Annotated in this window: 100 protein-coding genes, 1 tRNA gene, 3 pseudogenes and 1 CRISPR repeat array (2 of these 105 only partly in view); of the genes and pseudogenes, 38 read left to right on the top strand and 66 right to left on the bottom strand. The window is 56.2% G+C overall.

Annotation, left to right across the window (positions count from 1 at the left end; translation table 11 throughout):
• Positions 1 to 851: the 3' portion of a PQQ-dependent sugar dehydrogenase gene (locus ACZ500_RS01575; protein WP_464230780.1), read on the top strand. It extends 241 nt beyond the left edge of the window; 851 of the gene's 1,092 nt are visible here — the last part of the coding sequence; the start codon falls outside the window, past its left edge; its stop codon occupies positions 849 to 851.
• Between the two features lie 334 nt (positions 852 to 1,185).
• Here ACZ500_RS01575 and ACZ500_RS01570 read toward each other — a convergent pair whose 3' ends face one another.
• From ACZ500_RS01570 to ACZ500_RS01555, 4 genes and pseudogenes are all read right to left on the bottom strand, one after another.
• Positions 1,186 to 1,329, bottom strand: a complete 144-nt coding sequence (locus tag ACZ500_RS01570) for a hypothetical protein (RefSeq protein ID WP_464230779.1) — start codon at positions 1,327 to 1,329, stop codon at positions 1,186 to 1,188.
• A 143-nt stretch (positions 1,330 to 1,472) separates the two neighbouring features.
• Complete coding sequence (locus tag ACZ500_RS01565; protein ID WP_464230778.1) at positions 1,473 to 1,949, bottom strand: DUF6088 family protein; 477 nt, start codon at positions 1,947 to 1,949, stop codon at positions 1,473 to 1,475.
• A 51-nt stretch (positions 1,950 to 2,000) separates the two neighbouring features.
• Entirely contained in the window at positions 2,001 to 2,225 is a 225-nt protein-coding gene (locus ACZ500_RS01560) for a hypothetical protein (protein ID WP_464230777.1), read from the bottom strand.
• 26 nt (positions 2,226 to 2,251) lie between these two features.
• Positions 2,252 to 2,665: pseudogene (locus tag ACZ500_RS01555) on the bottom strand (HsdM family class I SAM-dependent methyltransferase); the annotation flags it as partial.
• 13 nt (positions 2,666 to 2,678) lie between these two features.
• Between ACZ500_RS01555 and ACZ500_RS01550 the strand changes: the two are divergent.
• Positions 2,679 to 3,149 carry a hypothetical protein gene (locus tag ACZ500_RS01550; protein WP_464230776.1) on the top strand — a complete coding sequence of 157 codons (471 nt, stop codon included), beginning with the start codon at positions 2,679 to 2,681 and terminating at the stop codon, positions 3,147 to 3,149.
• Between the two features lie 262 nt (positions 3,150 to 3,411).
• Here ACZ500_RS01550 and ACZ500_RS01545 read toward each other — a convergent pair whose 3' ends face one another.
• The 8 genes from ACZ500_RS01545 to ACZ500_RS01510 are packed head-to-tail and all read right to left on the bottom strand — an operon-like array spanning position 3,412 to position 16,482.
• Positions 3,412 to 6,189 (bottom strand): BREX-1 system adenine-specific DNA-methyltransferase PglX, encoded by a 2,778-nt coding sequence (locus tag ACZ500_RS01545; protein WP_464230775.1) that lies wholly within the window; start codon positions 6,187 to 6,189, stop codon positions 3,412 to 3,414.
• Complete coding sequence (locus ACZ500_RS01540; protein ID WP_464230774.1) at positions 6,186 to 7,658, bottom strand: P-loop ATPase, Sll1717 family; 1,473 nt, start codon at positions 7,656 to 7,658, stop codon at positions 6,186 to 6,188. The genes ACZ500_RS01545 and ACZ500_RS01540 overlap by 4 nt, the downstream gene beginning before the upstream one ends.
• A complete protein-coding gene (locus ACZ500_RS01535; protein WP_464230773.1) occupies positions 7,655 to 8,977 on the bottom strand; it encodes a tyrosine-protein kinase family protein in 1,323 nt (440 codons plus the stop codon). The genes ACZ500_RS01540 and ACZ500_RS01535 overlap by 4 nt, the downstream gene beginning before the upstream one ends.
• Entirely contained in the window at positions 8,974 to 9,420 is a 447-nt protein-coding gene (locus ACZ500_RS01530) for a HEPN domain-containing protein (RefSeq protein WP_464230772.1), read from the bottom strand. The genes ACZ500_RS01535 and ACZ500_RS01530 overlap by 4 nt, the downstream gene beginning before the upstream one ends.
• Positions 9,408 to 11,474 (bottom strand): Eco57I restriction-modification methylase domain-containing protein, encoded by a 2,067-nt coding sequence (locus tag ACZ500_RS01525; protein ID WP_464230771.1) that lies wholly within the window; start codon positions 11,472 to 11,474, stop codon positions 9,408 to 9,410. The genes ACZ500_RS01530 and ACZ500_RS01525 overlap by 13 nt, the downstream gene beginning before the upstream one ends.
• Positions 11,475 to 11,476: 2 nt before the next feature.
• On the bottom strand, positions 11,477 to 15,097 hold the full coding sequence (brxC, locus tag ACZ500_RS01520; RefSeq protein ID WP_464230770.1) for a BREX system P-loop protein BrxC: 3,621 nt from the start codon (positions 15,095 to 15,097) through the stop codon (positions 11,477 to 11,479).
• A 24-nt stretch (positions 15,098 to 15,121) separates the two neighbouring features.
• A complete protein-coding gene (locus ACZ500_RS01515) occupies positions 15,122 to 15,688 on the bottom strand; it encodes a BREX protein BrxB domain-containing protein (RefSeq protein WP_464230769.1) in 567 nt (188 codons plus the stop codon).
• Positions 15,685 to 16,482: a BrxA family protein gene (locus ACZ500_RS01510; RefSeq protein WP_464230768.1), complete on the bottom strand. Its 798-nt coding sequence runs from the start codon at positions 16,480 to 16,482 to the stop codon at positions 15,685 to 15,687. Before ACZ500_RS01510 ends, ACZ500_RS01515 begins: the two co-directional genes overlap by 4 nt.
• Before the next feature lie 356 nt (positions 16,483 to 16,838).
• Between ACZ500_RS01510 and ACZ500_RS01505 the strand changes: the two genes are divergently transcribed.
• The 4 genes from ACZ500_RS01505 to ACZ500_RS01490 all read left to right on the top strand — a co-directional run bounded on the left by ACZ500_RS01505 (position 16,839) and on the right by ACZ500_RS01490 (position 18,975).
• Positions 16,839 to 17,324: a hypothetical protein gene (locus ACZ500_RS01505; RefSeq protein WP_464230767.1), complete on the top strand. Its 486-nt coding sequence runs from the start codon at positions 16,839 to 16,841 to the stop codon at positions 17,322 to 17,324.
• Between the two features lie 41 nt (positions 17,325 to 17,365).
• Entirely contained in the window at positions 17,366 to 17,695 is a 330-nt protein-coding gene (locus tag ACZ500_RS01500; protein ID WP_464230766.1) for a hypothetical protein, read from the top strand.
• 86 nt (positions 17,696 to 17,781) lie between these two features.
• Positions 17,782 to 18,192: an ATP-binding protein gene (locus ACZ500_RS01495; protein ID WP_464230765.1), complete on the top strand. Its 411-nt coding sequence runs from the start codon at positions 17,782 to 17,784 to the stop codon at positions 18,190 to 18,192.
• 159 nt (positions 18,193 to 18,351) lie between these two features.
• Positions 18,352 to 18,975 (top strand): LysE family translocator, encoded by a 624-nt coding sequence (locus ACZ500_RS01490; protein WP_464230764.1) that lies wholly within the window; start codon positions 18,352 to 18,354, stop codon positions 18,973 to 18,975.
• Positions 18,976 to 19,165: 190 nt separating this feature from the next.
• Here the strand turns inward: ACZ500_RS01490 and ACZ500_RS01485 are convergent, their stop codons facing one another.
• The 16 genes from ACZ500_RS01485 to cas3g all read right to left on the bottom strand — a co-directional run bounded on the left by ACZ500_RS01485 (position 19,166) and on the right by cas3g (position 40,250).
• Entirely contained in the window at positions 19,166 to 20,257 is a 1,092-nt protein-coding gene (locus ACZ500_RS01485) for a hypothetical protein (RefSeq protein ID WP_464230763.1), read from the bottom strand.
• Between the two features lie 280 nt (positions 20,258 to 20,537).
• A complete protein-coding gene (locus ACZ500_RS01480; protein ID WP_464230762.1) occupies positions 20,538 to 20,825 on the bottom strand; it encodes a hypothetical protein in 288 nt (95 codons plus the stop codon).
• A 167-nt stretch (positions 20,826 to 20,992) separates the two neighbouring features.
• The gene (locus tag ACZ500_RS01475) at positions 20,993 to 22,282 is read right to left on the bottom strand and encodes an IS701 family transposase (RefSeq protein ID WP_464230761.1); all 1,290 of its coding nucleotides are present in this window, start codon (positions 22,280 to 22,282) and stop codon (positions 20,993 to 20,995) included.
• Between the two features lie 130 nt (positions 22,283 to 22,412).
• A CRISPR array of direct repeats spans positions 22,413 to 24,720; the repeat unit is 37 nt; unit sequence GCTTCAATGAGGCCGGGGCATTAAAACCCCGGAAAAC.
• A 201-nt stretch (positions 24,721 to 24,921) separates the two neighbouring features.
• Entirely contained in the window at positions 24,922 to 25,221 is a 300-nt protein-coding gene (gene cas2 / locus ACZ500_RS01470; protein WP_464230760.1) for a CRISPR-associated endonuclease Cas2, read from the bottom strand.
• Positions 25,218 to 26,879 (bottom strand): CRISPR-associated endonuclease Cas4g/Cas1g, encoded by a 1,662-nt coding sequence (gene cas4g/cas1g, locus ACZ500_RS01465; protein ID WP_464230759.1) that lies wholly within the window; start codon positions 26,877 to 26,879, stop codon positions 25,218 to 25,220. The genes cas2 and cas4g/cas1g overlap by 4 nt, the downstream gene beginning before the upstream one ends.
• A 5-nt stretch (positions 26,880 to 26,884) precedes the next feature.
• On the bottom strand, positions 26,885 to 28,495 hold the full coding sequence (gene csb2, locus ACZ500_RS01460) for a type I-G CRISPR-associated protein Csb2 (protein WP_464230758.1): 1,611 nt from the start codon (positions 28,493 to 28,495) through the stop codon (positions 26,885 to 26,887).
• A 5-nt stretch (positions 28,496 to 28,500) separates the two neighbouring features.
• Complete coding sequence (cas7g, locus tag ACZ500_RS01455; protein WP_464230757.1) at positions 28,501 to 29,505, bottom strand: type I-G CRISPR-associated RAMP protein Csb1/Cas7g; 1,005 nt, start codon at positions 29,503 to 29,505, stop codon at positions 28,501 to 28,503.
• 12 nt (positions 29,506 to 29,517) lie between these two features.
• Positions 29,518 to 30,027: a hypothetical protein gene (locus ACZ500_RS01450; RefSeq protein WP_464230756.1), complete on the bottom strand. Its 510-nt coding sequence runs from the start codon at positions 30,025 to 30,027 to the stop codon at positions 29,518 to 29,520.
• Between the two features lie 174 nt (positions 30,028 to 30,201).
• Positions 30,202 to 31,758 carry an IS66 family transposase gene (tnpC, locus tag ACZ500_RS01445; RefSeq protein WP_464230755.1) on the bottom strand — a complete coding sequence of 519 codons (1,557 nt, stop codon included), beginning with the start codon at positions 31,756 to 31,758 and terminating at the stop codon, positions 30,202 to 30,204.
• Positions 31,755 to 32,537, bottom strand: coding sequence for a Druantia anti-phage system protein DruA (locus ACZ500_RS01440; RefSeq protein WP_464230754.1), 783 nt, complete (start codon positions 32,535 to 32,537; stop codon positions 31,755 to 31,757). The genes tnpC (ACZ500_RS01445) and ACZ500_RS01440 overlap by 4 nt, the downstream gene beginning before the upstream one ends.
• 182 nt (positions 32,538 to 32,719) lie before the next feature.
• Positions 32,720 to 34,120 (bottom strand): IS66 family transposase, encoded by a 1,401-nt coding sequence (tnpC, locus tag ACZ500_RS01435; protein WP_464230753.1) that lies wholly within the window; start codon positions 34,118 to 34,120, stop codon positions 32,720 to 32,722.
• Complete coding sequence (locus ACZ500_RS01430) at positions 34,113 to 34,988, bottom strand: Druantia anti-phage system protein DruA (RefSeq protein ID WP_464230752.1); 876 nt, start codon at positions 34,986 to 34,988, stop codon at positions 34,113 to 34,115. The genes tnpC (ACZ500_RS01435) and ACZ500_RS01430 overlap by 8 nt, the downstream gene beginning before the upstream one ends.
• Positions 34,989 to 35,063: 75 nt before the next feature.
• Positions 35,064 to 35,420, bottom strand: coding sequence for an IS66 family insertion sequence element accessory protein TnpB (tnpB, locus tag ACZ500_RS01425; protein ID WP_464230751.1), 357 nt, complete (start codon positions 35,418 to 35,420; stop codon positions 35,064 to 35,066).
• Complete coding sequence (locus tag ACZ500_RS01420; RefSeq protein WP_464227918.1) at positions 35,417 to 35,803, bottom strand: hypothetical protein; 387 nt, start codon at positions 35,801 to 35,803, stop codon at positions 35,417 to 35,419. The genes tnpB (ACZ500_RS01425) and ACZ500_RS01420 overlap by 4 nt, the downstream gene beginning before the upstream one ends.
• A 35-nt stretch (positions 35,804 to 35,838) precedes the next feature.
• The gene (gene cas8g1, locus ACZ500_RS01415; protein ID WP_464230750.1) at positions 35,839 to 37,590 is read right to left on the bottom strand and encodes a type I-G CRISPR-associated protein Cas8g1/Csx17; all 1,752 of its coding nucleotides are present in this window, start codon (positions 37,588 to 37,590) and stop codon (positions 35,839 to 35,841) included.
• On the bottom strand, positions 37,587 to 40,250 hold the full coding sequence (cas3g, locus tag ACZ500_RS01410; protein ID WP_464230749.1) for a type I-G CRISPR-associated helicase/endonuclease Cas3g: 2,664 nt from the start codon (positions 40,248 to 40,250) through the stop codon (positions 37,587 to 37,589). The genes cas8g1 and cas3g overlap by 4 nt, the downstream gene beginning before the upstream one ends.
• Before the next feature lie 206 nt (positions 40,251 to 40,456).
• Between cas3g and ACZ500_RS01405 the strand changes: the two genes are divergently transcribed.
• Both ACZ500_RS01405 and ACZ500_RS01400 read left to right on the top strand, forming a co-directional pair.
• Positions 40,457 to 40,741 carry a hypothetical protein gene (locus tag ACZ500_RS01405; protein ID WP_464230748.1) on the top strand — a complete coding sequence of 95 codons (285 nt, stop codon included), beginning with the start codon at positions 40,457 to 40,459 and terminating at the stop codon, positions 40,739 to 40,741.
• Between the two features lie 74 nt (positions 40,742 to 40,815).
• On the top strand, positions 40,816 to 42,147 hold the full coding sequence (locus ACZ500_RS01400; protein WP_464230747.1) for an HAD-IA family hydrolase: 1,332 nt from the start codon (positions 40,816 to 40,818) through the stop codon (positions 42,145 to 42,147).
• A 133-nt stretch (positions 42,148 to 42,280) separates the two neighbouring features.
• Here ACZ500_RS01400 and ACZ500_RS01395 read toward each other — a convergent pair whose 3' ends face one another.
• Complete coding sequence (locus ACZ500_RS01395) at positions 42,281 to 42,811, bottom strand: peroxidase-related enzyme (RefSeq protein ID WP_464230746.1); 531 nt, start codon at positions 42,809 to 42,811, stop codon at positions 42,281 to 42,283.
• 673 nt (positions 42,812 to 43,484) lie between these two features.
• Here ACZ500_RS01395 and ACZ500_RS01390 point away from each other — a divergent pair.
• Positions 43,485 to 44,108, top strand: coding sequence for a LysE family transporter (locus ACZ500_RS01390; RefSeq protein ID WP_464230745.1), 624 nt, complete (start codon positions 43,485 to 43,487; stop codon positions 44,106 to 44,108).
• Positions 44,109 to 44,409: 301 nt separating this feature from the next.
• Here the strand turns inward: ACZ500_RS01390 and ptsP are convergent, their stop codons facing one another.
• On the bottom strand, positions 44,410 to 46,095 hold the full coding sequence (gene ptsP / locus ACZ500_RS01385; RefSeq protein WP_464230744.1) for a phosphoenolpyruvate--protein phosphotransferase: 1,686 nt from the start codon (positions 46,093 to 46,095) through the stop codon (positions 44,410 to 44,412).
• Positions 46,096 to 46,346: 251 nt separating this feature from the next.
• Here ptsP and ACZ500_RS01380 point away from each other — a divergent pair, with 251 nt between their 5' ends.
• The 5 genes from ACZ500_RS01380 to ACZ500_RS01360 all read left to right on the top strand — a co-directional run bounded on the left by ACZ500_RS01380 (position 46,347) and on the right by ACZ500_RS01360 (position 50,775).
• Positions 46,347 to 46,574 (top strand): AbrB/MazE/SpoVT family DNA-binding domain-containing protein, encoded by a 228-nt coding sequence (locus ACZ500_RS01380; RefSeq protein WP_464230743.1) that lies wholly within the window; start codon positions 46,347 to 46,349, stop codon positions 46,572 to 46,574.
• Positions 46,571 to 46,984, top strand: a complete 414-nt coding sequence (locus ACZ500_RS01375) for a type II toxin-antitoxin system VapC family toxin (protein ID WP_464230742.1) — start codon at positions 46,571 to 46,573, stop codon at positions 46,982 to 46,984. The genes ACZ500_RS01380 and ACZ500_RS01375 overlap by 4 nt, the downstream gene beginning before the upstream one ends.
• 350 nt (positions 46,985 to 47,334) lie before the next feature.
• On the top strand, positions 47,335 to 48,081 hold the full coding sequence (locus tag ACZ500_RS01370; protein ID WP_464230741.1) for a glycosyltransferase: 747 nt from the start codon (positions 47,335 to 47,337) through the stop codon (positions 48,079 to 48,081).
• A complete protein-coding gene (locus ACZ500_RS01365; protein ID WP_464230740.1) occupies positions 48,065 to 49,309 on the top strand; it encodes a glycosyltransferase family protein in 1,245 nt (414 codons plus the stop codon). The genes ACZ500_RS01370 and ACZ500_RS01365 overlap by 17 nt, the downstream gene beginning before the upstream one ends.
• Positions 49,310 to 49,776: 467 nt before the next feature.
• Complete coding sequence (locus ACZ500_RS01360; RefSeq protein ID WP_464230739.1) at positions 49,777 to 50,775, top strand: ARPP-1 family domain-containing protein; 999 nt, start codon at positions 49,777 to 49,779, stop codon at positions 50,773 to 50,775.
• Positions 50,776 to 51,193: 418 nt separating this feature from the next.
• Here the strand turns inward: ACZ500_RS01360 and ACZ500_RS01355 are convergent, their stop codons facing one another.
• On the bottom strand, positions 51,194 to 52,441 hold the full coding sequence (locus ACZ500_RS01355; protein ID WP_464230738.1) for a multiheme c-type cytochrome: 1,248 nt from the start codon (positions 52,439 to 52,441) through the stop codon (positions 51,194 to 51,196).
• Positions 52,442 to 52,564: 123 nt separating this feature from the next.
• Entirely contained in the window at positions 52,565 to 52,996 is a 432-nt protein-coding gene (locus ACZ500_RS01350) for a VOC family protein (protein ID WP_464230737.1), read from the bottom strand.
• 786 nt (positions 52,997 to 53,782) lie between these two features.
• Here ACZ500_RS01350 and ACZ500_RS01345 point away from each other — a divergent pair.
• Together ACZ500_RS01345 and ACZ500_RS01340 are read left to right on the top strand one after the other, a co-directional pair.
• The gene (locus tag ACZ500_RS01345) at positions 53,783 to 54,907 is read left to right on the top strand and encodes a PQQ-dependent sugar dehydrogenase (RefSeq protein WP_464230736.1); all 1,125 of its coding nucleotides are present in this window, start codon (positions 53,783 to 53,785) and stop codon (positions 54,905 to 54,907) included.
• A 446-nt stretch (positions 54,908 to 55,353) separates the two neighbouring features.
• Entirely contained in the window at positions 55,354 to 55,563 is a 210-nt protein-coding gene (locus tag ACZ500_RS01340; RefSeq protein WP_464233144.1) for a hypothetical protein, read from the top strand.
• On the opposite strand, the gene ACZ500_RS01335 is transcribed toward ACZ500_RS01340, so the two are convergent.
• Positions 55,459 to 55,671, bottom strand: coding sequence for a HepT-like ribonuclease domain-containing protein (locus ACZ500_RS01335; protein WP_464230735.1), 213 nt, complete (start codon positions 55,669 to 55,671; stop codon positions 55,459 to 55,461). The genes ACZ500_RS01340 and ACZ500_RS01335 overlap by 105 nt on opposite strands.
• On the opposite strand from ACZ500_RS01335, the gene ACZ500_RS01330 reads away from it, so the two are divergent.
• From ACZ500_RS01330 to ACZ500_RS01320, 3 genes are all read left to right on the top strand, one after another.
• The gene (locus ACZ500_RS01330) at positions 55,591 to 55,788 is read left to right on the top strand and encodes a hypothetical protein (RefSeq protein ID WP_464233143.1); all 198 of its coding nucleotides are present in this window, start codon (positions 55,591 to 55,593) and stop codon (positions 55,786 to 55,788) included. The genes ACZ500_RS01335 and ACZ500_RS01330 overlap by 81 nt on opposite strands.
• A 177-nt stretch (positions 55,789 to 55,965) precedes the next feature.
• The gene (locus tag ACZ500_RS01325; protein ID WP_464229930.1) at positions 55,966 to 56,868 is read left to right on the top strand and encodes a DUF4338 domain-containing protein; all 903 of its coding nucleotides are present in this window, start codon (positions 55,966 to 55,968) and stop codon (positions 56,866 to 56,868) included.
• Positions 56,869 to 56,874: 6 nt separating this feature from the next.
• The gene (locus ACZ500_RS01320) at positions 56,875 to 58,440 is read left to right on the top strand and encodes an ISKra4 family transposase (RefSeq protein WP_464230734.1); all 1,566 of its coding nucleotides are present in this window, start codon (positions 56,875 to 56,877) and stop codon (positions 58,438 to 58,440) included.
• 15 nt (positions 58,441 to 58,455) lie between these two features.
• On the opposite strand, the gene ACZ500_RS01315 is transcribed toward ACZ500_RS01320, so the two are convergent.
• Genes ACZ500_RS01315 through ACZ500_RS01305 form a run of 3 tightly spaced genes read right to left on the bottom strand, consistent with a single transcriptional unit; the run spans position 58,456 to position 59,414 of the window.
• On the bottom strand, positions 58,456 to 58,725 hold the full coding sequence (locus ACZ500_RS01315) for a hypothetical protein (RefSeq protein ID WP_464230733.1): 270 nt from the start codon (positions 58,723 to 58,725) through the stop codon (positions 58,456 to 58,458).
• Complete coding sequence (locus tag ACZ500_RS01310; protein ID WP_464230732.1) at positions 58,722 to 59,141, bottom strand: nucleotidyltransferase domain-containing protein; 420 nt, start codon at positions 59,139 to 59,141, stop codon at positions 58,722 to 58,724. The genes ACZ500_RS01315 and ACZ500_RS01310 overlap by 4 nt, the downstream gene beginning before the upstream one ends.
• Before the next feature lie 36 nt (positions 59,142 to 59,177).
• Positions 59,178 to 59,414, bottom strand: coding sequence for a hypothetical protein (locus tag ACZ500_RS01305; RefSeq protein WP_464230731.1), 237 nt, complete (start codon positions 59,412 to 59,414; stop codon positions 59,178 to 59,180).
• 37 nt (positions 59,415 to 59,451) lie between these two features.
• On the opposite strand from ACZ500_RS01305, the gene ACZ500_RS01300 reads away from it, so the two are divergent.
• The 6 genes from ACZ500_RS01300 (at position 59,452) to ACZ500_RS01275 (ending at position 67,962) form a co-directional block, all read left to right on the top strand.
• Complete coding sequence (locus tag ACZ500_RS01300) at positions 59,452 to 60,051, top strand: hypothetical protein (RefSeq protein ID WP_464230730.1); 600 nt, start codon at positions 59,452 to 59,454, stop codon at positions 60,049 to 60,051.
• A gap of 620 nt (positions 60,052 to 60,671) precedes the next feature.
• On the top strand, positions 60,672 to 63,335 hold the full coding sequence (locus tag ACZ500_RS01295; RefSeq protein WP_464230729.1) for a hypothetical protein: 2,664 nt from the start codon (positions 60,672 to 60,674) through the stop codon (positions 63,333 to 63,335).
• A gap of 180 nt (positions 63,336 to 63,515) precedes the next feature.
• The gene (locus tag ACZ500_RS01290) at positions 63,516 to 63,776 is read left to right on the top strand and encodes a hypothetical protein (protein WP_464230728.1); all 261 of its coding nucleotides are present in this window, start codon (positions 63,516 to 63,518) and stop codon (positions 63,774 to 63,776) included.
• Positions 63,777 to 63,870: 94 nt separating this feature from the next.
• Positions 63,871 to 64,437 (top strand): hypothetical protein, encoded by a 567-nt coding sequence (locus ACZ500_RS01285; protein ID WP_464230727.1) that lies wholly within the window; start codon positions 63,871 to 63,873, stop codon positions 64,435 to 64,437.
• 213 nt (positions 64,438 to 64,650) lie between these two features.
• Positions 64,651 to 65,715: an RHS repeat domain-containing protein gene (locus ACZ500_RS01280; RefSeq protein WP_464233138.1), complete on the top strand. Its 1,065-nt coding sequence runs from the start codon at positions 64,651 to 64,653 to the stop codon at positions 65,713 to 65,715.
• Between the two features lie 489 nt (positions 65,716 to 66,204).
• Positions 66,205 to 67,962, top strand: coding sequence for an IS1634 family transposase (locus tag ACZ500_RS01275; protein ID WP_464230726.1), 1,758 nt, complete (start codon positions 66,205 to 66,207; stop codon positions 67,960 to 67,962).
• Between the two features lie 124 nt (positions 67,963 to 68,086).
• Here ACZ500_RS01275 and ACZ500_RS01270 read toward each other — a convergent pair.
• The 4 genes and pseudogenes from ACZ500_RS01270 to ACZ500_RS01255 form a co-directional block, all read right to left on the bottom strand.
• Positions 68,087 to 68,842: pseudogene (locus ACZ500_RS01270) on the bottom strand (class I SAM-dependent methyltransferase).
• Positions 68,843 to 68,851: 9 nt separating this feature from the next.
• A complete protein-coding gene (locus tag ACZ500_RS01265; RefSeq protein ID WP_464230725.1) occupies positions 68,852 to 69,205 on the bottom strand; it encodes an ADP-ribosylglycohydrolase family protein in 354 nt (117 codons plus the stop codon).
• 264 nt (positions 69,206 to 69,469) lie between these two features.
• Positions 69,470 to 70,951 carry an ATP-binding protein gene (locus ACZ500_RS01260; protein WP_464230724.1) on the bottom strand — a complete coding sequence of 494 codons (1,482 nt, stop codon included), beginning with the start codon at positions 70,949 to 70,951 and terminating at the stop codon, positions 69,470 to 69,472.
• Positions 70,948 to 71,070: a hypothetical protein gene (locus ACZ500_RS01255; RefSeq protein ID WP_464230723.1), complete on the bottom strand. Its 123-nt coding sequence runs from the start codon at positions 71,068 to 71,070 to the stop codon at positions 70,948 to 70,950. Before ACZ500_RS01255 ends, ACZ500_RS01260 begins: the two co-directional genes overlap by 4 nt.
• A 309-nt stretch (positions 71,071 to 71,379) precedes the next feature.
• On the opposite strand from ACZ500_RS01255, the gene ACZ500_RS01250 reads away from it, so the two are divergent.
• Positions 71,380 to 71,520: a hypothetical protein gene (locus ACZ500_RS01250; protein ID WP_464230722.1), complete on the top strand. Its 141-nt coding sequence runs from the start codon at positions 71,380 to 71,382 to the stop codon at positions 71,518 to 71,520.
• 31 nt (positions 71,521 to 71,551) lie between these two features.
• Here ACZ500_RS01250 and ACZ500_RS01245 read toward each other — a convergent pair whose 3' ends face one another.
• The 3 genes from ACZ500_RS01245 to ACZ500_RS01235 all read right to left on the bottom strand — a co-directional run bounded on the left by ACZ500_RS01245 (position 71,552) and on the right by ACZ500_RS01235 (position 74,904).
• Entirely contained in the window at positions 71,552 to 72,307 is a 756-nt protein-coding gene (locus tag ACZ500_RS01245) for a class I SAM-dependent methyltransferase (RefSeq protein WP_464230721.1), read from the bottom strand.
• Between the two features lie 7 nt (positions 72,308 to 72,314).
• Positions 72,315 to 73,283 carry an ADP-ribosylglycohydrolase family protein gene (locus ACZ500_RS01240; RefSeq protein ID WP_464230720.1) on the bottom strand — a complete coding sequence of 323 codons (969 nt, stop codon included), beginning with the start codon at positions 73,281 to 73,283 and terminating at the stop codon, positions 72,315 to 72,317.
• A 364-nt stretch (positions 73,284 to 73,647) separates the two neighbouring features.
• Positions 73,648 to 74,904 carry an ATP-binding protein gene (locus ACZ500_RS01235; RefSeq protein ID WP_464230719.1) on the bottom strand — a complete coding sequence of 419 codons (1,257 nt, stop codon included), beginning with the start codon at positions 74,902 to 74,904 and terminating at the stop codon, positions 73,648 to 73,650.
• 1,333 nt (positions 74,905 to 76,237) lie between these two features.
• Between ACZ500_RS01235 and ACZ500_RS01230 the strand changes: the two genes are divergently transcribed.
• The 4 genes from ACZ500_RS01230 (at position 76,238) to ACZ500_RS01215 (ending at position 79,737) form a co-directional block, all read left to right on the top strand.
• Positions 76,238 to 76,519: a type II toxin-antitoxin system Phd/YefM family antitoxin gene (locus ACZ500_RS01230; RefSeq protein WP_464230718.1), complete on the top strand. Its 282-nt coding sequence runs from the start codon at positions 76,238 to 76,240 to the stop codon at positions 76,517 to 76,519.
• Entirely contained in the window at positions 76,516 to 76,743 is a 228-nt protein-coding gene (locus tag ACZ500_RS01225; protein WP_464230717.1) for a type II toxin-antitoxin system RelE/ParE family toxin, read from the top strand. Before ACZ500_RS01230 ends, ACZ500_RS01225 begins: the two co-directional genes overlap by 4 nt.
• A gap of 33 nt (positions 76,744 to 76,776) precedes the next feature.
• Positions 76,777 to 77,918, top strand: a protein-coding gene (locus tag ACZ500_RS01220) for an IS3 family transposase (RefSeq protein ID WP_464230716.1) whose coding sequence is annotated in 2 segments (ribosomal slippage) — positions 76,777 to 77,049 and positions 77,052 to 77,918 — 1,140 coding nt in all. Because the reading frame shifts where the segments join, the coding sequence is not laid out codon by codon here.
• A 484-nt stretch (positions 77,919 to 78,402) separates the two neighbouring features.
• Complete coding sequence (locus tag ACZ500_RS01215; RefSeq protein ID WP_464230715.1) at positions 78,403 to 79,737, top strand: IS1380 family transposase; 1,335 nt, start codon at positions 78,403 to 78,405, stop codon at positions 79,735 to 79,737.
• 265 nt (positions 79,738 to 80,002) lie between these two features.
• On the opposite strand, the gene ACZ500_RS01210 is transcribed toward ACZ500_RS01215, so the two are convergent.
• The 11 genes and pseudogenes from ACZ500_RS01210 to ACZ500_RS01160 all read right to left on the bottom strand — a co-directional run bounded on the left by ACZ500_RS01210 (position 80,003) and on the right by ACZ500_RS01160 (position 91,017).
• Positions 80,003 to 81,289 carry a hypothetical protein gene (locus ACZ500_RS01210; protein WP_464230714.1) on the bottom strand — a complete coding sequence of 429 codons (1,287 nt, stop codon included), beginning with the start codon at positions 81,287 to 81,289 and terminating at the stop codon, positions 80,003 to 80,005.
• A 944-nt stretch (positions 81,290 to 82,233) separates the two neighbouring features.
• Entirely contained in the window at positions 82,234 to 83,409 is a 1,176-nt protein-coding gene (gene tnpC / locus ACZ500_RS01205) for an IS66 family transposase (protein ID WP_464233137.1), read from the bottom strand.
• Positions 83,410 to 83,530: 121 nt separating this feature from the next.
• A pseudogene (locus ACZ500_RS01200) lies at positions 83,531 to 83,647 on the bottom strand (hypothetical protein); the annotation flags it as partial.
• 201 nt (positions 83,648 to 83,848) lie between these two features.
• Entirely contained in the window at positions 83,849 to 84,190 is a 342-nt protein-coding gene (tnpB, locus tag ACZ500_RS01195; protein ID WP_464230713.1) for an IS66 family insertion sequence element accessory protein TnpB, read from the bottom strand.
• Positions 84,178 to 84,507 carry an IS66 family insertion sequence element accessory protein TnpA gene (gene tnpA / locus ACZ500_RS01190; protein WP_464230712.1) on the bottom strand — a complete coding sequence of 110 codons (330 nt, stop codon included), beginning with the start codon at positions 84,505 to 84,507 and terminating at the stop codon, positions 84,178 to 84,180. The genes tnpB (ACZ500_RS01195) and tnpA overlap by 13 nt, the downstream gene beginning before the upstream one ends.
• 425 nt (positions 84,508 to 84,932) lie before the next feature.
• A tRNA-Leu gene (locus tag ACZ500_RS01185) sits at positions 84,933 to 85,020 on the bottom strand.
• Positions 85,021 to 85,158: 138 nt separating this feature from the next.
• Positions 85,159 to 86,223 carry a CehA/McbA family metallohydrolase gene (locus ACZ500_RS01180; RefSeq protein ID WP_464230711.1) on the bottom strand — a complete coding sequence of 355 codons (1,065 nt, stop codon included), beginning with the start codon at positions 86,221 to 86,223 and terminating at the stop codon, positions 85,159 to 85,161.
• 4 nt (positions 86,224 to 86,227) lie between these two features.
• A complete protein-coding gene (locus ACZ500_RS01175; RefSeq protein ID WP_464230710.1) occupies positions 86,228 to 87,928 on the bottom strand; it encodes a putative ABC transporter permease subunit in 1,701 nt (566 codons plus the stop codon).
• Positions 87,903 to 88,661 carry an ABC transporter ATP-binding protein gene (locus ACZ500_RS01170; protein WP_464230709.1) on the bottom strand — a complete coding sequence of 253 codons (759 nt, stop codon included), beginning with the start codon at positions 88,659 to 88,661 and terminating at the stop codon, positions 87,903 to 87,905. The genes ACZ500_RS01175 and ACZ500_RS01170 overlap by 26 nt, the downstream gene beginning before the upstream one ends.
• Positions 88,654 to 90,168: a transglutaminase-like domain-containing protein gene (locus ACZ500_RS01165; protein WP_464230708.1), complete on the bottom strand. Its 1,515-nt coding sequence runs from the start codon at positions 90,166 to 90,168 to the stop codon at positions 88,654 to 88,656. Before ACZ500_RS01165 ends, ACZ500_RS01170 begins: the two co-directional genes overlap by 8 nt.
• A gap of 351 nt (positions 90,169 to 90,519) precedes the next feature.
• Positions 90,520 to 91,017 (bottom strand): bifunctional nuclease family protein, encoded by a 498-nt coding sequence (locus ACZ500_RS01160; protein ID WP_464230707.1) that lies wholly within the window; start codon positions 91,015 to 91,017, stop codon positions 90,520 to 90,522.
• A gap of 247 nt (positions 91,018 to 91,264) precedes the next feature.
• Here ACZ500_RS01160 and ACZ500_RS01155 point away from each other — a divergent pair, with 247 nt between their 5' ends.
• On the top strand, positions 91,265 to 93,823 hold the full coding sequence (locus ACZ500_RS01155; RefSeq protein ID WP_464230706.1) for a 1-acyl-sn-glycerol-3-phosphate acyltransferase: 2,559 nt from the start codon (positions 91,265 to 91,267) through the stop codon (positions 93,821 to 93,823).
• A gap of 195 nt (positions 93,824 to 94,018) precedes the next feature.
• On the opposite strand, the gene ppdK is transcribed toward ACZ500_RS01155, so the two are convergent.
• The 4 genes from ppdK to ACZ500_RS01135 all read right to left on the bottom strand — a co-directional run bounded on the left by ppdK (position 94,019) and on the right by ACZ500_RS01135 (position 97,839).
• A complete protein-coding gene (gene ppdK, locus ACZ500_RS01150) occupies positions 94,019 to 96,814 on the bottom strand; it encodes a pyruvate, phosphate dikinase (protein WP_464230705.1) in 2,796 nt (931 codons plus the stop codon).
• Positions 96,811 to 96,993: a hypothetical protein gene (locus ACZ500_RS01145; protein WP_464230704.1), complete on the bottom strand. Its 183-nt coding sequence runs from the start codon at positions 96,991 to 96,993 to the stop codon at positions 96,811 to 96,813. The genes ppdK and ACZ500_RS01145 overlap by 4 nt, the downstream gene beginning before the upstream one ends.
• 91 nt (positions 96,994 to 97,084) lie before the next feature.
• Positions 97,085 to 97,414 (bottom strand): hypothetical protein, encoded by a 330-nt coding sequence (locus ACZ500_RS01140; RefSeq protein WP_464230702.1) that lies wholly within the window; start codon positions 97,412 to 97,414, stop codon positions 97,085 to 97,087.
• An 83-nt stretch (positions 97,415 to 97,497) separates the two neighbouring features.
• Positions 97,498 to 97,839, bottom strand: a complete 342-nt coding sequence (locus tag ACZ500_RS01135) for an FmdB family zinc ribbon protein (protein ID WP_464230700.1) — start codon at positions 97,837 to 97,839, stop codon at positions 97,498 to 97,500.
• Positions 97,840 to 98,373: 534 nt separating this feature from the next.
• Here ACZ500_RS01135 and ACZ500_RS01130 point away from each other — a divergent pair.
• The 5 genes from ACZ500_RS01130 to ACZ500_RS01110 all read left to right on the top strand — a co-directional run bounded on the left by ACZ500_RS01130 (position 98,374) and on the right by ACZ500_RS01110 (position 104,283).
• Positions 98,374 to 101,106 (top strand): FAD-dependent oxidoreductase, encoded by a 2,733-nt coding sequence (locus ACZ500_RS01130; RefSeq protein WP_464230699.1) that lies wholly within the window; start codon positions 98,374 to 98,376, stop codon positions 101,104 to 101,106.
• A 240-nt stretch (positions 101,107 to 101,346) separates the two neighbouring features.
• Positions 101,347 to 101,763, top strand: coding sequence for a hydrogenase iron-sulfur subunit (locus ACZ500_RS01125; protein WP_464230698.1), 417 nt, complete (start codon positions 101,347 to 101,349; stop codon positions 101,761 to 101,763).
• 21 nt (positions 101,764 to 101,784) lie between these two features.
• Positions 101,785 to 102,453 carry a methylenetetrahydrofolate reductase C-terminal domain-containing protein gene (locus tag ACZ500_RS01120; RefSeq protein WP_464230697.1) on the top strand — a complete coding sequence of 223 codons (669 nt, stop codon included), beginning with the start codon at positions 101,785 to 101,787 and terminating at the stop codon, positions 102,451 to 102,453.
• Positions 102,450 to 103,382 (top strand): methylenetetrahydrofolate reductase, encoded by a 933-nt coding sequence (locus ACZ500_RS01115; protein WP_464230696.1) that lies wholly within the window; start codon positions 102,450 to 102,452, stop codon positions 103,380 to 103,382. The genes ACZ500_RS01120 and ACZ500_RS01115 overlap by 4 nt, the downstream gene beginning before the upstream one ends.
• A gap of 148 nt (positions 103,383 to 103,530) precedes the next feature.
• Positions 103,531 to 104,283, top strand: coding sequence for an SIMPL domain-containing protein (locus tag ACZ500_RS01110; RefSeq protein WP_464230695.1), 753 nt, complete (start codon positions 103,531 to 103,533; stop codon positions 104,281 to 104,283).
• Positions 104,284 to 104,354: 71 nt separating this feature from the next.
• Here ACZ500_RS01110 and ACZ500_RS01105 read toward each other — a convergent pair whose 3' ends face one another.
• The 6 genes from ACZ500_RS01105 to ACZ500_RS01080 all read right to left on the bottom strand — a co-directional run bounded on the left by ACZ500_RS01105 (position 104,355) and on the right by ACZ500_RS01080 (position 110,506).
• The gene (locus ACZ500_RS01105) at positions 104,355 to 106,841 is read right to left on the bottom strand and encodes a VIT domain-containing protein (protein ID WP_464230694.1); all 2,487 of its coding nucleotides are present in this window, start codon (positions 106,839 to 106,841) and stop codon (positions 104,355 to 104,357) included.
• Positions 106,842 to 107,269: 428 nt separating this feature from the next.
• On the bottom strand, positions 107,270 to 108,232 hold the full coding sequence (locus ACZ500_RS01100) for an anti-sigma factor family protein (RefSeq protein WP_464230693.1): 963 nt from the start codon (positions 108,230 to 108,232) through the stop codon (positions 107,270 to 107,272).
• Positions 108,229 to 108,819: a sigma-70 family RNA polymerase sigma factor gene (locus ACZ500_RS01095; protein ID WP_464230692.1), complete on the bottom strand. Its 591-nt coding sequence runs from the start codon at positions 108,817 to 108,819 to the stop codon at positions 108,229 to 108,231. The genes ACZ500_RS01100 and ACZ500_RS01095 overlap by 4 nt, the downstream gene beginning before the upstream one ends.
• A gap of 158 nt (positions 108,820 to 108,977) precedes the next feature.
• Positions 108,978 to 109,694 (bottom strand): HAD family hydrolase, encoded by a 717-nt coding sequence (locus tag ACZ500_RS01090; RefSeq protein ID WP_464230691.1) that lies wholly within the window; start codon positions 109,692 to 109,694, stop codon positions 108,978 to 108,980.
• A 27-nt stretch (positions 109,695 to 109,721) separates the two neighbouring features.
• A complete protein-coding gene (locus ACZ500_RS01085; protein ID WP_464230690.1) occupies positions 109,722 to 110,153 on the bottom strand; it encodes a DUF120 domain-containing protein in 432 nt (143 codons plus the stop codon).
• Positions 110,154 to 110,185: 32 nt separating this feature from the next.
• On the bottom strand, positions 110,186 to 110,506 hold the full coding sequence (locus tag ACZ500_RS01080) for a hypothetical protein (protein ID WP_464230689.1): 321 nt from the start codon (positions 110,504 to 110,506) through the stop codon (positions 110,186 to 110,188).
• A gap of 526 nt (positions 110,507 to 111,032) precedes the next feature.
• On the opposite strand from ACZ500_RS01080, the gene ACZ500_RS01075 reads away from it, so the two are divergent.
• The gene (locus ACZ500_RS01075; RefSeq protein WP_464230688.1) at positions 111,033 to 111,539 is read left to right on the top strand and encodes a hypothetical protein; all 507 of its coding nucleotides are present in this window, start codon (positions 111,033 to 111,035) and stop codon (positions 111,537 to 111,539) included.
• A 69-nt stretch (positions 111,540 to 111,608) separates the two neighbouring features.
• Positions 111,609 to 112,235, top strand: coding sequence for a TIGR02444 family protein (locus ACZ500_RS01070; protein ID WP_464230687.1), 627 nt, complete (start codon positions 111,609 to 111,611; stop codon positions 112,233 to 112,235).
• A 68-nt stretch (positions 112,236 to 112,303) separates the two neighbouring features.
• On the opposite strand, the gene ACZ500_RS01065 is transcribed toward ACZ500_RS01070, so the two are convergent.
• Both ACZ500_RS01065 and uvrB read right to left on the bottom strand, forming a co-directional pair.
• Positions 112,304 to 114,028, bottom strand: coding sequence for a sensor histidine kinase (locus tag ACZ500_RS01065; RefSeq protein WP_464230686.1), 1,725 nt, complete (start codon positions 114,026 to 114,028; stop codon positions 112,304 to 112,306).
• 86 nt (positions 114,029 to 114,114) lie between these two features.
• A protein-coding gene (gene uvrB / locus ACZ500_RS01060; protein WP_464230685.1) for an excinuclease ABC subunit UvrB crosses the window boundary here: on the bottom strand, positions 114,115 to 115,343 show its 3' portion. 766 nt of this gene lie beyond the right edge of the window; only the last 1,229 of its 1,995 coding nucleotides appear in the window; its start codon lies beyond the right edge, outside the window; it ends in the stop codon at positions 114,115 to 114,117.

The raw sequence follows: 115,343 nt of genomic DNA, 5'->3' as shown, positions 1-115,343 counted from the left end.
TTCTGGCGAGCGGCCTCAACAGCCCCAACGGTGTCGCCTTTCGGAATAACGCCTTGTATGTGGCCGAAATAAGCCGGGTGATCCGTTTTGACAACATCATGGAAAGGCTGGCCGACCCGCCTGCTCCGATGGTGGTCAATGACGATTTCCCCAGCGATCCCCACCACGGCTGGAAGTATATCGCCTTTGGCCCGGACGGCAAGCTTTATGTACCGGTAGGGGCCCCCTGCAATGTCTGTTTGGAGGAAGATCCCCGGTTTGCCACGATCATGCGCATGAATGCGGATGGATCCGGTCTCGAGATCTTCGCGGAAGGCATTCGGAACACGGTCCGTTTTGACTGGCATCCGGTATCGGGTGTCCTCTGGTTTACGGATAATGGACGCGACTGGATGGGAGACGACAGGCCCCCGGACATACTGGCCCGGGCGGGGCGCCCTGGCATGCATTTCGGGTTTCCTTTTTGTCATGCGGGATACCTGCCGGATCCGGAATTCGGAGACCGCCGGTCCTGCAGTGAGTTTGCGAAGCCTGGCATTGAACTGGGGCCTCATGTGGCCGCCCTGGGTATGAAGTTTTACACCGGTCAGCAATTTCCGAAGGAATTTCATCAGGATATATTTATTGCCGAGCACGGATCCTGGAACCGGACCGTGCCCATCGGATACCGGATCACCCGGGTTCGCCTAAAGGGAAGCCAGGCAGTGAGCTACGATGTGTTTGCAGAAGGATGGCTTCAAGGCGTAAAGGCTTTTGGCCGGCCCGTAGATATGCTGATCCTCGGAGACGGGTCCATGCTGGTCTCAGACGATCGTGCCGGTGTTATTTATCGTATCCATTACAGCCCATAACGCGCTCAGGCGCCGCCCACTGAATGGGTACCGGCTGTAACTCGCTCGAGGACGTTTACCTGCGAATTCTTCACTTGAATTGCGCCGGTTCCTGGTTCTTCTGACCACCCTCCCCCTCCGGGATGTAGGAAAAGGTGTCTTGTTCCCGTTAAGCCGTCTGCAACCCCACTTTTCCCATTTCCTTGGGATCGGTAACCAGCGCGTGGCTGATCTTGAAACCACGCCTTCGAACACTTCAACGGTTCTGTCCAGCGTCATTCCCGACTTCATGAAATAGTAAACCGGCACAAATGCGGCGCTTTCAAGGCAGATCTGTTTGATGTACTCGTCTGGCTCAGGGACATTGTCCTGATTCAAACTGCTGAGAACGATATCGGCCGTCCTTTTCCACGGCCACTTCGGCCAGGTTCAACTGTGCGCCTGTTTGGGTACACACCAGATTGCGGCGTTCCTCCGTCATACCAATAAACGTTTTCATTTTGATTTCTCCCTGATTGCCAAATCGCGGATGATGTCGGCAATCCAGGCGGGCGCATAACGAATGTCTTTCACCAATTGGGTTTTAGCCTCCTCATCGAGAAGGCGATCCAGTTGTGCGATGACTTGTTTATCAACATGCTCCTACCCTAAGTGCCGCAACACCTGGATGACCAGGCCGCTGACTTTGCCGGCGGTTGCCATGTTGCGAGGCGTTGTCCGCTTCAGGATGATCTGCCGCTTGCCGATCTGTACGGTGCGGGAAAGACTGTCCGTCAGATAGGTGACCTTCATCGGCACCTGGGTGGATAGCCCGAGCAGATTGGCGGCGTAGGCCCCCGTCGGCTGTAGACGGGCGGCGTCCCGGCCAGCCAAGGCCTTAGCGATGTCATCTGTAGAGGGCTGCAAGGGTCCCAGCTCAGGGTCAGTCTTCGGGTAGTCATAGAGGCCTCGGGCCAACTGGCGAATCAGCCCGGATTGCTTGTGGCGCTTCAAGGCCGAACCAACGGCATCGCGGCTACCGAGGTCCTTGAAGTGATTTGGCGTAAAGACCCAACCCCTTCCGTGCCCGTATATCCGGCTAACGATCTGACTATCTGTATTTTTCGAGATTTTATTCATAATTCACCTGACACGAAAATATATGCATTTTTGTGTCAAACAATAACCTCTTTACTGCCTATTATCGATTCCTTCCAGCATTTTCAGCAGTCCATCCATCGACGAGCGCAACCTTTGTGAGCTTTCCTGCCAGTTGGCAATAGCCTGTTCTAGGCTCGCTTTCCCATAAAGCGCTTGCTCCTTCGCAACTCTCCCCGCCGCAGCCGTTTGCACCCGCACATAAAGTGGAATGCTGAGGTTGCCACCCTTTTCGCGAATCTGATCATTGCCGACCACCCGGGCAAAGCCGTCCTCGCCGCCTACCAGGCATCGCGGTCCCACTGTTTGATGGAGTACGGCGGATTGGCCAGGACCACGTCGAACTTCATGAGCCGGTCGCCTTCGACAAAGGCGGAATTGGCCAGGGTATCGCCCCGGACGATGCGGAAATCCTCGATGCCGTGTAGGAACAGGTTCATCCGGCCGATGGCCGAGGTGAGCAGATTGCACTCCTGGCCGAACAGGCGCAGGTTCCGCCACTCCTTGTTCTGCCGTTTGAGATGAGCGACGGAGGAAAGCAGCATACCCGCCGAACCGCAGGCGGGGTCATAGATCGACTCACCCGGTTTGGGTTCGAGCATCTCGGTCATCAGGTGGACTGCGGTACGGTTGGTATAGAACTCCGCAGCGGTGTGGCCAGAATCGTCGGCGAACTTTTTGATCAGGAACTCGTAGCCCTCCGACTTGACCATGCAGCCTGAGGAGATCATCGAACTTTATGCAAGCAGATTCAAAATCGAAATCACATTCAAGATGTTCAAGCACATCGTGGGAAATTTCTGCTACTACTTCTGGACCACGGTCTGGCGCGTACCGAAGGGCAAGACTCTGGACTTGGAGCGACTGAAAGAGATGGATGAGAGAAGTAAGCGTTTGATCGCCGGTGCAATGAACACGATCGAGGCGTTTGTAAACTTCGCCTTGATCGCGACCGGGATACTGCAGATCATTGCGCTTGAGCATGCGGAACGAGTCCGAAACCTCCACAACTGGTGGATGCGGACAATTCCATCCGACGTCCCATCGGAGGAAATGGTAAAGACCGTCATCCAGCATGAGTTCCATCATCATTTCCGAAGATTCAAGCATATAGCGATATATCGAATAATTAAGGACAAACATTGCGAAAAGGCCAAACCGCCATTGCAAATGGCTGCTTGACAACCTAAAAACTTTTGACTGTCAAGATCATAACATAACCAGCTATATTCACAAGGAAAACCATATACGCTGACGTCTTAAGTCAATGACATTGGTTCAATGGTATCCCCACAGGTCCTCTGGAGAAGTTCTTTCCACTCCCACGCCGGGTCGCACCAAAGGATAAACGCCGCCGGTTCATCCGGTTTCGATAGAACGGAGTGGATATGTTCAAACAGCCAATTCTTGAAAGAACGATCATTCAAACGCTATCACCATTCCTTTATTCCCACCAACCAGGTTTCGGCAGTTTGCCTTCCCGGCACCAGCGCCGCTCATCGTCGCGCCAGACAGCCCGGTCGGCAATGGCCTTGTCCACATCCTTGCCCGCCAGCATATCCGCCATCAACAGTTCCGCCTTTTGCAGCGGAGCTATGTTCACCCGCACCCCGTCGTTGATATCCGGCTGATAGAGACTTTCCTGCCGGATGAATTCCGCGACCGTCTGCGGCGGCGGACGCTTTCCGTTCAGGCTTGAGAGTTGATCATATATCTCCTGCCGGGCCAACCAAGGTTCCCACGTCAGGGCCTCCGGACATTGCCATGATTCGATGACGTCCCTCACTGCATTTCCCTGTCCTGATTTCAGGTCCAACTCCTTCTGCCAGGCCTTGACATCGCACTTCAACGCATTCATCTTTCGCTTCATATCCGACTGCTCTTTAAAATCGACCTTGGGATCCAGGGTTCGCTCTTTCAGCGATTGTAATTCTTTCTTTGCGTCCCTGATTCTTTCGGAAATCGGTTTCAGTATAGCTTCATTGAAGGTCTTCCACCAGACATCGCAGGCACATCGGAGCGAACCCTGAAGCATAGCCTCTGCTTGGGCGAAGATCAAACCCGCCAGGTCTTTTGCCGTGGGATCGGTAATGAAGGATTTTTCTTCCGGAGGCCTTGGGCCGACGACAGTGCAGTGATAATCCAGATGGACAATGGCATCCGTTATCCAAATAGGAAAGTCCGCATGGAGGGCCGTCTGATCAGCCTGTTTTTGCCAGTCCGCAAGGGGACCGTCCTGGATCAGACCGTTCAGCTTTTTCAGCCACCGTGATTTGAGGCAGAGCATGGCGTCATTGACGGCGTGCTGGCGAAGCTGGGGGTGAAGGGTTTTTGGTCCAAAACCCGAGGAGCTGACCTCGGTCAAGACAACGTCGAAGGCCTTCAGTTCCTGGATTCGATATCGTAGAGAATCTTTCTTTTCTTTCTGTTCGCTAGCGACGCCGCCATTGGCACTCTCCAAACCGCGCAATTCCATCTCCAGGCGTTTCAACAGAGGGATAACGTATTGACTCTTGAGCTTGGGCAGCAGATCTCCGTTTATCTGGTGGTAATAGAGAAGGCACTCAAATGCCGCTTCCTGCCGGCGACGGCCGGACCATTGGGCACTCAAAAGATGCCAGGCAATGGGGCGCTTCCTGAACTGGGAGACGTGATGGCGAAAGAAGTCCTTGCGAACCCACTCGCCCAGGGGTTTGCCCATGACTTTTTCAAAGACATTTTCTTCCGACGATACCTGCTCCTCTCCGCAGTTCGCAGCCAATCGTCCCCTCAGACGAGCATGTAAGTTGGCTCTATCCGTCCCTTCCGTCAGGGGTATGATTCCATCCTCATCCGCCCAATCCGCAACCGCTTCCCCCGCCTCAACCTGCTTTGGCCAGCGGTGGCCCAGAAGGCACAGGATCTGAACCGTAAAACGATCTTTCATCAGACGCCGTTCCTCGGGCAGGCATCGCCATTTGTCCTGTTCTATGCCTTCCTTCAGGAGCCAGTAGACAGAGATTGGATGGATTTCCAGCCTTTGGGACAATTCTTCGAGAAAGGTCTCCGCCGGGATGGGGATCCGGGCACCGACGGCGATCTGGCCGTTCTCTTCGTTATCGTCATTATCGGCATCAACATCCGGATCCTCCACATCCTCTTTCGCCCCAGGGCCTGCCTCGTAGAGGTTTCGGAGCCGCGATTTAAGGGCATAGAGATCGGCAGTCCCGATCTGCAGGCGTGCATCGTCATCAGGCAGTAACCCTTGCACCCAGACTCCCTCTCCATCGAGGGAGAGGGCCGGGGTGAGGGGGGGGAAAGCGTCATAGCCCTCGATCAGAGGAAACCAGGCTGCGGGTGTTCCCGTTTCGTCCAGCACAGCCAGGAGATCTTCGTCTGCAATGCCATAGTTGGCGAAAACCCTGCGCTCCGAGACGCCTTCGAGGGTGTGTAGGATCGCGGCAATGGCTTCGGTCTGGCCGTAGCCTGGGCCTGAATCGCTCCCGGGGATTGCAGTCTGTGAAGGTGGAACGGCGAACGTCCGCTCTGTCGAATCAGGCTCAACAAGGCGGCGTTTCAAGGCAATGCATGCGGACTCAAGGGGGGCGGGAGATGATGGAAGGTGTTCGGGCATGGGAAGGCGGGAGATGTAACTTTCCCGGATATCTAAACGAGCTGCGATCACTCTTGCTACGAAGCTAGAAAGGCGAACATTCAAAATGGCTGCAAGACCACTGAATTCGTTTTTTACTAAAATGCCAGATGATTTGCTTGACATCATTCCATCAGTAGGAAGAGGCCTAAATCCAAGCGATCCCCGAGCTACTTGACTATACGTCCACCCGTCCTTGAAGTAGTGCTGCTCATTCCTCACGACGCTGGCGGGAAACGCCTTGATCCGCGCCCCTCCATATTCCCAGTCCACTGCCCAGAAATGGTGACCGAACCACTTGCCGTATCCGCCGCCTTTTTCGAAGGGGACCCAGCGGCGGTTCCGGACGGGGAGTCCCCATTGACCCGGCGGCGCTTCCCAGGTGAAACGGACGAAGCGCGGGTCGTTCGCCGTGGCGAGTCCCTGGCAGACATCGGCGACATCCCCGAGGGTTCTTCCTGCCAAGAGTTCGAAAAACCGCTCCCGCAGCCAGTAGCAGACCGGCGACTGGGGGATCGTGAGAAAGCGCGACTGGAGTGGACGGAATACAACGCTCTGCGAGCACTCATTTATCGGGACGGAAGTGCTCATTTCCGCTTCACTCCTCCCTTGCGGCGCAGGCCGAGCCCAAATAGGTAGATATCGGGAACGTCGATGCGATCGTTGGCTCGCTCGCGGAAAACGCCCAGCTCAACCAAATAGTCGATGAGTTCCCTTGCAGTCTGGGCGGGCGGGCCTATGTGTTTGTCACCTTGCCCCCAGGATCTGTCCCAATCCTGATCGAGCAGTTCCTGCAACTCGCGCCGGTTCCATGGAGCCAGCCTGTCCTTCGCTATCCGTTCCCTGACCCCATGCAGCCAAGGCCATTCATTGTGGATGGCCTGGATAACGTAGTCTGTCGAGACATCTTCGAGAGCCTGGCGAAGCGATGTAGGATGGATGAGTTTAGGTGGAGTAGTGCGAGGGTTGCCGCGTTCCTTTTGAGCCGCCTGCTCGAAAAGCCTGACCAATGCTCTTGGCGTAGCGCATTTATGGCCGTCACGCAGATGATCGAGGACCCAGTTGAAGCTCTGTCCCTTGTTTGCGTTGGCGCCCATGTATTGGCCGACAGTACGTTCGATAAAAGGGCGGGCATCCTCTGCTTTTTTCAGGTTCGGAATATACCCGAACGTCTTGTGGGGTTCCTTGTTGAAGGGGATCCGAGCGCCCTTGCAATACTCGAAAAGCAGCTCATCAGTGTTCGCGATACGCTTGATGAGCATCGAGAAGAGATTCTGATCACTCCAGCCAAGCTCCACCCGATTTGCGGCAAGTTTGGCCAGATCGGCCCCGCCAATCCCGGCATGGCGCCGAAACAGATCCGTTCGCAGGAATATCTTGGCCCGGAGTCTCTGCCATCGTCGTGCATAACTGGACCAGAATGCAACGAGTCCCTGAATGGCCTTCGCCATCGCCTCCCAGTCGAAACCACCCAGAGTATCCAATTCGTCATAACCCACAAAGAGCCACTTATCTGCCTCCTGGAGTTCCTGGTCCAACTGGTCCAAAGCAAGTAAAGGGTAGTTTCCCGACCCTACGAATGCATCGAGCACTTGGTCCGGCGCTCCTCCGGGAAGATCAAGAAACTTCAAGTTTGTGGAGTCGCTTATCTTGTCTTTAAGAACCCTTACAAGGTATGAGAACCAAAGATTCACAGCCTGATCGGCTGTCCGCAGAGCATTCTTCAGGCCTCGTGAATCGGGGAACTGTGCTCCGATAGGGTATCCGGGTATCAGCTTGATGAGGTCGGTCTTCTTATAAGGCAATCTCAGTTCAGCGGCGAAAGGAGCAAGGGCGGACAGCAATCCGTTTCTGAACACCGCCTTGAAAAGAGCCGATTTCCCTGTTCCTCTCTCTCCTACTACAAGCATAACATCGGGATCGAAGGCACGAAGGTGCTGCTTGATGGGATAGAACCGACGCACGAAAGACTCCCCTGGTTCTGCTTCTGCCTGCCCGTAACCAAGATCCGAAAGGAACTCCAGGAGTGCCTTCTGTGTCTCTTTCTTGAATTTGCTCATCGTTTGTCGCCCCTGAACCGGCTGAGGATACGGTTAGTAAGACTCAGGTAATCCTGCGACTCCACAATCGTTCCAGCAACGTCATCGAGGTTGCGAAAATCAGCCAGAACTTCGTCGTAACGAACAGGGACCGGAACATGCGGTGCGTCGCTGCTTTCAAGGTCTTCAATGCTCCAGAAATTATCAGGGCCGGACTCTATGTAGTAAAGCTCAGTGAATTCATCTCGGGCTCTGTCTCCAAATCTTTGTGTCGCTGGCTTAGACAGTTCGGGGGCTCTTGGAACCATTGCGTGAACCATAACACAATCCCCTTGCTGCTTGTCTGCCAGGACCTGCTGAGCACCCAAACGCTCGATGACCAGCCTCAAGCCGCGCCAGCTCTGCTCGGAAGTGGTTCCAAAAAGCACATGCAAATGGGCAAATCCTCCCAGAACCATGCCGGCAGTTTCGGCGAGTCCTGCCCGAAGATCCACTAGAAGCCAATGAGGGCTTAGTTGCGTACGTACGTCCTGGAGGAGCATGAAAAAGGGATGGTTTTGCCTGTCCTCAGGCCTCGGTGGTTCGAAATCCAGACGAGCCAGCTTGCCAAGGTAGTCGCTGTCGACGCGACCTGATGGAATAACCAGAATTTCCCCTTTCCCCGTGATTTTCTCGCGGCGGCAGGCATGGTAATAATCCCGCAAGTCCACAGGCCCAAGAGCTCGTTCGAGCAGATAGTCCACTACACCCCAGCGTGCCGTTGTTCCTTCCTCATCGGCAGCGAGCAATGTGCCTATGCCAGGGGCGTCAAGATCCGCATCAATAACCGCCACTCTCTCGCCCTCCCGCGCTCGATGGATCGCAAAGGCCGCCAATGCAGTAGATCGGCCAACACCGCCCTTGAAGGAATAAAAAACCACTATAGGAGGCCGCTTCGTGCTTGGGCGACCTGGCTTTCCCCAGGGAGGCTTATCCATTGGATAAAACCATGCCCCGCGGGATCGGTAACGATCCAGGATGCGCAGGCGGGATTCATCCAGATGTGGCTTGCTCTCCTTCCATGTGTCCTCATAAAGAAACTTATCGGCATCCGATACATCCTTGCTCACAGTCCAGATGTCATCTGACCAGGCACCTTGAGCCTCCTCACCCAGTTTCTTTCGAATATCATCGATCATGTCTTCAGGTGCGCCACCGGGCCAGATCACAAGGCGAAGCTTGCCATAGAGATCTTCGATCAGCACCATCTTGCAGTCACTCGGGGCGTTGCTCAAGGCAGCGATCAAAAGCTCTACTGCCGAGTGGCGCGCCTCATCCAGGTGTTTGAACTTAGCAGTCATAATTTCACCTCACCATCCTTGATAAGACCCCAAAGTACGTGCGCATAAAGACGTTTAGCCTCCGCCACCCAAGCCGAGGCAGTTGTTTTCGGAATGGTTCCTTCAAAATGGTACCGAAGGGTTTCTTTCCATCCCGCAGGAGGGGTGCCGTATGGTAGCCTCGTGAGCGTAAAACCCGGGGGGAAATACCGTGCCGTTCTGGAAGACGGCATCGTTGCCAACCTCTGCGCATTTGTGCTTAATCTGTTGATATCATGAATCCTGGACACACCTGAAGCCTGGTTGATCTGAATGATGGTTTTCAAAATACATTCCACCACATATCCAGCCAGATATGCAGCGCCGTCATAACGTCGTCTGCCCATAAGGGCGCGCGCATCCAAGTAGTGCTTTCTTGCTGCATCAGGATAGTCCTCGCCCGAGGACTGCCTCATGTTCGACATAAATTGCCGCTCCTTGAGCCACTTTTGTTATGGATGGAATTGAGCGCCTGGAGTAACAGCCTGTCCTTTTCCTCCGGGCTCTTCGGTCCGATGAGTCGGAACGCAGTGAGGCGGTGATCTGTGGCCGGGGCTTTTTTAGCGAGGGTGAAGAGTACGATGTTGACGATCTCGCCGGAGATCTCCCCAAAAGCACCAGGTCCAAGATGCGCCAGCGTCTCTATGGACGTCTCCCGCAAGATTCCTGCGAATCCCGAGGGCTTCTTGAGCTTCTCCTCATCCAAGGCGCGGAGATCCGCAAAAGACCGGAGAAACATCCAGGATTGTTGGGTGACCATGGCCACCCGGCCTGTTTCCGGTTTGGCCAGTTCCAGACAGCGCAGAATAAAGGCCGCATACAGGTCACGCTTCCCAGATGGGAAATGTTTTTCAGCGTGCCGCTTTACCACGGGTCCCATGTTCTTGGAGCCCATGTACGGCGGGTTCGTGGCCACTACATCATAGCGCCGCGACAGGAAATCAAACAGGGACAACCCTTTCCCCGCCGTTTCCCCGAAAAACCGCGTTGAGAAATCAGCGGAAATGAACTCTTCCTGAAAATGGTTCCTCAGTCGGGCCAGGAGGCCATCCTTCCATCCCTCATAGGATATGACGCCCAGGGGGAGCGACGTCTGTTCCGGTTTTTCCATTTCCGCAAAGAATTTCCTCTGTTTGGGCGGTCGTGCCGTTGCTTCATCATCAAGGGCTTTCAGAAAGAGGAACTCCTTTTCCACGGGCTCTTCGATCTGGAGGAGCGTTCCCAGTTCATCGGGGTGCCGAAGGCTTTCAAAGATCAGTCGAAGGGTGGCCTGGAAGGGTTTGTCTTCCGGATGTTTGTCAAGAAAGGCCGCGAGGTGATCCATGTCGGCGCTGGGATGGATATTGGTTGCCGCCATATTGATGCGTGTCGGTCTGAAGGCCCGATCCTTCTCCTTTGCCTTCATGTATAGAGCGCAGGCGGCAATCTGGATGGCCCGCTCATCAATATCGATCCCAAAAAGATTCTGGCTAAGGATGGCCTCGCAGATCTCCCCAGGCGTCTTCAGTTCCCCCTCTTCCTCATACATGGCGTAGAGTAGATCAAATGCCTCCAGGAGAAAGTGGCCGGAACCGACGCAGGGGTCGAGAAAAGAAAGCCGCTTGGGGGACTTTTTTTCAACGGGCGCTCGGTCGGCGTCCCGCACATAGTATGCCCAGGATTCACAGAGGCGGGAGCCGGGATGCATGGCCATCCAGAGGGCCCCCAGGGAATTCTGGACCAGGAATTTCACCATGTAGGGTTCCGTGTAGAGTTGGGTGACGGGGATGATGTCTCCTTTCTCGATTTTTGCGCCCTTAACGGTGCGGACCTTTGTAAACACCCGGTCCTTTTCCTCGGTGTTCCAGTATTGATAGGCCCAGCCGAGGGTGTCCGGCGCGATGAAGAGTTCATCGGCAGCAGAGAGCAACTGAATGCACTTTTTCAGGGCTGCCACGCCGGGCTTCAGGGCGATGACCGGTTCATCGGGGTGGAAGAAGAGAGGGAGTTCCTCCGCCCGCTCTACAAACTCCGCAAAGAGAGCCGCATACAGGCCGTCGTCTTCTCCAGCGCAGACCTCCGGGTTTTGTCTGGTCAGGCGATGATGCTTTAGGGAGCGTCCACCGTAACTTTCTTTCTGCAGGATGATCTCGTCGATCAGTCCCCGGGCCTCCATACAGCGCAGAGCGATGAGGCGGTTGGCCCAGGTATAGGCCGATTCCTGAAGAAACTCGCTGATGGCCTCTTCCCCTGATCGTCCCGAATGCAGGGCAGATTGGATAAAAGCGTCCACAACCAGCCGGGCGTGGCGCTCCTCTTCGGATAGATGGGAAAACTGTTCAAGAGGCAGGGCTTCCCGATCCCGGCGAACGCCCAGGGCGGCCAGGCGCTCCTCCAGGCCGCCGGGATGCCATGCGCTGCTGTTGTCATAATACCCTTCCAAAATATGACGGAGGTCGAGAACGATGGATTTGAGTTTTGCTTTATGTTGAGGTTCCATAATCAGGAGAGTTCCACTTCGTCGCCCTGATCCAATGCGACGGTGATCTGTGTATCCATATCTTTTTTCAAACCGGCCCATTCGGAGAGGGTTCTAATTCTTCTGGGCGACGGGAAAAGTTTTATCTTCTTTATCAGTTTACGAGCATCTCCACCGCCGCCCCCCTTACTTCTGATAAGCTGTTCCAGGCCCACGATCAGATCCGTTACCCGGCCCGAGAGGCTGTCCGGGAGCAGCGCGATCTTGATCAGATCGGCTTCTTTTTCTATTTCTGTGGTCATATTTTGGCGCGCTGTTTCAAATGGGGCGATTTCTTCCGAGGTCAGCAGCCCCGTCGCAGTTTCCTCTTCAGTACGGTTTTTCAGGGAAAGGAGGGATTCGGTCGCCCCTTGTCGCCACATGCGTTTCAACGATTCAACTTCCGTCAGGACATGGGCCTTGTTGTCCTGGAGGGTCTGCCAGACAGGCTTCTTATGGATCGTTGAATCCTTATCCGCCGTTGCATAATTGTTGAGAAAATGATGGATGATGTTCTCCTTGGGTATCTTGTACTGGATGCTTTGGAGGGTGCTGTAAAGCTCTCTGGTCCCCTTAAAGGGCTCCGCATTCTGCCCGTAAAAGGCACGAACCGCGAGGACTTCATTCAGTTCATCTTCTATGGACAACGACTTGGCCTCCCACTCCTTGACGTGGTGCACCGGATTGGTGAGACCCAGGAGGGTCTCTATGGTTTCCATGCCTGCCGTGAATGCTTGCGGCAGCGGGAAGTTCGCCGCTTTTGCCCAGATCTGCGCCTCCGCCCCCTTCTTTTTTACCTCCGTCAGATATTTTGCGGAAGCGGCGGCGATGTCCGACGGGGTCTCGTCAATCTTTCGATTCCCTGTCAGCTTGATCAAGAGTGTCCGGACAGCGATTAAAACGGCCGTATCTACATCCGTCTCTTCGAGGATGACCTCTGCCTTGCTGAAGGCCTTGCTGTTGCGCATGGTTGCCAAGAGTTCCGTATCGCCTGGATTGGTATAAATCTTCTTGCCTACGCCAATTTTGATCATGCCCGCCCTGACCGCCGCCGCGATCCCGATGCGGACGGCATTGGGATCCCAACCGTAGGGTGGTGTCTCGAAATGCTCGAGGATTTCCTGCCCGAGAGCGCGTTGCTTCTTGATTTGGCGGTTTGTCAGATAGATGCGAATTTCATCGATCAGCGGTATGTGAGCGTCCAGCTTACCGGTATTATCGTAAAGCTTTAGGGACTTCACCTCCTGAGACAGGTTCTTGGCCCCGGCCAGGACATCGGAGATGTCCTGTTGTTCCGACCTGATCCGGATGGGCAGTTTGTCAAATTTCGGATAAAGCGTACCGAAGTAGTGGCCGATATCCAGGCGGACGGCCTCTCCCGGCTTTTGTCCCGTTTTGCAAACGATGGCTCGACTGCTGCCCCGGAAGACCAGGTGTCCTTGTCTCAATCCTTGACGGATGGATCCTTCAACGGCATCCTTCAATTTCGGCAGATCCACCGTGGCCTTGCTGTTGGCCAGTTCACGCTCCGCGGCAGATTTGTTCGGGTCGCCCAGCCATTTATCCACCACTTCTTTCATGGCGATATACCGGTCCAGTTGCTCGCTGAATTGCGCAACCCGATCGCAAAAGATGTAAATGGCCTGTTCATTCTCCGGTTTGAGGCTTTCATTTTCATAATCGCTGATCGTTTTCCCTGAATAGTGACCAAAAGGAGAAATGATCCGGATATCGACATGGCCGTTTCTTACCAGCAACTTATTGTCAAAAGACAGGCGCGCCTGAAAATCGTGTCCCTTGAATGGTATGGTGTCGAATCCCAAAATATGAGTGCTGATGAGCTTGTTCAGTCCCTCTTCCCGATCCTGAAATTTCAATTGCGCGGCGATCGTGTCCACCGCTTCTTCAAAGGTTCGTCGCTCCCCAGTCAGGAATTCCCATTCGTCGCCTATTCTGGCAACGATCTTGGCCTTCTTTAGTTTTTCTAGTTCGGCTTCGATAGTCGGCTGCAGGGAGGCCAGATCCTGCGAAGTGTCGGCAACCAGAAGTCGCGCCAGGTTGTCCGCCGTTTTGGGAAGGTATTTCAGCTCTCCGGTGAGAAACAACACCTCCGCAAGTTTGGGGGTGAGACCGGTGGCGGTGGGTACGACGCTTGGGATCTTTGATATTTCACGACGGATGTCAGCCGATATTTCCCCTTCCTGGAGTAAATTAAAGTAGATTTCGTCGAAAGATACCGTTTCCCCGACTGGCGCCTGAAGATAATTGCGGCGTCCGGCCCGGATAACATCCTGGGTGATGGCGAGCAGGGTGCGCGTCGAGCCGGAGAGCGAATCGGAACGCCCACCCTTCGAGCGAAGGGCTTTTACGATTTCGGGAATCAGGTGGATCTGGTAGGGGAAAAAGGGATAGAATATTACAAAGTTATCCCTGCTGCATTGAGGAAGGTTCTGAGAGGCATCGGCCAGCTCCCCCATGCTACGGATAACGCCGGCGTTGTCCTGGTAAATCGCCTCCACATTCTTTTTGCCGGTCAGCGTTTTCTTGAAAATCCGGTCTTCCAGGACCAGTTCGATGTTCTCCGTGGTCAACCCGAATTTGAAACGAAAACGACCTTCGATTTTCTTGAAATCGCTGTCCAAGGCATGGGCGTTCTTATAGACGGACCCCATATCCTCATGGGTGGTCACGAGAATCCAGATCCTTCCCTGTCCGGCAACGGCCGCCTCTTCCACCAATGCTTGCAACTGGGCCAAGCGTCCCTGCTGATCCTCGATCCATTGACCGGATTCGTCCAGAACAAAAAAGATCCGGGCGGGTTTTCCCGTTTCTTTTTCCTGTGTTTTGACGTCGGCAAGAATCGTTTTAATCAGGAATTCGATGTTGAAGATTTCGCCTTTTTCGGCGTTGCGCAGGGCTTCTGCAACCTCCTCCAAAGTTGAAAAAAGCTCAGAGGCAATGTCGCATACGGCCCCATAGAGATGCTTCCGGTAGGAGTTCGGATTAGCCTGGATATTTCCCCATGCTTTTCCTGACCTTTTTTCTACCTCCTGGTGAAAGGCCGGCAGTTTATTGAGTTTATCCAGCTCTGCCTCGATGACTTTGGCAAAGATATAGTTGCTGCTGTATCCCTTTGACAGATAATACTGAGAAAGGAGAAGGGTGGGCAGAGGAGTGCTGCGGCTGTCTATCAGAGTATTGAGGTTGAAGGCCAGAACGGTCGTTGCACAGTTGTTCAGCAGGCTCAAAGATCGCTCGATGGATTTTTTCCTTTCCGCTGACGAAGGGACGCGCGAGGCAAATCGCTTGGTCGCTGGAATACCATCCAAGGTGCGATTTGCCGTAACCTGGGCCAGCATCTTTGCCAGATGAGACTTGCCTGAGCCGAAATAGCCCGATATCCAAACGCCGATCTCCGTGGTCTGTTTCCGGATGGTATCGGTATAGTGGTCGAGGAAGGCATCCGTATATTCCTCGATATGGGGAGTTACGACAAAACTTCCAATTTCCGAGGCGAGCTTCTTTTCATCCTGCACTTCACCCACCTTGATGACAGGTTCTATTTTCTCTGTGATCCTCGTCTCAAAAATTTCACCGATTTGCATGATGAGCGCTCTCCACGTGGTATGTTAAAGGACATCGCCTCGATACATGAATTCCTCTTTCTCGTTCATGAATAGGTAAACTCTTTGCTCCAATAAACGGCCGGGAATAAAGACCACCACTGGGCAATGGATCATCTGACTATGGACATCCCATAATTGCTGGAGTAAATATCTCGGTCCTGTCACCGGATATAAGGCGGCTGTCCTCTCAATCACCATGACGGGCGGTTTCCCCTGGTGTTCGGAGAGTTTTGCTTGCATTGTGGCAATGATTTCAGAAATCCAGAGATTGGCCAATTCAGCTTCAGGATTTGTCCCCGGCATGGGATCACTCAGTGCAGCGATGACATTCTCAACACCTAACTGATCAAGACATCGAGTCGTAATCTCCAGCAGATCCGCGTAAATCAGGTGGTACTGATCGGCAAATATGCCGGCCTGGGCGTGCCATTCCTTCATGGTCCAAAGTTCGGCTTCCTGGGGAAAAACGATAGCCAGAAACGGCGCCCCTGTCTGATGCCCGATAAAATGATACCGTTCCTTGATGCGTGAGGCCGCTTCCTTGATTTTCCAGGAGATGTCTCCGTTCATGGATTCCCCCCTGCTGGTTGCCTTTCTTTGCTGAGTTCAAAAACGACGATCCGCCCAGACTTCTCGTACCGGATCCATTTTTCCTGAGAAAGCTGTGCCAGCATCAGGGACACGTCATGCTGATCCCAGAGGAATATCCTCCAGTCTTTGGATTCGACAATCTCTTTGCCTGAGAGGCCCTCGATATTCAGGAGGCGGACCAGATGATATGCTGTTCGCCGGGCAATGGTCGGACGGCTGATGACACGATGTCTAGTCCCGGTCACAAGGCCGAAGTCCTGAAGTGTGGAGACCGTGTTGCGGATCAGCTTTCCTTTCGATTCGGCTGTAACTTTCGGCAAGGAGGAATCTTTCTGCGATAATTGCATGAAGAACCGGCTGCAATCCTCACTGCCGATGGCCAGATCATGGGCCAGCCATTTTCCCCAGACGACGTCGGTCACAAATTCGAAGGCAAACCTATCCCGTAAAGCGAAGTAGAGGTAAAGAAGAGAAATGAATTCCGGGGACTCCGGTCCATACTCGCTTGCAGAAACCAGTTCGGAAAGCACCCATGGGTCGGCGATATTGAAATAACGTGTCCGAAATATCTTCCACAATGCCATGCGCGTGCTGTAAGCATATTTGCCCAGGATGACCCCGTCGGCCAGATCACGCCTTACCTTCTCACTACCGGCGCCCTTCGCCATTTCACTGAAGAAAAGCCAGCACTCATGAATGCATCCGGCCCGAATGGTGTTTCGCAGGCTGTATTGGTCATGTTCACGCATACCAAGAATTCTACTATTGCTCAATTCCTCTATCCTTTCCTCTGCCACCCCTCCATAAACCGGTATTCGGCCTACCCGTTTGACAGCGGCCGGGAAAAGCCAACGGGAAAAACAACCCCCATCTCTCTGCCTGAGAAATGGGGTTTCTATTGGCGTCTGCTTCATTTCTTCTCCCTGTGAAGGGCCTGCCCTCGCCCGGGCAGTCACTCATTGATGCCATAGGATTGGTAACCTTCTGAGATCAATGTAAATTTCTGTGGCATTTTATGGAGATGCAGTCCTTTTGTCAACGACGAATGGCTAGCAGCGTTTATGGGCGTGTCTCACCCACATTGACACAGAGGGCAGCTTGTCGGGATCCCGGGCATCGAAAGAAGTGGGTGGCACTGGTTGACGGCAATAAGACCCAGATTCGCCTCCTGCGCCGCATAGCCAAAGAGAGAGGTATCGATCTGACCATCATTCTCGATTTCGTTCATGTCACAGAGTATCTTTGGAGTGCGAGCAGGGCGTTTCACTCCGAGTCCGGTGAAAAGCTGGAAAATTGGGTTCGCGTGCGGCTTCTTGAAATCCTGCGGGGAAAGGCCGGGTATGTTGCTGGAGGCATACGCCGCAGCGCCACATTGCGAGACTTTACCCCGCCAGAACGCAAACCCGTCGATGTCTGCGCCAATTACCTGCTCACCTATGAACGCCGGTCAAAAAATGGACAGGTATGGCCTGTAGAAAAGTGGCCAAAATGGGCGGCTGAAAAACCGGCATTGTATGTTCTTCCTTCTTTCCTCTCTGTAAGACCTGCCTTTTCTTCTTGGATCCGCTTCTTTCTCTTCTTTATCCCATCTTTTTGTGCAATATTGAAAGATTAGGCTCATAAGTGTTATGGTTGTCACCCACGGGGAGGGCGACCATGGGCGAGACTATCCGATGCGTCCATTGCGGATGTGTTTTCGAGCGTAACCCGCGCATCAAGACCCAGCGCCAGCGCGCCCGGAAGCGACAGTGGCAGCGTGAAAAACTCCTCTCCGACCCGGATTACAAAGCCAACCAGTGCGACTGCCAGAAGGCGTGGCACAACCGCCACCCGGGATACTACAAAGCCTACTGTAAACGCCATCCCGGAAAATCTCAGCATAACCGCCTGCTGCAGCGCTGGCGCAACAGCCGTAGATCGGCAGGAAAGCAGATTGCAAAAATGGACGCGTTACCACAAAAAGTTATCTTGATTCCCGCCTCTTAGACGCGAAAACGTCTGATTGCAAAAGAGGACTCGATCGCCTTTGGTTTCATCCGTATGACAGCTTTTTTCTCGAAAGGAGAGAGACCATGATCGAAAAACGGCTGCTCCGCCCCGACAGGGCAAGAAACATCGTGGGGAGCTTTGCCGCCATCGAGCACCGGTCCCTGCGCGAGGGCTTCTGGGCCGAACTCAGCCACCACGAGTTGATCCTCTATCCTTTTTTGGTCCTGGTCGGAGACCGGCACGGATTGACCTATTGTGACGAACTCGGTTATCTTTCGCTTGGCTCACAGGGTTCGAACCTCTTCTTCCAGGTCATCAGTCAAAGGCATACCCAGCGGTCAACAATCTTCTCGACCAATCTGCCTTTCGCTCAATGGGGAAAGGTCTTCGATTCCAATACGGTAGCCTCCGCGATCGCTGACCGCGGAGGTCATCATCCTCGGCAGGATGGGCGAAGGATGCCCATAAAGTTAAAACCACATATGGGAAGATAAAGTTGGATGCACGTAATCCTGAAAAAATTAGACGAATTGGATTTCACCGCCTGGAGAACTCAAGATACATGTGCGGGTGAAACATAGGCGCAGGATGTTATTATACGATTTTGCCTTTCTTCCCATCCAATAAGAACTTCAAGATATAAAACAAATTATATGCTTTATTTTTTAATATTTGGGACATTATTGGGTTTGTCTGCTGGTTTTGCACCAGGGCCGCTTTTGACTCTCGTTATTTCAGAAACACTTCGATACGATATCAAATCCGGTGTCAAAGTGGCTCTAGCACCAATCTTAACCGATTTTCCAATTATTATCTTGACGCTCTTTTTCTTATCAAAACTAAATGATTTTCATAACATTTTAGGTTTGATTTCTATCGCGGGTGGCTTGTTTATTGCGACCATGGCTTATGAGAGCATTCGTACAAAGGGAATTGATCTTGATTCTAAAGCTTTGGAGACGAATCCGTTGATAAAAGGGATTTTGGCAAACGCTTTAAATCCTCATCCGTATTTGTTTTGGTTCAGTGTCGGTGTCCCAACAATGGTCGCAGCGATGGAGATAAACATCATCGCACTGTTAGCTTTTATTGTCAGTTTTTATGTTTTTCTCCTTGGATCAAAGATCCTCCTGGCTGTGTTGACTGGAAAATCAAAATCCTTCCTGACCGGAAAAGCATATATTTACATCATGCGTTTTCTCGGATTGGCACTGGGGGGCTTGGCAATCGCTCTTTTTTACAACGGGCTGAAACTAATGGAAATAATAAAAGCATAGACTCGCAGGAAAGCCCGGCCTGTTGTCCTTGCCTCACACCGTTTTCACGGTGCAGCCCGTGACATCCTGGCGGCTGGTTGGATCGGTCGAGAGAAAAGCCACCGCGCCGCGCTGGTTTCGCCGGCAATGCACTCAGGATTTCAGGTGCCTTCTGTCTGAGCGCTTGAGCAATCCGCGAACAGGGCTTTTCTCAGCACCGTCTTAGAGGAAGGCTCTGAATACGTTCCCAGTCCTGAGCCACGATCCGAAGAATGCCCCGGGCACGCTCAGAATAGAGCGCGATGTTCTTAAAATCGGGGCGGCATCGAATCTGCTGCATCAACAGACCGTCCGAATCGAACCACCGAGGCAGGATTCCGCCCAGGAAGTATCCCCTTGTCCGAAGGGTATGTACTGCCGTTGCCACTGCCGGCGTATCCAGTTTAAGCCAGGTCTGCAGTACGACAACATTTCGGTCGATCGCCTCCCGCTCGATCTCCGCCAAACGGGATTCCAGGTCCTCACCCGCATGGTGTATGGCCATCCTCGCCACCTGTGCAAAGTCGAAAATCTGCATGGTGACTTCGGAAGTCACTGACTCAGGGCCGTGTTCTTCCACGGGGACCAGTGTGCGTTTGTCGTCCAAGGGCGAGTACAGGAACCGCAGTTCCTCCTCATAGACACGTGGCAGGAAGACGGTATGGGGCTTTGGTTTGAAGCACCGAAATTGCAGGAGTGCCGTCACCCTGCCCGATACGGAGTCTTCCTTCGAGTATAGGCTCTCAGGCATCAGGGCCGGCTCGAGGGCCGTTTCCACAAAACCCATCCTGGAGCTCATCTTCTGAATGTGGGTATGGATGCAGGCCGGCTCGCCGAACACCTCTTCAATTCCCAGGCTCGGGACCAGCTCATTCATCATACGTTCGACGATCTTATCCGTTATGCCCAGGGACCGATACTCCTTCAGAACCAGCCCAGCAGCCCATTCATAGGTCGAATCGCAGGGGGCCGACCTCACGAGGTTGTGTACGCCCGCAATCCGGCCGTCTGAGGTCCGGGCCACTACAGAGTAACACTCCCCCGTATGGTTCGCCTGCGTGAGTGCCTGGGGGTCATAGTAAAGTCTGATCGGGTAATCGTCTCCGTAGACCGCCTGGAAAACCCGAACGCTCCCCCGGGCGTCTTCAGGGCGAAGCAGGTCCACCGTATACTGGACATCCGAGCGCTGGGTCATGTTCTTCAGCTCTTCGAGCACCTTTCTTATGTTGAAGTGACAGACATCCGCTTGCCATGGGCGGGTCACAACGTTCCCGAGTTTGTTTCCTCTTCCGGGATTTTGCCGAGTTCACCAGGCTGTACCGTCTTTGTGAGGCAGCCCTTTTCCACCCACCCGTTAACGTCGTGCTGATGCGCGCTTTTTACAGAAGCAGCCCCCGCGGCCAAACGCCGGACACTCATATAGCGCCCGGCGCCTTTCTCATTCCCCCCCCCTGAATAAATTCACGGGATGTCCGCCTGTGCGTCGCATCTCGTAAGCGCGGCCTTATCCCTCGCCGAAATGATATGGTCGTCTTTCAACCGATTCAAACCACACAACTAACGAAGTCTCCATGGTTTGAGGCATCTGCCGCGCAGCCATCGATGTTCCCGGATATAGTGCTTCCGTCTGACAACTGCACGTCGGGAACGCCGGAGTCGCAGTCGTCGATAACCACATACAGCATTATCCGAATCATTGTGGCGGTTTCTTCTCCCGCACCCAACCAGTTGGCTTCCAGCAAATATAAATTGCCGTCCGCATCGAAATTCAGTTCCTCGACACACCTACTAAAGGAGGCGATCCATTGCCATCTGGCGGTAACGAGGCTCATCCTCCACACGAACCGGTCTCAAAAAGCCAAATAGAGATTTTTCCGCTCATCGATGGCAATCGCCGTAGCCATTTTTTCCTCGATAACCGCCTCGTAGGTCCCTTGAAAGTGCCAAGGTCACATCCATGTCGAACTGCTCCATCGGAAGTAAAGTCCCGATCAGCGTCCTAATCGGCGAGAGAGTAATGGACGGTGCTTTTTTTCCCCAACCTGATCTTCAAATGCCAAAGAAAAAAATGGGCCAACATACACGTGATCATATGGTGGTGCCACCCAAGGTACTTGCGCACCTCGTAGTGATCAAGCCCCAGATCTGTTTTGGTCTCTTCGAAACATTGTTCGATTGCCCATCTGAGTCCGCTAAGCCATACGAACAGAGGCAATCGGCAACTCATCGGCGCGTTGCTGATAAAATAGGTGTACATTGGTTTTTCCCCAATGGTCCTGCAAATAATCAGCCAAACGGTCTTTTGGGGAAAACCATCTTTCGATAGAACAACTCGTCTCCGGGTGAACTCATAGGACATCGGACCTTTCGTGCCTTCCGAGACGACGCGACGATACCAAAAGAAATCGTGAATGTTTTTCGCTAATTTCCCAACGCTGACAGGCTTTTTTTCTGTCGATTCAAGGGTGGTTTTTCGATGCGTTTTTCCACGATATTTATAGCTTTTGATAATTTTGATAGGATCGGTTAACCAGCACAAGGTAGATGGCTTGATAGACACAAAATACCGTAGACCATTGATTTCTTCAATTGCAGATATAAACTCTGGACTCGACCCATAAATCGAATCTCCAAGAACATACTTGAAAGGAAGAATTCCTTCTGAAGAAATCTTTTTGAGCATATCAGCCGCAAGCTGTGGTTTTGTCTTGAAGGACAGATCAGGTGGAACAGCGCATTTTTTCCGTCTGACGCTATATTCGTCAGAAAACCAGTGTTCAGGGATAAAGAGTCTCTTATCGATGAGGGCGTAACCTTGACTGGACGCATAGGCGGCAAAGACACCGACCTGACAGTTATCAACTTTTCCAAGGATACCGCAGTATTGCTTGCCAACTCCGACGGAATCCTGTCCCTTTTTAGGGAAGCCGGTCTCATCGAAAATCAGAACGGCATCTGGGTCGCCCATATCGTCGTTGACCATACTGCGATATTTTTGCATGATTTTATCGTCTTCCCAGACCGCTGTGCTCACGAAACGCTGCATGGCCCTGACTTGACCGTCCTCGACGGCGATAGCGATAGGTTCGATGGATTTACGTTCCAAATCGCTGAATTGGCCCACCATGTAGCGATAAAAGTTCTCCCGTAACTCAGTACGAAAAAAGCAGTCTGCAAAACTCTCATGGAAGGCTTTGAGTTCGCCCATGAAATCGGTTATATCATGTTTTAATAAGTTAAACTTTGGAACATCATAGAACCTATCATCCAATCTGATGTCCGGCAGCATCGTCTGTCACCTCCGTTTTTGGTGACAGGAATAACACTAATACTAGATCTATGTCAATAAAATTGCGTTGTAGGATTAAAACCCCGGAAAACCCGCCCGGCTGGGATTGGGTCGATCCGGTCAAAAAGGCGCTTCAATGAGGCCGGGGTATTAAAACCCCGGAAAACGGTGAACAGAAACCGGATGTAGCTGCTGGCTATCGGCTGCTTCAATGAGGCCGGGGCATTAAAACCCCGGAAAACGAGGCTTGGGAACGTTACAATGAAGCAATAGCTTTGTGGCTTCAATGAGGCCGGGGCATTAAAACCCCGGAAAACAAGAAGCGCCTGGCCGGCATCCGCTACCCGCCTTGGCTTCAATGAGGCCGGGGCATTAAAACCACGGAAAACTACAATCCCCGCAAAGAATTTGTTGCCGATGTAACGGCTTCAATGAGCCCGGGGCATTAAAACCCCGGAAAACATGAGCACTCCCCCGCCGCCGATGACCGCCGTGAACGCTTCAATGAGGCCGGGGCATTAAAACCCCGGAAAACATCCAAACGCTCTACAAAAACAACATGGACTCCTAGCTTCAATGAGGCCGGGGCATTAAAACCCCGGAAAACACTATCTTCCGAATTCTGCCGAGTATATGTCCCACGGCTTCAATGAGGCCGGGGCATTAAAACCCCGGAAAACTACGTAGAACGATGCAAAGAGCTTGCTGACATACGTGCTTCAATGAGGCCGGGGCATTAAAACCCCGGAAAACCCGAAAGCTGGCTGACACCATGCAGGGACAAATAGAGCTTCAATGAGGCCGGGGCATTAAAACCCCGGAAAACACCGTGGGGCGACCATCCTTGCAGCCTACCGGCTCGTGCTTCAATGAGGCCGGGGCATTAAAACCCCGGAAAACACGACGACACGATCACGACCACCGGCAACGTCATCGCTTCAATGAGGCCGGGGCATTAAAACCCCGGAAAACAGGACTATGGAAGGACGGATGTCACCGAAACCCAGGAGCTTCAATGAGGCCGGGGCATTAAAACCCCGGAAAACTAGCGAGCGGGAGATGTATCAGAGCCTGCATCTCGATGCTTCAATGAGGCCGGGGCATTAAAACCCCGGAAAACTTCTCGTTCATCGGCATGCCGGCGGTCCATCTCTCCGCTTCAATGAGGCCGGGGCATTAAAACCCCGGAAAACATAAAGATGCTTTGAACACAGAAAAACCTCTCGACAGCTTCAATGAGGCCGGGGCATTAAAACCCCGGAAAACCACTTCGCAAAATATTCATTACATAAGCTAGTCAAAGCTTCAATGAGGCCGGGGCATTAAAACCCCGGAAAACACCTCGGATTTCCCCTACATCCTGGCGAATGTGGCGCTTCAATGAGGCCGGGGCATTAAAACCCCGGAAAACGAGGGCCCGGGCCTGCGTTGGGTTCCAGCTGCAGGCGCTTCAATGAGGCCGGGGCATTAAAACCCCGGAAAACTGGAAAGCGCTCGCTAATAGGTGCCATGCCTGGATCGCTTCAATGAGGCCGGGGCATTAAAACCCCGGAAAACGGCCTTTCAAGGTGAAGGCCTTGTGATAAATGTATCGCTTCAATGAGGCCGGGGCATTAAAACCCCGGAAAACGTGTCAAAATCCTCAATAAACGTACCAAAACAAAGCTCGCTTCAATGAGGCCGGGGCATTAAAACCCCGGAAAACGAAGACATGAAGGACGTTGTTGATGAGGAGGAAATGCTTCAATGAGGCCGGGGCATTAAAACCCCGGAAAACGCTGGTGGGAGGCTGGCCTTTACCGGACCCCCGTCAGGCTTCAATGAGGCCGGGGCATTAAAACCCCGGAAAACTTGTTCCTGGACAGCAGGGGCCCGACGGCCTTCTCGCTTCAATGAGGCCGGGGCATTAAAACCCCGGAAAACTTGATGAAGGGGCTATGAGAAAGGGAACAAAACAATGCTTCAATGAGGCCGGGGCATTAAAACCCCGGAAAACGCCGAAGAGGTCGAGGCGGAGTTTGGGGATCTCATCCAGCTTCAATGAGGCCGGGGCATTAAAACCCCGGAAAACCGTACCTGCACCTCTACAACACCACTAGTACGATCAGCTTCAATGAGGCCGGGGCATTAAAACCCCGGAAAACGGAGTAGTCGCCTTCCTTGATCCGCACGGGATCGGTCGCTTCAATGAGGCCGGGGCATTAAAACCCCGGAAAACATTGTGGGGGAGATACCTGAAACTACGGTTGTAAGCAGCTTCAATGAGGCCGGGGCATTAAAACCCCGGAAAACGTCGAGGACGCCTTTTCCTGGTGGGCCGATGAGGCTGCTTCAATGAGGCCGGGGCATTAAAACCCCGGAAAACTAATCTTCAGGTGGCGTAAGCCAGGGGGCCGTCATGGCTTCAATGAGGCCGGGGCATTAAAACCCCGGAAAACGGCCTGCTATTTTCTGCTCTTTTTTAGAAGGGTTTACAAGTTGTTTTTCGATCGCTAGAGCGGGTACAGTATTTCTTCCACCTAACCATTTCCCGAAACCTCTTTCAAAATTACGTTTTATTCGGTTTTCAAAGAACTTATGGCTCTTCGAGCGCCTGCCGGAGTTTCTCCATCACTGAACCGCTCGATTCTCCGTGGCAATTAAACAATCAGCGCTTTGCGGGTGACAGGTTCAAATGGTTTGCCAATGCTCTTGACAAGTGGTTTTACAGCATCTGCGGGTCCCATATCGAGGATCAAGAGGTGATCTTCGTCATGGTTTAGATATTCGCTTAGCATAGCCTCCATCTGCAGGAGGCGTTTTCGGCCAAGTCGGCACTGAAAAATTGATAGCTGAAGCCATTCACCATACCCTCGCAACGTTTTGTACACCTTGCGCCAACGATGCGGCTCGCTAACGTCATAGCTCACAATGTAAAGATGATCTGCAGCTGAACTCATCGAGTGACAACGCTCGGATAAGAAGGAATCTCACCGGCAAGGTACCGAATCAATAGCCTTGCCTGCACTTCCAACAACCGTCGATAGCTGAGTCGGTATTTGAAAATCGGATGAGTGATTTCATGGTTCATGCGTCTTTCAAATGCCGCAATGAATTTTTTCCTGGCTGAATCTACCAGGTTACAACCTCCCGCGGCCATCATGAAATCGCTCTTTTTCACTTCACCGTTATTGATCGCTGTAATTACGGTAGAATCACAGATTAGAGGTCTAAAAGGTTCCATCATATCAAGTGAAAGTGCGGGACGACCATAGCGCGGCTGATGATAAAATCCCCGGTATGGGTCCAGTCCTACAGCCGAAAGAGTTACAGTCCATTCCCTCACCAGCATTGCGTATGCGAATGAGAGCATAGCATTGACGGGGTCACGGGGTGGACGGCGGTTGCGTTTGGTGAAAGAAAATCCAAAGTCTTTCGCTTCTTCGAGACGGAGCATTCCTTCAAATAATCCGAAGTACCGGCCGGCCGAATTGCCTTCGACACCCAATAGGCTCTCGATCGAATCGACCCTCATGGCACTCCGGATGTCGTCACGCATCGCAGTCAACGTTGCTTCAATTTTTTCCGGTTCGCGTTTCCAATTTCGTTTAAGAAGGGTTCTGCAGTTTGCGATTTTGGCTGCAACCAGTTTTTTGGCCAACCTCAAACAGCAAACCTCATTGAAGCTGGAACGGTATTGAACCGTCCTCGTTTCAACGTTTTTATGACCCGTTCCGACTGTGTGACCAATAAACCAACCTCCATAACTCAACCAAGTGACCGGTATATCACGCCGCATGCATTCAAGCAGCGCTGGTGTGGTCAAGGATGCCCCGCCAAATAGAACCACTTGCGTGGTATCAGCAAGCCGTGTCGTAGCCACTTTCTCTTTTTCCACTTCGATGATCAGTTCTTCACCGCTCTTACGAATGTAGGCGCGAGGGGTTTGAATGTAAAGCGGCAGTCCGTCTTCGATCCCAGTAACGATAGGTCGTGGCTCCACTTCTGATCTGTTCAGGAATGCCGTCTCGTCCGGAAGACAGATACCGACAAGCGAACAGCGTGGACACTTCGGGCTGTCTTCCAGGGGCGGGGGCATTTTTCCTTCAGTCGCCGTTTTGATAAACGCATCGATGGCTTGTCGCGTTCTATCTTCCAAGTCTCGGTCAATAGGGACTGGAACACGTTCCTTAGAAGCAACGAAATAGATAATGCCCTTCTCGCACTCGTACCCGTGCTCCCGCAATAGAAGCGCTTGGGCGCAGAGTTGGATTCGCTCGGGGTCATACACCCCGCCAGCGATGTGCGGCCGCTTTCCACGTTTATAATCGACGGGCGTGGCTGTCTGACCTTGTCCTTCGACCAAGTCGATTTTTGCCGTCAAATGCAACTCATTGGAACTGAGACTCACTGAATGCGAATGAATTTCTATAGTTTCTTCAGATGGCTCGGGTAATGGTTTCCCCCCGGGCATATCCACCTTCCGATGCTTGATCAGCCCATCGATGGTATCCGCGCTGTGCGCGAATTCCCCTTGTACCCACATCATGTACCCCAGCCGCGGGCAGTAAACAAATTCGTTCAGCATACGGGCCGGCACGAGAGGCACATCATCCATGGCGGCTACTCCTTCTCTGCAGTGGCTCCCGACACAAAAAGACCAAGCCCGAAATGACTTCCGTAACCTAGGCAAAGCGGCCCCGAAACCGGTTTCTCAAACCTGAGAAAAAGTGCAAAGCCACAATCGACAGGCGGCAAAGGCCCACTCTTTCTGGCGCGAATGAAGTGCCGCATGCGACGGGCAGCTTCGTCTTTTTGCGGATCATAAATCCCGATTTCCTGCGGCACGGGAAATCCTCGTGAGGCCAATTCAGCGGCGACTTGACCCTCCAGGCTGTTTCGCCCGTTCTTTTTGATATATCGCGGCGGGACAAATGGCGTATGGCTTCTCCACTCCATAGCACCGTCTGCTCCCCCCGACACCGCACAAAGACCTTCACCATACTTTCCTGGAAGTCGACGAATCTGATCCAAGGGGCCCATTCCAGCAACAGACAATTGAAGCGGGTCAGGTAAACCCTTGGCATATGTTTTCCTGACTGCACGGACAGCCGATTGCGCTGTTTCATCAAGTCCCATCGGTGCCCAAAGAAGGACATGATCCAAGTGCCCATCCTGGTCCAGGTCCAATGGTAATATATGAAGATGCCGGTGCGGTTCCGTAAGAGGAAGCATGTTGTGATCGCAGCCAGTCAGGGCCTTATTCGGTCGTCCTTGAAGCTGCTTGATAAAAGCCTTGTGTAGCCTTTCTGCGTGAGGCATCGTGCGCGTGACGTGAGGTAGCGCATGGTCATTGCGACTTCGAGTAGCGATGGCTAGCAGCACAGATTGAACATCAGGGCTTGATGAAGTACGAGGGGTCATCAGCGGTGCCACAGCTTCCAAACTTTCGTCCGATCGAAGGTAGAACACCTTTTTGCTGCCTGGCGGTTGATTCCAGCCCATTTCCTGCAACCAAGACGTTTGTGACTGCAGACACTCAATGATATCCTCGGGATGGGCAGAATCGCGCCTCTTCGCCTTTTTTCTGGTTTTGGACTGGGGCTTACTCGATGATGATTCATCAACAGGATTTTTGGAAAGAGCTGCTGCCTGAGACTGTAAGTACTCCAATGGGGACTGCGGCGCCAACAACGAGATTTCCTCCCATCCACTGTCTGGAATGCCATCTGCAGTATTCGGCACGCAAATCCAACCTGATGGCAGGGGCTCACCGTCCTTGGCCAAATGTGCATCCACCCAGCTTTCAGACCGCCCTACGTATCCGATATGTGACGCGATCCTGGATAATAGAGTCTCCTCTTCCAGGAAAAGCTGTACATCCCATGTAACAGCCAACCCTCCTGAACCGATACGTACCCACGTATCGAAAACAAGCGTTGTTTTCTCCCTTCCCTGCTCCATAAAGCCCAATGGCATGTAATGCCTGCTGTGTGCACCCGTAGCTTTCGGCATCCTGTATGTAGGTAAAACGCTCGCCAATTTTTCGATCAACGATCGAGCCAGGGGCGGGGCATCCCCCTGCCAAGCCAAGGTGTTGTAACCCACGGCAAGGAACGCCCGTAGCAGTCTCCATGGCGATGGGGGCCATTCCACAAGACCTTCATTGACGTGATGACCCCATGGGGTTGCATGGTACCTTCCCGCGGTAAAGTGGATTATAAGAGTGGGCATGATGGCTATCCCTCATCGGAAAGATTTGAATCATCTTGCTCGGAATTCTCCGAATCCTTACCTTTCTTCAATTCGTCCTCAAATGTGACTTCCTTTACTGTCATCAGATGGATACAGCGGCCGATTGCGTCTTTGAGATCGGCCTTGAGTTCAGTTTTCTGGGGCAAGGGGAATCCATCTGGCATGTTTGCCTTGATAGTGCTATCGGCAACCGTGAGATCACAAGCCGTACGCAATCGCAGATTGCCCTCCAAAAGCGTGCGCAATTTATAAAGGGAAAGCAAGATCAATAACAGTGTAACGTCATTGGTAAATCCATATCCACGAATCTGAGCAAGATCGATGTTGGCATACAGAATTATTCGTTCAGCCGTAAACTCATCACGCGCAAATGGGACGTTACCAAAACCAGCTTTGGTATCGCCTGATGGATTTACATGATCATTTTTCACACCGCCAGACGCTGCAACACGCACGCCCTCAGCTTCTATGAAAGCTGACAAGGCCCTCGCAACGCGCAGACGTCCACCGGCCAATTCCTTTTTGGCCAGAAAAACACCGTGCAGCAGAGATCCGATGTCGTATTTGAGCAATACCTCCGCGAGCCGTTTTCGGTCAACCGGGCCGACTTCCATGGCACCCAGTTCTTGTCTCAGTTCATCGTAAAATGTCTTGTCCTTGCCTTCGAGAATATATGGGCTATTGAGTCGGTGTGATTCGAGGATTGTATCGGTCAGCATTTTTCCCTGGCGTATAACCCGAATGTGTGAAAGCCCTTTGAGATCTGCTTCGATGTCCTGTGCCGTCTCATCCCACAGCGTGAGTTCCAACCGATTGGCCATGCTTTGAGCACTTTCCACCAGAAGAGACGTGCCCTCAGGGGTCTGATAAGTGGCGGCGCCTAGTCCGGGAAATCCGGTGGGTTGAAAACGCCGACCCTGCAAAGGAATAAGCGGAATAGCAAATAACAGCCGCTGTGCATCGGATAGTTGGTTCAGTTCTGTAATCATTTAGATCTCCTTTCAGGAATTCGGATCAAGCAGGTTGACAAATTCGGTTGCTGTCCTTTTCGTTATGGGAAAAGCAATTGCCGCAGCCCACCGTCGCGCTGTATCAGGCGGCACGATAGCAGCACGCAATGTACTTCTAATACCCGCTGCACCTAATCGGCGCACTGCAATCTCGACTGCATAGGTACTGTCTCCACTTTCGAGACGCCGCAAAATAGCAGGGTCCAACCCGATCTCTGAACCATCAGGTAAAGCCCAAGGCAGCATCGCCAGCCGAATGGCAATCCAACCCTCGTCGGGCTGAATACGCGTTGGAGGAGTTCTCAAACTCAGAAAGGACTTTGCCCACTTTTTACTATCCAACGCCATCAGGGCACGTGCAAGCAGTACAGCCCGATCCAAGTCAACCTCTCCAGCAAGCAGCGCCGCAAGATCGGTGGGCGATGCTGCCGCCCGATGCGCAGCTTCCAAGGGTAAACGGTTTTCCCCTTTCTGACGCCCTTCGATGATACGCCGCTTCAAAAGGCTGATTGCATCTTCGAGACCACTCCTCCCGCGAATAACAATCCCGGGACCAACGGTGTCCTTTCGGCAGCCGTGCAGAGGTCAATAAATTTTCGGCTTGTGGAAAATTTTTAGCGTGCGAGGATGAAGCGGAGGACGGGAGGCCCCAAGGGGCCCCCGGTCGGGATAGGGTTAGCGGTTTTGATCCTGGTAATGCCACGGCATGAAGGTGTGCGGGGAGGACTGCAGGGCTTTGGTATCCTTCAGGAGCCATGTGAGGTAGTCGAGCGGGTTGACGCCTGAAAGTTGACATGTGTGGATGAGGCTCATGAAGAGATCCCCGACATAGGCGCCGCGTTGCGTCTTGTAGAAGAGGGAGTTTTTCCGGTGTAGGATGGCGAACTTCAGGGCCCTTTCGCAGATATTGTTGTCCAGCGGGGCTCCAGGCACCCTGAGAAAACAGGTCAGTTCCTTCCAGTGTTTGAGGAGATAGGTGATCGCCTTCCCCAAGCCGGAGTTGGGCTCCACGGTCTTCTCCGCAAATTGCTGATGGCACCACGCCTCGAGAGCTGTCATGACGGGCTCAGTGTTGAGCCGATGGTAAGCCAGTCGATCCTCCGGGGACATCTTTTCGCTTTTGGCGATCGCCTCATGCATATAGACCGTTGCCAGCTCGTTGATCACATGAGCGCAGTCGTCCGGGAATCGCTCGACCAGCTCCACGAACTTCCTGCGGGCATGGGCGAGGCAGTTGGCCAGGATCGTCTGAAAGTCCTTGGATACATTCCGGCTCAGGGCATCGCACATCTGAATCGGTGGCGGCAGCCCCGTTGCCCGGCGTTTCAACAGGTCGTGCAGGTTTTCCCCGGCATGCTGTCTGCCGGTCATGAACATGGCGACCTGATGGCCCTCGGATTCGGTGACCATCCCTGTGGTGAAGATCCCTTTGCGTTTGCTGTCCGGATCCTGCTCTTTGAGGAAAGCGAGCACCTTCGCGGAGGTGTCATCATTGTGGAGCAGCGTGCCCTGCGCGGCGAATGAGACCATGGCATCCATGACCGGGGCCAGAGCTACGGCTGCGGTATCGAGGATATCCCACTGGGTGGAGGCGGGCAGAGGTTGGCCCAGATTCCTTTGAAGGGTCTCGATCCGGTTGAAGGGCATGCCGCAGCCATACTTCAGTATCGCCAGCATGGGCGTAGCCGAATCGTCGTATTTTTGCTCGGATATCCCTTCGGGCAGCTCAGGGGTGAAGATATCTCCGCACAGATTGCAGCGTAAGCGGATTCGTTCATAAACGGTGGCTTTGAGAGGGGCTGTTCCAACGATATGAACAAAGACCGACGGCATGGCCAGCTCGTATAGTTTACCCTTCTCACAGCTTGGGCAGGGGTCCCCCGAGTTCAGAGCGGGGTGTTCGATGCGCACCCTGGCAGCGCCGGTGTACTGGCCTGCGCCGTTTTTCCCGTGCCCCCGGGGTTTTGGTTTGGCGCCTTTTTTCCGGACTGGTTCGGTTTTATCCTTGAGGATGTTTCGGGCTGTCTCGGTCGGGGCCCCCAGCAGGTACTTGCACAGCCGGCCGATGGAGGTTTCTTTCTCGGCAAGGACCTCCCGCAGGCGCGCCACCATCTCGGCAAGCCCCAGGAGCACGTCATAGTCCGAGTCGGTCAGGTTCCGCTCTTTGATACGGTCCTGGAGCGCTTCGAACTCGCCGGCGGATATCACCAGCTTTTTGGGTGATTTTTTCATCGGCACAAGACCTCCCTGAACCGGCGCTCGAGCGGATAGAGCCAGATGGTCTTGACCGGTTTGTCAAAGGCCTTTTTCCGGTCCCACTTGCCTCGCCCCTGCGTCTGCCCCACGCAGACCCAGTTGGCGGCCTTGTACGAGGCGCCGGTGAAACGCTGCTTTTCGACGAAGGTCTCGAGCAGGGAAGGCCGGTAACGGTAGCGCTCTTCCCACCGATCGGGGAGCAACCGCGCCGTGCGCGCAAGGATCTGTGAGGCAAGATTGAAAGATTTTACCCAGGGCAAAATGAGGAAGCGGCTGTTGTCGATCACCCGGTGTAGATTCTCTATACGCTGATCGTCGCTCCAGCCGATGAACTCGTCGCGCGGGGCGACACGCCAGGCGGCGGCCGAGAAACCCAGAAGCGCAACCAGATGCTGTCCGACCCAGACCATAAAGCGCATCTGCGCCCCGCCCATGCGGGCATAGCCCAGGTAATGGTATCGGTCGATCAGCTCATTCCAAAGTGGGGATGATCTCCGGTCGACCGGCTCGATCGAAAGGCTTATGCGACCGGGGCCGATCTCGATCGGGGATTGGGGTTCTCCTGTCAGGGTGTGTTGGATCCGTTTGGACACGACGCGCCTTTTCCTTGGCGCTGGAAGCGGGATGACACCGGCCCGGTACAGGCGCAGCAGGGCCACCCGGCAGCTCATGTCCTTCAATCCGCCGTCGGGCTTTCGCCACTCGGCCCATTCGCAGAACATGCGTGAGAGCTGTGCACGGTTCAATCCTGGCACGCTGGTAACTTGACGGCGGATCCAATCCAGATCGGTTGGCGTGAAGTCTCGACCACAAATGAGCAACCTCTGTAATCCTCCTCTTGGTAAAGGTTGCCCTGCTTATAGCAAAGAACGTTTTTTGTGGCCAGTACTTTTTTGAGGGATGGGTCGATTTTTTGTAATCGATCACAGGATCTGGATCAGGCGGTGGGCTGAGCGATCCAGGCGAGGTCGGGTTCCTGACCCCGGAAGTAGGCGCGCAAGGCATCGACAAGGACGGGGAAGGTTGTCTTTTCCTGAAGCCGGCAGGTCTGCCTGAGTGAGAGGATACGCTCCACCCAGCGGTTGCCTTTTTCACTGGACGTACCCTGGCTGGATTTGCGCCACAGCACGGCGAATCGAAGCATCCGCTCAGCATGATTGTTCGTGGGATCCACCCCCTGCTCCGAGAGGAACGTCCAAAGGCTTTCGATCTCCCTGCGAAGACGGCGTGCAAATCTGCCGGCATCATCCTTGCGCTTCTCATGAAGGGTGATCAAGCGGATCAAACGAGCATAAAAGGCCTGCCACTCTCCGACGGAGGGGGGATCCTTGGCCATATGACATAGTCGTTGGAGTTCATGGGTTGCCCAGAGACCGAAACGTTTTATGTCCGGGTCTTTCCTTTCGGAGAGTTCCTTGGCCTTGCGGATCAGATGAGCAAGGCAGGTCTGCCGCAGTCCGACCCATTTGCGGTACACGCCGTATCCGTCCGAGACCAGGATGCCGGTCCAGTCCTTGATCAGTGCTTCGAAGGCTTCCTTCGAGCGGTTGGAATGGATCATGAAGAAAGCCACTGCCGGCCCCGCCATGACCCACAGCCATTGCAGGAAGCCGTTGAGGCGGTGGCTGGTCTCGTCGATGTGGTTGACCGGCGCCTGCCTGGCTGCCTGGCCGATCGTTTCATAGTGGAGTTGGATCGCGGCCGAGGCCCGATCGATGATCTTCTGGATGGCGCTCAGGCTGATATGGAACCCAAGCACCGAAGCACAGAAGGTTTGAATCGTTGAGCGACTGTCTGCCTGGGTGCCCGCCATCTCGGCGATCATGGCTGAAAGCCTGGGACCGTAGCCTGTCCGGTGTTCTTTGGGGACGGTGGCCTTTTGCATCTTGCCGCAGACCGGGCACCTGCCTCGGTGCAGTTCGAAGTGCATGACCTCGAGCTCGATCGGGGGCAGTTCGATGACTTGGTGCGTATAATACGGTTCGGTTTCGGGGAACTCGCGGTTGCCGCAGGTGCAGATTTCCGGAAGGATGACTCGGGTTTCCTTCGGCGGGAGCATCTCCTGCCGGTGCCCCGGATGGCTCAGTTTCCGCCGATCGGTGCCTTTCTTTTTCTTCCCGGATTTTTTCTTTTTGAAGGGCGGATCCGAGGACGGCGGCCGATCCGAGTTGGAGGAATCCTTGTTCAGACGCGCTTCGAGGTGTTCGATCCGTTTTCGGAGTTCGCGGTTTTCCTCCACAAGGGCGAGATTGATATAGATGAGCACGGAGCGCGGGACATCCTGCATCCCCTCTTCGGTCAAGGCGATCCCTTCGGGAAAAAGAGTCGTTTCAGCCATGGAGCGCCTCGCGGAAACGCTTGCCAAGCGGGTAGAGGTAGACCGCCTTGACCGGTTCCATGCAGCGGTTATAGCGGTCGTAGCGTCCACGCCCCTTGGTCAGTCCTGCATAGACCCAGTTGGCTGCCCGGTAGCAGGTGCCCTGGAACCGGGTGGTGTCCACGAAGGTTTCGAGCAAGGCAACGGGATGGCGGTAAAACGCCTGCCAGTCCCCGGGAAGCATCCGGATGTTGGCGCTCAGAAGCTTCGAGGCCAGGTGTTTCACCGAAACCCAGTTCAGAATCAGGAACCGGACGTTATTGACGACCTTGTAGAGGTTCGCTTCCCTGGTAGGAGGCTCCCAACCGATGAACCGGTCGCGGCACTCCACCTTCCAGGCCGCTGAGCCCCAACCGAGGCAAGCCACCAGGTGTCCATCCAGGTAGGCCAGGTACTTCAAGTATGCACCGACGATTCGGGGGCGCCCCAGGTAATGGTAATTATCGACCAGGTGATCCCACAGGCCTTCATCCGGGGTGCGCCGGACCATCTCGATTTTCAAAGAGCCAAACTCGGAGACCGTTCCGTGAATCTCCGAGGTGTCGTAGCTATAGCTGCGTCGAACAGCCTTGCGGGGCTTCCGATGATTCGTTGTGGACAAAGGCCGGGGGAGATTAACAACCTGCTTTTCTTCGAGCTTGAGCAGCAGCGCACGGCAGGCCATCCCTTTGAGTTGCCCGTTCGGCTGCCGCCAGTCCCAGTGCTCACACAGCACTCGGGAAATGGCGGTTCGACCGCGTTCCCAATGCCGGGAGATGGTATCGCGGATAAACGAGAGGTCTTCCTCTCTGATCTGACGGCCGCGAATTTGATACAGGGTCTCTGCCAAGGTGCTGTTCCCTCCTGGCAAAGCACCCTAGCAAAATTTAGCTTCGGACGCCAGGGAAAAATGCACCCCCTGTGATCAAATACGATTTTTTTCTATCCGCCGAAAATCCTCCGGGATTTTTTTGAACGGATCGGCGTTCCACAAAAGCTGTTGGAGTTGAGCAGCCGCCAGATCGCGGATGGTGCCCGGGCCGAACTTCCACAAGAAACGACCCCGAGACAAGCGTTTATGGCACAACCAAAATCCCTGGCCATCATAAACCAGGATGCGCAGGGCCTGACGGGACTTGTTGGTAAAGATGAAAAGGGTGCCGCTAAATGGATCCACGGCCAGCTTCTGCCGGCATACTGCCACCAAACCGTCGATGCCTTTGCGGAAATCCACCGGGTCCACTGCCAGCAAGATCCGCATGTGGGCAGTGATCTGGATCATGAGAGAAACTGCCCGAGAATGCTTTCAGGATCGGGCGGTTGACCGGTGCCCGAGAGCCTCAGCCTGCTGCCATCCGCGCGTTCGCACTCGACGACCCATTGGCCGAAGAGGCAGGTGGTGTCCAGCTGGATCAGCTCCGGAGTGGCATGATCAGAGGAGAGACGCTTCTTGAGCTCTGTAAAGGAAAGCCTCAGTCTGCGGCATACCTCGGAAACAGAATGCCCTCTGCATTGCTGTACCGCAGCCTCCCACAACTCCTGCGGGATCAGGGCGCGCTTCTTGCCGCGCTGCCGGCGCCACTCGGCAAACCGGCGTTCGACCTCGACGAGGTCGGGCTGGGAGTGGCTGCTGTATGGGACAGGGTTCCTCGAAGTGGTTTCCATCGCCATCCTCCTTATATAATCCAAATGGGATGGCGCTACCTTATAACATCCCGGCCCCGCGTGTTAAGCACGCCTGCCGGAAGGACACGACCAACGCGCAGCGCGGCGTTCTTACCATCCGTAACGGCTGATTTGTCGAAACCTCTCCCTTTGATAGGCACCCAATGTCGGCGTATGGGGTCTGCAGGCATACCCCGGGTTTTGTCATACTTCCACCCTTGGAGTGCGAAAGAGAGCGCCAAACGAAATTCAGGCGAACCGTCGTCTGCCGCAGAAACCCATTCCGGGCGAAGATCAGGTACCGGGCCGGCCTCAACCCCTTGGCCGGTGATCATGATGCCTTCGGTTTGAGCCATGAGCGCGAGAACTGTCTGCCACCGAAGGGGTTCATCGGGGTGTTGGATGACTGCAAAAAGGGCTTCGCCCAATCGTTGCTCCATATTCCTGAGGCCTGTCGAGGCGTTGTTTTTTCTGGCACTTCGCCGAAGACGCTGCAGCCAGGTGTCCAAATCATCAATACACGCAAGACTGGGCGCGATTTTGTCAGGAACACGAAAGCGGCCCAAGGGGACAGCAAGATTACTTTGCCCATTACGTTCGATGTAGCCAAAACGCTCGAATGCCTCGATACCCCGGGCAGTACCGAGTCGTACAACTGCTCGGGCAACATCCAGCGGCTCGCGCGCAGGTTTCGATCCCAGTTGCATACGTCCTTCCGCGAAAAGATGATTCAGCTCACCGAAGGTTACAGGTTGAAACCAGAGTGGCATCCATTGTTCCCCACGGGCACTTTCATCAGCGACTGAACCGCTCATAAAGCCCGCCCCATAGGCATTGACTGCAAAGGGTGCAGCTGCACGAGATGTTTCCGATATTCCCAGGCGGCGAGTAGTGTGGGCGGAAAAAAGCAGAGTTCCTTCCATCATCAAAATGAAATCTGCTGGATTGAGGAGCGAGTCTCCTTTCGGACCATTGGTACTGTTCGCACCGCCTGCCATCCCAGGCAGGTATTGACCCACTGCCTTTCCGATTTGGCACCCCGCTATTGGTGCACCCCAAATCGCCCCATTGAACCATTCCCGGGCACTTGGTTTTGGATCCCCGCCTGCCGAAGAAAGATCAAAAAGATCTCCAAGCCTTTGCATAAAATTGTTGGTAAAATCGAGCCGCCCATCAGACCCTCCCGTTCCCAGCAGGGCCGGATATTTCGCGGTACCACCATCATCAAGCACCATCGCCGCATCCATCCATTCCCGATGGGGGCCTCGCCATGCCAGTCGCAATCTTGGAATAAACTCTGCCTTCAGCCGCTTGAATTCCCGTTCAGCCTCGCTCAACCGCCCTCTATATTCCGCTGAAGCCCTGAATTCGGTTCGCTGGCTACGCGAAAGATGCCTGCCCTTGCTCTCCCCTTTAATAGCCCGAACAGCGCGGTCAGCCTCAGACAACGCATCCAATCGCTTCCAGGCCTCATCAATGGCGCGACGGTAAACAGTAAAGCGGGGGGAGGAAGATGTTTGGAGCGGGCTTAACCCTGGGTCATTTTTCTTATAAAAACCCGATCCCCTGTTCCATGGTGAAACAAAAGGGGTCGGCTTGTAATCTCTAAGGAAGAAATCGATCAATTCATCTCTGCTGAGCGACGTAGCTAAGACGAAACGCTCACCGTCCCACCACCCACGAACCTGCGGGTCGATCTGTTGTGCGATGATGCGAAGAATGCCGAGGGCTTTGAGGTAATACGCAAGTGGTACGGGTGAGCAACCCCCGAGTGGGTGAATATTCATAATTCGACCTCCTTATCCAAAAGCGGGTCGCTCGCGCTACCAGCCGAAACACGTTGATCGGCAGCCCTCAGGATGGCCTCAAGCCAAGCCAGCTCAAATGGTGCATAGACCTTTAAGAGAGCCAGGACACGTTCTGTCCAACTCTGCCCGGTACGGGGATTTAACCCGGCAGCCGCAGTGGCAAGCATCATATTGCTGTGCGAGAGTTCGCTGATAGTTTGGTTCGCTGTGTAGAGCATTATTGGAGGCAACTGGTCACCATCGCATATACCATGAATGCGTGGCCGCATATCACCCGAATCTTGATCGGCAGGACAACTATGCCACACAGAACGGACCTTCCCATGGTGTGCACAGACGAGATAAGCGAGGAGGTTAAATGAATGCACATCGAGTTCAATGACCTCCTCTTCAATTGCTGATGGTGGCAATTCAGGGATCTGGTATTCCTCCAGTTCAAATCCCGCGAGCGAGAGGAATTCGCGCCAAGGACCCAATAATGCTGGGTGATCGGGCGCATGGCGTGCCAGAACCGACAAAAGGGCCAACGTCCCCGAAAGTTCGTGGCGAAACCCTGGGCGCCGCTCACCGCTCTCCATCTTATAGAGATTTACGCCTTGCCAAGCCACTGACGGAGCCTTGGCAATATCTTCGCGATTGGGACGCCGATCTTTGAGCCGGATAGAGCCTTGAAAGGCTGGGTGCGATTTACCGACGTCATGCCAACGCCCGGCCAGGTCGAAAAGCTCCGCCAGATCGGGGACAAGCTTCACAGAGATCGCACGAGCCAGATTTCCGGTCTCCCGCCCATGAAACGCTATGGTCTGCCATATCAAGGTGCTGAGCGTCTCATCGTCCTGCCTGGCATCGGCCATTTCAGAACTCTCCGCCACCACGGGAGAAACCACCGGAACAGTATTTGTTGCAGTCTGAGACCATCCTTTGACCGGATCATAGCCGCCGCAATGAGCATCCACAAGCACCGTTTGTCCAGGATACAGATCCCGGCGCTCAACAGGCTTCCATCGACCTTCGAGCCAATCCCATACCCATGCGCGCATGTCTTTCTTAAGCCTTGGCGCCCTGGTACTGGCGCTCTCCTTTCCGCACAGCCAATCGCGCGCCTTCAGAAATGGTACGGCACAGAGCCCTTCTCGCGAAGGCCGTATTTCCGCCAAAGGCAGAGACTGAGCAGGAATGTCAACCCAGAAAACCTGCAGGTCACGCTCTTCGGTCGACCGGATAAATCGACTGATATCGATATCAGCGCCAGAAAGATCCGGGGATGTATCAAAAAGTTCGTCGATTTCATGTCTAAGGAGGAGGTGTTTAGGCTCGTAGGGGTAAAGGCGCGGCAAAATCTCCGGGTGAATTTCCTCAAATACCTCGAGAGATAAAGGGGAAACATCGTCAAAATGTGACAGCACGTTGCGTGCTGTATCGATTTCTTCTAGAGAGTAAGGTGCTGCGGCCTTATCGTTCTTATGCTCTAAATCTAAAACAATGACATGGCCCTTCCCTCCCCATCGTGCGCACCGCCCGAATCGCTGTATCAAGCTTGGCCACGGTGCCAATTCAGTGATGAGTACACCAGCCGAAAGGTCAACGCCTGCTTCCACGACCTGGGTGGCAATAACGATCCGGTCTGTACCTGGAGCAGAAGTGGCGCGGTTCAGAAAATCGTCACGCCATGAGGATCTCTCGGCAGCACGAAAGCGGCTGTGCACCAGACGAACATCTGTGACGGCTCTATTCAGACCCCGGTCTTTGAGGACAGCTTCAAAGATGTCTACAGCCCGATCGACTGTATTGACCACCACTAGCGTTGGCCCGAAAGCACCGTTTCCTGATTCATGATGTGTCTTCACCGTTAATTCAGCGATCGTTTTTGCTTTGTCGGCTGTTTCGAGTCTAAGAGGTTTCTTTACGTCATCCCACAGATGTCCTAAGCGTCCTTCGGCATCGATGCGGTTTTCAGCGATCGAAGTAGCCAAACGGACCGTTTCAGGACTTTTTTGAAGCCATCCCCGCTGAAGAGTTGCACTCATCCACCAAGTGTAACAGGGTCGGTATTTCCCGCCCGATAGAGTATCTCCTTCACGAAATGCCTGCATTTGCGCCGAAGTGGCAAAGCCTACATCCATTAACTGCACTTCATCCATTATCCAAAGACAGTCCTGGTTCAACAATCCGAATTCCATCGGCCAGCGTGCGCGCGGTGATCCATACCCCCTGTTCATTGCGCGGGAGATCAACATATCCTGTGTGCCAATCAAAACCGAACAATGCTCCGGATAAAGATGCCATTTGCCAGGATCCACTCCACCCATAAGCAGGTGGACACCCACCTTGCCAGTATGATCCTCCAGTTCATCCCACAACAATCCCAACCTCTGAATCGATCTACGAGCTACTTCCTCGGTTTGCTCAACCAGTACCCTCATTGGAAGACACCATACGAGGCGTCGTGGCCAGCTTTCGTTCTTGCGATCGACTCTATGCCATAACCATGCAGATAAGACCCCTTGTGTTTTTCCAAAACCGGTAGGGATCCGAATAAGGCGATTTGCGCAATACTCATTAGCTGCCAGCTCGCGCTGCCACGCATACGGGGATGAAAAGGAAGTCACTGATTTGAAAAATGCATTGAACCGATCCATCAGGCTGGCTCCTCTAGTAATTGGATATACCTGTATTTAAAACAGTTTTTGGCCCATTATCATAGAGATAGTGTTGGCTCCGACAAAATTCGCTTTTCTTCGCGGGAAAGAGCTTTAAATGAATTAGTTTTTGTAGGTCGTAACTGCATCATTGGGAGACAGCATGCAAGCGATTTGAATCCAGCAAAACATCAAACAAAAACTGAATGGCGAGAAAACCTATAGCTCTTTTGATTTTGGACATTTATTTCCTCCCTATACCCATCTTCTCCCGTAGTCAACGCCAAAAAGGCCGTTACTCCATCATGAATGCCGATTTGATCTCCCAACGCTTGAATAATTTTTCAACTGATAGTGTCCCTGCCATCCAAGCTGCAAGCGAATTCATCTTTCAAAACAAAGCATACCACCCGGTTTTGACAGATACGGTCACACTCGGAAGTATTTTTTCGGTGGAATATAAAAAATCTGGATGGCATCGGGATGGGTAACACGAGACCAGCCACCGCCTCAACGGGCTCCTGCAATAGCTGTGGGTTATGGCTGGGCGGCAAGGGCTTTCTTCATGATCCATTCCAACCGCTCGAAGGAAGCCTTCAAAGTATCGATCGAGGACTGGGCCGGCATCCTGGTCTCGGACGGATACGGCGTGTACCGCAAATGGGTCGGACTGCGGCAGACTTGCCTTGCTCATCTGATCCGCAAGGCCAAGGAACTCTCCGAAAGGAAAGACCCGGACATAAAACGTTTCGGTCTGTGGGCAACCCATGAACTCCAACGACTATGCCATATGGCCAAGGCTCCCCCCTCCGTCGGAGAATGGCAGGCCTTTTATGCTCGTTTGATCCGCTTGATCACCCTCCACGAGAACCGGAAGGATGATGCCGGCAGATTTGCACGCCGTCTTCGCAGGGAGATCGAAAGCCTTTGGACGTTCCTCTCCGAGCAGGGGGTGGATCCCACGAACAATCATGCTGAGCGGATGCTTCGATTCGCCGTGCTGTGGCGCAAGTCCAGCCAGGGTACGTCCAGTGAAAAAGGCAACCGCTGGGTGGAGCGTATCCTCTCACTCAGGCAGACCTGCCGGCTTCGGAAAAAGACAACCTTCCCCGTCCTTGTCGATGCCCTGCGCGCCTACTTCCGGGGTCAGGAACCCGACCTCGCCTGGATAGCTCAGCCCACCGCCTATTCCAGATCCTGTGATCGCTTACAATTTTTTCACAGGGCCCACACCCAGCAGGTAGAGCATCCTGGACGACTGGTTCAAGCCCAGCAGTTTGGCCGCTTCGCCGTCGTAAAAGGCGCCGATGCCGCAGCAACCCAGCCCCAGGGCCGTCGCCGCCAGATACACCCTGAATTCGACGCCCTCGCCCTATGGAGGGAGTTCCTGGACCGCAACACGGACCCTGCCGGCCCCCCCCGCCCGGCCATGTCCGAGGACATGCCCCGGATTCTGGCGTACCTGTACCGCGCCATTTCCCGCCAGCGTCTGGAACTCTACCCGGATGTGAAGTCCGTGCTCGAGGAACTCGAGCCGCGCTTCCCCCTGGCCGCGGTATCGGACGGCCAGAGCGTCTGGGCCATGCCCGAACTGCGCACGGTGGGCATCGACCGCTACTTCTCACCGATTGTCATCTCGAGCGACAACGGATTCCGAAAGCCGGATCCGAGACTCTATCACGCTGCGCTGGCCGGGATCGGGGCAAAGCCCAAAGAGGTGCTGTTCGTGGGAAACGACATGTACCGTGACGTCTTCGGCGCCGCACAGATGGGCATGAAAACCGTTTTTTTCGCCTCCAATCAGGGGCGGCGGCATATGGAAGGCGTGGAGCCGGATTACATTATCTACCGCTTCGCCGAACTGAGAGAGGCGATCCGGTTTTTCGAACGGAGGTAACCCGGCGAAACCGGGAAAACCGGCGCCCAAGCGGTTTTCCTTTGGAACAGGGAGGCGGTCTTCGACGCCCCCGGTTTTCCACTCCGTCTGCCCGCCTGCCGAGAATCCGGATTCCTGCCGGATGCGTCCCTTCCTATTTTCCGGCCCCTAAACTGTTCGATATGGTGTTGATGTAATTGAAGTAGGCCGTTACAGCCGCGGCCTCCAGGATCTGAGAATCCGAATAGCCGGCATCCCTCAAAATATCGATGTCCTTCTGCGTCATCTTGTAATTTTCCCTGCCGGCGCATTTCATGCAAAACTCCATCAGGACCCTCTCGTTCTCAGGGATGTTCATATGTTCGATCCCAGCCAGGACATCCTCGACCTGCTTCTCCGTCATACCCAGCATTCGAGCGATCCGTTCATGCTCCCCGACACACATGGTACACGCATTGAGATTCGAGACGAGAATCGCGATGCTCTCCTTGATGGGTTTGCTCAATTCAGTTTGACTGACCAGCAGGGTCTTGAACAACTGGGTGGTCGCGTGATAGATATCCGGGCGGATGGAGAGGATTCTTGCAACCTCGCCCACCTCTCCCGTCTTCTTCTGGACGGCCTCCAACTGCGTTCTCACCGATTCCTCGAGTTCGCTGATCGGCGGAAGATCAAGGTATGCCATAAGATCCCTCCTCTCGCTTTTTCGGCCCCGAGTAGAAACCCTGCCCCTCCGGGCCCATCAGAGTCCAGAGCCTTCGCCTTCTGGACGGTTCATTCGGTGCCATCAAGACCGCGTTTTCCCCGCGACCAGACCCATTCATATGAAATGAATCGATTTTACCCGTCAACACGAACAGGTTTCATGAGATCACAGCCCGGCTGCCTGCTGCAGTGAAAGAGCTTTTTCCACTCCGCGACCTGGTTCGGGCACACGGCAGACTCGTCAGCCAGATCGCGAATCGGCGGCTGTCCCTTGAGCGCTTACGGTGCCGCCTCCGCCTTGAATTCCTTCGTAAAGCTCCGTCGCTGTGCCGTCTTCGCCGCCCTTTCTTGACCTCAGATTATACCTTAATCCGTGGTCCCATTTAAGGAATCCATTTTTATTATACCTCTGGTTCCGGTTAAGGGGTCCGATTCCATCAGCAGGCCGAGGGATAGGCTTGACTTGTCCAATTAAATCCCTTATGGGAGGACAATATACAGATACGCGCCATTCTTGACAAATTAAATGAATCTGATTTCGAAGCCTTGCAGCCCCAAACCCTATTTTCGGATGAGAAACAGGTACAGGATTTTATTACACGGTTCTCTCTTTTCCCTAACCAATAAATACGGTAGGATAAACAAAAAATTACATGCTTTATTTTCTAACACTCGGGACATTATTGGGTTTATCAGCGGGTTTTGCACCAGGGCCGCTTTTGACTCTCGTTATCACAGAAACGCTTAAACATGATATCAAATCCGGTGTCAAAGTGGCACTTGCACCGATCCTGACCGACTTTCCAATTATTGTCTTGACGCTTTTTTCCTTATCAAAACTAAGTGCTTTTCATAATATTTTAGGTTTGATTTCTATCGCAGGCGGCTTGTTTATTTCAACCATGGCCTATGAGAGCATTCGTACAAGGGGAATGGCTCTGGATTCAAAAAGGTCAACGGCAAATTCATTGACTAAAGGAATTTTGGCGAACGCTTTAAATCCGCATCCGTACTTGTTTTGGTTTAGTGTCGGTGCTCCAACAATGGTCGCAGCGATGCAGAAAAACATCTTCGCTTTGTTAGCCTTCATTGTCAGTTTTTATGTTTTCCTCCTGGGATCGAAAATCCTGTTGGCTGTCTTGACGGGCAAATCGAGATCTTTTTTGACCGGAAAAGGTTACATCTACATAATGCGCTTTCTTGGAGTGGCACTTGGAGTCTTGGCAGTCGTTCTTATTTACAACGGGCTGAAACTGATGCAGGTCATCAGAGCCTAGACGCGCAGAGCAGGCCGGCAGCGACTTCATCTCGCCATTGTTAGTTTCCCCCTTTGCCAGGATAGTTGCCACTCGTCACGCTGCCCGGGTAAACCGAGCAGCAGCAAGGGAAAATATCGTTTGACGAATAAAAGGCGAGGTGTTGTGGTTTGAACTCCCGCCCCGTCATTCGCCAAGGTCGTCAGGCCCGCCGACGTCCTGGGCCAGCCTCGGCACTGAGAAGTCATCGCCGACTTCGCATCTTTCTTTATCTTGACTGCGCGGGCGGTGCATCTGCGCCGCCCGATGCAGCGTCACGGACTTATTTGCCGGCCTCCCGCCGCAGACAGGCCTTCACCTGGTCGGCATCCTCCAGGGCGAGGACGGAGCGGGCCAGATGCCTCGCCTCGTCGCTGTCAACCGTTAGGATCGTTTTCTTCACCTCCGGGATGCGCGGCGCAGTAGCCGAGAGCGAGCTGAACCCGAGCCCGATCAGCACGGGGATGGCCAGGGGGTTGCTGGCCATATCCCCGGCCATGCCGATGGGTTTCCCGGCCCGCTCCGCGGCGTGCGCCGTCATGGCGATGAGGCGCAGCACCGCCGGGTGGAAGGGGTCATACCAGCGCGCGACCTTGGGGTTCATCCGGTCGGCCGCCAGAGTGAACTGGGTCAAGTCGTTGGTGCCGATGGAGCAGAAGTCGAAATCCCGCAGGTACTCCTTCGCCATCACGGCCGCCGAGGGCACCTCCACCATGATACCGACTTTGTAGTCCCCGGGCCGGACCCCGTCCCGGCGGACCGCCGCATCGGCTTCCGCCACCAGCCTGCGGCATTCGCGCAGTTCCCAGAGCGCCGAGACGAAGGGGAACATGATCCACAACTCCCCTGCCCGCGACGCCCTGATCATGGCCCGCAGTTGAGTGAGGAAGAGGTCCGGGATATCGAGGCACATGCGCAGGCCCTGCCACCCCAGGTTGGGGTTTTCCTCCGCCTCCCCGGCGAGATAGCCAATGGTCTTGTCGCCGCCCGCCTCGAGGGTCCGCATCACGACGGGTCCGGGCATGCGGCTCAGGATGTCCTCGTAGATGTAAGCCTGCCGTTCCTCCGAGGGCGCCTCGTCCCCCACGAAGACGAACTCGGTGCGGAACATGCCGACCCCGGTTCCCCCTGCGTCGAGAATGGCCTGGACGTCCGCCGGACCGGCGATGTTGCCCCATAGCCCGATCGGTTTGCCATCGCGGGTGGCGGTCCGGCGGGCGGCCAGGGCCGCGAGGCCGGCCCGGTCGGCAGAGATCCCGGCAAGACGGTCCCGCGCAGCCTGGAGGGCGTTTTCGTCCGGGGCGGCCAGGACCACCCCCTTCTCTCCGTCGCAGATGCACAGCTCCCCGTCCTCGAAGCGCCCGAGGGCGTCGTGGATGCCGGAGACGGCCGGTATGCCGATCTGTTTGAGGATAATGGCCAGATGGCTTGTGGCACCGCCTCGTTCGCAGACGACCCCCGCCACGAGGCCCGGCTGGAGACGAGTGGCGTCGAAGGCGCTCATCTCGTCGGTCACGATGACCACCGGCGAGCCGGATCGGAAAAGGGGGAGCGGAAGGCCGTCCAGCTGCCGGAAAAGATGCCTGCCGACCTCCTCGGCCTGCCCTGCCCTGGCGCGCAGAACCGGGTCCGGAAGTTCGCCGAAGATGACCGCGAGGTCGTTTACGGTCTGCACGACGGCGTCCGCCGCCGTCCGGCCGGATTGGATCCGGTCCGTGATGCTCCCGTGGAAAAGAGGGCTCTCCAACATGGCCAGAAGCGCCGCCCTTGCAGCACCGTCTTCCATCCCATGGAGCGCCGCCGCGACCTCCCGGCTGGCGGCCTCGAGGCGCCCGAGTTCCAAGGCCGCTTCTTCCGGTTCGAGTCTCCGGCCGCTGACCTCGAACATCAGATGCCGAAGCCGAAACACCGGCCCCATGCCGATCCCCGACGAAAGGGCCAACCCCTCTATGCACTGATTCGCTGCCAAGCTCCCCTCCTTGCATTCCATTGTCCCTTCCGGTCCGCTGCAACGACCCCCAAAAACGGCAGACGGGGGCTTCTCCCACCGGCTGATCTTCCTGTCTTTTAACCTCGATCGGCCGTCGAGGCAAAGATTAATATACCTGAAGACGGGCGTAATTCAGCCAAAATGGTATCTATGAACGTTTACTGGGCCATTGCAATCCGCTGCGAAGCGTATTACTATGAACAGTAATACCATCCATCGGAGGCACAACCATGAGAGTCACCACAAAAGGCCAGGTTACCATCCCGGAGCGCATTCGCGACAAACTGGGCATAACGCCGTCCAGCGAAGTCGATTTCGTTGAGGAAGGCGGCCGCGTCTACCTCGTGAAAAGGCAGGGGAGCAGGCCCTACACCCGGAGATTCAGGACCTTGCGCGGCGCAGCGACCGTCAGGATGACCACCGATGAAATCATGTCCCTGACGAGGTCGGACGAATGAAGGCCGTGCTTGTCGACTCGAACGTCATCCTCGACCTCTTTCTGGACGATCCCGAATGGGCGGATTGGTCCGAATTTACCTTGGCGGAGCGAAACGCCGAAGCGATCCTCCACATCAACTCGATCATTTACAGCGAAGTTTCCATGGCTTTCGAGCGGATCGAAGAACTGGAGTCGGCCCTGGGCAAGGCGGGGCTTCAGATGCTCGACATCCCCAAAGAGGCCCTTTTTCTCGCCGGAAAAGCCTTCCTGAACTACAGACGGCGTGGAGGAGCAAAAACATCCCCTCTGCCTGATTTTTATATCGGAGCCCAGGCGGCTGTCCTCGATATCGACCTGATCACGCGGGATGTGTCCAGGTATCGCACCTATTTCCCTTCAGTCCGGCTGATCAGCCCGGCGTGCCCATGAAGACAGCAAGGATGGATGCCGCTAAGGAACAGCTTCCGACAAAAAAGCCCTGATTTGAATCCCCATTGACGTTATCACCTCATTGATTTCAGAATCATTTGATTTCCTTTCGGGCCTGGTGAAACGCCATCGTTTTGTCAAGGTGCAGGGTTTCTGGACGAAGACATCGGAAGGGAAGGAACGTACCCTGGTTTTGACGACCAATCCCCCTATGAAGCCAATTCGGGAAGAGGCGATCCGGATCGGATTGACAGCTTCTCTGCGAAATCTTTGCGGTATATGAACCAACGCCGTCTGTGTGGTGATTTCTTGGACCCCCTTCTCAGGCATCACTGAAATCAGGAGCCTTCTTGGCGCAAGATCGCACGGCAACACTCGTTCTCCTCTCCTATAACGAACGGGACAACCTTGACTCGCTCTTGAAGGACATCCCGTTTGAAATCTTCGATCAGGTGCTGGCGATCGACGCTGGGTCCACGGACGGAACCCTGGAACTTTACCGGGCATGGGGTATCCGCTGTGTCATCCAGCCAAAGACCGGGCGCGGCAATGCCTTCACTCTGGCCGAGCGATTGGTCGAAACCGAATATGCGGTCTTTTTCAGCACCGACGGAAACGAAAACCCTGCAGATCTGCTGCGGATACTGGAATACTTGAGAGAGGGAAACGATCTCGTCATCGCAGGCCGCTATCTCCTTCCGGGTTCAAAAACCGATGACAGTGACGATCCCTTCCTTTTGAGGAAGACGGCCGGCATCCTGGGCAGCTTCATCGTGCGGGTTTTGTGGCGGACGGGGATGCGTGACTGCATCAACGGCTTGAGGGGATTCAAGGTCGCCTCCCTGATACGGTTGCAGCTTGACGCGGAACGGCACGAGATCGAGCTCCAAAGCACGATCCGGGCGGCCAAACTCGGAATGCGAATCAAGAAATTCGGGACCGCCGAGCAACTGAGGATCAAAGGGGTGCACAAGGAGAGCGCCAACACCTCAACGCTCCTTCTGAGCCTTGGACGCATGCTCCTGCTGGAAATCATGGCAGGAAGAAGATTCGGCCAAAAAGGACCTCGATCCACAGAAAATGACCGCTTTTCTTAAAAAACAAGGCCCCATCATCCTGGTGCTTCTCGTTTTTGGCGGGCTTTATTCGGCCTCCCTGAATTCCCACGGCATGTTCATGTGGGATGAAGCCGAATACGCCTCCATCAGCAGATCCGTGCTGAACGGGGAAGGCTTTTCGATCTGCGGGCAACCCAACCCCCTCCGTCCTCCGGTCCTTCCCCTGGCGGGGGCCGCCGCGGCGCTTCTGGCAGGGAATCCAGCAGATCCCATCCTCAAAATCGCCGTCCTTTTCTTCGCATTGGCCGCCCTCCTCACACGTTACACGGCCCTGTTGTTCGGCCCCCTGGTGATTATCTTCCTCATCGTGGCATGGCTGTCGCCTGAAAAGGCCGGCCGGGAGCACATCCTGAACAGGCATTTCCTTATCAGCCCCTTTGCCGGGATAGTCCTCCTCCTACCCTGGCTCCTGCGCCAGCACATCACTTTCGGGAACGCCCTTGTGGGATTTCAGATCGCTTCGGGGCAATTGAGCGCATTCCTGCCCGGGGCTGCTATGCCCTGGTGGTTTTATCCGGCCGCTCTGCCCGAGATGCTTTCATGGCCCATCCTTTTGCTGGCCCTTCCAGGTCTCCTCTGCATCTACCGTGAAAAAAGCGGGCTGGGGCTGCATGCCGTCGTCACAGTCGTTTTTGTCCTCATATGGTTCAGCACGTTCCGTTACAAGGAACCGCGCCTCATCACCGGTATGCTGCCTCTTGTGGGAATCCCCGCGGCCCTTGGCCTCCGGGAGGTACAACATCGTCTCGCGCTTCTTCTAAAGCAGCCAGGGAGAACGAAAGCCTTGCTCACCGTCTTTGCCGGCGCAATTCTGCTTTTCACGCTGATCCTGAACTGCCGTGCAACCATGCCCACCATAAAAAACACCGTTGCGCTGGGCTACCCCTCGTTCACCCAGGCGATGGAGCGGCTGCAGGCCGTCAGCACCCGGTCGGATCTCGTCATGGGGCCCAACGCGCCTCAGATCTGCTGGTACGCAAACCGGAATGTCATCGATTTTCCTGAACGGGAGAACTTCGAGGAGGACCTGAAGAAGGCCTCCTGGGTCGTCGTTACGAACTTCGAACGCGGCCAGAAGGCTTATGCTATGGATTTATTGAAGAAAATCAGGCAAAAGGACCTGGATGATCAGAACGTCTTCGTCTTCAGAGACAACCGCTTCGTCACGGTGCTGATCAAGAGCGAAATTCTGAGGCTGCGCATGTGAGCGGCCGCCCATCTTGGCTATTTTTTGACTGGCTAAATGTGTCCATTTTTTAACCGGCGTAAATAACTGATTGCCAATCCTCCCGAAAAGAGACCCCTTTCCACTCCCTCCGGCCGATCGAGAACTGAGAGCCTCACAAAGAACATGCCTCGGAGGTGCCTGTGTGCCCCGCAAGGCATAATTTTAGGCGATAAAACATCCTATCGATCGCTATCGACAAACACAGCCGCGTCTTTCGCAAAAAAATCATCGAAAAAGTGCGTTTTTCTGAAAAGAAATCCCAGTTTGTGACCGTATATGACAAACCCATCATTCATCATGACGACATCTCACAGAGAATGCTCAGCGGCCCGGGTATTCACAAGAGGTCATTTCTTCGCTCTCCTCGATCCCTGCGAGCTGTGCCCGCCCCATAGCTCGGGAGACGATACTGGGGTGAACGATATCTCGAAAGGAGGACACGACTCATGGACAAAATCATTGGAGATTTTCTCGATCGACTCGAAATCGGCCGGCAACAGACCTACAAGAATCTGGCGCTTTACCCGCTCCTCTCCCCTTACAGCGCGGGCTTGGAATACCTCTTGCTGGATGAGGCATTGAGCGAAAGCCTGATCGAGGTGGGCGAGGTGAGCGAGGGCGGGTCGGTCCCGGAACTGAGGGTCGTGAACAAATCCGACATGCTGGTCCTCATTCTGGACGGGGAAGAACTGGTCGGCGCCAAACAAAACCGGATCGCCAACACCACCATCCTGGTGGATCGCAACAGCACCGTGGTGATCCCGGTGAGTTGCGTGGAGCATGGGAGATGGTCCTATAACGCACCGCGGTTTCACACCCAGAACCGGATGATGTCGTCCAATCTCCGAGCCAGAAAGGCCGAGCAGGTGTCCTATTCAATCCGGTCCATCGGCGAATACCGGTCAGACCAGGGAGCTATCTGGGACGGCATCGCCGAAAGGGCGGCGAGAAGGGATGTCCATTCACCCTCCGGCGCCATGGCCGCGATCTACGAGAAGGATAGACCCTCCATCGATGAATATATCAAAGAGTTCCGGTTGATCGACTCACAGGTGGGAGCCGTTTTCATGATCAACGGAAAGGTTGCCGGAATGGATGCCTTTGGGAAGCCCGACACCTTTTCAAAGGTCTTCAAAAAGCTTCTGGAAAGCTATGCACTGGATGCCATCGATTGGTACCAGCCTGATGAAGCGTCCAAGGCCGTCAAGAGCGAGGTGACCAAGTTCGGAAAAGCAGCCGCCTCTGCCTCCACCAAAGCCCATCCCGGCGTTGGTCTGGGCACTGACTACAGGCTTGAATCCTCTCACGTGACGGGGTTCACCCTGGCTTTGGAGGATCAGATCCTCCATCTGTCAGTGTTTACAAGGGGAAATGGGAACAGCGGGGGAAGGAATAGGTCCAGGATGGAGCGGTTTACACAGAGGCGAAGAAATCGTGCGTATTAACAGGTGCTTGTGGATATTCTTCCGTCCGTTTGATCCGGAAGCTGGCAAAGCGACATGGAAAGAGATTCCTGCCGATCGAAGTAAAACCGCTTGATGGTGAATCTCCAAGGCAGCCAGCGCTCCTTGTTGAGCGACTTCTCAGGGAGCTATCCGTCAGTCGAACGCCCTTTTCATCCCCTGGGATCCGGAATATGTTTTCGACACGGTTCGAAACCGCACTCGCCTCTATCTGTTCGATCCTCGAGTTGTTGACGGGTGTTGGTTGGTAGAATCTGCTTGTCGGACAGTGGGCCGGGCGTGGGAGACGCAGCCGCCCGAAAGCAGATTCTAGGCCGCCCGGCGGCATTCGTCCAGGGAGGCCGTCGCTCCAGGAGCGACGGCCTCATGGCCAAAGCATCTCCCGTCCCAACCCTGAGCGTCAGGGTTGTTTTTCCTTGTGGCTGCGCATCGTTGCAGCCGCTTCCCGGATCTCCACCAGATCCTTTTTCATCTTCGCATACCCGTACCAGGTGGAATAGTCGTAATTCAGGTGGAAAGCCCCCTGGAAGGTCTTCATGCGATGGTCCATGAACATCTCGTAGAGGAGTTGTTCCACCTTCGTATTGACGTCATAGAACGTCAGCAGGTCCGGATAGGCCGGAGCACCCTCCTTCCGCGGAATGACCCCGTCTTTGTAAAGGCCCGCGACGATCTCGATGGCCTCGGCGAAAAGCTTGTCGGCCTCCTTCACCATCTGGTCCGCGTTCTTCATGTTGTGGGAAACGAAGGCCGGGGTGTGGCACTGGTTGCAGACTTTGATGTAGCGCTGCCGTTCGGCCTCGAACTCCTCCTTGCTCAACCGGGCCACCTTGCCGGCCTTGACGACCTCCAACCGCGCCGTCGGATTGCCTTCTGGATCCAGCACTCCCAGCCCCTTCAGGATGGTCGCCCTGTAGCCCATCCACTCGGCGTCCTCCTCAGGCAGTCGGACCGCCAGGAACCCCCAGGCCGAGAAGACCCGGTGATCGCCATCGGGCATGTGGCACGTCTGGCAGCGGGGCGCGCGGTCCTTGTTCACGGGATCGACCACCCGGTTGACGAGGTAGGTCACACCATGCTTCGCCCCGGAATACATCTCCCACTGGGCGTGGTCGAAGCCCATGTGGCAGGTCTTGCAGGCCTCCGGTTCGGCCGCCTCGCGCTTGGAGAACGCGTGGCGGGTGTGGCAGTTCTGACAGTCCATCCCATAGGGATAGTACTTTCTCTTGTCGCTCTCCCGGACACTCTGGTCTTTCAGGCCCAGGGTATGGCACCCGCCGCACCCCTTCCGGCCCTCCACGAAGGCCGCGGGCTGCATGTGGGTGTACGGCATGGCCTCGAGTGCGATCAGCCCGAGCGCATGCTTCCCGGACAGGTACTGCTCGGCCTGCTCCTCGTGGCATGCCTGGCACGTCGCGATCGTGGGCAGCTGGACCTTGTCGACGTCCTGCTCGCTCTGATGGGCGGATCCGTGGCAGCTAGTGCAATCCAGGGTCTCGGCCATCTTGCCCCGTTTGAAATCCTGGACCTGCAGTGGCGAGATCTTGATGTGGCATTCCTCGCACTTGGAAGGCTTGGCCGCCGCCGGCCCGATGTTCCAGAAGAGAAGCAGGACAGCCGCCAACGAGAACGGAATCAACTTGCGCATGACCTTTTTCCTCCTTGATTGAAAGATTCGGGTTTCTTTCCCCGCCGGCACGGACAGAGGATCACGATACCGCTTGCCTTCACCCCCGGATCAGTTCTTTCCCCGTCGGCACGGACAGAGGTCTCACCCTTCGCTGCCTGTCCCGGCCTGCCATATCTCCACCCGGTGCCCTTCGGGATCAACCAGATAGAACACCCGCGCATCCCAGGGATGGCGCCGAAGGGCCGTCGGTTTCAAACTGGCCTTCTCGGCATATTCCCGGACGCCTTCGATGTCATCGACCTCCAGGGCGAGGGTGATGCCGAGCCCCCTCGAACTCTTCACGGACGACCGCCGTTCGTCCGCAACGCTGAGCCGCGCCCCCTGGGTCAACTCGAACTCCACGAACCAGTCGTTTGAAAAGCGGACGGGCAGATGCAGCCGGTCCCTGTAGAACCGCACCGTCGCCTCCCACTCCCGGCAATACAGAATCGTATTCGCACTCTTCATACGCTTCTGGAGCGCCCGCTGCGAGCCCATGGACTCAAGATGTCCGCCGCAGAGGCAGGGCGCCATCTCGGTGATTTACGGACGGCCCTCTTCCGGATTTTTTCGGTATTCTCTCTTTCCTGTTTCTCGTGATATTTGCTCTCTTCTCTTGTCTGCTCTTCGTACTGCCTTCTTTCTTCCTTCCCTCTTTCATCAGCGAAAGCTGTTAGGGACAAAGGCAGTAAAATGGCGATCATTGCGGACATCATTATTTTTTCCAGGTTGTCCTCTATTTGTTTCATACCTGGGTTCCGGGTGGGTAGTCAAAGGGTAGCCGAAAACGGGTGCAAATCCGGACGTTTAGACATCGGCTCCAAAAACGCGTGTTACTACGCCTTCAAATGGCGGTTCACGACTTCCATGATCGCTCTAGACATTGGAATCTTTAATGTTTTCAGTATGGCCAGGACCTTTTCAGGCGGTTCATCGCGCCGAAACAATAGGTGACTGGGGCGGGCTCTCGAATTCCGTGGTCTGGAGCTGAGCCACGCCATGAGAACACCACCCTCATGGCTTGCCGGTCATGAACTCCGAGATATCGGATATGGTATTGGAGGGATATCTGGACAACCGAAAAACCGTCAAGGAGGAGACGTCCTTCGAGCTGCCGACCCAGCGCGGAAAAGACGTTTTGAAACGGGTAGGCACTTGTGGTCACAGAATAATGTTGGTAAAAGGTACTGGATATTGGGTAATGGATATGGGGTGCTGGTACACAACCGATCCATCTTGAAACGTCCTCGATGTGGGAAGGGGCTGGGGATTCTGATCGAGGGATCATCGACCATCCATCATCCAGCGAGCGGTCCATCGATGCGACTGTCTAAAAAAGCGACCTACGTTCTCCTTCTGATATCTGCTGCTGTGTTCCTGAAGTGCACCCTGGCGATACCCGAAGGGGATGTCGATCTGGAGCGAATAAACCTCCCCGCAGGATTCAAAATCCATATCTACGCTCGGGATGTGCCTGGAGCGAGGAGTATGGCGAAGGGGACCAAGAACGTGGTTTTTGTGGGCTCCCGCGATCCCGGAAAGGTCTATGCCCTGGTGGATCATGATGGAGACGGGCAAAGCGACAAGAAGGTCGTTCTGGCGAGCGGCCTCAACAGCCCCAACGGTGTCGCCTTTCGGAATAACTCCTTGTATGTGGCCGAAATAAGCCGGGTGATCCGTTTTGACAACATCATGGAAAGGCTGGACGACCCGCCTGCTCCGGTGGTGGTCAATGACGATTTCCCCAGCGATCCCCACCACGGCTGGAAGTATATCGCCTTTGGCCCGGACGGAAAGCTTTATGTGCCGGTAGGGGCCCCCTGCAATGTCTGTTTGGAGGAAGATCCCCGGTTTGCCACGATCATGCGCATGAATGCGGATGGATCCGGTCTCGAGATCTTCGCGGAAGGCATTCGGAACACGGTCGGTTTTGACTGGCATCCGGTATCGGGTGTCCTCTGGTTTACGGATAATGGACGCGACTGGATGGGAGACGACAGGCCCCCGGACATACTGGCCAGGGCGCCCCGGCCGGGCATGCATTTCGGGTTTCCTTTTTGTCATGCGGGATACCTGCCGGATCCGGAATTCGGAGACCGCCGATCCTGCAGTGAGTTTGCGAAACCTGGCATTAAACTGGGGCCTCATGTGGCCGCCCTGGGTATGAAGTTTTACACCGGTCAGCAATTTCCGAAGGAATTTCATCACGATATATTTATTGCCGAGCACGGATCCTGGAACCGGACCGTGCCCATCGGATACCGGATCACCCGGGTTCGCCTAAAGGGAAGCCAGGCAGTGAGCTACGATGCGTTTGCAGAAGGATGGCTTCAAAGCGTAAAGGCTTTTGGCCGGCCCGTAGATATACTGATCCTCGGAGACGGGTCCATGCTGGTCTCAGACGATCGTGCCGGTGTTATTTATCGTATCCATTACAGCCCATAACGTGCTCAGGCGCCGCCCATTGAATGGGTACCGGCTGTGACGGGCTCGAGGACGTTTACCTGCGAATTCTTCACTTGAATTGCGCCGGTTCCTGGTTCTTCTGACCACCCTCCCCCTCCGGGCTGTGGGAAAAGGTGTCTTGTTCCCGTTAAGCCGTTTGCAACCCCACTTTTTCCATTTCCTTGGGATCGGTAACCAGCGCATGGCAGGCATACCGCCGGCATACGCAAGCGGTGGCCTTGCCGTCTGAAGCGGTCATGTGCTGAACAAAAAGAGCTATCCCGGAAGGCTTGCTCAGCACAGTATCAACCTCAAGTTGCAGATAAAGATTTCAAACAAAATAATTGACATTTTGCCCCGACCCTGGGGTTTGTAAGGCCGGGAGCGAACCAGCGCGATGCCTAAGCTGGCCGTGGTCTCCTGGAGAAGTTTGGAGATGCGGTGTTATGGGGTCGTTTGCCGGCCTCTGCCCGCAGGCAGGCCTTCACCTCTTCAGCATCCTCCAGAGCAAGGACGAAGCGGGCCAAGTGTCTGGCCTCCTCCAAAAAGTCTTAAACGGTGGGATCGAATTTGTCGGGATTCTTACGAAGCCATGCGATCATTGCGTCACAGACACGCTCAACGTCAATGAGTTCCTCACTGCAGATACCATATAATTCTTCGTTGGATATTTCGCGGTAAAAATGAACCAGGCGATTACGATAACCTGCCATGAGCCGCAGTATTTTTCCCTCTTCCAGGTTCAGGACATCATTCCTGGTCAATTGATCCGCGATATCTTTATACTCAGCGGCGGCTATTCCAAATCCTTTGGGTGCGGCTCTTTTGGAACCACGCTAAAAAATAACAATCATAGCGAGTTAGGCACTGTGCAAGCCTAGGCATTGGTTGTTTGTGGATGAAATAGCATATCGGGGAGACGATATACCCTTTTTTCTAGATCTCCCAAGGGCAATAGCTCGGGACAACGATGAAAGCACTTTTTTGCGGAGATGATCATTTTTTGCTGGACTTTGCCCCATTTCTTTGTTATGGAAAAATGGTAAAGGAGGACTGGGATGATCACCGCAATAGACAATCAGCGATTCTGTGGTCGGGAGTTTACGCGCGAAGAGCTTTTTTTGATGCAAGAAGTGGTCGAGACCTGTGCAGGAATCAGCCGAACCGAACTCTCGCATACGGTGTGCGAGTTGCTGGAGTGGCGCCGAGCCAATGGCGGACTGAAAGCTTGCGAATGTTTGGACTTTTTGGAACGCCTGGAAGGCCAGGGGTTTTTGAAACTTCCGGAAGCTCGGCAGATTGGACCGAAGAAAGGCACGAGGCGGCACATTGCGCCCCAGACAGGCGAGCAACCATGGGCCGGACTGGCGGGGAGTGTGGAGTCGTTTTTGCCCTTGGATGTGGAGGTGGTGAAGAGCCAGAAACAGCGCAGTCTTTTCAAGGATCTTGTGAGCCGGCACCACTACCTGGGATATGCCATGCCGTTCGGGGCGAGGCTTCAATACCTGGTCTACGTGATGAAGCCAGGACGGCAAGTGGTCGGATGCGTACAGTTTTCCAGCCCGGCCTGGCGGATGAGGGTCAGGGATCGATGGATCGGCTGGGACGATGCGGCACGGGAGCGAAGTCTTCAACGGATTGTGAACAACAGCCGGCTGTTGGTGCTGCCAAGAATACGCAATCTGGCCAGTGCGTTGCTCTCCTGCGTGCTTCGGCGACTGCGAAAGGACTGGCGGGATCATTATGGGATCGATCCCTGGCTGGTGGAAACGCTGGTGGACCGGGAACGGTTTCACGGAGGGTGTTACCGGGCCGCCAACTTTATCGTTCTGGGGGAAACCAGTGGTCGAGGCCGGATGGACCGCGCCCATCAGCGTCATGGAGCGGAAGTGAAAACCGTGATGGTCTACCCACTTGTCAAGGATGCAGCGATAAGGCTCCGAGACGGCTTCGGAGGGTAAGGAACGATGAATGCATTGGCCGTATTGTCGTCCCGGGAGCGCTTTTATGAGCAGTCGAGGCAGGGGTTTGAAGAAATGGTTGGGCGCCTGGATTCCGAGGAGGTTCGCTCGATGACCCATAGTGAGATTGAACGGGAGCTCGAGAAGATGGGTCGGGAACTGATGCGCAAACTCTTGCAGGAGCATTTGGAATCCCGGGGTCCTGGAGAAAGTGCACAACCCGTTCAGGGCTCCGATGGCGTCAAGCGGCCGCGGGCGAGGCTTCAGAAGCGAGAGTTCGAGACGATTTTCGGCACGGTCTCGATAGAACGCGCGGGCTACGGCCAGGAGGGGAGCCGTAGTCTGCATCCGCTGGATGCCGAGCTCAATTTGCCCGACAAAAAGTATTCCCTTGAACTGAGCCGCCGTGTGGCAGAAGAAGCTGCAAGGAGTTCCTTCGACGAGACCTTCGAGAGCATCGGTAAAATCACTGGAGGTCATGTCCCGAAGCGTCAGATCGAGGAACTGGTCAGGCTTGCAGCTCAGGACTTCGATGCTTTTTACGAGACCCGTCAAGCACAATCGGCAGTGGTTGAAGAAAATGACTCGATTATGGTGATAAGCGTCGATGGCAAAGGGGTAGTGATGCGGACGGAGGATCTTCGAGAGCAAACCCGTAAGGCCGCCAAGGCGCGTAAGCACAAGATGGGCGCGAGGCTTTCCAAGGGGGAGAAGAAAAACGCCAAGCGCATGGCTACTGTGGCCGCCGTTTACACGATTGCGCCCTTTGTGCGTAAACCGGAGGACCTGGTTCCCGAAACCGACTCTGAACGTGTCGAGCTGCCTCGCCCCCGGCCTGAGAGAAAACGGGTTTGGGCGAGTCTGGAGAAGACCCCGGAAGAGGTGATCGAAAAAGCGTTCGAGGAGGCAGTTTGTCGGGATCCCGGGCATCGAAAGAAGTGGGTGGCACTGGTTGACGGCAATAAGACCCAGATTCGCCTCCTGCGCCGCATAGCCAAAGAGAGAGGCATCGATCTGACCATCATTCTCGATTTCGTTCATGTAACAGAGTATCTTTGGAGTGCGAGCAGGGCGTTTCACTCCGAATCGGGTGAAAAGCTGGAAAATTGGGTTCGCGTGCGGCTTCTTGAAATCCTGCGGGGAAAGGCCGGGTATGTTGCAGGAGGCATACGCCGCAGCGCCACATTGCGAGACTTTACCCCGCCAGAACGCAAACCCGTCGATGTCTGCGCCAATTACCTGCTCACCTATGGACCCTATCTGAAATACAACGATTACCTTGCTCAAGGATTTCCCATTGCTACGGGAGTCATTGAAGGCGCTTGTCGTCATCTGGTCAAAGATCGCATGGAAGTGACTGGCGCCCGATGGAGCTTGAACGGGGCCGAGGCCGTGTTGCGTCTCCGTGCATTGCGCTCCAGCCACGATTTTGATGAGTACTGGGAATTTCATGAAGTACAGGAGTATGAAAGAAACCATCGAAGCCTTTACGCCGGTGGCATCGTCCCCCCCACAATCAAGCCAACACACGCTCCAGAACGTAGTCGTAGTCATCTGAAGATCATTAAATAAGGGAAATCTTTCTGTTCAAATGTTTGATAACATACGATGAAAAATGCTGCTCAAAGTCGTTCTAAAAGAGCCGCACCCAAATCCTTTTGCCAATATGTGGCGGCCCATATCCATCAACCCCTCGAGCCCGCGCCGTAAATAGGATTCCGCAGCGGCTGCATTCCTCGAATCGGCAAGAAAATCTTCATAACTGTCCAAGGGCAGACGCCTGATCCCTTGAATCATTTTGCGAACCCATGCAGCCTTTTCAACAATCAGAGTCTTGCGGATACCGGTGGGATTCATAAAGCCCCTTCCTCGAGGATCATAGCAATCCGTTCTTTCTTGAACGGCATCAGATCGCCGGCCCTTCGCAGGACGTACAACTCATAATGCGCCTGAGAATCACGGTCTTCCGCATAAAGAAGCCTGCCCCGTATGATGTCAAGGGCAATAAAAGGATCTGCTTCGTCTAAAATGACAAGGTCAACACGCGAGACCGAAAAAAGATCCTCCAACTCCGTCATCAGAGCTGCACGATCCCGAGCTGTCAGGCGAAAGCCGGGCGTTGTCCGCACGCCGATATCAAGATCCGAACCCACCCGGAATGGAACGGAATCCATGCCGCTGAGGCGGCCGATCGCTCGATCGGCCTGACTTCCGAAGGCATACACGTCGCAAAGATGGTATTTCGAAGCGATTTCCCTGAGCTTTTGCAGCATACCGCACTCCAGGCAGGTTCATTTTCAGAGCTGATATTACATGATGAAACCTTGGAAATAAAACAGGAAAAGGAAGAATTCATCCGCCCCTCTCGAAAAACGATGCATCGATTGCGGATCTGTCCTTGGGCGCAATCTGCGCATAAACGCCCAGCGTTGCGCCAGCCACAGAAATACCGGCGTTCCGGGAAGGTCAAACGGCAATTTGAAAAGCTCCTCCCCGATCGGAATGACAAAACCAATCAGCGGAACCGCCGATTCCGCAGGTGGCATGACCCGAACGGGGCGCTCCGGCGACGGAGCGCAACCGATGACCCATAGTGAGATTGAACCTAAGCTTGAGAAGATGGGTCGGGAACTGATGCGCAGACTCTTGCAGGAGCATTTGGAATCCCGGGGTGCTGGAGAAAGTGCACAACCCGTTCAGGGCTCCGATGGCGTCAAGCGGCCGCGAGCGAGGCTTCAGAGGCGGGAACTCGAGACGATTTTCGGCACGGTCTCGATAGAACGCGCGGGCTGCGGCCAGGAGGGGAGCCGTAGTCTGCATCCCCTGGATGCCGAGCTCGATCTGCCCGACAAAAAGTATTCCCTTGAACTGAGCCGCTGTGTGGCAGAAGAAGCCGCGAGGAGTTCCTTCGACGAGACCTTCGAGAGCATCTGTAAAATCACTGGAGGTCATGTCCCGAAGCGTCAGATCGAGGAACTGGTCAGGCTTGCAGTCTTGGACTTCGATGCTTTTTACGAGACCCGTCAAGCTCAACCGGCAGTGGTTGCAGAAAATGACTCGATTATGGTGATAAGCGTCGCTGGCAAAGGGGTAGTGATGCGTACCGAGGATCTTCGAGAGCAAACCCGTAAGCCCGCCAAGGCGCGTAAGCACAAGATGGACGCGAGACTTTCCATACGATAAAAAATGCTGCTCAAAGTCGTTCTAAAAGAGCCGCACCCAAAAAATTTCTCAAGCCGAAAATTTATTGACCTCTGCACGCCTGCCCAAAGGACACGCTCGGTCACCTTCATGTCAGAACGATTGCCCCGACTTGAGGGGATTGAGACACTACTGTTTCCGTATTATAGGGAAAGGAGATTTTGAGGGTCAGAACGAATGCCCCGAATTGAGGGGATTGAGACTCTTATAAGATGTTATGCTGATAAATCCACCGTGGGGTTGTCCGCCAAGACGCGGAGGTCGGATCCATCCGAGGCTCATCGGTGGCCTGAATCCCGACGGCAATGCCCAGTCGATCGTGCATCGACCCGCTTTGAGCCCCCTTCGAGAATCCCGCATTGCTTTGTCCGTCCCCGTTCCCGGCCAAATCTCCTCCCGAGCCAAAAATCCCCTATCCGCATAAATTCAACCGGATGCATGCCTGCAGCATGAATAGCGACCGCCCGATGGCGCGGCCCTCACCCGGCTTGGCGCAGAATTTGCGATATACCCCTACCTGACCTGCGCAGACCGAAGGCATGCACACCGTTTTGAGCATACGCACAAAGAGCCGCCTTCCAGTGCCTGGTCGATCCGTGATGATGGCAACCAGAAGCCGGGAGGGCGGATATGAACCATGGCAGAGCAGCTTTTCTTTCACTTTTTGTGATCATCACCTTCCTTATTTCTCCGAGGGCAAGAACCAGTGCATCCGGCGCGTGGGGCCGCCCACGACCTTCTCGGATGTGATGGGGCAAGGGGATATCCCCGCAGCCGACGGGGATTCGGGCTACGTGTTTTCCTCATCGGGGGATCATCTCCTGAGCTTCGACCTCGAGACGGGCCTCACCGTGCAGGCTTTCGGCTATGACGCAGCAGGCCGTCTCGTCCAGGTCCGCGACCGATTCGGAAACACCCTTTCGATCGAAAGACAGGCGGATGGAACCCCCTGGAGGATCTTCTCGCCGGAGGGCTGGATCACCGAACTGCTGGTGGACGGAAACGGGCGGCTTACCCGCGCCGCCTACCCGGACGGCGGCGCCTACTCGTTCACCTATACCGACCAGGGCCTTCTCACCGCCAAGACCGACCCGAACGGGAACCGCTTCCACAACACCTATGACCGGGACGGGCGCCTCGCCCTGATCACCGATGAAGAAGGCGGGGCGTGGCACTTTTTCCGCGAGCTGACCGCGGAGGGCGCCCTGCAGCACGACATGCTCACCGCCGAAGGCCGATGGACCACCTGGCTCGACCGAGAGGCAAGCACCGGGTACACCTCGACCATCACCGCGCCGGACGGATCCGCCACGCAATATGCGCGTTCCCCCGACGGCCTCTCGGTTACCAAGGCGCTTGCGTGCGGCACAGACCTCGCTTTCACCTATGGGCTCGATCCGGAATACCGCTTCAGCTATGTGAAAGGGATGACGCAATCGGCCGGCGGGCTGAAGCGCACCCTGACCCGGGAGCGCGCTTACGAAGACACCGACGCCGACTCCTGCAGCGACCGTATGACCGAAACCCTTTGCACCAACGGCCGCACCGGCACGTACGTGGTCGACACCCTTGCGGCCACCCGCACCCTGACCTCCCCTGAAGGGAGGGCAACGCTCTCGGAATACGGCCCGGAGACAAACCTCACGACCCGGGTGCTCATCCCGGGTCTTCACGAGACGCGCTTCACCTACGACAGCAGGGGCAGGCTGACCCGAACCCTTACCGGTGAAAGGGAGACCTCCTTCAGCTACGATGCCGGAGGAAACCTCAGCGCGATCACGGGGCCCGACCTCGAGCGCACTTCCTACACCCACGATGCCATGGGCCGGATCAGCTCCATCACCGCCCCGGATGGCTCCCTTATCCGCTTTCACTACGACCCGAACGGCAATATCGAGGTCCTGACAAACCCCCTCGATGTCGACCACGGCTTCGAATACAACCGAGTCAACCTCACAACCGGATACGCCGCACCTTTGAGCGGCTCCTACCGCCTCACCTACGACCGGGACCGGCGGCTCCGGACGATCCGGTTCCCCTCCGGTCTCCAGATCGACCACCTCTACGAAAACGGCCTCCTCACCCGCATCGCAACCCCCGAAGGCGATATCGACTTGGCCTACCTGTGCCCCGGCAAACCGGAGCGGGTCCGCTCGGGCCCGGAGGAGATCCACTACGGCTGGGAGGGAGGCCTCCTCCTATCCGAAACCCACGGGGGCACCCTGAGCCAGACCCTCGGCTACACCTACGACGATGACTTCCGATTGAGCGCCCTGAGCTACGCGGGCAAGACCCCCTCATATGGCTATGACCTCGATGGACTCCTCTCTTCGGCCGGCGCATACACGATCTTCCGCAATGCGCAGAACGGGCTTCCTGAGACGGTCACAGGAAACGGCCTCGAGACCTCCCGCACCTTCAACGGCTATGGGGAGATCACGAAAGAGGCCTCCCTCCTCGCCGGAGGCGCCCTTTCCTCGTGGGAGCTTCTCCGCGACAAAGCCGGGCGGATCACCCGCCGCACCGAGGTCCTGAACGGCCGGACGGCCGTCTACGACTACGGCTATGATGCGGCCGGACGGCTTGCCACGGTTCAGCTCGACGGCCGCCTCGTGGAGGAATACCACTATGACGAAAACGGCCGGAGAATCGCTGAGTTCAACGCCCTGAGGGGGATCGACGCCTGGACCTATGATTACTCCATCGAGGATCACCTGGTGAGCACCGGGCAGACCTCTTTTCGCTATGATCTCGATGGGTTTCTGCTCTATCGGGACGACGAAGGCGCCAGGACCCTGTATGATTACGCGAGCCGCGGCGCGCTTCTGTCGGTCAGCCTCCCGGACGGCCGCCTGATCGAGTACGTTTCCGATCCCCTTGGCCGCCGCATCGCAAAGAAGATCGACGGTGCCCTCACCGAGAAATACCTCTGGCAGGGTTTGACCCGGCTCCTTGCGGTCTATGACGCAAACGACCGGCTCCAACTCCGCTTCGAATACGCGGACGGCCGTCTCCCCGTCGCCATGACCGGAGAAGACGGCGTGCGCTCTCACCTCTTCTACGACCCGGTCGGCTCGCTCCGCCTGGTGGTGGACGGGCAGGGCAATGTGGTCAAAGAGATCCAGTACGATGCCTTCGGCTCGATCCTGAGCGACAGCAACCCGGGGCTTGCCATCCCCTTGGGCTTCGCCGGAGGTCTCCACGACCCCGACACGGCCCTGGTGCGCTTCGGATTCCGCGACTACGACCCCGCCACCGGCCGCTGAACCGCCAAAGACCCCATCGGTTTCGCGGGCGGGGATACAGATCTGTATGGGTACTGTCTCAATGATCCGGTGAATTTAATTGATTTTGTAGGGTTAGAGTGCTTGATCTGCAATAGGCCAGCTTCTGGCATAATTGGAGCGCTTGGTGGCAATCACGCGTATCTGTGGGACACTACTACCATGCAAGGTTATGGTATGCAGGGAAGCTTAGGTACAGGGCAACATAATAAAGAAAAAGGTCCTAAAGCTGATGCTTGCATAGTAACGCTTGGAAGTATTGGAAAAGAACAGAACATAATGAGATTCATAAGGGAGAATGCTGACAATGGAATCTGGTTTCCATTTCTAAACGATTGTCATAATGCCGTCAGGGATGCGATTAAATCGCAAGACTTAGTATATCCCGGCACAATCGGTGGAAGGATAGGGCCAATAAGATAACTCTTTCTTTATTAAAAAATGATATTGCAATAAAAGTCATCCCTTCATTATTTGAGTTTTAAATATTATTATTCAATAAAAATATAATCGAAGAATGCATAATAAATTAGCTAGATTATTTTTAATCATGATTTTTGATATATTTATGTCTATAAATATAGTTAATGCTGCACAATTTCATAAATACATCAATGCTATTTTGGAAATTGCACCATGTGGATGGAAAATTGCAAAGATATGTCCAAATTTAGTTCCGAATGTATTCTATAATAAATTTCCGCCTGGTCAACTTATTATTCTAAGTGGTCCGAATAATGTGATGTGGAACTGGAAAGATGCTGATGGAAAACCACATCGAGAGTCTTTTGCAAAAGAATCTTTAGAGATTTGGCTTTTTCCGCCTAATTATTTTCCAGGAATCAGGACGTATATCAATATAAAAGGTCAAATTCTACCAATTAATATATATGAATCTAGAAATATTAAAGTATATGCTAATCATTCCCATATGTTATTAATTACAGATTATGTATTTCAAGAATTTGTTGGCAAGGCTAAAGCAATGTATTGGGATGATTCGGTCAAGAATTATGCTATCTCTTGGTCTGAATGGAGACACGATATTGTTATGGCAATTAAATCTGCAGAAGAATTTGACTAAAAAACTCTAGTACACTATTTAAAAATTTTATAAATGGGCAAAGTTCTGGTTGCCGTCTTTAAAGATCTTAGAAGAAGGGCCAGAAACCCTAAAGAATTTTGGAGAATCGAACTTCTTGAGAATATGCATGCCCTACACATATGGGCTCATGAACGTCCGTATTTCTGACGAGCCAGCCGTCAGAAATACCGCTATGACGAAAACGGCCGGAGAATCGCTCAGTTCAACGCCCTGAGGGGGATCGACGCCCGGACCTATGATTACTCCATCGAGGATCATCTGGTGAGAACCGGGCAGACCTCTTTTGGCTATGATCTCGATGGGTTTCTGCTCTACCGGGACGACGAAGGCGCCAAGACCCGGTATGATTACGCGAGCCGCGGCGCGCTTCTGTCGGTCAGCCTTGCGGACGGTAGGCTGATCGAGTACGTCTACGATCCCCTTGGCCGGCGCATCGCAAAAAAGATCGACGGGGTCCTCACCGAGAAATACCTCTGGCAGGGCCTGACCCGGCTCCTCGCGGTCTATGACGCAAACGACCGGCTCCAACTCCGCTTCGAATACGCGGACGGCCGTCTTCCCGTCGCCATGACCGGAGAAAACGGCGCCCGCTCTCACCTCTTCTACGATCCGGTCGGCTCGCTCCGCCTGGTGGTGGACGGCCAGGGCAATGTGGTAAAAGAGATCCAGTACGATGCCTTCGGCAATATCGTCTCCGACAGCAACCCGGGGCTTGCCATCCCCTTGGGCTTCGCCGGTGGCCTCCACGACCCCGACACGGGCCTCGTGCGCTTCGGATTCCGCGACTACGACTCCACCACCGGCCGCTGGACCGCCAAAGACCCCATCGGTTTCGCGGGCGGGGATACAGATCTGTATGGGTACTGCCTCAATGATCCGGTGAACTTTATTGATTCTAATGGTCTTTATAAATTTTTAATTAAACAATTTGCACAAAGATCCACCAAAATTATGGCAAATAATTATTTAAGGCATTTTGACGCAGCTGCACGCAGGATTATTTCTGCTGGTATTGGTGGCGCCGCGGGAGGTGCCGTGGCTGGTGCATTAGTTGGAACACCAGCATTGGGAGTAGGTGCTGGGCCATCTTCCCTTGGTGGCGCTATTGTTGGATTTAGTGGTGGGCTCTTAGTTCAGACAAGCTTAGAAGCGGCAGGTTTAGGACAACCTATAGAAGATTTAACAAATCAAATAATTCAAAATTTTTGGGATGCAATTGTAGATGATTCTCGAGAGGCATCTCCTTGCCCGAAATAATGCTGGACATGCTTTAAGACTGGAGATTTGATGAAAATGGACAAATGCAATAGTTGTGGTAATAAGTTAGAAAAAAAATATTACAAGAAACATGGATTTAAGTTAATTATTGCAGGGATAATATTATTTCCTTTGCTTCTTATTATTGCTTATGGAACAGTTATCCCTTATTTAACAATTGTAGTTTATTTTATTATTGGCATTGTTTTTATTGTCAACAAGGAACGGTATTTTTATTTTTGTAAAAAATGTAAACTTAAATTTCCCAGTGGAAAGTAAGCGTCGGACGTACCCACCTGGTACAGGGTTGAGCATGGGTGTAAGATCGGCGGCATCCGCTGTAATACTCGACTTTACAAGTAAGCGAGCACAAACCGCCTGATTATTCATGGTATCAATATGTTACCCGTTGTTTAGCTGTAGAACCCTACTGCATGCCGAAAAAAGACCTCCCAAAGCGCAGCATATGATCGTAAGAGATATTTTCTCTTGATATGTAGGACCCTCCTGTATATAGGGGGTGTCATGGCGCACCTCCACAAGAAAATCAAGAAAGGCAACGCCTACTACTACGTGCGTGAGACCCAACGCATCGATGGCAAACCCACCGTTGTCAACCAGGTGTATCTCGGCTCTGCCGACAAAATCCTCTCCGTCTTTATGGCCAAAGAGAGTGGGTTCCCCACCCGGATTTCCTTTAAAGAGTTCGGATCGCTTTTTGCCCTGCTTGAAATCGACAAGCCTTTGGGCCTCGCCGGCATTGTCGACGGCGTTGTCCCTGCAAAAAGGAAGAGGCAGGGGCCTTCCACCGGGGAGTTGATGCTTTATGCCGTCATCAATCGCGCCATTGCCCCCATGAGCAAACGCAGGATGTCCGAATGGTATGCCGCCACCGATATTCAACAGATCCGTCCTGTAAACCTCGATGCCCTCACCGCCCAAAACTTCTGGAACCACTGGGATCCTATCGGTGAGGATGAGCTTACCCGCATCATGGACCGGTTTTTCACGAAGGTCCGCACGCTTTCCCACGGCGAGGAAGAACACTTCCTTTTCGACACCACAAATGACTACACCTACCTGAGTTCCCGCACCCCTTCCACACTCGCCAAGCGGGAACACAACAAAGCCGGGAAGCACTATTTGCGACAGGTAGGGCTGGCGCTCATGACGGAACGGTCGAGCTCAATGCCCGTTTACGCTTCTCTCTACCCAGGCAACCAGCACGATTCGCGGTTTTTCCGCCTCCATCTCGACGAGATCGTCGTCCGCCTCAGAACTGCCGGGACGGCACCGGGAGACATCACCCTGATCTTCGACAAAGGAATGAACGCCGAGGAAGCCATCCAACGGATTGACGGCGACGAAAAACTGCATTTCATCACGTCCTATTCCCCGTATTTTGCTCCGGAATTGGCCGCCGTTCCTCTTTCGCAGTTCCGGCCCCTGCCCTGCGAAGTGAACGACAGGCTTCTGGCAGCGGGGCAGGCGAAAGACCAGATCCTGTACCATGAAACGACCGCGTCTTTCTGGGGCCGTGAGCGCAAGGTCGTCATGACCTTCAATCCGAGGACCTTTCTAAAGAAACGCTATGATCTGAAGGAGAAACTCAACCGCCTTCGCGAAGACCTTTTCACGCTGCGCCGGGCTTATAGAGAAGGGCATCCCCATTCCCGCTCCCCGGAGGCGATCAGGGAGCGGTACGAGAAAATGTGCGCATCACTGCACTTGAGCCCGGCACTGTTCAACCTGAGCTTCTTCACGGAGGATTCTCCTCCTGCCATGGGCTTTGAACTCAACCGTTACCAGGTGGACGCCACGATCAAAAGAATGGCAAAAAGCATCCTGGTCACGGACCACCATACGTGGACTGCCCAGAAGGTATACTCGGCTTACAGAGATCGGCATCTCATCGAGAACCAGTTCCGGAAGACAAAACATCCTTTTCAAATCGCATTTATGCCCCAATACCATTGGACCGATTCCAAGATACGGATCCACGCCTTTGTTTGTATTGCCGCTCTGGTATATCTCACGCTTCTAGAGCGCGCGCTTCGCGCCCATGGACTCAAGATGTCCACCACAGAGGCGGTGCGCCATCTCCGTGATTTGCGGAGGGCCCTCTTCTGGCTTCCCGGCACGAAGAAACCCGGACGGAGGTTGGAAGAGCCCACATCTCAGCAAATCGCTGTTCTGGATGCTCTCGGCTTCGTGATCCAGGACGGTAGGGTCCTACAAAAGCAGTAGACGCTTGTTACTGCGATAACAAAGGCTTGCTCCTTTTTTCAGATTCTTGTTTGCAAGCTCGAGTTCGACATCCTCACCTTCAATCCGCCTTGAGGGGCAATCCTCCCTCCGGTCGCGTCATGACTTACATCTTTTTGGCCACATAGACGCCGTAGCTGTAATAGTCGCGGTATTTTTCATAAAGGGCCATTTCGAGCCGTTCCGCATCGACCACGGCCTTGGCCTGTTCGCTCCGGCCATGCCGTTCAAGAAACGCATCCAATCGGCTCTACATGGGGCGATAGTAATTCTCAAGCCAGCAATGCACCGGCAGGACAAAGTAGGCCTCGGGGCTGTAGCCATGCCGTTCGAGGAGTCCGATCTTCGCCGAAGCGAGATCGATCTCCGGGTACTCGGCCTCCCAATGGGACTGAAGCTCCGCTGGTCTCGCAGCACTGAGCCAGGTGATCTCGGAAACGACGAGCTTTCCACCGGGCTTCAGGAATCGGTTCCAGGCCGATACCCCGGCCTCGAAACCCATGTTGTAGACGGCCCCTTCGGACCAGATCACGTCGAACTCACCTTCCTCGAACGGCAGGGCATCCATGGAGCCGTTCAGCGTGGTGATCCTGTCCGCAACTCCATGGTCGTTCGCCCGTGCACGAAGCTCGTCGAGAAACTCCGGCAGGAAGTCCACGGCGGTCATTTCGGCATCCAGCTCCCTGGCCAGGAGGATAGTCGATGCGCCGGTGCCGCAGCCGATATCCGCTATCTTCAAATGGCGCGACCGGTCGAGTCCTGCCAGTTCCATCGCCCGTTTTGTTTCAGCCTCCCCGCCTGGCCCCTGCCTGAATTGTGATTTGTGCAGATCGACCAGAAGCTGCAGCTGTACATCGTCCATTTTTCCTCCTCATTCAACACCCCGGATCAACCCTTCAGCCAGTTCCAGCGCACCCACCGGCCAGAAGCACGCTGGTCGCGGGCGGTGGACGCCAGGTTGCCCGGCCTCGGGCCGGCAGTTCAGGACCCGGTCGACCCATCGGGCGGGTATGGCGTCGAGGCCGCCCACAGCACCCAAGAGCGCCCCGCAAATGGCTGCGTTCGTATCGGTGTCTCCACCGCGCATGACCGTGTCGACGACGCCTTCTTCAAAACACGGGGCATGGAGCAGTTGCCACAGGGCATTGCGAAACGCGATCAAGACCCAGCCCTGCTGCCGGACATAGTCAGCCGGCGGGGGCTGTGTGTCTTCTTTCCCCTCCATCTCGCTACAGATATGTGCGCGCTGCCGAATCCGAAACCGGCTTCACCTGCGTCCTCGCCCTCTCAGACGCAGGTACTCCGAACACGCCATCGGTTCACTTCGCGTTCTGATACATCCTCTTTTAAGGTTCACGGCCCTTGTTGCCCCTTTGGTGCCCACATACCCCATCTGCCTCAATGTCGGTTTTCTTTCGAAAAACAAACGGGTAGCCCGACCCGTTGTCCCAATCTTGAGGCCTTTGATGCGTTTATGATGCCTTTCATCTTATGATTCCTTAAAGTCCTTTGTGATGCGTTTCTTTGAAAGAAGGTAATGGGTGCCTTTGCCGGTTGTCCCTATTTTCTTCAAAATTCCTCTCTTAGATAATTCGTCCAGATCTCGGCTGGCTGTCGGTCGTGAAGCTCCGGTCAACTTTTGATATTCAGAATTGGAAATACGCCCCATTTTTTTTACATAAGACACTGTCAGCAATTGCCTCTCGTTTAATTGGAACCTTGCCAAAACCTCATCCGTCAACCAGTCCCGCCAGACAGTCACGACAAAATATGGGCCGCGTTGCTCGAAATCAGGCCCGGGAAGTCCAGCCTTTCGGCAGTCGGCGATCATATCGGTGGTGCCGGTTCCGGCTTTTTCCACATACTTGATCCGGTACAACGGTTCGGCGATCAAAGGATTGCGAGGCAGCGGTCCATGGGGCTCGCGGAGCAACTCCGGGGTGAGCCCAGGCGGCAACTCACCGGGATTCCATACCTCCATTCGATCAGAAAAGACAAACACCTGCACAAAACCGTTGTTCCTGTAGTCCCTGTGGGCAACCGCATTGACGATCGCCTCCAAGATCACCGGACGGGGAATCTCGAAGGTAACGGGAGCCTGAACGCTTTCGGCACGGGTGCCGACACGGCGATCGATTTTGCCTAAGACAAACTCGACCGCCTCATCGATGACTTCGATCAGCCTACCCTCATAGGGCTGCTGAGATGCGATGGGCTTTTGCTTTACCGTACCGTGGAAATGGAAGCAATGGACCTGCACGTTGTTGAAATACCTTCTTGGCTCTTTTCCGAAAAGGAGCATGGCGGCATTCGTGGGCCTGCCATCACGTAACAGATTGAAGTTCTGAAGGACCGCTTTTGGAGCCCGGGACCCTTTCAGTTTCAATCGCCCGGCGGCCTCCGAGGTTTCGATGAAGTCGGCGACGGCTTTGTTGTCAATATCCCGGAGTGTTGCACCCTCACAGATACTTCCATCAAAGGGCGTTAATCCGATGGCGCTGCGCTGCTCCAGGCTCTCAACAAGGCTGGAGTAGACTTCACGAATCAAGCCTGGCGTATCTGAAAAGCGGCGTCGCGTAACTTGCTTTCCTGCTTTGCGCACCAACGCGGCCATCTCAGGGCTGCGTTTGCTGTCATCATCGCCCTTGACAAAGACCAGCCGTTCCCTATAGGTTTTGGTAGCCTCATCAAATTTCAGTTCTGTTGCCGACTTGCCTGCCTCATTTTTCGGTCCGTATTCATTTCCGAGAATGGCAATGTAGATATCGCATTGGCGAACCTCGCCCAAATAGATATCGTCAGGCTTACGGTCTCCTGCGGGGATATCTTCGAAAACGAACACTTTCAAAATGAACCGCCTGAGCAGAGGATCATTGGTGAGGAAATCCTTTATCCCGCGTCGCTCCTCCGCGAGTTCCTTTTGCACGCTGCTGATGAAAACGCTGTACCGATGCTTGTCCGGTCTCTTCATTCTGTATTCTTGGTTAGGTCTGAACGGCTGTCATCGAATTCATCCGAATCTCTTACATCCATCCATGCCACCAGCTTCAGGCCATCGCTGGCTTCCTGCCCACCCGCAACCTGGGCCATGGTGTCGGATTTGCGGATCCTGAAGTCCCGGGTTCGGATGTGGGCCTCGATGGCCTTCAGTCTTTCCCGCCTGAATTTGAGGGAACGGGGGAATGGCCATGGGGTCGCAGGTTCTGAGGCGATGTGCCGGTCGATTTCATCCGGGGTGATCAGGACCTTTTACGATCCCCCTGGTAGAAAGGACCATCGCAATTTCCCCAACTCCCGGGATTTCGACTGCGCTCCCCCTGGAGGGAAGCGGTAACAGGCAAAGACGCCGGGCACGCCGGCTGTGGCAGGTCGGGCGGAAAAAACGCGCCAGGGGAAATCATGAAGAAAACGCTCCAGGTCCGGGGCATCCTCCAGGACCTTGTTGAGAAGAAGGTGGAGTCCCCTCTGGAATGCTTGATTCTTTTTCAGATCCTTGTTTTTAAACTCAAGTTCGTCATCCTCACCTTCAATCCGGGCTGAGGGGCAATCCTCCCTCCGGTCGCGTCATGCCCTACATCTTCTTGGCCACATAGACGCCGTAGCTGTAATAGTCGCGGTATTTTTCATAAAGGGCCATCTCGAGCCGTTCCGCATCGACCACGGCCTTGGCCTGTCCGCTCCAGCCATGCCGTTCAAGAAACGCATCCAATCGGCTCTGCATGGGGCGATAGTAATTCTCGAGCCAGCAATGCACCGGCAGAACGAAGTAGGCCTCGGGGCTGTAGCCATGCCGTTCGAGGTGCCCGATCTTCGCCGAAGCGAGATCGATCTCCGGGTACTCGGTCTCCCAATGAGACTGGAGCTCCGCTGGTCTCGCAGCACTGAGCCAGGTAATCTCGGAAACGACGAGCTTTCCGCCAGGCTTCAGGAATCGGTTCCAGGCCGATACCCCGGCCTCGAAGCCCATGTTGTAGACGGCCCCTTCGGACCAGATCACGTCGAACTGACCTTCCTTGAACGGCAGGGCATCCATGGAGCCATTCAGCGTGACAATCCTGTCCGCAACTCCATGGTCCTTCGCCCGGGCTTGAAGCTCGTCGAGAAACTCCGGCAGGAAGTCCACGGCGGTCATTTCGGCATCCAGCTCCCTGGCCAGGAGGATGGTCGATGCGCCGGTGCCGCAGCCGATATCCGCTATCTTCAAATGGCGCGACCGGTCGAGTCCTGCCAGTTCCATCGCCCGTTTTGTTTCGGCCTCCCCGCCTGGCCCCTGCCTGGATTGTGATTTGTGCAGATCGACCAGGAGCTGCAGCTGTACATCGTCCATTTTTTCCTCATTGTCCACCCCGGATCAACCCTTCAGCCAGTTCCAGCGCACCCACCGGCCAGAAGCACGCTGGTCGCGGGCGGTGGACGCCAGGTTGCCCGGCCTTGGGGCGGCAGTTCAGAACCCGGTCGACCCATTGGGCGGGTATAGCCTCAAGGCCGCACACAGCGCCCAAGAGCGCCCCACAAATGGCCGCGTTCGTATCGGTGTCTCCTCCCCTCATGACCGTGTCGACGACGCCTGCTTCAAAGCTCGGGGCATGGAGCAGTTGCCACAGGGCATTGCGAAACGCGATCAAGACCCAGCCCTGCTGCCGGACATAGTCAGCCGGCGGGGCTTCGGCGGCTCCAAGAACGGCGTCCATGAGAGCCGGGTCGACTGCCAAGTCGACAGCCCACTGCCTGATATTCTGGTAGAGCCTGTCGGCCTCGCAGCCGGATGCAGTGGCATGAGCAATCGCCATGGTGAAAAGCGCGCTGGCCTGCAGGCACACCGGGTTGGGATGCGTCAGGGCGGCGTCTTGCCTGGCCCAGTCGCCCACTGTCTCCAATGGGTGGTTGGCTCCGAAGATGCCCAGGGGGCTGATCCGCATCATGGCCCCATTGGCCTGGCTGTCTGGATTCGGACGCCCCCGCAAACCGCTGGCGATGGTCATGCCGCAGTCGAAAGGATCGGAGTCGAGCCAGAATCGATAGGCCTGAAACGCGGCATCAGGGTCATAGATCCTACGCTCTGTCAGCATCCGCGCCAGCAGCAGCGCCATTTCCGAGTCATCCGTCGGTTGACCGGCAAGGGTGTTCCAGGTGCCGCCATCGGCCAGTTCCCGCACGCCATCCGGGTACCTGCGACGGATCTCCTCCGGCGACCGGAACTCGACCAGGCTGCCGAGGGCATCTCCCGCGAGCTGGCCGAGGAGGCAGCCCTGGGCCCGGGATAAAACGGATCGAAATGCTGGATTTCTATTGCAGGAGTTCATGCATTCCTTCCTCGAAATAGTTTGAGTATTTCTCCTTCACCGCCTCGGCTATATCCCGGTCTTGTTTCCACAGAATGGCGTGCTCTACCGCCAGACGGATAGCGTGCAGAGTATTGCCATGATTGGAAAAAATGCCATGTTTTGCGCTCCGGAACGCTGGGGGGACAGGATCACCCATAGAGCTCGCGGCTCGTTTCCTCAGCCATGGGCCTTTTTTATGCAATTTGGGCTACCTTGCTCATGAATCAAAACCTTACCCGCCCTACACTAAATATTCCAGGGGGGCGTGTCTCACTCGAATTGATACAGAGGGGCCACATGTTATGAACGGTGCTGTATTGCCAAAGCGACTCCATCCGTAAAATCAGTCTTCGCCATGGGGTGGTTGTGCGGCGAATATCGTCAACATCAGCTCAGAGTCATCAAGAAGTCTGTATTCCGGTTTCCTGCCAGACAGTCTTTCGCTCTCGGTGATGATGATCGGCACACCTTCGCCGCGCTTGTCCATGATGAAATTCCGCTGACTGCCGATAGCATCCACATTCATAGGGCAACGCGCCAGCAAGGAACTGATCAATTCATTCCGTGACGATTGCCGCTCCGAAATGCTCTCAATAGTCATGGTGTTGGGGATCGCGCCGGGCGAAAAGATTTCCACTCGATCAGAGAACAGATGCAGGCGAATCTTGGAACCGTAAATGGAGTAATCCCGATGAGCCACAGCGTTGACCACCGCCTCGAATACCGCGTTCATGGAGAACTGCGGGGTTTCAATCCGATTGGGCGCTTTGATGGCAAAGACCCGCATGTTTCTTTCCACAAACTTGCAGGCGTCCCGGATCTGAACATCAAGTGGGCCAGTAATGTCCTTGGCGTCCAGTTGATAGGCGGCGTTGCGCTCGGTGCCTCGGTAACAAACCGCCTGAATAAAAGCGCTGGACATAAAAGACTCCGGTGCATCCGAGGCCATCAAAATACCGCTGACTGTGGCTCGGATGGTGCCGTCTTCGTCCTTGGCAACAAGTTTCATTTTTTCGAGAAATTCCTGATCCGCTTTAGGTGAGATGACTGTTCGGAATCTGCTCCATAGCTTGGGATTCAAATCATCGATCGTTGTGCCCGGAACCGTTTGTTCATCGAAACGGATAAGCCGCACCTGACTGCGCTGCTGGAATAACCGCGCGAGGACATCCGGTTTCATCTCGCGCTTGGAACTCCCAAGGCGGCGGAAATAGCCGTTTGGGCTTTTGTGGACAAACAGGCTGCGGGGCACATCGATTCGCAGGATTGTTTTGTCACCACCTTGTTGATCAGGCACAATGAGCTTTCGAATCACGCAATCGAGGGGCGGGTCAATGGAATCGTTGCAGATGGAACAAAGCCAGTCTTCAACGATGTCAAGTTTTTCTGGTGGTATCCCTCGAATCACTTTGGTCTTGTCGTCAACCCCCAGAACAATGATGCCGGATGCCGTATTCGCCATGGCAGCCAGTTCGTCCGCCATGCCGTCCTTGTGGGGACCGGTGACTTTGCTGCCGCTGAATTCAACCGCCTTGAGTGCAAGAACAGAGTCCTCTCCCAGCGCGATTTGTTTGAGCAAGTCGGATATATTTTCGTACATCACTAACCCCCATTTCCACTAATGGACAAAGCGATACGGAATCCATATATAGACCTCACTCCTTCGTTCACCATGTTTTCGGTAAAAGCCCAGAGGTCTCGCGCTCACCTAAAATCCGGAGACAATGCCAAAAAATTATCCCAACAAACTACTTTGATGGACGGCCAAAATCAAGGGCTGTGCCGAATTGCGCCGAGTTTTCCAAAAAACGGCTTGACTGCCGCTCGCGATCCGGACATCCTTTTATAGCAAGCTCACAGTGTAACTCCATACAGAACAGCTTGTTATCTCCTTCAACGAAGCCGCCATCACCCCTCGCTGCATGCTGTGCCTGCCAACCCCCAATCCTTCCAACCGGTCGATGCGCGGCAGGTCACGCTGCGGGTCGGTGAAGATCCCAGTTCACTATGGATCAGACACCCAGTCGCAGGTCGGATGGCCGAGGCGCAGCTCGCCTCATGCTGTCTCCTGCATATTTTTGTTATATGCCATAAGATTTTGACGGATCCGGTCAAATCCGGGGATATTTTTTCAATTGATTTGAAAAGGTAGCTTTGTAGTTGTGAGCGGCAGGGGGCCGATCTCAAAAGGCTATGAGGTTTTGAAGACTGGCGGAAAGCCCTTTGGGATCGACAAGAATGGCATACCCGCAGAACACTCTGGGCGTCATCAGAGCAGGTTAGAATCGACGATCTTGCCGGCACTCCTTATTATAATGTCCGGGCGCCGGCCCCCTCGAAGGGGCCTTCATCAAAATGGGAAAGGGTGGGGAGAGGTTCGGAAGTGGGGAGAAAATGGCGAGAAAAAAACCCTCCCCAAAAAGGTTTTTGAGCGAAACCAAAAACCCTATAAATTCTGGTGCCTGGGACAGGAATCGAACCCGTACAGCCCTAAGACCAGAGAAATTTTAATGCCGGTTGCAGGCCCTTTTCTTTCAAGAAATTACCAGGGGCTGTCCTGATTTTGTTCTGAAAAACTGCGCCTTGCCTGATTTTTCACCCCTACCTTCCCCGGATCGGCCTGGAACGCCAGCCCAGAAGCAGCCTGCCAGGGACTGTCACTTTCAATTTGAAATTTCTGCAAAAATATGAATAAGTTCTACGAATGAACGGCACCGACAAGGCGCACTGTTTTACAGCCTTTAATCTTATCCAATATCATTTTGCTAACTGCGAACGGGTTGCTGACCTAGCAGCCTAATTTTTTCTTGTATTATGCGGCAGAAGCGCCGCATAAGTCAAAGTTGGCGTATTCAAATCGAGTCGTCAAACCTAAAAAGCTTGCTTTTTAGGTTTGTTGGTGATACATCCAAAAGTACTAAAGGAGGTACGACATGGGCAAGCTATCAAATATTATTCCGGTTAGCGATTTAAGGCAAAATGCAGCAAAGCTACTGAAACAATTACGAAACAGCAAAGAGCCTCTTATAATTACACAAAGAGGTCGGGCAACAGCGGTAATAATCAGTGTTGATGCCTATGAGAAATCTGAACACGAGAAGGAGATGTTGCGCCTTTTGGCGAAGGGAGATAGGGAAATCGAAACGGGTCAAGGGTATGACCTGGATACAGTTCTTGCTGAAACCAACGCCATTTTGTCCAAGGAGCCTTCGTGAAGGTTAAATTTACACCTTCTGCCAAAACTCAATTCCTTTCTGCGCTATCATACATTCGAAAGGATAAACCTTCAGCGGCTATTGATTTTCGTAATCGGGCTGAAAAAATCCTGCGAAGGCTTGAGGATTTTCCTGAATCCGGGAGAATAATACCTGAATGTGCAGAACTCCCCTACCGAGAAGTGATCATGGAAGTGGACCCCTTAAATGGGACCACAGATTAAGGTATAATCTGAGGTCAAGAAAGGGGGACAACGATGGCGAAGCGACGGAGATTCACCAAGCAATTCAAGGCCAAGGTGGCGCTGGAGGCAATCAAGGGACAACGGCCGGTTCACGAGCTGGCGAAAGAATTTGATGTCCATCCGAACCAGATTGGGCAATGGAAAAAGCAGCTGTTGGAAGGTGCCTCGCAGCTTTTTGATCGCGGTCAGGACGCAGATACAGCCGCCCAGGCGGCTGAATTGGATCGGGCGTATCGGCAGGTCGGACGCCTTCAGGTCGAAGTGGATTTTTTGAAAAAAAAAGTCGGTCATCTGGACTGACGATTGCGGCGAAGCGGTCTATGGTTGAACAGGATCATCCGGACTTGAGCATCCGCCGGCAGTGCGGTCTGCTGAAACTGCAGCGATCCAGCTACTATCGCGGCCCAAGGGGTGAGAGCGAGAAGAATCTCGAGCTGATGCGGTTGATTGACGAAGAATATCTTCGGCACCCGTTTTTCGGAAGCCGTAAAATGCGCGATTATCTCGTACAGCTTGGGCATGGGGTCAACAGGAAGCGGGTTCGACGTCTGATGCAGCTGATGGGGCTTGAATCCATCGCTCCCCGAAAAAAGCGGACAACCGTGCCTGACAAAGGTCATAAGATTTATCCCTATTTGCTGCGCGATCTCCCAATCGTACGGCCGGACCAGGTATGGGCAAGTGACATTACGTACGTTCCGATGCGGGGCGGATTTGTGTATCTGACGGTTGTCATGGACTGGTACAGCCGCTACGTTCTATCCTGGGAAGTGTCGGTCACCATGGATGAGAGCTTCTGCGTGAGCAGCCTCGAGCGGGCCCTGAGACGGTATTCGAAGCCGGAGATTTTCAACACGGACCAGGGATCGCAATATACCGGAGCCGCTTTTACGGGGGTGCTCACGGACCACGGAATCAAAATCAGCATGGATGGCAAAGGCCGTGCGACAGATAATATCATGGTCGAACGTCTATGGCGCTCGCTAAAGTACGAGGATATTTACATCAGGGAATACGAGACGATAGCGGACCTGATCGACGGCCTTAGGGCCTACTTCGAGTTCTACAACAACCGCCGGCCGCACCAGGGGCTGAACGGCCGGATCCCGGCAGAGGTCTACTATCAAACACCGCTGCTTAGGATGGCAGCCTGATGGGCTCGGGTACAGTAAGCCGCAGCCGGCTTGGCCACGCCTCGCCTGAGCTCCGCAAGGCTCCGCGAGGCGAGGCCAAGCCCCGACTAACGAACAGTCGGAGTGAAATTGGAGTTCTTACACCTTAAATCTCTCGAAAACTGGTCCCGTACTTGGGGTCCACCTCATATCTAGGCGTTCCAGGCCGATACGGGAAAGGTAGTTGTGCAAGATCAAGAAAGATGTAGTTTTTCTAAACGAAATCAGGGCAGCGCTAGATAATTTTATAAAGGAACAGTGTCTACAACCGGAATCAAAATGCCCTGAACCTTAGGTCTATAAGTATTCGGCTCCTGTCTCAGACGATATTTATAATGATATTTATAACCTGAATCCGTGAGCGAATTACTTATAAAATTAACGCACATAGCAATATAATATATTGATTTTATTCACTAACTGTGCTACGGTTTCACCTGTCAAAAGATCACTTGGGAGGTGAAACGTGAAACGATTTAACCTTGAGCGGTCCAAAAAAGATTTCTACACCTCGCACTCGGGTCTTGCATTGATCGGACTGGGCATCAACTATTACAGCGACCTGCCAGGCAAAGCACGGAAGGCATTTCCTCTTGCCAAAGGCGTCAGCGGAATCGGACTGGACGACGTCGTGCGCAGCTATGTCGGCATGCTCTCTCTTGGTCAAAGCGATTATGAAGCCGTAACCAATAAGAAAGACGACACCTATTTCAAGCAGTCCCTGGGTATTCGTAAAGTGCCTTCGGCCGAAACATTACGCCAACGCCTGGATGATGTTGCCGTGGGTCTGCGGCCTTTGGTGGATGCTGCAGCAGTCGATTTTATCCGTAATTCCGAAGCGTTGATTACAAAATTGGATACCGGGCACATTCCTCTTGATTGCGATGTGTTCCCCATGGACAACTCCCAGACCAAGAAAGAGGGGGTTTCCCGCACCTACTCCGGCACCGATGGATACGCGCCCATCGCCGCTTATCTGGGCCGGGAGGGTTGGTGCCTGGAACTCGAACTGCGGGAAGGCAAACAGCACAGCCAGTGCGAGTTCATCCCCTACCTGGAACGTGTTCTGAAAAAGGCCCGCACCCTGACCTCGGAAAAGCTCCTTGTCCGCCTGGATTCCGCCCACGATGCCCTCGAAACCCGTGCCACCCTTGCGGGGCATGAAAAAGTCAGCTACATCATCAAATGGAACCCGCGTAACGAAGACCAGGCGGAGTGGGCCAGCCAGATCTTTACCAAAGGGACGGTTACCTCCCCGCGACCCGGCAAAAGGGTCGGAATCCTCCGAGTCCACATCCGCCAGGAATATCAGGGCAAAACTTACCGCTTCCAAAGGGTGATGCGGGCCGTTGAGCGCACCAGCGACAAACGCGGTCAACTGCTGCTCAAACCGGACATCGAGGTGGAGGCCTGGTGGACGACGCTCGATCTGCCGGATGAAAAGGTGATCCGGCTTTACGAGGACCACGCCACCAGCGAGCAGTTCCACAGTGAGATCAAATCCGACATGGACATGGAACGCCTGCCATCGGGCAAGTTCGCCACCAATGCCCTGATCTTGACCTTGGCCGGTCTGACCTACAACATCCTGCGTTTCATCGGGCAGTTGGGCCTCGTCGGAGACCGGTCACCCTTACGCCATCCGGCCAAAAGGCGCCGCATCAAAACGGTCATCCAGGAACTGATGTATCTGGCTGCGCGGTTGGTCACAACCGGCCGGCGTTTAAAAATCGTCTTCAGCCGACATTGTCCGGCTTTTGAAGCCTTCGGGGCTATGCACAACCGCCTGGCATGCGGCTAGACCCGCAAACCAGGAAGTTTCATCAACCAAAATAGGTTATCTCAGGGTGAATCATGCCTAAAAAAAGCCATAAAACATAACTGTTCATCAAAGAGCATCAAAGAACGACTCAAATAGTGAGTGTAGAGGCTTCAGAAGGCTCACATCTACCGGTGGACAGGCCGATATTACGCTTCTGAGCCTGAAACCGGGCGACTGTTTACTGGAGTCTCACGGATTCAGGTATAAATATAAAGCCCGCGCGTTGTAGTTATAAATATTTAATTTAATGAGATTTGTTGCTGAACCAAATGTGCGCTTTTTTAATCGGTGCGATTTTTAAGACAGCGTTAGCTATCTTGTCCAGGATATCTTTTCGAAGAGAATTGATTGATACAGAATTAGGTCCAGAGCAACGCTTTCGCATGTCAGTATTGGCAACGAATCCGGCAGAGGTTACCCCCCCAAATACATTTCGGATTCGAGAATTTTGACATCGGTGATATTCCTTTTTAATATTTCCTCTGACTAATTCGTCATAGATTGTTTTGTTCTTCTTAACTGCTGAAACAGCAAATCCGTAATCAATTTCTACACCCCCTGATACGATATCATAAAGGTAGGATGCATTGCGCGGCATCAAGATGGTAGATTTCAAAATGTCTACTTGCAGATTTGAATAGGTAATGGTTTCAGTACGTTCTGGTAAGTCTCTTTCATTATTTCGTATTTGTTCAACAATGACTGTGATTGTCGCAGAGCTTTCAGAGGAAACCCACTCCACTCCCTGAATTTTTGAGCGTAATATTTCAAGCAAATCTTCGGCGAAGAGGCGATCTGCATTTTCTACTTTAAGAAAGACCTGTTGAGTGGTTGGTTCCTTCCATGCAGTAACAAACTCTGGGAAAACAGAAGTTATGCTTGACATTTCCCTAGGGTTTAAAAAAAATTCAGCGAAAACAGCTTTTACTCTTTTGCCCTCCTCTGAGTCTTTTCCTACACGTTGAACATATTCCATTAAAGGTTGTATCGGTCTATCATTGTTGATATTCATCTGAATTTCTTCAATAGTACGGTCCGCTAAAATTCTTTGGTGTTCTGGCGTTTTTAAGATTGGAAACGGATCGATTTCGCTTTCGAGATCAAAGGCTAATTGCCCACTCAAATTACCTTCCATTACCTTTTTTTCTAGTGAATCAAACAGACCAGTTGTTATATCTTCTGAGTAGATTTTAGCTGAAGTAATCGTTGTGATTCTATCGTAAAGAAGTTTAGCGTTATACGGGGTGTCTACGTGGTCAATAGCTATGCTAAAATAGCGTAAGTAATTACTTTTTACGGAAGGATAAGAATTGAAGATCTTCTGAAGTGCGGTGATGCCATCAGAATATTCAAGAGATTTTTTGATTTTATAAGTAGCAAGAATGTAATTGTCTTTGCCTATAGCTGTTTTTGCGTCTCTTGCATATTCTGATGCACGACTTTTTGAATCGCCTGTGTATAGGGAAGTCGTTGTGCAGCTAGCCAGAAAAATTAAGAGTAGAAATGGCAGTAATTTAGCAGGATGCATCATTGCCCTCGTATGCGATTTATGTAAAGTAAAATTATTTTGCGTAAGTTAATAAAATATAGAATATTTAATTTATTATGTGTTCTTATATGATTATTTAGAGGTCATCGATAGCTCAGATTTTATCTGCGCAGATATAAGAAGAAAAATACACCAGTTCAAGAGGCCTATAAAACTCCTTATAGCAAGTTTTTGCGATAGTCAACCCGAAAAGAGAGACAGGTTTGCATGATGGGGACTAGTCTGTGCTAAGGTTGGAAGTGGAAATATGCCGTTTTTGTGGTTTCTTTGATTTATGACTTAGCTGCGTTTATCCTGTCTTGCCTCAAGTTCTCTCATGTCTTCTCATATTTTTCCTTTGCTAAATCAGCATTTTAAAATGGATCTCGCTTGGTGATATGAAGTGCCGTGTCTGAAAGCTGTTTACCATTTTGCAGGTCCGGCAGTCCTCATTTTTGATAGCTTTGGTTTTTCGTGGACTCTGCGGCGCCGTCAATATGTAAAAACAATGAGTAAAGTGGAAGAATCGCCTGGAATTTGGGTAAAGAAAGAGTCTAAGGCAAATACATCAATTATCATGTAAGTACATCTTTTCTCCTTTCTCAATTGAGGCGGGGCGAAGATCGCAGAAGCGGCCTTCGACCCGTCTCCGAACCGCTTAGAGGGCTTCCAATGACGTAAGCGTCAGAGCTACCCACCTGGCTCAGGATTGCGCATAGGTGTAAGATCGGCGGCATCGGTGGTAGTGGGTGATGGAAACGTCCCATTTTCATGACGTTGCCACGAAGGTGAAGGTCTTCGACTGCAGAAATTTTTTCACAGGAACGGTAAGCAGATCATCTCGATAGGCACGAGCGCGGGTGGCCCTCAGGAAAACCCGGCGGCAGGCATGAAGTTTTGCCGCCAGGCTCCGTGGAACGCGGGTTGCCCAGATGAAGAGCGGGAGTTTACGAACCGGAGGAAAGGATCAAACCGTTCTGGCCTTTTGCCATAGGCTGCCACCGATCAGGGAGCAGTTCCCGGAATTGGCTGACAGGATGGTGCATGATCCGGCGAAGGATGTCGTTGAAATACTCCCAGGGGTTGACGTCGCAGGCTTTACAGGACTGGATAAGGCCGAGGAAAAGCGCTGCGGCTCTCGGGCCACGCTCACTGCCCGCGAACATCCAGTTCTTGGGTCCGAGCGCGAGTGGTCTGATGGCGTTTTCCGCCGTGTTGTTGTCGGGCTTCAGCCAGCCGTTTTCGAGGTATCGCTTCAGGGCGGCTCTCTGGTTCAGGGTGTAGTCAATGGCCTTTCGCAGGGGCTCAGAGGGAATGGTCGCCGTCTTGAGTTCCTCGAGCCGGGCGAAGATCCCCTCGATGACCGGCGCAGCATGAATCCGCCTCGCATTGGAACGCTCAACCGGGTCAAGATCAGTGCATTCTTTCTCGATTAGATATAGTTTGGCGATGCGGGCTATGATCTCTGTCGCTTCCTGGGGACGAGAGGATACCGCTTCATCGAACTTTCTGCGGGCATGAACCCAGCAGGCCACTTCGATGACCCCGTCTTGACGGAACAGTTCATCGTAGCCGCTGTAGGCGTCCGCATGCGCATAGCCCTGGTAGCCGGCCAGGAAATTCAAGGGCCTTTGCTTGCTTCGATCCAGGGAAAACTCGAAAACGACCAACGGAGGGTCCGGTCCGCCGCGGACATAGACCCATAGCCGGGTCTTTTTCACCTTCCCGCTGCCCTTGACCTGAAGCGGAATGATGGAATCGTCCGTAAAGAGGACGTCGGTTTCGAGCACGGCCCCTCTGAGCATGTCCTCAAGGACCTTGACCGCCTCGTAAGTTTGCATGATCCAGCTGCTCTGGGTGGCCCGGGGAATGTCGACCCCCTCGGGCTCGAAAATCCCGTCCTGGCGGTAGAGCGGGAGATGATCCGCGAATTTGCTCACGATGATGTAGGAAAGGAGCCCTACATCAGCCTTGCACCGCTCGATCGGATGGTCGGGCATGGGGGCGGTCAGCACGCCCACTTCGGCTGTGCTGTCCGGGGAGACGTACTTGGGGCGTTTGTACACGTTGACGATCAGCTTGCCGGGCCGATACTCCAGCTTCTCCGAGACCTCGCAGCCGATCTCCTTGAGGGGCTTGCCCGTTTGCGGGCAGAACTTCTCTTCTTCCAGGGATATCCAGAACGATCTCGACCCGTTCGAGGTGCTCGGGGATGGGCAGGCGGCCCGGGTGGTTGTGCTTGGAGGACTTCGGCTTGCGTGGTGCGGTGCTCGGGGGAACCTCAGCCAGAGGTTCGATGGTCGCGGGCTGTCCAGCGGTCTCCATCAGCAGGGAGTCGAACATCAGTTGATCGGGGTGCATCTTCTCCGAGCGGCGCCCATAGACCCGGCGCAGAAGCTGTTCGACCTGGTTCTGGAGCGTGCGCAGGGACAGTTCCCTGGAACGGAGCTGTTTGGTCAGTTCCTGGATCTGGAGGTCCTTTTCTTGGATGAGCGCGATGGCTTCCTGGAGGGTCGATACCATGCCGCGATATTTAATATAAAATAACGCATTTGTCAATAATTATCTTTGTGTAATATAACGTTTGTTGACTTTTTTCGGCACCACGCCCTCCAGCAGGAGCATCAGTTGCCGGCGGTCGATCCGCCCGTTGGCGGCGCACGCATCCGGAGGCCGGAAGGAGCCCTGTTCAAGGCGCTTCATCCAGATGGCCAGGCCGTCTCCCTCGAAGTACAGGATCTTGACCATGTTGCGGCGGCGGTTGCAGAAGACAAAAAGGGAACCGGAAAGCGGATCGACCCGAAGTTCTGAGCGGATGAGGCCGCAAAGCCCGTCGAAGGACCGGCGCATATCGCAGGGTGAACGGTAGAGATAGATGTGGGTAATGGCGCTCAGGGCAAGCACGGAAGGTTCTCCGCTCTGCAAACGGTCTGGATCACGGAAAGGAGCGTCGGGGGATGGAATCCCTCGCTCACTTCGATCCAGATCTGGTCCGTTATGCGGATGCGGATGGGACTTGCGGGCTGATTGGCTGAAGGAACCAGCTCAATGAATCCGCTGGCAGGAAGCTGGCTGCGGGCTTCCTTTCGAAGACATTGGTTCCATTTATAGAACTGGTGGAGACTGAGCTTCTGCTCGGCGCAGAATGCCTTGATGCTCAAGCCACTGGCAGCCTGCGCCCTGATCAGCTTGGTCCAATACAAAACTCGATCTGCTCTCATCTGTGCTTGCCTCTCTTCCATGGGCCTGTCCTCCCGACGGCATATGCGCCACCTTGAAGAGAGAGCATATCTGCATGTGAGGAAGCGAACAACGTGGTTTGGTCTGACGGTTACAGAACGACCGCATTTCGACGATCTACGTTAACCCCTTACTTGGACATGGCCCGAAGCCCAAACGGCCGCATTTTCGAGCCGGACCCCTACCAGGGGGCGCCCTCCCCGGAAAAGCCCACCATTCGAGCCGGAAGTAAGACGCCTAGCATTCCAGGGGCACTTGGATCATGGCGCGGTCCTGACGCTGCTTACGTGCGTGCAGCCATATGAGGATTTATTTTTTCTGCTTACTATTTGCTTACTTTTTTTTCGAGGCACCTGAGCCAAGAAAAAAGGACCTACGATTTTACGCCGTAAGTCCCTGTTTCTACTGGTGCCTGGGACGGGAATCGAACCCGTACAGCCCTAAGGACCGAGGGATTTTAAGTCCCTTGCGTCTACCAGTTCCGCCACCCAGGCAGGGGGTGTTTCTACTTGTCGAGAGAGAAAGCGGGAATCCTCCGACGGATTGGGGAAGTCGGGGCGAGGATGCACGCCGTCCGAGTGTCCATGCATCGGGGGGATAGGCTTTTCATTAGCACAGGGGGCCGGGTCGTGTCAACGATCCGGAGAGGGACCGCGAACGTAGATCGGGTTCGAGAAGATCCACGGGCGGAGGCCGAAAAAGGGGCGGCGGAGGTAGGCCTCGATGCGGTAGACGCCGGGGCCTGGTATGGGAAGATGGGCATCGAGGAGGGTTCGCTCCTGCAAGAGGCGGCCGTTGCGGATGATTCGGACGAGGGAGGGGCGCGGCAGGTTGATCTGGAGGCTGCCGGGGTGGAATGGCGCCTCCGCGCCCATCGGGAGGGGGTCGCCTTCATCGGGGACGAAGGTGAACCGGAAGCCTTTGGCGGTTTTCAGGCCGTCGTGGGCCACGTATAGGCTTCCTTTCTGGAGGGCCCGGTAGATCTGGAGGGCTGCGGTATCTACATCTTGGGAAAGGGGCGCATCGAGGAGGAGGTGCACATCGATGGAGCGGAGAAGCCGTTGGTAAGAGAGGGGTCTGAACCGGAGGAGGCCCAATCGGAAGAAGGAGCCGTGGGCGTCGGAGCCGCCGATCGCCGTCACACGGCGCTCGAGGCAGCAGCGGTCATAATAGGCGAGTGTTTCTTCGCTGGGGCCTTTCAGGCTCAGGGCCTTGAAAAGGAGGCAGTAGAGGGCGGTCGGGATGTCTTTGACGCGCTCCTTCCAGCGGGACGAAAAATTCCAGATGCAGATGCCTGTAAAATCCTTGACGGTCAGGTCGTTCCAGGTGTAGGCGATTCCACGCTCTCTGAAAGGCATTCCTTTCTCGAAGGGATGGGCGAGGAAGCCGATCCCGCCCTGCGCCTTGACGCGGTCGATGGTGGTCTGGGGGCCGTCGGCGTGGCCCGGGATCCATTCCTTCAGGTTGTAGGCCAGGTAGTGGTGGTAGCGATGGCCGATCTCCTGGCCGATCAGGACCAGGACGCGTCCGTAATAGCCGGCCTCTTCGAGGTTCAGTCTTCCGGCCATGTGGGCGTGGTCGTTCAGCAGGATGAAGTCGCATCCGGCGCGCGCTGCATCCCGGGCGATTTCGGGGACATCGGCGGTGCCGTCCGAATGGCGGGAGTGGATGTGAAGGTTTCCGACATATTCCAACATGACTTCAGACCTCGCAGTGATCGAGGGCCTTGACCCCCAAGCGCATGGGGAGCCATATGGCCAGGAACTGGACGACAAGCACCCAAAAAAACGATCCGACGATGAAGACCCATTGCCAGCCCCGGATCGGAACCCCGCGCCAATCGGCGAGATAGAGCAGATAGACCGGTCCTGCCTCGAGCACGATCACCGTGCCGATGAAAAGGACGCTCACGATCATGAAGAGCACGCCCCCGAAGCCCGTCGAGACCTGGGCGATATTCTGGTGGCGGAAATCGGGGTAGAGCGCCCCCATGCCGATGCCGAGGGCGACGATGCCGAAGACCGTCAGGCACATGGTGGCCGAGGTGAGCCACATCATGAACGGACTCACATCGAGCAGATGGTTGGTGGCCACGATCAGAATCTCGGCGAGAAGCAGCAGCGGACAGAGAAAGAAGACGAACTTCCCCCACAGATATCGGCCGGTCTCGATCGGTGCGGAGCGGATGATCCAGTAGGCGCCCCCTTCCGCGCTCACCGCGGTGAACACGAAACGCGCCGCGACGGCGGCGATCACGAACCCGGCCAGCCCCATGTTGATGAAGCCGAGTTCGTTCTGGAGAAAATCCAGCCTCAGCGGCGTTTTGTCCAGGGGCAGCACGCTGAAATTGTAGAGGTACACCGCCACCAGGGCGGCCAGGAGAAGAAGCTGCGACCACTGGGTATTGTCGCGGAAAAAGGTCCGAAGGTCCTTGCCGGCGACGGCACCGGGGGCGCCGGGGAACCATCGGCCGATGAGGTCTCCGGCCTTTGCGAGAACCCTGGCCGCTGCGGACCGGCGTCCGCCGGCCTCCTGGGACTTGGAAAACCCCCTGAAGTAGATGGCCCGCGCGACCCAGATGTTCACGAACGTGATCGACCCGGCCGTGCTCCAGGTGAGCGCCTTCGAGAACAGGCCCTCCGACAGACCCGCTCCGTGCAGCTGCCCCCAGAGCGCATCGGAGATCCACCGGGTCGGAAGGTAGGGAGACTGCGGCGCCTTCAGGGCGCTCAGATACTGCGCCACCGTGAAAAAGGCATCCGGATTCACCAGGCGCTCCGGCCGCATCAAGCGGAACATGAGGTAGAGCACGCCGATCAGGAGCACCGTCAGAAGCATCATGAGGTCTCTGGCCCGCCGGGCCGGGAAGGCATCGACCAGGATCATGGTGACCAGGATCCCGATCCCTCCGGCGATCAGGACCATCGCGAGATTCAGATGGACCAGCGCCAGGTAATAATCCGGACCGGCGCCGTACACCACGCCGTATGCCACGTAGATCGGCAGCCCGAAAAGGGCGAGCATCCAGGAACTGTCCACGAAGGTGAAGATGCAGCGCGCGGTGAAAAGGGTCTCCAGACGCACCGGGGTTGCGTGGCAGCAGGCGAGGTCGCGTGAGAGATACAGGTTCGAAAGCGCGCTGATGACGTGACTGAAGACCAGGAGGGTGAAAAAGGTCAGAATCACCATCGAAAAGAGCTGCCTTGCCAGGAACTCCCCGATGATCTCGGCCGACTGAAAATGCCGGAGGATCCGCAGCGAAAGAAGGAACATCCCTCCGCCGAACACCAGGCCGAGCACGGCCAGCGTCATCACGCGCTTCTTCTTCGCATCCGCAGGGCGGAGGAACCGGTTTCGGACCCCCAGGAGCCTCGGGCTAAGCAGCAGCAGGAGATCCCGCATGGTTCGACAGACGCTCCTCGGTCAAGGTGAGAAAGGTCTCCTCCAGTCCTCCATCCACACCCGCGGCCCGGGCGAGATCCTCGGAGGTGCCGCGTGCGATGATGCGGCCCATCTGGATGATAGCCACCTCGTCGCACACCTCCTGGGCCACCTCGAGGGAATGGGTCGACATGAAGATGGTCGTTCCTCCGGCGGACTCCTCGCGCAAGAGATCCTTCAGCAGCCGGGCGCCCCGAGGATCCAGGCCGACCATCGGCTCGTCGACGATCAGGACCTCGGGGGCGTGCACCAGCGCCGCGCACAAAGCCAACCGCTGCTTCATCCCATGGGAATAGCCCTCGATCAGTTCATCCTGCCACCCCGTCAGATCGAATCGCTCCAACAGCCGGTCCATCACAGCCTGCAGCGCTGCGCCTCGGGGGACACGGTAAAGCCCCGCCATAAAGGCGAGGAATTCCCGGCCGGTGAGCTTCTCGTAGACGAAAGGGCGGTCGGGGATATAGCCCACACGCTGCTTGGCGCCGACGGGATCGGCGGCCAGATCGAAGCCCCCGATGGTGATGCGGCCGGAGGTAGGGCGGAGCACGCCTGCCATCATCTTGATGGTTGTGGTCTTCCCCGCGCCGTTCGGACCGATGAAACCGAAGAGCGCCCCCCGTTCGACCCGGAGGCAAAGATCATGGACTGCGTAAACCTTCCGGTACACCTTCGTCAGATTCGTCAGTTCAATCATAGTCGTGTCCAGCGATGTCGATCTGCAGCACGCCCATGAGGCCGATCAGACCGGCCTGGCGGTCCAGACCGCCCTCTACCAGCTTGAGGTGGGTCGCGTCGGCGGGCATCTGCTCCATGGTGGCGTCCATGCTGACCCACGCCTCTGCGAGATAGGCCTCGGTCCAGGCATGGTAGTAAAAGGCCCCCTCCATGTAAACGAGCCCGACACACACGCGCGCAGGGATGCCCCGCGCCCTCAGGAGGGCCGTCAGGAGCGCCGTATGCTCGTTGCAGTCGCCGGCCCTGTGTTTGAGGACCTCGAGGGCGCTCGGAAAGGAGACCACGGGCCGCTTCTCCAGGCGCTGGTAGACCCATGAAAGCAGCCTCCGCGCCAGGATCACCGGATCGTCCTCATTCCCTGAAAGCGCATGGGCCGTGCGGACGATCTCGTCGGCATCGCTCTCGATCCCCGGTTCAGGCCGCAGCCAGCCCTCGAGACCCCGCTCCTGGATCTCGGCTGCGCTCAGGCGTCGTCCCCTTCCAGGCACATCCTCCTTCTCGATCGTCACCACCCCGTCGACCCAGCGCTGCCGCCCCTCGTTCAGATGGCGGGGGTCGAACTCGGCCCGGTCCAGCCCGTTGATCCGGAGGCGCAGCCGCTTCAACTGCCGCTGCGCTGAAAGGGCCTGTTTCACGGGCACCGCCGCCATGGCGTAAAGGTCTCCGCCGCCCGAGATGCCCGCCCGGGCCCGGTCGGCGGTCGAACGAAGCAGCGTGAACCCGAGAAAACCCTCCTCCTTCAGAACCTCGCCCTCATCGTCCAGCCAGATCACAAGCGGCCTGCCCCAAAAATCCGTCTCCAGCCGGAGGGCATTGACGGTGCCCCCCTCGAAGGACACCTCCTCTTCGGCCACCGCCTTCATCACAAGCGATTTCTGGGTCAACGTGGACGGATCGAAAAAGGAAAAGGGGAAGGCCTCACCCACGTTCGGCCGCCGTCCCCGGAGGGACTGGACCATGCCGGAACCGAGAACGGGTTTCCCCGAAAGGGGCACCGTGTCGGACCTGGCGCTGCGGCCCTCGCCCGTCGTCACCGCGAGGCGGCCGTTCTCCGCACGCCCGCGGATCTTGAAGGAGACCACCCCGGAGCGCATCTCGAAGGCGAAGCTTTCCAGGCCGAAGCCGAGGTCCGTCACCGAGCGCGTGGTGGTGAAGATCCCGTTTTCCCTCCCCAGCAGATTCAGTCGCAGAAAGACCTCTTCCTGCACCAGGAACCCGCCGTCGAGGGGCTGGACGCTCGTATGCGCATACCCGACCTTGCGGCCCTGCAGGTGAATCTCCATCCAGTCCTGTTTTTCCAGGTCCCGGCTGACCGCTCTCAAGCCCGGTTCCCGAGAAGGAGCGGCCGAAGAGCCGATCTCTTCCCGATAGACCAGGGTCGCCAAGAGAAAAAGCCAGACCAGGATGACGGCCGCACCGACGCCGTCGAAGATGCGTTTCGAACGGTGCGGTTGCTGTCGGCGCAAGAAGGATTTCACAGGCTAAGCGTATCGTCTCTCATTGCAGAGGGTTTGACAGACCGAGCGGACATGGAAAGGCGTCTTCCGCCTCGGAGCCGTCAGACTTCAGAAATTCCAAGCCATGGCAGTTCGAAGGAAAAAGCACCGACCGGACCTTCTGGGTCGACAAGGCACCGCGGCTGTGAATCAACGGTTGAAAACGACCCCGTCGAGGGGTGTGACAGGTGGAGCCGGTTTGCGGGAAAGGCGCAGAATGGATGGGGCCGAAAAGATTCACTCGGCACAAGGCGGCGTTTCGGCCCGGGGCGACGCGCAGGCCGTTCAGCCTGCCGGATCTCCGACCGCCGGACGCCGCCGCTACATCTTGTACTTGCCGAAGTCGTCGGGGTTCAAGCCCTCGAGGATCTCCTGCCATTTTTTGCCCTTTTCCGACTTGTCCTGCGCCTCCGCCTTGAGATCGATCTGACTGGACTTCCTGATCACTTCATCGGATACAAAGATAGGCGCCTTGGCCCGGAGGGAAACCGCCAGCGCATCGCTCGGCCGCGCGTCGATGGTCATCTCCCTGCCTTCGTGCGAAAAATGGATGATAGCGAAATAGGTGTTGTCTTTGAGATCACAGACCTCCACCTTCTGGATCTGGACGCCGACCATCTCCAGGAAATTTCTGAAGAGGTCGTGGGTCATGGGCCTGGAAAACTTGATGCCTTCGAGTTCACTGGCGATAGCCGTAGCCTCCAGAAGCCCGATCCAGATCGGGAGGGTCTCCTCCCCGTCGATCTCTTTCAGAATGACAATCGGGCTGTTGGTCACCGGATCGACCGTCAGTCCGGATATCACCATAGGCTTATACATGACTCCCTCCGTGGGATGCGCTCGCATCGGTGTATTTAAATTTATTCTTAAACATACCCACCCGTTTGTCAACAAGGCAGTCAAGCGACGCCCCCCGCGGAGCCATGAAAGGAAGCCGTTCCCACGCCCAAGGGCTGCTGCACACGTTCTGCGTCTTGCTTTTTTCCTCGAATTGGACTAGCTTTCCTGCAAAAAGGCGGCGGCCGGGCTTCATCGGCGACGGCCTCCTCTGAAAGGTGGTCCTACCATGAATCAGAAGCAGAAGGGGCCCTTTTTCCCCTTTGTCCTGGATTACAAGCCCGGATTCTTCCTGGGCTGGTTGCTCTACCGGCTCTTTCGCCACGTGCGCTTCGACGAGAACATGACCGAAGAGCTCAAACAGATGAACCGCGACGGAACCGTGGTCTACACCATAAAGTATCGGGGCCGGCTCGAATATCTCCTCTACCATTACCGGTTCCTCAGGAGCCGCCTGCCCTACCCCAAGATCGCCTTCGATCTGAACATGGTCCTTCTGCTTCCCCTGCGGCAGCTTTTTCGCTGGATCCGGTTTCAAACCGGATATTTTCTCAAAAATGGCCACTTCGCCGACCCGTTCGAGACCGCCTTCTTCCGCGATGCCATCCTCTCCGGGGACACAGCCCTCCTCCCGCTGCTGAGCCCCAAACGGTTCCGGCGGCAGTTCATCCATGCCGAAAAGGACCCGATGCAGCTTTTGATCGAGACCCAGAAGACCATGGACCGCCCCATCTTCCTGGTCCCACAGCTCATCCTATACAAGAAGGCCCCCGAGAAGGAACACCCCGGGATCCTGGACATCTTCTTCGGATTTAAAGAGAACCCCGGCATCATCCGCAAGATCGCACTCTTCTTCCGCTATCACCGCCGCGCCTTCATCGACTTCGGTCAACCGTTGAATCTGCAGGAGCACCTCGCTTCGAAGCCGGCGGATGCACCCGTGGGTGCATTGGCCGCGGAGATCCGGCAGGAGATGATCAACCGCATCGACCAGCAGAAACGGGTCATCCTCGGCCCCATCATGAAGACGCATCAGCAGTTCAAGGAGATCGTCCTGCAGGACCCCAAGGTCATGCAGCTGATCGAACACAGCGGCAAAGGAAACCCGAAGGCCGTCAAACAGATCAAGAAAAAGGCTTCAGCGCACTTCGAAGAGATCGCCGCAGATTACAACAGCGCCTACATCCAGTTTTTCTACCTGACGCTCAGCTGGCTGTGGAAAAAGATCTACGAGGGGATCGAGGTCGAACCGAACGAAATGGCCATGGTGCGGAAGGCCGCCGGCCAGGGTCCGCTCATCTATATCCCCTCTCACAAGAGCCACGTCGATTACCTCGTGCTCAACTACATCCTCTACGATTACAACATGCACATCCCCCGGGTCGCTGCCGGGCAGAACCTGGCCTTCTGGCCCATGGGGCACATGTTCCGGAAATCCGGGGCCTTTTTCATCCGCAGGACCTTCAAGGGGGCGCGCCTCTATGCGACCATCTTCGCCCGGTACATCAAGGCCCTCCTGAAGGAAGGCTACCCGCTGGAGTTCTTCATCGAAGGGGGGCGCAGCCGCAGCGGCAAGCTGATCATCCCCAAGATCGGCTTTCTCTCGATCCTGCTCGACGCCTTTCAGGAGGGATTCTGTGACGACCTGGTGTTCGTCCCCGCCTCGATCAGCTACGACCGGATCCTGGAGGAGAAGGCCTATCTGAAGGAATTGAGCGGGGAGGAAAAGGAGCGCGAGAACTTTCTCCAGGTCCTCAAGGCCCGGCGCTTTCTCAAACGCAAGTACGGGAAGATCTACATCCGCTTCGGCAGGCCCATCTCTCTGAAGGATTACATCCGTGCCTCCGGACGGGACCTCGAACCGGGCGATCACCGCCGGCTGGCCTCGCACCTCATCCAGGCCATCAACCACACGACGCTGGCCACCCCGCTGGCGCTCACGGCCGCCGCCCTCCTGACCGGGCACCGGCACGGTTTCCTTTTGAGCCAATTGAAAAATACGGCCAGGGAACTCCTGGCATTCCTCTCGAACCAGCAGGTCCCCCTCGCAGGCAGCCTGGCATCCTTCGACGAAGCCGTGGACGAAACCCTGGACCTTCTGACCGGCTGGAAGGTGGTCAATCAGTTGGAGGACATGCCGGGGGAAGAAACCTTCTATTTTATCGAAAAGGAGCGGGAACTCGACCTCGAATATTACAAGAACAGCATCATCCACTGGTTCATCTCACACGCCTTCGTAGGCGTGTCCCTCCTCAGCCGGCCGGAAGAAATCAAGACGCATGAAGGGATCCTCAGGGATTACCGCTTCATGAGAAGGCTCTTCCATTATGAATTCATCTTCGACGAGGCCCATGACGATGAAAAGGCCGTCACCTCGGGCCTGGATTATTTCCAGCAGAAGCGGCTGGTCTTCTATGACCGGGAATCGGAGGGTTACCGCGTCAGGGCGGAGGGGATCGAAATGCTCCGCGTCTGGGCAGGGTTCGCCCGCACCTTCCTCGAGGCTTACTGGGTGGCCGTGCGCGCGACCCTCCACGACGAAGGCGCCCGCCGTCAGAAGGGAGACACCCTCAAGCGGATGACGAATCTCGGACTGCGTTATCACAAACTCGGCATCATCCAGAACCTGGAGTCCCTCTCGCAGGTCACCTTCAAAAACGTCGTACAACTGATCGACCAGCATATCCTCAAGTCCACGGACGATATCGTCCCATCCTTCCCGGAGGACGAACGGGACCTCCACCGCCTGGCCCAGCGGATCTACGATCTCTTCCATTACGCCTACTGATCCACGGCCGAGGGAAGACCGTTCAGCGCGCCTTCCTCTCGAAGGGAGTTCTCCGGTCCGCCTCGAATCGGGAAAAACAAGCCTCTTCGCCGAACCATGAAATAAGCCCATGCAAAAGGCCGCCGGATCCCCGCCGTTCAATCGGGGGAAAACCGGCGGCCCTTTTAAGCCGCTATCCAAAGCATCCCGGTACGCCTAAACGAGGGAGAATTCCGCTTCCGTCAGTTTGGCATGCGCCGCGGCCAGCCGTGCGATGGGCACCCGCGGCGGGGAACACGACACATAGCTCATCTTGATATAATGGCAAAAGCGGATGGCATCCGGATGTCCGCCCTGCTCGCCGCAGATGCCGACCTTCATATCCGGGCGCGTCTTGCGGGCCCACTCCATGGTGATCATCATCAGCCGGCCGACGCCCTTGATATCCAGGACCTCGAAGGGGTTGTGCTGCAGAATCTCATGCTCCTTGTAGAGCGGCAGGAACTTGTTCTCGGCGTCCTCCCGCGAGAAAGAAAAGGTCGCCTGGGTCAGATCGTTGGTTCCGAAAGACATGAACTCCGCCAGTTCCGCAATCCGCCCCGCGCGCATGCAGGCCCGCACCACCTCGATCATGGTGCCGAAGTGGAACGGGACGTCGATCCTGAACTTCTTCTCCACCTCCTTGTGGATCTGGCTGACGTAACGATGCACCCACTTGAGCTCCTCCAGCGTACAGACCTGCGGGACCATGATCTCAGGGCTGATCCGCCCGCCGCTCTTGATGTGCTCGGCGGCGGCCTCCAGGATGGCCCGGATCTGCATGGAGTAGATCTCCGGATAGGTGATGCCCAGACGGACCCCGCGGTGCCCCAGCATCGGGTTGGTCTCGGCCAGGGCCCGTACCTTCCTCAAAACCACTTCCTTGGCCTCGATCAGGGTCTCCGCCAGGTGTTTGTTCTTGAGTTCCTCCAGGCCGAGCGTAATCGCCTCGAGATTGGCCGAATACCGTTCGTGCAGCTGCGGATCCAGCATCCTGAGGGTGTCCGGGAGAGTCGCCATTCCTTCGATGGTCTTGCGCAGCTCGCGCAGGTGGGTGATCTCCTGGATCAGTTCGTCGGCGGAGGGCAGGAACTCATGGATCGGCGGGTCCAGCAGCCGAATCGTCACCGGATAGCCGTTCATGATGCGGAAGATCTCCTTGAAATCCTCGCGCTGGATAGGCAGCAGACGGTTGATCGAGGCCTGCCGCTCGTCGGTGCTCTCAGCCAGGATCATCTCCTGGACAATCGGCAGACGGTCCGGCTGGTTGAACATCCGTTCCGTACGGCACAGGCCGATGCCCATGGCCCCATATTTTTTGGCCTTTTTCACCGCCTCGGGGGTGTCGGCATTCGCCATCACATCCAATTCACTGATCTCGTCCGCCCACTCGAGTAGCACGAGGAGGTCCTCGACGAACTCCGGTTCGATCGTCGGGACCCTCCCCTGGAAAACATTCCCGGTCGTGCCGTCGATCGTCAGGACATCGCCTTCCCGCAGCGGGACGCCCGCGATCACCGCCTCGCGCGTGGCATAGCTGATCGTCATATTCTCACAGCCCGACACGCACGGTTTGCCCATGGAGCGGGCGACCACGGCGGCGTGGCTGGTTTTTCCGCCGCGGCTCGTCAGGATCCCCTGGGCGGCGAAAAACCCATGGATGTCATCGGGTTTGGTCTCCTCGCGGACGAGGATGACCTTCTCCCCAAGCTTGGATTTGCTCTCTGCGCGGTCCGCGTCAAAGACGATCTTGCCCCAGGCGGCGCCGGGAGAGGCCGGCAGACCGGTCGTCAGGATCTCCACCTTCGCCTCCGGGTCAAGGCGCGGATAGAGAAGCTGTGCCAGCATGTCGGGTTTGATCCGCAGGATGGCCTGGTCTTCGGTGATCAGCCCCTCGTTCACCATGTCGATGGAGGTCTTGATAAAGGCCGCGGCGTTCATTTTGCCGTTCCGGGTCTGCAGGCAGTACAGCTTGCTCTTCTCGATCGTGAACTCGAAATCCTGGACCTCTCGATAGCGTTTCTCCAGGGTGTGCCGGAGCTTCTCGAGCTCCTGGTAGACCTCGGGCATCTCCGGGCGCAGTTCACGGATCGGCTTCGGGGTGCGGATGCCGGCGACCACATCCTCACCCTGCGCGTTGATCATGTATTCACCGTAGAGGCGGTTTTCGCCGGTGGCGGGGTTGCGGGTGAAGGCCACGCCGGTCGCGCAGTCGTTGCCCATGTTTCCGAAGACCATGGTGCAGATGTTCACCGCCGTCCCGCTGGCCATCTCGGTGGTGATCCCGAACTCCCTGCGGTAATCGACGGCGCGCTTCCCCATCCAGGATCGGAAGACAGCCTCGACCGCCATCTCCAGCTGGACATAGGGATCCTGCGGGAAGGGGGTCCCGGTCTTTTGCTGCACGACCTGCATAAAGCGGTCACAGATCTCCCGCAGGCCCTTGGCATCCAGATCGACGTCCTGGGCCGCCTTGTATTTTTTCTTGACATCATCGAAGACATCGTCAAAGGGCTCGTCGCCGAGCCCCAGTCCGACCGAACTGAAGAGCTGGATCACACGCCGGTAGGCATCGTAGACAAAACGCTCGTTCTGCGTCTGCTCGATGAGCCCGGGCAGGGTCTCCTTGTTCAGCCCGAGATTGAGGATGGTGTCCATCATCCCGGGCATGGAGATCGCAGCACCGGAGCGGACGGAAACCAGCAGGGGGTTCTTGGGGTCCCCGAAGCGCTTGCCGGTCTTCTGTTCGAGATCCGCCATCGCCCCCTTGATCTGGCCCATCAACTCCGCGTCGAGCCCCTTCTTCTTCTGGGCCAGATAGGCGAGGCAGGCCTCCGTCGTAATGACGAATCCGGGCGGAACCGGGAGGCCGATCTGCGTCATGTCGCAGAGATTGGCCCCTTTGCCGCCCAGGAGTTTCTTGTTCTTGCCATCCCCCTCCTCAAACGCGTAGACGAATTTTTTCGTGGTCATGGGTTCCCCCTTCTGTCGCGCAACCTGAAAAACTCCTGTAAATAGGCCAATCCCAGCAGAACACCTGCCAGCAGCAGTGTCCACCAGAAAGAATGGCCCTGCAAGAAAAAACGGCCGATGAGGATGGCGATCCCCACGGCCAGCACGAGCCGAATGATGAACATCTCCCATTTTCCCATTTTCGGCCGCTCCGATCTCCACCGGTGAATAAACTCGGACCGCAGCCTCTTTGTTTGGCTGGGGCCCTCGAGCAAAACCGCCCCCCTTCGATCAAGAAGGCTTTTTGAACGGGATGACACGGGCGGAGCCCTTCCGCCCCTCCCCGCTATCCTCAGTAGGGGCCTCCGGCCCCGTCGCCGCGGGAGTGGCCTTGACCTCCTCGAGGCGCACGGCCTGGCCTCCCATGGTAAAAGACTCCCCGTCCACGTAGGACTCGCGCAGGATCCACCGGACAACTTGACTCGGTACGCTCAAAAACAGCAGCGTCACCTGGCACCACCCCGCCTTCACATCGGGCTCGACCGCCTCGATGCGGGCATAGATCGCCGGTGCATCCTGGTAATAGACAAGGACGACGTCCCCTGGCTTCCGCTTCATCATGACCTCGCTCCATCCCCGCGATCCCGGCCCGAGCGGACCAGCGGCAGGGCGCTCGTCGAGATTCCGAACTCCATCCGCCGCCCTTATTCCGAATCCCGGATGACGCTTCCCGGATCGCTCCGAAGCTTTTCGAGCTTCTCCTCGAAGCCCCCCCCGAGATCGACGCCCATCGTCTGGGCCCTCTTTTTGGCTTCGAGGCCGATGTTGCGCGAATCCTTGTAGAAGCTGTCATCCCTGCGGGCCGACGGGTCGAAAGACGAGAGCCGATCCTGCTCCGAAACATGAAAACAGACGCGTGAAATGAGACGCTTCCATTGATTCCCCCCGCAGCCGGGACATGAAAGGGCCTCTTCGTCCTCCTTTTTCATGATCAGCGCCTGAAAGGTCCTGGCGCATTGTTTGCATTCGTACTCATATATAGGCACGTCTCACCATCCTAACGCATATCTGTCCTGAAATGATTATCCAGTACGACCCGGTTTCCAATCCGGAAGCGAGGATTTTTGGCCAATGTCAAGGGGCTCAACCGTTTGCTTGTACGGCGGCCTGCAGGCCGCCGTACAAGCAAACGGGCAGCCAGGCGCCGAGACCAGCCAGAAAGACCCTTTCCGGATGGGAATTTTCTATCAGATTCCCGGCCGATTATCAAGCGATTACCCAACCCGGCCGCGGCCCCGGAGCGCCTCGCCGGAGGACATATTTCCCTTGACACCTCCCAGCCCTTATGGCATGTAACGATTTTCACAAGTGGCATAATGCCTCAAATGGGTATCTTATGCCCTTTCGAACCAATCGCGGACTCGAGAAGGCCTGCCGTTTTCTCCGCGCTTCCGAAGGGGCTGGCGGGTTTGCGCGAAGGGGAGAACCGCTCGTTCGCGTCAAGTTACATGATTTCACCGACTTCGAGACAAACCTCTCGAAACAACACTTCAACGCTGAGAAGCAGGAGAAAGAATGTCATGAGTCAAAATAAACCCAAGGGCTCTGTAGCGGTTATCGGGGGCGGCATCGCGGGAATACAGGCCGCCCTTTCCCTTGCTGACGCAGGATATGGTGTCCACGTAGTCGAACGTACGGCAACCCTGGGCGGGATGATCCCCAATCTGCACCGGATCTACCCCCTCTGCGCATGCTGCAAGTTGAATCCCAAGATCGCCGCCTGCCAGCAAAACCCCAACATCGACGTGCTAACCGACGCACAGGTCACCGGGATAACCGGCGAACTGGGCCGGTTCGCCGTGAGTGTCGAACAGGGCGGCGTCGCCAAACAGCTCGAAGCGGGCGCCGTGGTCCTCGCGGCCGGCATCGAGGCCTTCGACCCCTCCCAGCACGATACTTACGCCTATCACCGCTTCCCGAACGTCGTCACCAGCGTGGAGTACGAGCAACTGCAGAAGCCGACCGGCCCGGGGAAGGGCATCGTCAAGAGGCCTTCGGACGGACAATCCCCGCAGAAGATCGCCTGGCTGCAGTGTGTCGGTTCCCGGGATATCAACCGCTGCGACGCCCCTTACTGCTCCTCGGTCTGCTGCATGTACGCCCTCAAGGAGGCCGTCAACAGCGTCGACGTCGACGAAGGCGTCGAGCCCGTGATCTTCTACATGGATATGCGCACGCACGGCAAGGGCTTCGAGACCTATCTGAACGATGCCAAGGCCCGCGGCATCCGCCTCGTCCGCAGCCGGATCCACACGGTCGACGCGCTGCCCCAAAGCGACGACCTGAAGCTCACCTACGCCGACGAAGCCGGTGCACTCCATGAAGAGACCTTCAGCATGGTCGTCCTTTCGGTGGGGCTCAAGCCCGCGGCGGACGCCATCGCCCTGGCCGAAAAGATGGGGCTGCAACTGAGCCCCGACCGTTTCCTGGCCACCCCCCCCTTCAAGCCGGTCGGCACCAGCCTTCCGGGTGTTTTTACCTGCGGCGGTCTTTCCGGACCCCTGGACATCGGCCAATCCATCACCCAGGCCAACGCCGTGGCCTCCGAGATCGCCGCGGTCCTCGACCCGGTGGCGCTCGCAGCCCCCGTCATCTACCCCCAGGCGGTGTCCGCTCCCGATGCGGAGCCCAAGGTCCTGGTCGCCTACCATCTCTGCCCCGGCATGGATGCCGGGATCGGCAAACGCATCGAGGCCTTCGCCTCCAAACTCCCGAAGGTGGCTTCCGTCGTCGGCATGGAGGGCGGCATCCTCGATCAGCTCGTCCAGGCGATCCAGTCAACCGGCGCCAACCGTTTGGTATTCACCAGCTGCACGCCGCTGATCCACAAGGCCCTGCTGGAGGAAGCCCTCAGACGGTGCGGTTTGAACCCCGCTCTGTTCGAGATGGTCGACCTGCGGGTGCTCGACATCGCGGCCGACACCCAGCTGAACGACCGCCTGCGCATGGGGGTCGCCCGCGCCGCCCTCAGCAGCCCCACCCCTGTACGGGAAGTGCCGGTGACCAAGCAGGCCCTGGTTGTCGGCGGCGGTCTGGCCGGTATGGAGAGCGCCCTGGCGATCGCACGGGAAGGCTTCCCGGTGACGCTGGTCGAGAAGGAAGCCGCTCTCGGCGGGCACGCGCTCCACGTTCGATCCACCTGGCAGGGTTATGACGTGCAGGCGTATCTGAAAGACCTGCTCGCCTCCGTACAGAAGAGCGACCTCATCACGGTCCTGACCGACGCCACGGTCAAGGAGAGCCGCGGATTCGCCGGCCAGTTCCTGAGCACCCTGGAGCAGGGAGGCAAATCCCTGCCGCTCGCCCACGGCGTGACGGTCCTCACGACGGGCGGCGACCCGGTCCCGGCCAAGGAGTACCTTTACGGCCGGAGCGATCGCGTCTATCTCTGGAACGAGTTCAGCACGAAACTCCTGCAGGATCCGAAAACGATCGAATCGGCCGCCTCGGCCGTCTTCATCCAGTGCGTAGGGTCCAGGGAACCGGATCGGCCCCACTGCAGCAACCTCTGCTGCGCCTTCTCCGTGCGGACCGCCATCGATCTCAAGGACCGGAACCCGAATATGGATGTCTACATCCTTTACCGGGAGATGCGGACCTTCGGCGAACGGGAAGAGCTCTATCGGACGGCCCGCCAAAAGGGCGTGATCTTCATCCGCTACGACCTCGAAAACAAACCTTCGGTCACGGCCGACGACGGGAGGCTCACGGTGAGGGTCCTCGATCCGATCCTCGGCAAGGTGCTGGCGCTCCCGGCGGACTTCGTCTCGCTTCAGACAGCCATTACGGCCCCCAACAACACCGCCCTGCCGGCGCTTTTCCGGGTCGGCCTGGATCCGGACGGCTTCCTCGCCGAATCGCCCGAAAAGATGAGGCCCTCCGATACGACGATCAAGGGCATCTATCAGGCGGGTCTGGCCCACTACCCCAAAGACACCCTTGCCAGTATCGCCCAGGCCAAGGCCGCTGCAGGCCGGGCCCTGGAGATCCTGAAGCAGGAAACGGTCCAGGCGGCGGCGCTCGTAGCCGAGGTGCAGCCCGAGAAATGCGCCGTCTGCTGCACCTGTGTGCGGACCTGTCCGTTCCATGTGCCTTATATCGATCACGATCGCGGAGCCGCCTACATCGATCCCGCGTTGTGTCAAGGCTGCGGTATGTGCGTCGCGGAATGCCCCGGCAAAGCCATCGTAATGCCCGGCGTCTCCGATCAGATGCTGAACCAGGCGCCTTCCATCCTTATGGAAACGAATTAGATTCATAAGGAAATGAAGCTTCGGACACGAAACAGTTTCCGGGCCGGAAACGGGGATTTTTGGCCAAGATCGAGGAAATCGAGCGTCTGCGCGGAGGCATGCGGATGGTACACCGCACAAGCAAGCGCGCAGATTGACGCAGAGATTGGGCAAAAAGACCCTTTTCGGAAGGAAACGAACTAACCGGTGTCCTGCTCAAGCGAGGTCAATGACACCAGGTGTTTATAAGGAGATGCTGCAATGACTGATTTTGAACCCCAAATCATCGCTTTTTGTTGTTCGAACTGCGCCTCAGCGGCCGCCACTGTCGCGGAAAGCATGTCGCTGACCATGCCTGACAACGTCAAGGTCGTTCAGGTCCCGTGCACCGGAAGGCTCGAGATCCTGCACCTGCTCAAGCCCTTCGAGGAAGGCGCGGACGGTGTCTATGTCGCCGGTTGCCAGGCGGACAGCTGCCAATACATCTCAGGCATCTCGCAGGCGGCCAAGCGGGTCGCCCACGTCAAGAAGGTGCTGGAGGAACTGGAGATGGAGCCGGAACGTATCGAGATCTTCAATCTCTCCGCCGGCAGGGGGCGCCGCTTCGTAGACGTCGCCCACGAGATGCTGAACCGGATCAAGGAGCTCGGTCCCAACCCAGTACGCGTGAAACCCTAGATACTCTGCGAGGTACGAGTAATGATAGTCGCTGAACCAAAACCCATCAAAGAAGTGGTCGAGATGGTCAAGGACTGCAGCAGGGTCCTGGTCATCGGGTGCAAAGGCTGTGTCACGGTCTGCAACGTCGGAGGCTCGAAAGAGGTGGGCATCCTGGCCTCCGCGCTCAGAATCGCCGCCGCCAAAGCAGGACGCCGGATCCAGGTCGGCGAGCACACGCTCGAGCGCCAGTGCGATCCGGAATACATCGAAGAAGTCAAAGACATGATCGAGGGTTATGACGGCGTGGTCTCCCTCGCGTGCGGCGTCGGGCCTCAGTTCCTCTCGGAGCGCTACCCCGAAAAGCGGATCTTCCCCGGGGTCAACACGCGGTTCATGGGGGGCGCGGTCCAGCATGGCATCTGGGAAGAGCGCTGCGCCGGCTGCGGCACCTGCGTCATCCATTTCTTCGGCGGGATCTGTCCGATCGCCCGCTGTTCCAAGAGCCTGATGAACGGCCCCTGCGGCGGGTCCGCCAAAGGCAAGTGCGAGATCGCCAAAGATGTCGACTGTGTGTGGGATATCATCGTCCGAAAACTGATGGCTCAGGGGCGTCTTGAAGACCTCCTCCAATTCAGACCGCCCAAGAGTTGGACCACGGCCCGGGACGGAGGCCCGCGAAAACTGTTCAGGGAGGAGCTGGTAAGATGAGCGAATACAAATCAGGCAGCAATCTTGAAAAGGTACTGAAAGCGGGCCATTTCGCCTTTACCGGTGAGTGTGGACCTCCCATGGGGGCCAACGTCGAGCACCTGAAGGAAAAGGCCCATCATCTGAAGGGCGTCGTCGACGCCGTCAACGTCACCGACAACCAGACCGCGGTCGTGCGGATGTCCAGCTGGGCCGCGTCGCTGATCCTGCTGCAGGAAGGGATCGAACCGAACTTCCAGATGGTCTGCCGCGATCGCAACCGGCTCGCCATGCAGAGCGACATTCTGGGCGTTTACAGCCACGGGATCCGCAACATGCTCTGCCTGTCCGGGGACCACCAGAAGTTCGGCAACCATCCCGAATCGAAGAACGTCTTCGACATCGATTCCATGCAGCTGATCAACCTGGTCAAGACCATGCGGGACGACGGCAAGTTCCTGAACGGCCAGGACGTCGATGTAGCCCCGAAGCTCTTTATCGGAGCGGCCTCCAACCCCTTCGCCGACCCCTTCGAGTTCCGGGTCTACCGGCTCGCCAAGAAGATCGCCGCCGGAGCGGATTTCATCCAGACGCAGTGCATCTACAACATGGACAAGTTCCGCGCCTTCATGAAGCAGGTGGTCGACATGGGCCTGCACGAGAAGTGCTACATCCTGGCCGGCGTCACCCCGATGAAGAGCGTCGGTATGGCGACGTACATGGCGAAACAGGTCCCCGGCATGGATGTCCCCGACTCCCTGCTCAAGCGCCTGCGCGGCGCCGGCAAAGGGAAGGTCGCCGAGGAGGGCATCCTTTTCGCCCTCGAGCAGATCGAAGAGTTCAAACAGATGGAAGGCGTCGCGGGCGTGCACCTGATGGCGATCGAGTGGGAGCACCGCGTGCCCGAAATCGCCGAAAGGGCCGGCATGCTGCCGCGGCCTCAGGTTTAAGCCTCACCCGACCGGAATCAAACCCCCGGGGAGGCGGGATTATTGACGGCCTCCCCGGGGGTTTTCGAAGATCGGGTTTTCTTGCCCTTCATCGCGCCGCGCCTGCCCTCACGCGCCGGTTCAACCTCTTTGCACGGAGGCCTCCCGGATGAACGACATCCTTCGCAGTCACGATCGCACCGGCCTGCTGCTGCTCGGTCTGTCGCTGGCCCTTGGCATGATCGCCACGGCCTTCGTGGTGACCACGACCCTGGAGCGGTTGAAGCGCTCGAACGAAACGATCACCGTCAAGGGGTTCGCCGAACGGCGGGTCACCTCGGACATCGCCGTCTGGAAGGGGCAGGTCACCGCCAGGGGCGAGGATCTGAGGGCATGCTACGAGACCCTTTCGAAGGACATGGAACGGGCGCGCGGCTATCTGCTCCAAAACGGGCTCGAACCCGGGCAGATCGAGCTGTCTTCCGTCAACACCATGACGCAGTACCGGCAGAACGAAAAGGGTTACCAGACCCACGAGATCGCCGGCTACATCCTCGAGCAGTCCCTGAGCGTCAACTCCCCGGATGTCCGGAAGGTGGCGCAGCTCTCGAAGGACGCCACATCTCTCATCAGCGAGGGGATCGTGTTCACCTCGTTCCCGCCCGAGTTCTACACCTCCGAGTTCGACCGGATCAAGATCGATCTCCTGGGCGAGGCCACCTCCAACGCCCGTCTCAGGGCCGAACAGTTCGCCGGGAGCAGCGGGATCCACGTCGGCGACCTGAAGTCGGCCTCCCAGGGCGTCTTTCAGGTCACTCCGGTCCACTCGACCGAGATCTCCAGCTACGGGATGTACGACACCAGTTCCATCGAAAAGAGCGTCAAGGCCGTCGTGACGATCCAGTACGCCATCAAAAGATAAAACCGGCCGCCTGCGGGCCCTGAAATTTGCGCCGCAGGCAGCCGACTCCACTCGTTCGGCCTGTTTGTCGTTTATCCGTTCATCCGTTCGAGGATGACCACAACCTCCAGCGCCTCCCCGCCCGGCCGCGCCGCGAAGCGGCAGGCCTCCACCGCCCGTTCGAGGCAGCGGCGGAACGCCTCCGTCTCCCCTGACAGCCCACTCCAGGATACGTCTTTCACCCGCCCGGACGGATCGATGCGGAATCGGATCGTGACAAGGTCCCCCTTACGGGTCGCAACCCCTTTTCCATCCAGGCAGTCGGCCCACGCCTCGAGCCGCTCCGCCACCACTCGGCGCACCTCGGCCTCTTCAAGCGCACCCGACACCGTGATCGGTCCGATTGCCCATCGGGGCCGCCCTTCGGGCTCTCCTTCGCCGCCGGTTGAGGGTTCGACGGCCTCATCGGCCCTGTCCTCCGCCGCTTCATTCTTGTCCGGTGCACCCGCAACCCCGGGGCCGGCCTCTTCACGCGCCTCCTGCGGGGCGGCCGCCGGACGGGCCACGGTCATCATCTTGGCCGACCCCATCGGGCCCATGCCGCCGACAGCCAGATCCGATACGCCCGCCGGCAGAGGCAGAGGCTGTTTGACCGTCGTCCGCTCCCCGGTTGCTTCCCTTACGATCGAATCCACGGCCACAAAGGAGGTGTACGCCGTCAGCAGATGGTAACGGAGGCCGAGTTCGGTCACCTCCTCGATCCGCGCATCCGATGGCTGGAGACGGTTGTAATCGGAGAGGAGGGCCACCCGCTGCCGGGCCCACAGGTAACGCAGGGCCTTGCACGATGTCACCGCCCCCGCCTTTTCTACAGGGATCCTGGCCTGATAGGGCTTTCCCGCGCCCGTCAACCCCTCGAGGGTCACCGCCCCTTTGGCCGCCCCGCGCCACTTGCCGACCACGACGATGGGGCGGTCCGCCATCAGGTCCGGGATCGCCGGAGGCTCTATGTCATAGGCGTCGAACCCGGGGAAAGCCATGCGCAGGTGCGTCATCACCGGCCACTGGACGAGCCTCCGGAAGCGGGCGGCCGTCTCCGCGGCCTCGCTTTCCCGTAGCACGACGAACGGTTCGCCCATGCCGACCCGGGCGAGCCCATCCACCAGGTGCCGGTTGACGCTCGATCCGATGCCGAAGACAAAGAGGTTGGCCTCCCCGAGGCGCCGCCGCACCAGATCGAAGGCCTCGGGTTCCGCGCTCACGTAGCCGTCGGTCACCAGGAGGATCGACCTCGAAAATCCATCGGAACGAGGCAGGGCCATGGCGCGCTCCAGGGCCGGCAGGAGTTCGGTTCCCCCTCCTCCGCGCTCTTCTTCGATCCGGGCGATGGCCTTTTGGATGTTTTCAAGGGTGGCCGGGAGGGATCTTTCCGCCAGGACCATGGAGCCGCCCGCAAAGAGCAGGACGTTGAAGCAGTCGCTCGGCCGCAGTCCGGAGATCAGCTCTCGGAGCATCCGTTTGGAGACGTCCAGCGGAAAGCCGTGCATCGACCCCGAGACGTCCACGACGAAGATGAACTCCCGCGGCGGCACCTCCGCAAGCACCGTCCTTTCAGGGGGCTGCGCCATCAGGAGGAAGAATTTCTCGTCCGGGCCCTCGTAGAGCAGAAGCCCGGAGTGGACGGCATCGCCGGCAAGCCGATAGCGGAGCACGAAGTCGCGGTCCCCGCCCCTCCGTTCGGTGTCATGGAGCCGGATGAAGGCCCGCGCATCCGAGTCGTACCGGATGTCCACCCGATGGGTGCCACAGACCGCCTCGCGGATCGGCATACCCGCGTTCAGGGCAACCCGGATATCGAAATCGTAGGGCGCCGGCTCCCCCTCATGGAGATAGGGGTTCTGGACCCACCGGTCCGCGTCCGTGCCCTGCGCCTCGGACGGACTCTGATACCGCGGACCGACCACGGTCGGATAGACGAAGCTGTACACCCGGTCTTCCGGGACCAGAATCTCCGTATACGACATCTCGACCCGGATCTCGTCTCCCGGCAGGATATTCGCGACATTCATCTGAAAGACGTTGGGACGGTGCTGCTCGAGCAGGGAGGCCGTCCGGCCCTCGTCGCGGGCCTGCTCGTATTCCCTGCGCGCGGCCTCGCGCTCCTCGATCCGCGCCTCGATGACGCGTTCCCCGATGGTCATCTTCATGGCGTAGACCGCGGATCGCGTCGAACCCGGAAAAACATACAGGGCCTCGATCGCCCGCCGCCCTTCGTTCCGGTAGCGCTGCGTCACACGGACGTCTGCAATGACCCCGGCGATATCGACATCCGCCCTGGTCTCCTTGAGCGGCAGGGCATCCACCCCCGGCTCCCCGTTCGTGACGACAAAATAGGGGGAGAGGCTTCGATCCGCATCATCCCCGCCCTCCGCAGCCCCGCAGGCCCTCGGCGGCGGGAATCCCCCGGCGGCGAGCGCCGCCCCCGTAAAAAGCATCAACACGACCACCCAACGACAAACAGAGCAGCCCCCCGCACCCAAGACCCTGCTCTTCGACATCGAACCGCTGCTTTTCCTCATGGCTGTCCTCCTCTTTTTTCGGGTTTTATGGTCCTTTATCCAGTTTGACAGCACAGCTACCGAAAAGTTCCCGCATTTTTTTTCGACAGGGATGCGTCTATCCGGAAGGAATCGTCCGGCGGCAGGATCCCGTAACAGCCTCTCGAGCCGATCCCGGTGTCGACCTGAACCTGCGCCCTGGAAACCGCCTGCGTCCCGCCCCGGCGAAAGGGCTTGATTTTCTCGATCCCGGGCGGCCGGGAGACCCGCCCGAATGACAGCGTGCGAAGCCACTGAGGAAGCCCGCAGACACTCCGAAACCCTGCCGAAGGGAAGGGGCCGATCGGGTGCAGCCGAAAGCAAAACCGGGGGCCATCATAACAGGGCGGGACTGAGCAAACGAAGTCTCTGGAGATGAGGTCGGACCTTCGGTGCGATGCACCGGCGGCTCAAGGGTGTACGAGGAGTTCCAATAGCAAGGTCTGATCCATCCCGCGCCCGATATCCATCGGTTCCTGGATTTCCAACCGGCCCAGGTGATGCAGCTCGCGAACGAGCGCATCATATCGCCCGGCGGGCACGCTGAAGGAAACCACGCGCGATTCGGGCCGGGCCGGGCCGGGGCCGGCCCCGATCAACGTCCCGCCCGCATTGAGGATCGCCGATTCGATCGCGGAAAGGAGCGCTTCGGAGGCACGGTCGGGTTTCTCTCCCGGCGATTCGTATTGCTCCTCCGGGGCGGCCCGAGAAAGGGCCGGCGCCGCCTCGCGCACCTCTGACAGCCTGGCGGGCGGCTCGAGAACCGCAACCGAATCTCCGGGTTGCGGCGCACCGCCGAAACGGTCCGCCTCGGCATCCGCGCGCCCATCGACGCCGGCTTCCCCAGTCTCGGGGGCTGCGGAGCCGCCCGGCTCCACTCTCACCACCCGGAGGCGCAGGAGCGGGGCGGCATCGTCGATCTGTCCGGCACGGTCCGCTTTGGGGGCTTCGGCGACCTTGAAAGTCCGCTCGTGCGCCATCTCGGGCGCCACCACGACCTCTCGAAGAGGGGACAGGGCCGTATCCCTCTGCCCCCAGAAAAGCTGATAGGCGATGACCACCACGACCGCCGTCGCCAGGACGCCCGCCACCTCCAGGTGCATCTTGAAACGCAGCGGCTGCCAAAAAGCTTCGAATATACGCCTCCAGCGGCCGCCTTGGTTCAGATGGCCCGCAACCCCTTCAACGAAGCCGGGAGGCGCCTCCTGCCGCGGGAGATCCCGCATCGCCTGCAGGCAGAGTTCGAGTTCCCGCAGGGCCTCGCGGCAGGCCGGGCATCCCCGGAGGTGCTCCTCGACCGTCGATTCCCTCTCGGCATCCAACTCGTGATCCACATAGAGAGACAATAGCTCCTGGATCTCCCGACACCTCATCCCATTGCCTCCCCCTTGAGATTGCTGCGGAGCCTCGCCCGCGCCCGCGCGAGCCCCGACTTGACCGTCCCGAGCTCCAGCCCGGTTGCCTGCGCCACCTCCTCGTAGCTCAGGCCCTCGATGTCCCGCAGCACGACAAGCGTCCGGGCCATCTCGGGCAAGGCGGCAATGGCGCGCTGGAGAAGTCGCTCCCCCTCCTTCCGGCTCAGCTGTTCCAATGGCGACAGCCCCCGATCCTCGAGTTCAGCGATGCAGTCCGGCGAATCCCCGTTTCCACCCGCACCCAGGGAAACCGTCCTGCGTTTTGCACGATACGCCGCCGACTGCAGACGGTTTCGACAGGTGTTGACGGCGATGGCGTAAAGCCAGGTCCCGAAGGCCGCGTCGAAGCGAAAGGCCTTGAGGGAACGGAAGGCCTTGACGAACGTCTCCTGGGCGCAGTCTCGCGCCTCGTCGCCATCCCCCATCAAGCGGTAACAGGCGTTGTATATGCGGTCCATATAGCGGATCACAAGGGCTTCGAAGGCCTTCTTGTCCCCCCTCAGGGCCGCCTGCACCTCTAAGCTGTCCTGTCTCCGCCCGTCCACGCCGCCTCCCGCCCCCCCAATCCGTTAGACCGTCCAGGCACGAAAAAGTTCCCGTCCAAGGGGGGGGCGCTGTTAAAATGGAAACGCACCGGTCAGCTTCGAAAGGTCAGGAAGTGGGCTGGTGCGCGCGTCTCAGAAATCGAAAACGACTTTTTCCCTTATGATCGCCTGATGGAGCCTCGCCGCCACATGTCCAGAAGCGGCAGGAGTTCCCCGACGCTTTCAAGGATAAAATCCGCCTCCTCGGCGACAAGCGCCTCGCGATCCTCCACGCCGGACAGAACGCCGACCGTCAGGCTGCCGGCGGCCTTGCCGGCCTGTATATCGACCCGGGAATCCCCGACGTAAACCATGCTGCCGGTTTCGACCCGCAGCCTCCGTGCGCAGGCGATCAGGGGATCGGGCGCCGGCTTCTGACGCTCCGCGTCATCGGTCGTGATCGTCACCTCCAGCAGCTTCTCCGCGTCCGCCATCCGCAGCGCATGGAGCTTGTCGGAGAGAAAGATCCGTTGGGTGGCGGTCACCAATCCGATCCGGTAACCCATCCGCGCCACCTCGCGCAAGATCTCGGCGGCCCCTGGAATCATGCGCGTCTCACGCCGGAAGATCTCGGGGTAAATCGCCAAGATCGCCCGCCGCGCCGTTTCGATGACCGCCTCTTTCCGAACCCCGAAGTCCATCGGGAGGACCTTTTCCCAATCAAACCCACCGTAGCGCATGGCCTCCAGCAAGGCCTCCCTCGAAACGGGTGGCAGACCGACCGACGGAAAGGCCTGATTGACGATGGTGAAATAGGTGCCGATGGAATCGATCAAGGTCCCGTCCAGATCGAAGGCCACCGCCTCCACGGCCTCGGTAAAGTGGTCCTCGTTCACCCGCCCACCTCCCCCGGAGCGTGCTTCTTATCCGGCTGCATCCGCCGCATCCTCATCCCGCCGGGTCCGGACCGTTAACGCAACCCGGTCTCCGTCATTCAACCCCAAAGCGTCTTTGATGCCAACCGGCGCCATGATCTCGAGGATCCGCGCCCCATGTACGTTCACGCGCTCCTCCGGTATGATCAATGCCCCTTCGATCCCCCCGATGGACGCAGGCAGAACCCGTCCGACACAGAATTGAGGGTCCGGCGGCTCCAGAATGATCGCCTCCGCCTTCAGAATCGAGACCAAAAGCGCCTCGCTCTCGCTGTCCGGTTCTATATTCAGGGTACCGGGATAAGGCCGGAAACCCACCCTGGCCTCACACTGCTCCTGCACCCACGCGAGCTGGGTGAAAAAAGCCGCTTGGCCGACGCCGCTCACGATCTTACCGGCCAGCGTCCATGATTCAAGCATCGCCGCCCCTTCGAAATAAAAAATGAAACACCCTATTCAAACCACTTCTGCTTCTGGAAATCATCTGGGGAAGCCGGCAGCGAACCCTTCACAACCGTCCGCAGGACAGAGGCCAGACGCTCCGCCTCGACACCTGGCAGGGCCTCCAGAGAACGGACCGTGCGGCCGAACGTCTGGTCGATCGAAGGCTGGAGCGCCTGCCGTTCCTCGGGCGGCAGGAGCCCATAGGCCGCCACCAGGTGGCCGATCCAGTTCTCCAGGGACTTCACGTCGAGGCCCTGCCGCCGGTAGACATACCCCTCGAGCGCGCCGGCCGAGGCCGCAAATTCATAGATCTGTAAGCAAAGCTCCATTCTTCCTCCTTTTTCCAGACAGCCGTCCCCGGCTGCAGCTGCGGGCCGGCGGAGCCGGCCGGCGATCGATTCGAGTCTTTCCGCCTATCCCGAAAGGCCCCTCTTTCACCATCCCGACGCCGTCCCGACTCCTTTTCGGGTATCCCGCCAGACACCGGGAGACGGCGCTTCGGGCTCGCCCTCAAGATTCAGTCTGCCCATCGATTTCAACACGGACCTGTTCCAAGCCTCTTTCGCTCGATAACAGAAATCGGCGCCGCGGGCAAGACGCGCCCTCCGGCCCATCCGATTCCCATCCAGGCCTTCTCGTGCAGATGCACGGATCAGAAGCCACCGACCGATTTTCCCGGCCCTTGCAGCCATTCGGCGGAGCGATGCACGCCAGGGGGGATGGCTCTTCTTCCGGGGCCCATCCTATCACAGATCCGAAGAGATCCCGCATCCTCACATTCGGGTCGGCATCCATGAAAATCCATTGACAAAGGGCGCCTGAATCGAAAAAACTGATTCCCGGAAGGAGTCGAACATGGAAATCGAACCGGGATTGGTGGCCACGCTGAGGGAAGGTGTCGAGATCATCAAAGCGATCATCTATAAAAATATGAGAGACCGGCAAATCGAACGGCATCCTCTTCAACCCATGGATTTCACGGTCAAACTGTGCGGGGCTATGATCAACGAGCTTTTCGGAACGCCCAACCCGAACCCCGCCTTCACGGCCTTCAGAAAAGAACAGGAACCGCGCATTACGGCTGAGCTGCACCTCTTTGCCGCAAGCATGCCGGAGATGCGCATCCCGCTGACCGACGCCCTTCGGATCCAGTTTTTCTGCGACAACCACGAAGGCGTGGACAGCGGGGAGGTCCTCGCGCGGGCCGATGCCTCGAACCTGCTGCTGAAAGATCGGGAGGTGCCGCTGCCGGGCTCCTTCATGCAACTCGCCCGCAGGCTCGGAGTGGCCTACGAGATCCTGACGCCCGAACCGCCTCAGGAAAAACCCGTGGATGCGCCTTCTCCCTCCCGGAGGCATTGAGAATCCCGTCCAACCCTCAGAAGCCGACGCGCCTCGAACCGTCGGCATCCACCCGGAAAAGGAGACCTGATGAATTTTCCCGAGCACCCCTTCTGGGATTTTTCGATCCGGGTGCACCGCCATGCCGGCGTGCACGAGGCCTGCCTGGCCATGCAGATCGGCCATGCCCTCGACGTCAACATCCTCTTTTACTGCTGCTGGAGGGGCGCCGCAGGCGGCAGTCGCATCCCCGAAGAGGATCTGGAGCGGATCGTGGAGGGGGTGAGCGCCTGGCAGAACGAAATCGTCCGCCCCATATGGGCCGCCCGCGGGAAGCTCAAACCCCGCTTCGGCGATTTCCCGGTAGAGTTGACGGAACCCCTGCGCCGGGCGCTGATCGCTGCCGAACTGGAGGCCGAACACACGGAGCAGCTGCAAATCGCCGCGCTGGCGCCCTTCGAAAGCAACGCCGCAGCTGCTGAAAGGGTGCGTGCGGCCAATGCCCTCGAAAACCTGACCCGGTACCTTTTTCTGCATCTCGAGGCATCGTGCCGGGCGGCCGGCAATCCCCCACCCTCCACCATCCCGGCCGACCTGAAGCCGCCCATCGGCGTTCTGATCCGTGTCTGTTTCCCTGAACTGGACGCCGATGCGCTCGCCACTCTGATCGATGCGCACCTTTCAAAGCCAGCAGCCCCTGCAGACCCTCATTTATAGATCCGCTCTCGGCTTCCAGTCCATCCACACCGTGACTTGTCCACGTATGCGGCATCCGGAACGACGGTTCACATCCCTCTTCGAAAACCGTTCCCCCGCTTGCTCTCTTCCACCCGTGCCAAGACGGGGATGCGGATCGTAAAGCGGGTCCCCTCGTTGACCCTGCTCTGCACGCTGATCTCTCCGCCCATCTTGCGGATGATCCCATAGCAGATGGACAACCCGAGCCCCGTACCTTTGCCTACCTTCTTGGTGGTGAAGAAGGGGTCGAAGATCTTGTTCAAATTCGCCTCCGGGATCCCGGAGCCCGTGTCGGCGATCTCGAAGAGGATGTCCTCCCCATCTCTTCGCCCGGTGATGTCGATCCGGCCTCCGGTCTTTTCCATGGCGTCCAGGGCGTTGTTGATCAGGTTCAGGAAGACCTGCTGGATCTCCGTCGGGGAGGCCTGGATACGGGGCAGGTCCCCGTCGATCTCGGTGTCGATCGTGGCGTTGCTGTACCGGGCGCGCTGCGCCGAGATCTCGACGATCTCCTCGACAATCTCTCTCAAATCGATCTCGCGGACCGTCGAATCGGTCCGGCGCGCAAAACTGAGTAGTTTGTGGGTGATCTCTTTGCAGCGTTTCCCCTGCGTTCGGATCTGCTTCAGGGCGCGCTGGATCTCGGGCAGATTTTCGAGGTCGGGAGGGACATCCTCCAGCAGGTCCTCGATCCAGCCCGCCTCCTCGGCCATAATGGCCACCGGGTTGTTGATCTCATGGGCGATCCCGGCCGCGAGCTCTCCGACGGAGGCCAGTTTACCCGCTTCGACAATCTGCTCGTTCATCATTTCCTTTTCGTGCTCCGCCTCTTCGAGACGCCGAGCCATGGTTTTGACCCGGACCACAGCAAGCGTGATCGAGGCCAGCGCCCCGAGCAGAACGATGATCGCCGCAACATTCAGCGTGCGACGGATGTCGGCAAAGGCCTCGGACGTCCGCTGCTGATAAACCAGGAGCCAATCGCCCCCCTTCAAAAAGGCACCCGCGTAAAGGTTCTCCTGCCCGTAGTCGTCCTTCATCTCCAGGATCTGGACCTCGTCCTCCCGCACCTCCGCTGAGAGCATCTCCATGTAGGGGCCGCTCGCCGCCGCAACCTCGTAAAGCGGTTTGGTCTGAAACTGCCCCTCCCGGTTCAGGATGAACGCAAACCCGGTCTCGCCGATCCGGATATTCTCCACCAGGGTGTTGAAGGCGCCGAAATCGATCGTGGCCCGGAGGACCCAGTCCTTTTCCTCCCAGCTCTTCTTGACCGCCACGATAAAATGCGGAAGCCCGCGCAGCCCCAGAAAAACATCGCTGATCACGTCATTTTTCTGCATGGCCTGCCTGAACCATTCGGCCTCCGCGTAATGAGCCCCTCCGAGCCGGTAAGGTCCGGCGTAGGCCACCTGCATCCCCCGAGCGTCCACCAGGCCCAAGTCGACGTAAATCGGTCCGATATCCCTCTGAAGAGCCGCCAGGGTCTCCTCCATGAAATTCCGATTGTTCGACGACTCGATCATGCACTGCTGCGAGAGAAACCGGATGTTCCCCAACCGCTCGTTCAGGAAGGTGTCGATCCTCTCCTTGTGTTTCTTCATCAGTGTCGTCAGGTGCGCCCGCACCTTTTCCTGATAGGACGTCCTGAACTGGTAGAACATGACGCCGGCAGCCAGGACCATCGGAATGACCGATACCAGCACGGTCGTCAGGATGCGGTTGATCACCAGTGAATGGTAATCGAGCTTACCGCTTTCGCTGAACGCCTTCATGGGATGCTTACCTCCCGCTTACGTGGAGCGGCCGATCGGGACCCCGTCTCGGCCCAGGCCGGTCGCCCGGAAAAGGCCCTCCGCCTTCAGGCTGCGTCCATCAGCGCCATGGCCTGCTGCTCCAGGGCGCGGATGCGGTCGCGGAACCCCGCCGCCTCTTCGAATGCGAGATCCTGCGCCGCGGCCATCATTTTGTCCGTCAACTCCTGGATCTCCCTTTCGATCTCGTCCGGCGAACGGAACGGGGCGGCTGCATCCGCGACGGTGGGAACCGTGTAGTAATCCGCTTCGGCCTCGCTCCAGAGGCCTTGGTCGATGTTTTTCCGGATCGTGGTCGGCGTGATGTGATGCTCCCGGTTATAGGCCTCCTGGATCTCACGCCGGCGTGTGCTCTCCTCGATCGCGCGCGCCATGGATTCGGTGACGGTGTCGGCGTAGAGGATGACCTTGCCGTTGACGTTGCGCGCCGCCCGCCCGCAGGTCTGGATCAGTGAACGCTCGGAGCGCAGGAACCCTTCCTTGTCGGCATCCAGAATCGCCACCAGGGACACCTCCGGCAGATCGAGCCCCTCACGGAGGAGGTTGATCCCGACCAGTACATCGAACACCCCCAGCCTGAGGTCACGGATGATCTCCATCCGTTCGATCGTCTTGATATCCGAGTGCATGTAACGAACCCGCACCCCGAGGTCCGCCAGATAGTCCGTCAGGTCCTCGGCCATCTTCTTGGTGAGGGTCGTCACCAGCACGCGATCGCTCTGCTGCACCCGCTCCCGGATCCGCGCCAGCAGGTCATCCACCTGCTCGGCAGCCGGGCGCACCTCGATCTCGGGGTCCATCAGCCCGGTCGGTCGTATGATCTGCTCCGCCACCCGCTCCGCCTTCGCCAGTTCATAGGGTCCGGGCGTCGCCGAGACATAGATGACCTGCTTGACCTTGCGTTCGAACTCCTCGAACCGGAGCGGCCGGTTGTCCACCGCCGAGGGCAGCCTGAAACCGTACTCCACCAGGGTCTCCTTCCGGGAGCGGTCCCCTTTGAACATACCTCTCAACTGCGGGACCGTGATGTGGCTTTCGTCGATGACCACCAGGAAATCCCTGGGGAAATAATCGAGGAGCGTGGGGGGAGGGTCGCCGGCCGAGCGGCCCGTCAGATGGCGGGAGTAGTTTTCGATCCCGTGGCAGTATCCCATCTCGATCATCATCTCGAGGTCGAACCGGGTCCGCTCCTCGATCCGCTGGGCCTCCAGGAGCTTGCCCTGCTCCCGGAATGCGGCGATCCGCTCCTCCAACTCCACCTTGATCGCCTCGATGG

Source organism: Desulfatiglans parachlorophenolica (assembly GCF_055394735.1).
Note: the sequence above shows the minus strand (reverse complement) of the source record. Positions and strands in the feature narration are given on the sequence as shown.

What these genes read in the sequence shown, in the direction of transcription:
- ACZ500_RS01570 (WP_464230779.1), bottom strand. Translation starts at nt 1,329, where the DNA reads ATGAAAACGTTTATTGGTATGACGGAGGAACGCCGCAATCTGGTGTGT.
- ACZ500_RS01565 (WP_464230778.1), bottom strand. Translation starts at nt 1,949, where the DNA reads ATGAATAAAATCTCGAAAAATACAGATAGTCAGATCGTTAGCCGGATA.
- ACZ500_RS01550 (WP_464230776.1), top strand. Translation starts at nt 2,679, where the DNA reads ATGCAGCCTGAGGAGATCATCGAACTTTATGCAAGCAGATTCAAAATC.
- ACZ500_RS01545 (WP_464230775.1), bottom strand. Translation starts at nt 6,189, where the DNA reads ATGAGCACTTCCGTCCCGATAAATGAGTGCTCGCAGAGCGTTGTATTC.
- ACZ500_RS01540 (WP_464230774.1), bottom strand. Translation starts at nt 7,658, where the DNA reads ATGAGCAAATTCAAGAAAGAGACACAGAAGGCACTCCTGGAGTTCCTT.
- ACZ500_RS01535 (WP_464230773.1), bottom strand. Translation starts at nt 8,977, where the DNA reads ATGACTGCTAAGTTCAAACACCTGGATGAGGCGCGCCACTCGGCAGTA.
- ACZ500_RS01530 (WP_464230772.1), bottom strand. Translation starts at nt 9,420, where the DNA reads ATGTCGAACATGAGGCAGTCCTCGGGCGAGGACTATCCTGATGCAGCA.
- ACZ500_RS01525 (WP_464230771.1), bottom strand. Translation starts at nt 11,474, where the DNA reads ATGGAACCTCAACATAAAGCAAAACTCAAATCCATCGTTCTCGACCTC.
- brxC (WP_464230770.1), bottom strand. Translation starts at nt 15,097, where the DNA reads ATGCAAATCGGTGAAATTTTTGAGACGAGGATCACAGAGAAAATAGAA.
- ACZ500_RS01515 (WP_464230769.1), bottom strand. Translation starts at nt 15,688, where the DNA reads ATGAACGGAGACATCTCCTGGAAAATCAAGGAAGCGGCCTCACGCATC.
- ACZ500_RS01500 (WP_464230766.1), top strand. Translation starts at nt 17,366, where the DNA reads ATGGGCGAGACTATCCGATGCGTCCATTGCGGATGTGTTTTCGAGCGT.
- ACZ500_RS01495 (WP_464230765.1), top strand. Translation starts at nt 17,782, where the DNA reads ATGATCGAAAAACGGCTGCTCCGCCCCGACAGGGCAAGAAACATCGTG.
- ACZ500_RS01490 (WP_464230764.1), top strand. Translation starts at nt 18,352, where the DNA reads ATGCTTTATTTTTTAATATTTGGGACATTATTGGGTTTGTCTGCTGGT.
- ACZ500_RS01480 (WP_464230762.1), bottom strand. Translation starts at nt 20,825, where the DNA reads ATGAGCCTCGTTACCGCCAGATGGCAATGGATCGCCTCCTTTAGTAGG.
- ACZ500_RS01475 (WP_464230761.1), bottom strand. Translation starts at nt 22,282, where the DNA reads ATGCTGCCGGACATCAGATTGGATGATAGGTTCTATGATGTTCCAAAG.
- cas2 (WP_464230760.1), bottom strand. Translation starts at nt 25,221, where the DNA reads ATGAGTTCAGCTGCAGATCATCTTTACATTGTGAGCTATGACGTTAGC.
- cas4g/cas1g (WP_464230759.1), bottom strand. Translation starts at nt 26,879, where the DNA reads ATGGATGATGTGCCTCTCGTGCCGGCCCGTATGCTGAACGAATTTGTT.
- csb2 (WP_464230758.1), bottom strand. Translation starts at nt 28,495, where the DNA reads ATGCCCACTCTTATAATCCACTTTACCGCGGGAAGGTACCATGCAACC.
- cas7g (WP_464230757.1), bottom strand. Translation starts at nt 29,505, where the DNA reads ATGATTACAGAACTGAACCAACTATCCGATGCACAGCGGCTGTTATTT.
- tnpC (WP_464230755.1), bottom strand. Translation starts at nt 31,758, where the DNA reads ATGAAAAAATCACCCAAAAAGCTGGTGATATCCGCCGGCGAGTTCGAA.
- tnpC (WP_464230753.1), bottom strand. Translation starts at nt 34,120, where the DNA reads ATGGCTGAAACGACTCTTTTTCCCGAAGGGATCGCCTTGACCGAAGAG.
- tnpB (WP_464230751.1), bottom strand. Translation starts at nt 35,420, where the DNA reads ATGATCCAGATCACTGCCCACATGCGGATCTTGCTGGCAGTGGACCCG.
- ACZ500_RS01420 (WP_464227918.1), bottom strand. Translation starts at nt 35,803, where the DNA reads ATGGAAACCACTTCGAGGAACCCTGTCCCATACAGCAGCCACTCCCAG.
- cas8g1 (WP_464230750.1), bottom strand. Translation starts at nt 37,590, where the DNA reads ATGAATATTCACCCACTCGGGGGTTGCTCACCCGTACCACTTGCGTAT.
- cas3g (WP_464230749.1), bottom strand. Translation starts at nt 40,250, where the DNA reads ATGGATCGGTTCAATGCATTTTTCAAATCAGTGACTTCCTTTTCATCC.
- ACZ500_RS01405 (WP_464230748.1), top strand. Translation starts at nt 40,457, where the DNA reads ATGGCGAGAAAACCTATAGCTCTTTTGATTTTGGACATTTATTTCCTC.
- ACZ500_RS01400 (WP_464230747.1), top strand. Translation starts at nt 40,816, where the DNA reads ATGATCCATTCCAACCGCTCGAAGGAAGCCTTCAAAGTATCGATCGAG.
- ACZ500_RS01395 (WP_464230746.1), bottom strand. Translation starts at nt 42,811, where the DNA reads ATGGCATACCTTGATCTTCCGCCGATCAGCGAACTCGAGGAATCGGTG.
- ACZ500_RS01390 (WP_464230745.1), top strand. Translation starts at nt 43,485, where the DNA reads ATGCTTTATTTTCTAACACTCGGGACATTATTGGGTTTATCAGCGGGT.
- ACZ500_RS01380 (WP_464230743.1), top strand. Translation starts at nt 46,347, where the DNA reads ATGAGAGTCACCACAAAAGGCCAGGTTACCATCCCGGAGCGCATTCGC.
- ACZ500_RS01375 (WP_464230742.1), top strand. Translation starts at nt 46,571, where the DNA reads ATGAAGGCCGTGCTTGTCGACTCGAACGTCATCCTCGACCTCTTTCTG.
- ACZ500_RS01365 (WP_464230740.1), top strand. Translation starts at nt 48,065, where the DNA reads ATGACCGCTTTTCTTAAAAAACAAGGCCCCATCATCCTGGTGCTTCTC.
- ACZ500_RS01360 (WP_464230739.1), top strand. Translation starts at nt 49,777, where the DNA reads ATGGACAAAATCATTGGAGATTTTCTCGATCGACTCGAAATCGGCCGG.
- ACZ500_RS01355 (WP_464230738.1), bottom strand. Translation starts at nt 52,441, where the DNA reads ATGCGCAAGTTGATTCCGTTCTCGTTGGCGGCTGTCCTGCTTCTCTTC.
- ACZ500_RS01350 (WP_464230737.1), bottom strand. Translation starts at nt 52,996, where the DNA reads ATGGCGCCCTGCCTCTGCGGCGGACATCTTGAGTCCATGGGCTCGCAG.
- ACZ500_RS01345 (WP_464230736.1), top strand. Translation starts at nt 53,783, where the DNA reads ATGCGACTGTCTAAAAAAGCGACCTACGTTCTCCTTCTGATATCTGCT.
- ACZ500_RS01340 (WP_464233144.1), top strand. Translation starts at nt 55,354, where the DNA reads ATGGGGTCGTTTGCCGGCCTCTGCCCGCAGGCAGGCCTTCACCTCTTC.
- ACZ500_RS01330 (WP_464233143.1), top strand. Translation starts at nt 55,591, where the DNA reads ATGAACCAGGCGATTACGATAACCTGCCATGAGCCGCAGTATTTTTCC.
- ACZ500_RS01325 (WP_464229930.1), top strand. Translation starts at nt 55,966, where the DNA reads ATGATCACCGCAATAGACAATCAGCGATTCTGTGGTCGGGAGTTTACG.
- ACZ500_RS01320 (WP_464230734.1), top strand. Translation starts at nt 56,875, where the DNA reads ATGAATGCATTGGCCGTATTGTCGTCCCGGGAGCGCTTTTATGAGCAG.
- ACZ500_RS01315 (WP_464230733.1), bottom strand. Translation starts at nt 58,725, where the DNA reads ATGAATCCCACCGGTATCCGCAAGACTCTGATTGTTGAAAAGGCTGCA.
- ACZ500_RS01310 (WP_464230732.1), bottom strand. Translation starts at nt 59,141, where the DNA reads ATGCTGCAAAAGCTCAGGGAAATCGCTTCGAAATACCATCTTTGCGAC.
- ACZ500_RS01305 (WP_464230731.1), bottom strand. Translation starts at nt 59,414, where the DNA reads ATGCCACCTGCGGAATCGGCGGTTCCGCTGATTGGTTTTGTCATTCCG.
- ACZ500_RS01300 (WP_464230730.1), top strand. Translation starts at nt 59,452, where the DNA reads ATGACCCATAGTGAGATTGAACCTAAGCTTGAGAAGATGGGTCGGGAA.
- ACZ500_RS01295 (WP_464230729.1), top strand. Translation starts at nt 60,672, where the DNA reads ATGGCAACCAGAAGCCGGGAGGGCGGATATGAACCATGGCAGAGCAGC.
- ACZ500_RS01290 (WP_464230728.1), top strand. Translation starts at nt 63,516, where the DNA reads ATGCAAGGTTATGGTATGCAGGGAAGCTTAGGTACAGGGCAACATAAT.
- ACZ500_RS01285 (WP_464230727.1), top strand. Translation starts at nt 63,871, where the DNA reads ATGCATAATAAATTAGCTAGATTATTTTTAATCATGATTTTTGATATA.
- ACZ500_RS01265 (WP_464230725.1), bottom strand. Translation starts at nt 69,205, where the DNA reads ATGGAGGGGAAAGAAGACACACAGCCCCCGCCGGCTGACTATGTCCGG.
- ACZ500_RS01260 (WP_464230724.1), bottom strand. Translation starts at nt 70,951, where the DNA reads ATGAAGAGACCGGACAAGCATCGGTACAGCGTTTTCATCAGCAGCGTG.
- ACZ500_RS01255 (WP_464230723.1), bottom strand. Translation starts at nt 71,070, where the DNA reads ATGGCCCAGGTTGCGGGTGGGCAGGAAGCCAGCGATGGCCTGAAGCTG.
- ACZ500_RS01250 (WP_464230722.1), top strand. Translation starts at nt 71,380, where the DNA reads ATGAAGAAAACGCTCCAGGTCCGGGGCATCCTCCAGGACCTTGTTGAG.
- ACZ500_RS01245 (WP_464230721.1), bottom strand. Translation starts at nt 72,307, where the DNA reads ATGGACGATGTACAGCTGCAGCTCCTGGTCGATCTGCACAAATCACAA.
- ACZ500_RS01240 (WP_464230720.1), bottom strand. Translation starts at nt 73,283, where the DNA reads ATGAACTCCTGCAATAGAAATCCAGCATTTCGATCCGTTTTATCCCGG.
- ACZ500_RS01235 (WP_464230719.1), bottom strand. Translation starts at nt 74,904, where the DNA reads ATGTACGAAAATATATCCGACTTGCTCAAACAAATCGCGCTGGGAGAG.
- ACZ500_RS01230 (WP_464230718.1), top strand. Translation starts at nt 76,238, where the DNA reads ATGGGCAAGCTATCAAATATTATTCCGGTTAGCGATTTAAGGCAAAAT.
- ACZ500_RS01210 (WP_464230714.1), bottom strand. Translation starts at nt 81,289, where the DNA reads ATGATGCATCCTGCTAAATTACTGCCATTTCTACTCTTAATTTTTCTG.
- tnpA (WP_464230712.1), bottom strand. Translation starts at nt 84,507, where the DNA reads ATGAGAGCAGATCGAGTTTTGTATTGGACCAAGCTGATCAGGGCGCAG.
- ACZ500_RS01180 (WP_464230711.1), bottom strand. Translation starts at nt 86,223, where the DNA reads ATGTTGGAATATGTCGGAAACCTTCACATCCACTCCCGCCATTCGGAC.
- ACZ500_RS01175 (WP_464230710.1), bottom strand. Translation starts at nt 87,928, where the DNA reads ATGCGGGATCTCCTGCTGCTGCTTAGCCCGAGGCTCCTGGGGGTCCGA.
- ACZ500_RS01170 (WP_464230709.1), bottom strand. Translation starts at nt 88,661, where the DNA reads ATGATTGAACTGACGAATCTGACGAAGGTGTACCGGAAGGTTTACGCA.
- ACZ500_RS01160 (WP_464230707.1), bottom strand. Translation starts at nt 91,017, where the DNA reads ATGTATAAGCCTATGGTGATATCCGGACTGACGGTCGATCCGGTGACC.
- ACZ500_RS01155 (WP_464230706.1), top strand. Translation starts at nt 91,265, where the DNA reads ATGAATCAGAAGCAGAAGGGGCCCTTTTTCCCCTTTGTCCTGGATTAC.
- ppdK (WP_464230705.1), bottom strand. Translation starts at nt 96,814, where the DNA reads ATGACCACGAAAAAATTCGTCTACGCGTTTGAGGAGGGGGATGGCAAG.
- ACZ500_RS01145 (WP_464230704.1), bottom strand. Translation starts at nt 96,993, where the DNA reads ATGGGAAAATGGGAGATGTTCATCATTCGGCTCGTGCTGGCCGTGGGG.
- ACZ500_RS01140 (WP_464230702.1), bottom strand. Translation starts at nt 97,414, where the DNA reads ATGATGAAGCGGAAGCCAGGGGACGTCGTCCTTGTCTATTACCAGGAT.
- ACZ500_RS01130 (WP_464230699.1), top strand. Translation starts at nt 98,374, where the DNA reads ATGAGTCAAAATAAACCCAAGGGCTCTGTAGCGGTTATCGGGGGCGGC.
- ACZ500_RS01125 (WP_464230698.1), top strand. Translation starts at nt 101,347, where the DNA reads ATGACTGATTTTGAACCCCAAATCATCGCTTTTTGTTGTTCGAACTGC.
- ACZ500_RS01120 (WP_464230697.1), top strand. Translation starts at nt 101,785, where the DNA reads ATGATAGTCGCTGAACCAAAACCCATCAAAGAAGTGGTCGAGATGGTC.
- ACZ500_RS01115 (WP_464230696.1), top strand. Translation starts at nt 102,450, where the DNA reads ATGAGCGAATACAAATCAGGCAGCAATCTTGAAAAGGTACTGAAAGCG.
- ACZ500_RS01110 (WP_464230695.1), top strand. Translation starts at nt 103,531, where the DNA reads ATGAACGACATCCTTCGCAGTCACGATCGCACCGGCCTGCTGCTGCTC.
- ACZ500_RS01105 (WP_464230694.1), bottom strand. Translation starts at nt 106,841, where the DNA reads ATGAGGAAAAGCAGCGGTTCGATGTCGAAGAGCAGGGTCTTGGGTGCG.
- ACZ500_RS01100 (WP_464230693.1), bottom strand. Translation starts at nt 108,232, where the DNA reads ATGAGGTGTCGGGAGATCCAGGAGCTATTGTCTCTCTATGTGGATCAC.
- ACZ500_RS01085 (WP_464230690.1), bottom strand. Translation starts at nt 110,153, where the DNA reads ATGCTTGAATCATGGACGCTGGCCGGTAAGATCGTGAGCGGCGTCGGC.
- ACZ500_RS01080 (WP_464230689.1), bottom strand. Translation starts at nt 110,506, where the DNA reads ATGGAGCTTTGCTTACAGATCTATGAATTTGCGGCCTCGGCCGGCGCG.
- ACZ500_RS01075 (WP_464230688.1), top strand. Translation starts at nt 111,033, where the DNA reads ATGGAAATCGAACCGGGATTGGTGGCCACGCTGAGGGAAGGTGTCGAG.
- ACZ500_RS01070 (WP_464230687.1), top strand. Translation starts at nt 111,609, where the DNA reads ATGAATTTTCCCGAGCACCCCTTCTGGGATTTTTCGATCCGGGTGCAC.
- ACZ500_RS01065 (WP_464230686.1), bottom strand. Translation starts at nt 114,028, where the DNA reads ATGAAGGCGTTCAGCGAAAGCGGTAAGCTCGATTACCATTCACTGGTG.